Here is a 115,343-nt window from a genome sequence, read left to right on the forward strand (position 1 = left end):
TTCAGGGTATTCTCTCTTTCATCGTTTCCGCCTGAGAAATTATTTTTTCCTCTTGCACGACCGATAGCATCAATCTCGTCGATGAAGATAATAGCCGGAGATTTTGCTTTAGCCTGAGCAAAAAGGTCTCTTACTCTGGAAGCACCTACTCCTACGAACATTTCCACAAAATCGGAACCTGAAAGTGAGAAAAACGGAACTTTGGCTTCTCCAGCAACAGCTTTTGCCAATAAGGTTTTACCGGTTCCCGGAGGCCCTACTAAAAGGACTCCTTTAGGAATTTTACCTCCAAGCTTGGTATATTTTTCAGAGTTTTTAAGGAAGTCTACAACCTCCTGTACCTCTTCTTTAGCCCCTTCAAGACCTGCAACATCTTTAAATGTTACCTGGATTCTTTCTTTTTCATCAAAAAGCTTCGCCTTAGATTTTCCGATAGAGAAGATTTGTCCTCCAGGACCTCCGCCTCCACCCATCTTTCTGAAAAGAAGGAAGTAGAATAATCCTAAAATAGCAATCCATATCAATGCAGATACCAGGATATCCATAAATGGATTTTTACCGGCTCCGTAATCTTTGGTGGTTTTAATGGCTGCATTAGAAGCTTTAAGCTGTTCAAATTTCTGAAGGAAAAGCTGCAGATCTCCGTATTTTACAGAATAATCTGCTCTGGGAGCCATATCGAACGCAGAAAGAGGGTTACTCTCATTGGCAGATTTTTTTACCATTGCCGCTTTTGCTTCCTTGGTAAGGAAAACATCAGCTTTTTCTGTGTCCTTGTATATAATAATATTCTGGACCTTTCCCGCCTGCATCTCTCTGAAGAAACCATCTTCATCAATAGATTTTGCACTCTCGCCTCCTAAAAAATTGGAACCAAAGAATAACAAAAGACCTATGATCACAATTGGAAAAAACCAGTTGAATCCTTTATTGTTCATTTATACTTTTTAAAATTTAATATTTACTTTCAATTTTTGTAATGGCTGCATCTCCCCAAAGTTCTTCAATATCATAATACTCACGTACTTCTTTCTGGAAAATATGCACCACTACGGTAACGTAATCAACCAACACCCACATCGCATTTTCTGTACCTTCTACATGCCATGGTCTGTCTTTAAGTTCGTTTCTTACTTTTTTCTCTACGCTGCCTGCAAGTGCGGCTACCTGCGTATTTGAGTTTCCACTACATATTACAAACGTTTCTGCTACTGAGTTTTCAATCTTGGACAGATCGAAGATCATGATATCTTCTCCCTTTACATCCTGAAGAGCTTCAACGATTTTATCTAATAATTCTTGCTTTTCTGCTGTTTTATTCATTAAAAAAATACTATAATCTGCAAATTTATTGTTTTTTCTTTACTTTAGCCTTACTTTTAGGCCCTGAAAGTCTTAAAGTTTTCTTAAATGACCCAACTATTCTACCTAAAAGACTGCTCTTCTACTAATGACGAAATTTCTAAGTTTTTACTTTATGAAAATTCAGATTTTATAGGGCTGCACACCTTCAACCAAACCAAAGGCCGCGGACAGTACGGAAATACATGGGCCTCACTTGCCGGAAAGAATCTTGCTTATACGCTGGCTGTGAAGACACAAAACTTTTTACTCTCTGATTTCCTGTTCAATTATTATACCGCAATCATTATCCGGGATTTCCTTGCCAATTTGACTGATCATGAGGTAAAAATAAAATGGCCGAATGATATCATCCTTAAAAGTAAAAAAATTACAGGGATTCTGATTGAAAAGAAAAAAATTAATCAAAAAAATTATTTCATCATAGGGGCCGGCTTTAATATTCTTCAGGAAAATTTTGATGAAATATCCCATGCTGGCTCTATTCTGTCGCTGACAGGCAAAGTTTTTAACCTTGATGACTTTACGTTACAGCTTCATGATTTTATTGTTGAAAGACTGAAAAATCCCCCTTCTGAAGAGGAAATTTTAAACCTTTTCAACCAATATTTATTCCGAAAAGATGAAATTTCAGTTTTTGAAATTGAAAAAAAGCGCCAAAATGGCATCATCCGCCATGCAGACGAAAAGGGTGAACTCTGGATTGAGCTGGAAAATGACGGCATGAAGAAGTTTTACCATAAAGAGATAAAACTCCTTTACTGATCTTACTGATTAGCCCTTTTAAGGTACAAATACATGGTGAGCGGAAAAAACACCATATTAGGCAGCCACATGGCTACCGCAGGCGATAAACTTTTGTTTTCAGAAACGACCTTCAATGCTTCAAAAGAGAACACAAAAACAAAAGCCAAAGAGATTCCTATCGCAAGATTAATCCCAAGCCCTCCTCTTTTTTTCTGGGAAGCCAGCGAAAGCGCAAGGAATGTCAGGATAATAATGGAAACCGGCATAGATGTTCTTTGATGAAGCTCATTGAGGTAAGAATTCAGGTTGCTGTTTCCTTTTTCTTTCTCACGATCGATAAACTTAACGAGTTCCGGTGTTGTTTTATTCTGTCCGAGAAGTTCGTTAGGGAAAAGTTCTTCGGGAGAATGTCCGTAGCTTTTTCTAACATCAAAGCCACTATTCAGCTTTTCTGTATCGTCTTTGTTGATGGTTTTTTCAAGATAACTTGAAAGCACAAACTGTTTTTTATCTTTATCCCAGGAAACTTCAGAGGCTTTCAGCTCATACATTAGCTTTCTGTTTTTATCAAACTTCTGATAAACGAAACCTGAGCCTCTCTTCTCCAATTTATTCCATGAATTAACGAATATGTATTCTGTTTTGCTGAGCTGTGCAGATGCTGGAGCCGTTCCCAGAATTTTTTCTTTATTGGCAGCATTATAGGTATAGGCCTCCAATCTGTTTTTCTTAATATTTGCCCACGGAAGAACGAGATGATTCACCGCAAGAGATAATACGGCGATCAGAATTGAGGTGTACAAATAAGGTTTTGCGAACCTGTGAAAACTGGCACCGCTGCTGATTACCGCAACAATTTCGGTATTATTGGCCATTCTGGAGGTGAAGTAAATCACGGAAATAAATACCAGAATAGACAGGAACGTTACCACAAGATTGAGAATCCAGAAGGGATAAAAGTGAATAAGAAAGTACATCAGATCCAGCTTCGCATCGATAGCCTTTGCATTTTCTATTCTGGGAATCTTTTGCTGGACATCAATGACCAGTACAACTATAGACAGCAGGATCAGCATGAAACTGAATGTTCCAAGATATTTTTTAATGATGTATCTGTCTATAATTTTGATCATGTCCTTTCTTTATTTTAAAGCCTTTGTCTCAATACCGGAACTATAGAATTTTTCCACTCATAGAAATCTCCTGCCATGATATGTTCTCTGGCTACTTTTACCAGATCAAGATAAAATGCAAGGTTGTGAATGGACGCAATCTGTTTTGCCAGATATTCCTTGGATACAAACAGATGACGAAGGTAAGCTTTTGAGTATTCTTTGTCTACGAAGCTTGTTCCGAACTCATCCAGAGGCGAGAAATCAGCTTTCCATTTTTCATTTTTCATATTCATAACACCCTGCCACGTAAAAAGCATTGCGTTTCTTGCGTTTCTTGTTGGCATAACACAATCCATCATATCAATCCCCAAGCCGATAGACTCCAATATATTCCACGGAGTTCCCACTCCCATAAGATATCTTGGTTTTTCTTTTGGAAGGATATCCGTTACCTCGTCAGTAATTCTGTACATTTCTTCTTCAGGCTCTCCTACGGAAAGTCCTCCGATGGCATTTCCTTCGGCACCGGCTTCCGAAATCACTTCTGCGGATATTTTTCTGAGATCCGAATAAGTAGATCCCTGAACGATAGGGAAAAGCCTCTGCTTATGTCCATACAGTTCTTTATTCTCTTCTGTCCAGTCAATACATCTTTTCAGCCACCTGTGGGTAAGCTCCATTGATGTTTTAGCCTGATTGTATTCACACGGATAGGGTGTACACTCGTCAAAAGCCATGAAAATATCAGCTCCGATCTGTCTCTGGATCTCCATAGACTTTTCTGGCGTAAACATATGATAGCTTCCGTCGATATGAGATTTGAATTTCACCCCTTCTTCAGACATTTTTCTGCTTTTGGAAAGTGAAAACACCTGAAAGCCTCCTGAATCAGTAAGAATCGGAAGGTCCCAATTCATGAACTGATGAAGTCCTCCCGCCTGCTGCATGATCTCCATTCCGGGACGAAGATACAAATGATAGGTATTTCCCAGAATAATCTGGGCTTTAATGTCTTCTTTTAATTCTCTCTGATGAACTGTCTTTACACTGGCAACTGTTCCCACAGGCATGAAAATAGGAGTTTGTATCTTCCCGTGGTCTGTGGTAATTTCTCCTGCTCTTGCTTTTCCTTCAGAGGTTTTCTCTATATTAAAAAATTTCATCTGTATATTTTTTTTCTTAACCGCTGTAAACGGCTGGTGTTTCTGCGGATGAAACACAGTTCTTCATTATGATTATCTGTTCAGAACCGGCAGATCTCCCCTGTTCTTCATTTTATCCTTTATATATTTTTCCGCTTTGGGATCTTTTTTTAACAATATAAGCTGGGATTCTTCTGCAATTTCCTTCATCTGATCTTTAACAACATAATATTTGAAGCTTTCTACAAAATCTTCAGATTTTACATTATGCGTTTTCAATACAAATCTTGTTCCTGCTTCTAAATTTTTGTTCGGATACATAGTAATAGCCTGATCATTAAGCGCAAGATCCGCCAGAATCTCAGCCATGACATCTTTATCGAGAAGGTTTTTAGGCTTATCGATATAGTCTCCGCACGAAAACATGCACATCATTACAAAAATGAAGATCAGCTTTTTCATAACCGGTTGATTATTGATTTCCATTTTAAATTTAAAACCCCGAAAACGGCTTCATGAATAATTCCCCCGTTCATTTTACTTTCGCCCAAAATTCTGTTGGTAAATATAATAGGAACCTCCACAATTCTGAACCCTCTTTTGAAAGCCCTGAATTTCATTTCAATCTGGAATCCGTATCCTTTTAGTTTCACATTGTCAAGTCCTATCTCTTCCAGTACTTTTCTGGAGAAGCAGACAAAACCGGCTGTTGTATCATGAATAGGAAGTCCCAGAATAAATCGTACATACTTGGATGCAAAATAAGAAAGAAGGACTCTCCCCATGGGCCAGTTGACCACATTCACTCCTTTAGAATAGCGGGATCCGATGGCCATATCTGCCTGAAGACAGGCTTCAAAAAGCTTAGGAAGGTCATTGGGATTATGCGAAAAATCGGCATCCATTTCAAAAATGTAGTCGTATCTGTTTTCAATAGCCCATTTAAACCCGTGGATATAGGCTTTTCCCAGACCATCTTTTACGTGTCTCACAGAGAGATGGAGATAGTGAGGGAATTTTTTCTGAAGGTCTTTAACCACTTCAGCTGTTCCGTCCGGAGAGGAGTCATCCACAACCAGAATATGAAAGTCATCTTCCAATGCGAAAACCGCGGAAATAATATTTTCAATATTTTCCTTTTCGTTATAGGTTGGGATAATGACTAGTTTTTTCATTTCAGTTTGCAAAGATAGTTTATTTAACCTTTTTATTTTATACAAAATAATCTATAATTTTGCAAAAAATATTCCTTTGCCGTTATCACAAAATTTTATAAACCACGTAAGAATACCTGAGAACAATGATTGGGTAATTTTTATCCTGCTGGGATGCATATTTTTATATGTCTTCATGATGAATATTATAGAAAGGGATGCCAGCCTGAAAGATTTTCTGCTGCAGAAATATTTTGATGCAAGCAATAACCTGCCAAGCTGGATGATTACTTCCTGCGTAACAGCGCTTACTCTTTCTGTTCTCATCTCGCAGTATATTCCGATAGTTCCGAAATACATCGCCGACCTTCAGCTGTTTGGGTACCAGCTTAATAAATTCGGGTATACATTTCTGGCGGTTGTCATTTTTTACCTGACAAAATCTGCATTAGGTTTTTTATTTTATCAAAGTATAGGTGATGGTAAAAAATGGTCTGTTTTTTATTTCACCTCTACCAAATTTTATTTTATCCTGTCATTTTTATTAATAATTCTTTGTGTAACCCACTATTATTTCCCTGTAGACAGAAATAAAATGTTTTTATATTATTTTTCATTCTTTGCATTTGTATTCATTTTCAAGGTTTTCTTCTATCTGTTTCACAAAAACAATATTCTTCCTCAAAAATGGTATTATAAATTTTTGTATATTTGCACCCTCCAAATTGCACCTTTATTGCTGCTTTGGAAGTTGTTATTTTTTTAATAAAAGTCAATGATGAGAATAAAGTCTATATTGGTTTCTCAACCAGCGCCAAGTGAGTCCTCTCCATATCTGGATATAGCGAAGAAGGAAAAGATAAAGATTGATTTCCGCCCTTTCATCCACGTCGAAGGAGTTGACAACAAAGAACTCAGAACGCAGAAGATAGATCTGACGCAGTATACCGGTATTATTTTTACCAGTAAAAATGCGATAGACCACTACTTCAGACTTGCTGAAGAGCTTCGCTTTTCAGTTCCTGATACGATGAGATACATCTGTCAGTCTGAAGCTATTGCCAACTATCTGCAGAAACATATTGTATACAGAAAAAGAAAGATCAGCTTCGGAGAAAAAAATTTCTCGGACCTTCTTCCTCTTTTCAAAAAATTCCCATCTGAAAAATACCTTCTGCCGTCTTCAGACGTGCTGAGCCCCGATATTGTAAAAACACTGGATACTGCCAATGTAGACTGGACAAGAGCAATCATGTACAGAACAGTATGCAGCGATCTTACGGATATTACCATTAAGGATTATGATATGCTGATCTTTTTCAGCCCTCAGGGAATCAAATCTCTTCAGCAGAACTTCCCTGACTTTAAACAGGAAGAAACAAAGATCGGTGTTTTCGGAAACACGACACTGGCAGCTGCCGAAGAAGCAGGATTAAAAGTAGATCTTATGGCTCCTACAAAGGAAACTCCATCTATGACTATGGCTCTGGAAAAGTATATTAAGGCTCTTCACAAGTAATCTTTTATACAGAAAATAAATAAGGCCGTCTTTTCATACAGGAAAGATGGCTTTTTTTTAATTAAATTTGAACAAAATTTAATATTGAATAAAACGTCTGTACTTTACAAAGAATGTACAACAGACGATAATCCGCACCATAAAAAATTAACAAATCCGGATGAAGGCTCCACAGGCAAAAAAAATAGAAAAAATACTTGAAATACATGGCGACAGAAGAATTGATAATTACTTCTGGCTTAACGAAAGGGAAAATCCCGAAGTAATCCAGTATCTGGAAGAGGAAAACGCTTACGAGGAATTCATCATGAAAGATACGGAAGCCCTTCAGGAAGAGCTTTACGAAGAAATGAAAGCCCGCTACAAGAAAGATGATGAGTCTCTTCCTTATTTCTTCAACGAATACTGGTATATGGTTCGCTATGAAGAAGGAAAAGAATATCCTATCTTCTGCAGAAGGCACAAAACGCTGGACAACCCGGAAGAAATTGTAGTAGATGTTAATATTCTTGCAGAAGGCGAAAATTATTTTGAAGTAGGAAGCGTAGCCGTTTCTCCGAATAATGAGCTGGCTTCTTTTTCAACAGACAATGTAAGCCGAAGAATTTATACCATCAATTTTAAAAATCTGGTTACAGGAGAAATTTTTTCTGACCAGATCCTGAATACTACGGGCAAAGCTGTATGGGCTAATGATAATAAACATGTTTTCTACATCAGAAAAGATGACAGCCTGCGTGCATTCCAGGTATACAGGCACAAACTTGGCACTGATTCTTCAGAAGATGTCCTGATCTTTCATGAGGAAGACGATACTTTTGATGTAAATGTTTTCAAAACGAAATCGCTGGAATATATTTTCATTGCAAGTTCAAGCACGATCTCCGATGAGCACAGGTTTATCCCTTCTGACAATGTCTTTGCTGAATGGACTATTATCCAGCCCAGAATGGATGACCTGGAATATTCTGTAGAGCATTATAAAGATGAGTTTTACATCATTACCAATGCAGATGATGCCACCAATTTCAAAATCGTAAAGACAAAAATTGATCACTGCGGCATGGAAAACTGGGTAGATGTAATTCCTCACCGCGCTGAAGTTTTACTGGAAGGTTTTGAGATATTCAAAGACTATCTGGTTCTTGAAGAAAGAGAGCAGGGACTTCTGCAGATCAAAATTATTGATGAAAAAACCCAGGAATCTCACTATCTTCCTTTTGTTGATCCTACCTATACCGCGTACATCGGCATCAACATGGAATTTGACACTGAAGTACTTCGTTACGGATACACCTCTCTTACACAGCCCAGCTCTACCTATGAGTATAACATGAAGGAAAAAACGACGGTACTTCTGAAACAGCAGGAAGTGCTGGGAGGCAAATTCCTTCCTGAAAATTATATTTCGGAAAGAATATGGGCAGATTCCAGAGACGGGGAAACCAAGATTCCTATTTCACTGGTTTATCATAAAGACACTAAAAAATCAGCAGACACTCCATTGCTTCTATATGGCTACGGCAGCTATGGACACACTGTAGATGCAAGCTTCTCCAATGTAAGATTATCTATTCTGGACAGAGGATTTATTTACGCCATTGCCCACATCCGCGGTGGAGAATATCTGGGAAGAGAGTGGTACGAAAACGGAAAAATGCTCTTCAAGAAAAATACGTTCTTCGATTTTATTGATGCAGGGAAACATCTGATCAAAGAAAACTATACATCATCCAGACACCTGTATGCAATGGGGGGAAGTGCCGGGGGGCTTCTTGTAGGAGCAGTTGTTAATTATGAGCCGAAACTTTTCCACGGAGTTGTGGCCCAGGTACCTTTTGTAGATGTAGTAACCACCATGCTTGATGAAACTATTCCTTTAACAACCGGAGAATACGATGAATGGGGAAATCCGAATGATGAGGAATATTATCATTATATGAAAGACTATTCTCCTTATGATAATGTGGAAGCTAAAGAGTATCCTCATATGCTGATCACAACCGGCCTGCATGATTCCCAGGTTCAGTATTGGGAACCGGCAAAATGGACCGCCAAGTTAAGGGAATTAAAAACAGACCATAATCTTTTGCTATTTAAAACAGATATGAGCTCAGGGCATGGCGGAGCAAGCGGAAGATTTGAATCATTGAAAGAAGATGCGCTGGAATATGCGTTTCTATTAAAAATAAATAATAATTCATAAAAGTTACTTCTTCGTACAGAAAAATATTAAGAAATAACTAGATCAATAATCAATTATATGTATGAATGAATCCGAATACTGGAAAAAGATAGAACAGTTTTTTGAAGACAACTTCCAGACAGAAAAAAACCCGCCGATTGAAACGCTTTTGTTTCTGATCGGGCTTCAGGAGTTGGGAAGCGGTCAGCAAAAATATACGAAAGATGATAAAGTGAATCTGATACACATTGCGGTATGCAGACTGCTGGAACCCTTCGGTTATTATAAATTTACTCATTATGAAGACGGGTGGCCTCATTTTGAGCAGCTGGAGGAACTTCCGGAATTAAGACCGAATGAACAGACCCTTCTTATGAAAAAGGCAATTATTCAATATTTTCAGGAAGAGAATCTGATATAAAATGCGGATGTCATAAAACATAAAAAGATCCGATTGACCATATATAATAATCAGCCCCATTGATGAGGCTGATTTTTTTTTAATCTGCTATAAAATTTAAATATTTCTACCTCTGCTGTCCCAAAAGCTCTTCCAGTTGGGTAAGGCCTATTTTAAAGCCTTCTTCAAAGCCCATATCCAGCATTTTGCTCATGACTTCCCTGGACTGATAATGAATATTAATGGTCACTTTTGTTCCTTCTTCTACCCCTGTAAATCCGATCAGCCAATTGGATTGTGGAAAATCGTTATTGATATTCCCGTTTTCATCGCAAAAGGCACTGGTCCAGTCAATACTTCTGTGCTCCATAATTTCACCGTATTTCGACTGTGAATAGGCTTTTTCTCCATTGGGTCCAACCATTGCATAAAGCCAAACTCCCCCTTCTCTGAAATCCTGCTTTATAGTTTCACATTTCCACGGTTTCGGGCCCCACCATTGGTCCAATAGCCCGGATTGTGTAAAATAATCCCACACTTTTGAAACGTCTGCATTGTAAATTTTCATTACATACACCGTTTTCGCGTCAAAATCTTTGTTGAAAATGATATTCGGTTCCATAAGTAAGTATTTTTGATAAAGTTACTTTTTTATTGACGGAAAACACTTTCCATATGGCAAGTAAATACAGCTCCTTACTTAAACCCGGTTATTTAATTTTTTTCGTTAATTTTTATGAATATTGAAGATTTTTTTAAAGCTCTTCTTTTTCCTGTGGATATTAAATCTGTAAATATTTCTTACGATGATAAACTAACTGACAGTAAAGGTTTAAATGCCTACTTAAACATTCTTCTGAAAGGGAATTAATTACCGCAGCGCTTAATCTATTGAACGTATTTGTATTCTAAAATTCATAAATAAACGTTAAAAAACACACTTTTAAGAGAAATAACACAATTTTTTGGCTCGTTTTTTGTTTATGAAGTCTTAAAATAATTAATTTTAACATTCATTTTTTCCAAACATATAAAAAACTGTAAATGAATAATAAGTTCATCCCAATAATTTCGGTGTTTATGACGATCTCACTGATTGTCTTTGTTACGCTCCAATTTTATTGGCTGAAAGGTTATTATGGTGCCCTGGAACAGGATTTCTCCAATAAAGTGTATTCTGCTTTAGAAAATACCTCAAAAACTATTGAAGAGATTGAAGTAGATAAATATTTAAATAAGGACAACAATAATTTCAGGAATGACATTCTGGCCAGTAAAGACCAGCCTTCGTTAACAACGATTCAACAGGTACAGGATTCCGGAACCCAACGACAGATCATCTACTCTAAAAATATCATCTCTAAAACACAGCTTCCTATATCTAAAAAGGGAGATTCAGTTAATTTAACCACCTTATATACCGATGAGGCGGCCTACAAGGTTAAAAGAGATACTGCCAACCGTGAACTTCTTACCACCGAGATCAATAATGATATAGAAAGTGGTGATTATTCCATTAAAAATTTCGTAAGAATAGTCGGAACCAATCTTCCGATTTCAAAAAGAGTTGACCCTACCGTTCTGGATTCTGTTATTGCCAAGGAACTAAGGATGAAAGGAATTACGGCAAAATTTGGTTATGGGGTTATTGATAAGAACAATAAACTTACCAGCATTGTAAATAAGGCCTTTAAAGAAAAAAAGGATAACAATACCTACAGCTATCCCCTTTTTACAGATAATAAAAATACGACTTTATATTCCCTGGCTTTGGTTTTCCCTAAAAAAGAATACTCTTTAGCCATGAATAACTGGCCGATGCTTTTGGGAACCTTCCTGTCATTATTGACCATTCTGGGGATATATATTATTTCCATCAACTATATGATGAGACAGAAAAAGCTGGCAGAAGTAAAAACAGATTTCATCAATAATATGTCGCATGAGTTTAAAACACCGCTGGCCACCATCTCGGTCGCTACGGATTCTTTAGCGAATGACAAGATTGCGACTAACCCGGACAAGGTAAAATATTATTCGGAGCTGATTAAGCAGGAGAACCTGAGGATGAAAAAACAGGTGGAAAATGTCCTGAATATGTCAAAGCTTGAGAGAAATGAAGTAGAGCTGTTCTTAAAAGAAACCAATGTAAGGGAGCTTATCAAAAAAACAACAGAATCTTTCAACCTTATTGTGGAACAGAGAAACGGGTCGCTTACCCAGGAATTCAATGCAACGAACTTTACTTTTAAAATTGATGAATTCCACATTTCAAATATGCTGGTCAACTTACTGGATAATGCCAATAAATATTCTCCGGAAGCTCCGGAAATCCATGTAAAAACAAGAAATGAAGGGCATTGGTATGTGATAGAAATTTCCGACAAGGGAATGGGAATGGAAACCCAGAATAAAACAAAAATCTTTGAAAAGTTCTTCAGGGAAGAAACCGGAAACATTCACAATGTAAAAGGTCAGGGACTGGGACTTTCTTATGTAAAGAAAATTGTAGAGCTGCATAAAGGACAGATCATCGTAGACTCTCACAAAGGGAAAGGAAGTACGTTTGTGATTAAGCTGCCAATAAGCTGATATATATAAAACCAGATAACAAAATATACGAAGATAGAGTGAGAACGTTCATTCTTATTTATTAATTTTTAATTATTAAAATTATGAGCAACAGAATATTATTAGTAGAAGACGATCAGAGTTTCGGGGCTGTGCTGAAAGATTATCTAACGATTAACAACTTTGAGGTAACCTTAGCAACAGATGGAGAACAGGGGCTGAAGGAATTTACAGAGAATGAATTTGACATCTGCATTTTTGATGTGATGATGCCTAAAAAGGACGGGTTTTCATTAGCAGAAGACGTAAAAAAAATAGATAAGAACACCCCTATCATCTTCCTTACGGCCAGAAATATGAGAGAGGATATTCTTAAAGGATATCAGCTGGGTGCCGATGATTATATTACCAAACCATTCGACACGGAACTTCTTTTATATAAAATCAAAGCAATCCTTCAAAGAAGTTCTACTTTGGAAAATGAAGAACAGGAGCAGTTCAAGATCAGCAATATTTTCTTCGACTCTATGCTGAGACAGCTTAAAGTAGGAGATAAGGAATACAAGCTTTCTCCAAAAGAGAATGAGCTCCTTAAACTTCTCTGCATCCACAGAAATGATTTTATGCCGAGAGACCTTGCCCTGAGAAAGATCTGGAAGAAAGAAAACTACTTTACTGCGAGAAGTATGGACGTATATATTGCAAAGCTTCGTAAGTTACTGAAAGATGATGAAGGATTGGAAATTATCAACGTACACGGAGAAGGATTTAGGCTTTTAGTTAAAAATTAAGCCTAAAAACGGATTATAAATAAAAAATTAGCAAAACAATTGAAAATGTTTTGCTAATTTTGTTTCATACGATGGATATGAAAAATATATTTTTAAGCGTTTTCGCTATTTCCGTACTTGCCGTTTCATGTAAGAAAGATGATAAAGCCACTTATTTGAAAGAAGAAGCTGGTGTACAGCCACCACCAAGTATGACCGTAAATTCTCCTAAAGCCTCCCTGATGGATCAGGCCGGAATCCAGTCCAATACCAATCCTGCTCCACTCGCAGCTGCTCCGGGGATGAATCCTCCGCACGGACAGCCAGGACACCGGTGTGATATTCCTGTAGGACAGCCGCTCAACAGCAGCCCTGCACCAACTCCGGCAGCTAATAATGCAGTAGTGAACAGCAACAACACCATCAACATTGACCCTAACTCTTTGTCACCCGGAAAAGTGATGATCGATAATAACGGGAAGCAGGTAAAAACAGCTCCCGGCATGAATCCTCCTCACGGGCAACCCGGCCACCGATGTGATATCCCTGTAGGACAACCTCTTAACAGCAAGCCCGCTCCGGCTCCACAACCTGTTCAAAATATAGCACAGAACACACCGGCTCCGGCACCCGCTCCACAGCCGACAGGAGAAAAGCCTAAAGTAAACCCTGCTCACGGAGAACCATGGCATAACTGCGCGGTAAAAGTTGGTGATCCTTTGCCATAAATTTTGTATTTTTGCAGATATGAAGCTGTTTCACATACTTGCAGTTGTTTTTTGCCTGGGGATTTTTTTAGTTCCCAAAGACAGCTTCTATGCACAATCTATGCAGGAAACCTGCTGCAAAGCAAAGTCTGAGCAGACCGACTGCTGTAAAAATCACTCTTCAGAAGAAAACCATGACAGCAAAACAAAATCGTCCTGCAATGACGACTGCTGCTCCTCATGTGTTGCATGCTATACCTTTATAGAAACTCCTTTTTCAAAAAATCTGCGTTTTGAACTTTCTTATTATAAAAAGAATAAAAATCCGCAGTTTCAGTATTCAGACCCTTATTTATCAGACCGTTTGAAGGAAATCTGGCAACCGCCTAAAATAGGTTAATTATTAATCTTACAAAGTGTTCATTACATCTTTTAATGAACTGTTTTTTAATTAATCTAAACTTTAAACAAATGAAATTATATATTTCCAGGTTTATACTTGGACTATTGATCCTGTCTGCACACTTTATATCAGCTCAAAGCCTCCCCCAAAAACATTTCCGGGTAAAAGGAAACTGTGAGATGTGCAAATCCCGAATAGAAGCAGCAGCTAAAAAAGCAGGTGCAAAAACAGCCGTTTATTCTATTGATCTCCAAACCTTAACTCTTGAAACGGATAAAGCTTCTGCTGATGACATTCTCAAAAAAGTAGCTGAAGCGGGCCATGACAACGAAAAGTTCAAATCATCCAATGAAACTTATGAAAAGCTTCCGGGATGCTGCCATTACGAAAGAGATCTTCAGCCTTCTCCGACAGAAACTCATCACCACAGTAACCATGCTGCTACTAAAAAGGACAACGAGTTTTATGTAAGAGGAAACTGTGGTTCATGTAAAGCCAGAATTGAAAAAGCGGCAAAAGGAGCCGGTGCAGATACCGCAGAATGGAGTGCAGAAAAGCAGATGGTCACCCTGAATTTTGACCCTGCAAAAACCTCATCAGATAAAATTTTAAAAGCGATTGCTGATGCAGGACATGATAATGAAAAATACAAAGCAGCTGATACCGTTTACAATGGACTTCCCGGATGCTGCCTGTATGACAGGGAATTTACTTTCGGAGAAGCTAATCCAAAAGTACATTTTGAAGAAGAACCTGCCCAACATGCAGACCATACGGCAACGGTATCTAAAGAAGACCATTCCCGGCATGAAAAAAGTATTGACGGGGTTGTGGTAACAGGTTCTAAAGCAGCAACAGCTTTAAGTAAGAAAGAAGTCGGACTGGTTTTTAATATTGATAAAAAAGAACTTTTAAAAGCAGCCTGCTGTAATCTTTCTGAGAGTTTTGAAACCAATGCAACAGTAGATGTTTCCTTCAGTAATGCTGTTACAGGAACCAAACAGCTGAAAATGCTGGGTCTGGACCAAAAATATACCAGCCTTACGAAAGAGCTTCTCCCTGAGATCAGAGGTCTTGCATCTGCTTATGGATTGAATTTCATTCCCGGAAGGTGGATTGAAAGCATTCAGCTGACAAAAGGCGGAAGTACGGTAACCAATGGCTATGAAAGCATCACCGGACAGATTAATACAGAACTTCTGAAAAATGCAAAGGAGCCGGAAACTTCCCTGAATCTATTCTCGGACTTCAACGGAAGAGCAGAAGCCAATATCACCAGCGTATCTTCTATCAACGACAAATGGTCACAAACTTTTCTTCTTCATGGAAACGGAACTTTCGGGAATACGGATATGAATGATGATGGTTTTCTGGACAGGCCGAAAGGAACACAGATCAATGCAGCCTACCTTCTTAATTATAATGATCTTGAAAAATCCGGATTCGGCTCTCATTTCGGAATTAATTTTATCCGGGATGAAAGAACAGCCGGACAAACCGGGTTTGATAAAAAGCTGGCACAGGATAAGCAATCGGCTTATGGTGTGGGAATTGATATTTCAAGATTTCAGGTATGGAACAAAACGGGTTACGTATTCAAAGGAAAGCCTTATCAGAGCCTGGGCTGGATGAACCAATATGTATTCCATCAGCAGGACAGTTTTTTTGGTCTCAGAAATTACAATGGACAACAGCATACATATTATTCCAATCTGATCTTTGAAAGTATCATTGGAAATACAAACCATAAGTATAAGGCAGGAGCAAGCTTTTTATATGACGGTTATAAAGAAATCTATTTAACAAATGACCTGCGAAGAAATGAAATTGTTCCCGGTATTTTTGCCGAATATACGTTAACAGGTCTAAAATACACATTAGTAGCAGGTTCCAGAGTAGATTTTCATAATCTTGCAGGCACTCAGTTTACCCCAAGAGTCAACTTTAAATATGACTTTACTCCACAAACGATCTTAAGGCTTTCTGCAGGAAGAGGATTCAGAACAGCCAATGTTTTTGCTGAAAGCCAGCAGTATTTTGCATCAAACAGAAGTATTCAGATTCTTCCGAACAACGGAAATATCTATGGTTTAAAACCAGAAATTGCCTGGAATTACGGCGCCAGCTTACAACAGGAATTTAAACTTTTTGGAAGAAAATCTACCGTAATTGCTGATTTTTTCAGAACAGATTTTCAGGATCAGGTGCTTGTAGATTTAGACAGATCTCCTCAACAGCTTACTTTTTATAATCTGGAAGGAAAATCTTTCGCCAATTCTTTTCAGACACAATGGGATTTTACTCCTTTCAGAAATTTCGATGTGAGACTTGCTTATAAATATTATGATGTACAGGCAGATTATATCGGCGGAAGAAGAGAAGTTCCTTTTATGGCAAAGCACAGAGGCTTCGTTAACCTTGCTTATGCCACCAATAAAAATGATAAAGGCGGATTCTGGAGCTTTGATACAACACTGAACTGGGTAGGAAAACAAAGGCTTCCTGACACGTCCGCAAATCCTTCAGCGTTCCGGCTTCCGGTGTATTCTGATTCTTATGCCGTACTGAATGCCCAGGTCTCAAGAAATTTCAATAAGAAGATCAGAGCTTATGTAGGGGGAGAAAATTTAACCTCTTATTATCAGAAGAATGCTATTGTTGATTTCAGAAATCCTTTCGGAAATTATTTTGACGGAGGGATGGTTTACGCCCCTATTATGAAAGCTAACTTCTATGTGGGACTGGATGTAACGTTTTAAATAATGAAAGCGGGCTGATCTCAGTCTGCTACTTTTAATGAATAAAACCTTATAGGCATAAACGCTTATAAGGTTTTTTGTTTTTCAGGGTGAATTATTCAGTTTCAATAAAAAAATAATACTCAGATTAAAAAAATTTCTATATTTACATTTTATTATATGTATGAACATACCTTCTAAAGATTTTACGATTGATCACAACAGCAAACTTCCGCTTCATGTACAGGTAGAGGAGCTTTTTCGTAAACTGATTGTTATGGAGGAGTATAAAAAAGGAGCTTTATTACCAAAAGAAACTGATCTGGCGAACCTATGGGGTGTTTCCCGAAATACCATTCGCCAGGCAACCAACAAACTCGAACATGAAGGCCTTATCATACGTAAGAAGGGGATCGGAACCCGGGTAGCCGAAAAGAAAAGCCTTGTAACCGGACTTGATCATTGGTACAGTTTCACAAGAGAAATGCAGGAAAAAGGAGTTGAGGTGATTAACCAGTCTCTGAAAACCAGCACCGAACAGCCTAACGAAGAGATCTGTCATTTTTTTAACTGCCCCCCTGATAAGAAAATATTCAAGCTTTCTAAATTAAAAGGAGAAAATTCAGGTGATCCTATTGTTTACTTTGAAAGTTATTTTCATCCGAGAATAGGTATTGATAAAAATGATGATTTTAACACGCCTCTCTATAGTATGCTACAGGAAAAACATGGAGTTATAGTCCACCGTTCCCGGGAAAATATAAGTGCCTGCCAGGCTGGTACTGTAATAGGTAAGAAATTAAAAATATCAGCTTCCTTTCCTGTATTGAAGCGGGAACGATTTGTGTATGATATCAATGGAAAACCTGTTGAGTATAATGTAGGATATTACCGTTCGGATAAGTTTACCTATACTATAGACATTAACAAGTCTCCTGAAAATTAATTTTTTTATCATTCAATATGTTCAAACATTCTAACATATAATTTAAAATTAAAGCCCATGTACAACAGGTATTTTATTTTACTGATATCCTTCTTGATGACGGTACATTTGGTACATGCACAGAAAAAGGTTCCCTATTTTGGTATCATACAGGCAGCCAACGGATATTCACGGGAAATAAGCGGTGAGAATATTGGTTATTACTCAATATTTCCGGATTACGCCAACAGAGCTCTGCTTACCCGTACTACTGACGGGACCAAAACCATAGAATGGGAAACAGATGCTGTCCCTCAAAACACCAGCGGAGCCTATGTTTATTTCAGCTGGCTGGTTTCTCACTCATCCGGAACCAGCGGCGGGACCCGTCATTTTGATTTGTACATCAATGATCAGAAAACATTGACGCTTACCACCTATCCGGTAAATCAGCGTCCGGACTGGATTTCAAAAGCCGCAGATAGTACAGCTTTTGTATTTGATCAGATTAAAATGGATGGATTAAAGGATTCCTACGGCATCGGATACCTCAGAATTCCTAAAAACAAGGTAACACCAGGAAAACCAGTCCGTTTAAAGCTTGTGGGGCAGGCTCAGGACAGCAGGGATTGGTTTATGACCTATAAATTTACTTTTCAAGAAAAAATAGATGTTCATTCAACGCCTTTTCTTTTAAAAGACGGCAAAAGGCTTCTTACTCTTACCACTCTTCATTTCGGGCCGGATCAGAAAATCACTGCTAAAATAGACGGTAAAGAGACCTATTCCTTTACAATGCCGGACGGCATCAGGTCTTTTGATATTCCGGTTCCCCTATCTTCAAAAGGGGGAATTACGGAGCTGGTGGTGAGTTCTGGAAAAAAAGAAATTCTCCGCAAAACCATTCACGCAGACGCCATAGTTCCACGTACGTTATATTTCATTCATCACTCTCATACTGACGTAGGCTATTCCCATTTACAGGCAGAAGTAGAAAAAATTCACACTAAGAATATCTATGATGCGCTCAAAATGATCGAAGAGACCCGGAACTTACCTGAGGAAGCCCACTTCAAATGGAATGTGGAAGCTCTTTGGGATGTTGAAAATTTCATGCAAAAAGCAACACCGGAAGATAAAAAGGCTTTTGCCAAGGCAGTAAAAGAAGGCGGTATCGGGCTTTCAGCGATGTACGGTAATATTCTGACCGGGCTGAGCCAGCCGGAGGAGCTGTTCCATTATACTGAATATGCACAGAAACTGGAAAAAGAATTCGGGTTTAAGATCAACAGTGCCATGATGTCTGATGTACCGGGATTTGCCTGGTCTTTAGTTCCGGCGCTGGCTTCCTCCGGTGTCAAATATTTTTCAAGCGGGCCAAATTATCTGGGCGTAAGCAATCCTTATCTTGGTGACCGGGTAGGAAATTTTGTTAAAAACTGGGGCGACAAGCCGGTGTGGTGGCAGTCTCCATCCGGAAAAGACAAGATATTATTCTGGACAGGAGGAAGAGGCTATTCATCCTGGCATGGAGTTCATCCCGGCGATGTATTTGAAAACGGTCAGAAAAAGATAGCAGAATACCTGGAAGATCTTGTAAAAACCAATTATCCTTATGATATGGTGCAGTGGAGATATAATATTGTGGCGGATAACGGCCCCATAGATCCAACCATTTCAAAATTTGTAGATGAGTGGAATAAAAAATATGAATCCCCTAAAATAATACTCAGCACTAATGAAAAAATGTTTGAGGTATTTGAGAAAAAATACGGGGATCAGATTCCTGTAGTCAAAGGAGATATCAGTCCGCATTGGGAAGACGGAGCCATGTCTACTGCGAAGGAAGAAGGGATCAACAGAAACAGCAGCTTAAAATTACAGCAGCTTGCTACCCTCTACTCTATGCTGAATCCCCGTCAATATAACAGTAAAAGCTTTTATGAAGCATGGAGGAACGTTATTTTATTCCATGAGCATACCTGGGGAGCCTTCAATAGCATTACGGCGCCGGATCTTCCGTTTGTAAAAGACCAGTGGCAGGTAAAAAAACAGTTTTCCCTTGATGGCAGCTCAATTACCAGTCAGTTGGAAAAAGACCTGCTACACCCTATTACAGAGCAGGGTTCTAAAACAATCACAGTATTTAATACGTCATCCTGGACACGGAGCGGTACAGTGAGTATTCCCGGAACAGATTGGGGAAATGCCGTTAAAGATGCATCAGGAAATATAATTCCATTACAGAAATTACAGGACGGCACAATGGTATTCTTTGCGAAAAACATTCCGCCTCTTGGTTCAGCAAATTTCAGTATTGTTAAAAATAAAATCACGGCTGCAGAACACTTTTCCATAACCGGAAACAGTATCTCCAATGGAAAAGTAACTTTGAGCTGGGATCCGAAAACAGGAAGTATTACTCATTTTACAGATAACAGCGCGACTAATTACGCCGGAAGCTTTAACAGTCAGGGCCTGAACAGTTACTGGTATGTACCTGGATCTGATCCCAAAGAGGCCGTCTCAAGTTCCGCTGTACAAATAAAGATATTGGAAAAGGGCCCTGCACTCGCCAAGGTATCATTAACATCAGATGCTCCGGGAGCTAAAAAACTGGAAAGAATTATCACTTTATTTGCGGACAGTAATGAAATAGAGCTTGAAAATATAGTAGATAAAAAGCCTGTCCGCACAAAAGAATCGGTACATTTTGGGTTTCCTTTTAATACAGACTTTAAAAATATTACAGTAGATGTAGGCTATGGAACCATGAAATATCTTACGGATCAGCTGCCTGGCTCCAATATGGATTACTGGTACAGCCGCCGTTGGGTAGATGCTTCTTTCGGGCAGAAAGGAATGCAGTGGATGATGCTGGAAACACCATTGATTGAAGCCGGAGAAATGATTGATGAAAGAATGGTTATTGATAACAGCCACAAAAAATGGAAAGACAAAGGAATTTCCGGCACCACCAACTGGTTTAGCTATGCGATGAACAATTACTGGCATACCAATTACAAGGCAGATCAGGAAGGCCCCGTACGCTACCGGTATGCCCTGCGTCCGCATGCAGCCTTCAATCCTGTAGAAAATGAAAAATATGCAGCCGCTTTTACGCAGCCGCTTATTGCCATTCCTGTGAAAGAAAAATCACTAACAGAAGGAAGTCTTTTCCTGATGAATAATGATAAAATTGTCGTAACGAGCATTACACCACAGGAGGATCATAGTTTCCTGATCCGGCTTTATAATCCTGATGAAAATGAGCAGACAACTTCTTTTTCATGGCAAAAACTCAAGCCATCGAAAGTGATTCATTCCAGAACAGGAAAAGTATTGTCTTCAAACGAATCACTTAGTCTGGCCGGTATGGATGTTATAGAAATTAAAGTAATTCCTTAATTAAGCGGGTTTGAAACCGGGAGTCGGTGGAGGAAAGCTATAAAAATCATCAATAAAATAAGTGTTTATATATTTTCAAGGCAATTTGATTTTGCAGAAACCTTCGAAATATATGATTTAAAGTAACTTCCTTCCTCCTTCTTCCAGCTTCCAGCTTCCAGCTTTTAACCTTAAAACTCAGATTATTTAATACCTAAAATCAAAGCAATGTCAAAGCCGGTAATAGCCATCGATATGGGCGGAACAAAGATCAAAACAGGGCTTGTACAGGACGGTACGGTTCTGTCTTCAGTTTCTATTGATGCTGATTCCGGAAACGGTCTCAGACAAAGGCTGCCTTTTATAGAACAAACCATCAGGGATCTGCTCAGCCGGAACAATCTTTCTGTTACAGAAATTGGCGGGCTTGGTATTGCTTCTCCCGGAATTGTAGACAACGTACAGAAAAGAATCATTTCTATTGATAAAAAATTCGGGGATGCACCGGATATTAACCTTGAAGAATGGAGCTTTCAGACCTTTAACCTCCCATTTTCCATAGAAAATGATGCCCGGTCTGCATTATTGGGCGAATGGAAATACGGAAATGCAAAAAACTATGACAATGCTGTCCTTATGACCTTAGGAACAGGGATTGGAAGTGCCGCAATAATGGAAGGACAATTATTGAGGGGCAAACATTTTACTGCCGGTATATTGGGAGGACATTCTGTAATCAATTACAAAGGAAGCTTGTGCAATTGCGGAAATAAAGGCTGTGTGGAAACGGAAGCCTCAACCTGGAATCTTGGAAATATTGCAAAGTCATATGAAAATTTCAATGAAAACCAGCTTAGCACTTCTTCTATTGATTATGAGCAAATCTTTAAGCTGGCCGAACAAGGAAATTCTGTAGCGTTATCGATTCGGAAACAAAGTTTGTTAGCCTGGTCAGCATGTGCTGTTAATCTCGTTCATGCTTATGATCCTGAAATTCTCATCCTTACCGGAGGAATAATGGGCAGCAGCTCACAAATCATCCCTTATATTCAAGAATATATTGAAAGTCATGCGTGGACTCCCTGGGGAAAAGTACATGTTGAAGAAGGAAAATTCCCGTCAACAGCAGCCTTACTGGGAATAGCGCATCTTGTTTCCTATTAATAAAAATATACGAATGAAATCTAATTTTAATAAATATCCCATCATCAATATAAATGGACATTCCTGCATTGCCGGATGGGAAAATATCGCAGAGGAAATAAAAGAAACATCATCTGAAGTCATTGCTTTTGAATGCTATCAGGGCGTTTTTCTGGAGGAAATCATTACTTCAGTACAGAAATTATTAAAACCGGAACTGATCATCAATACTTCAGAAGCGATGAAATCTGAGCAGGAAATAGCGGTAATGGTTCAGCCATTTGTTACTGATGATCCTGTATTTGGCTATATGACACCCCTGGAACTTGAAGATTATTTTGATCCTGACAAAATCTCAAAGCTTCAAAAAAAAATAGCCAATAATAAAGGTTATACCGTAGTGGTAGGGCCCGGAGCTACCTTAATCGCCATGAAACCTGATATAACTGTATACGCAGATATGCCACGGTGGGAAATCCAGAAGCGTTTCCGGAAAAATACGGCCTGTAATCTGGGAAAGACCAACTATACAGACTCCTTCCCTTATCAGTATAAACATGCTTATTTCGTGGACTGGCGTGTGTGTGACCGTTACAAAAAGCAAATATTGAATACCTGCAGATTTGTTCTGGATACCACCCTTCCCGAGCTGCCCAAAATGATCAGTACGAGTGCCTTGTTTGATGCTTTGCAAAAAACCGTAAGACAACCTTTCCGGGTAGTTCCATTTTTTGATCCGGGACCATGGGGAGGTCAGTGGCTGAAAGAAGTCTGTGATCTTGACAGAAGCGTTTCCAATTACGCATGGGGGTTCGATTGTGTTCCTGAAGAAAACAGCCTGTTGTTAGGATTCGGAGATCAGGTAGTAGAAATTCCGTCCAATAATTTGGTATTTTTCCAGCCGGAAGCTTTACTCGGCAAGCAGGTATATGAAGGATTTGGTGATGAATTCCCGATCCGTTTTGATTTTCTGGATACCATGGAAGGCGGCAACCTCAGCCTACAGGTGCATCCATTGAAAGAATATATCAAAGAAAATTTCGGAATGACTTATACTCAGGATGAAAGTTATTATATGCTGGATGTAAAAGAAGGCGCATTTGTGTACCTTGGCCTGAAAGAAAATACGGATCCCGATAAGATGATGAAAGATCTGGAAACTGCACAGACAGATAATATCCCTTTTGATGCGGAAAAATATGTACAAAAATGGCCGGTCCGGAAACATGATCATGTATCAATTCCGGCAGGAACCGTACATTGTTCAGGAGCGAACTCCGTAGTGCTGGAAATCAGTGCAACCCCTTATATCTTTACCTTCAAGTTATGGGACTGGGGACGAATGGGGCTGGACGGGAAGCCGAGACCTATCTCTCTAAAACATGGTAAAAATGTAATCCAGTGGGACCGTACCACTTCATGGACGAAAGAAAATATCCTGAATCTTACAGAATCCGTTACCCAAGGAGACGGATGGCGGGAAGAACGCACCGGCCTGGATGAATGGTCATTTATTGAAACCCGGAGACATTGGTTTACTAAAAAAGTAGTTCATCATACCGAAGGAGTGGTGAATGTGCTGAATCTTGTGGAAGGCCGTGAGGTTATTGTAGAAAGCCCGGATCAAAACTTTGAGCCTTACGTTATCCATTATGCTGAAACCTTTATTGTTCCGGCAGATGTGGGGGCTTTTACTATTACCCCTCATGGGGAAAGTGCGGGTCAGGAGTGCGCAACCATAAAAGCGAGTATCCGTCCGGATATGATTGCAGAAAAAGTTTTAAAATAAGCGATATGGGATCTACTGTGAATTCTGCTATTATTTATAAATCAACACTGGTAGCTTCTGTGGGTGGTTTATTATTCGGGTATGATACGGCTGTTATTTCAGGAGCCATTGGTTTTATGAAGACTTATTACCGGCTTTCTGATGTCATGACAGGCTGGGTTGCTTCCTGTGCTTTGCTTGGATGTATAATCGGTGCGATGTATTCCGGGAAGCTCAGTGATTATATCGGGCGTAAAAAAGTATTAATGATCTCAGCTTTGTTATTTACGATTTCTTCTTTAGGAACGGCAATAGCACCTGAGTTATGGATTTTTGTCCTATTCCGGATCATAGGTGGTATGGGTATCGGGATTGCATCGATGCTTTCTCCCATGTATATTTCAGAAATGGCACCGGCAGCCATAAGAGGACGATTGATTTCGATTTTCCAGCTTGGAATTGTAACCGGAATTCTGGTGATCTATTTTGTAAATGCTTATATTGCCGGAATTCATGATGAAAACTGGAATATTTCTACAGGCTGGCGCTGGATGTTTGGTTCCGGAATTATTCCTTCCATAATTTTTATAGTATTATTGCTTACCGTCCCTGAAAGTCCACGCTGGCTGGCTGCCCAAAAAAGAAATTCTGAAGCCTTAAATATCCTTACCGGGATTAATGGTCCTGTAATGGGACGACTGGAGCTGGAATCTATCAACAGATCATTGAAAGATGAAACTTCTTTTTCTTTTTCAGATCTAAAGAAACCCGGATTAAAACGGGTATTGATTATTGGTATTCTGCTGGCAGTATTTTCACAGATAACCGGCATTAATGCTATCATGTATTATGCTCCCGAAATCTTTAAAGCCACAGGGGTAGGATCTGATTCTGCATTTATACAAACCATACTGGTAGGAGTTATTAATGTAATCTTCACTTTTGTAGCTATAAAATACGTAGACCTCTGGGGCCGGAAAAAACTGCTTCTGCTGGGCATCTCCGGAATGACAGTCTGCCTGTTTATTGTCGGATTGGCTTTTTATACGCAACAGCAGGGTTATCTTGTTCTCGTTGCCATATTAGGCTATATTGCCAGTTTTGCCATGTCTTTAGGGCCTCTTACATTTGTTGTCATTGCTGAAATATTCCCTACCAAAGCCCGCGCCACAGCAATGTCTGTTGCTACTTTTTTCCTCTGGGCAGCTGTATTTTTAGTATCCCAGACTTTCCCTGTACTTATAGGATCTATAGGAAATGCCAATACCTTCTGGTTATATATGGCTATTGCGGTAATTGTTTTTCTTTTTATCTGGAAGAAAGTCCCTGAAACAAAAGGAAAAACGCTGGAAGAAATTGAAGACGCATGGAAAAAATAAATTTAATTTACATCTTTATTGAATAAAATAAAAAATCTCATTGGCATTCAATGAGATTTTTATTTGTATTGATTCCGATTATCTTCCGAAATCGTCCTGTACTCTTACAATATCATCTTCATCTGAAGGATTGGATGCATCAGTATGCTGCCAGATCTCAGCTACTACTCCCCAGCCTTCCAAACCGATAAGACGGTGCCTTTCACCCTGCTGAAGCTTTACCTGTTCTTTCGGATGGTATTCTTTCAGTTCCCCTTCTTCATCTGTAGGGCTTCTTTTAATTCCCACCGTGCCTTCCACAACCTGCCAGATTTCAGCTCTGCGATGATGATACTGCCAGCTCAATCGTGCCTGCGGAGCTACGATAAGAATCTTAGGACTTAATTTTCCGCTTATTTTTAAATGGTTAACATCAATTCCGTCAAAATAACGGTTGGCAAAATCCTGTGCCTGATTTTCATCAATTACAAAGAATCCGCCCCAAGGTCTTGTATCATCTTTTGCCACAAGATTAAAGCCCTGTGCACCAAGCATTTTTTCTACTTTATCGAATATTTCTTTTTTCGCTGCACTCATACCGCTGTACTGTTCTTTAAATTATTTTCAAAAATAAGTATTGTTTGATTATTATTCTGTAGACATTGAGTAAGGAAAATCTTTTTCCTGTGAGCCTCTTTCCTTGTTCGGCTTACTATCCATCTGAAAATCCAGAACCGCCCCTTTCAGCAGCTCTTTGTGACTTATCCAGTTTTTGGAATAAGGCTGAGTATTGACTTTCAGAGATTTCACATAGAAATTTTCTGCATTATTCTCCGGTGCCTTTATTTCAATCTTCTTTCCGTTTTCCAGATGAATTATGGCTTCCTTAAATAAAGGAGCTCCTAAAACATACTGATCTGTAGCCGGAGTAACAGGATAAAATCCTAAAGCTGAAAATACATACCATGCGGAAGTCTGTCCGTTGTCTTCATCTCCGCAGTATCCGTCAGGTGCTGCCTGATAAAGCTTATCCAATACCTGTCTTGCCCAGTATTGTGTTTTATAGGGCGCTCCGGCATAATTGTACAGATAGATCATATGTTGAATCGGCTGGTTTCCGTGAGCATACTGCCCCATATTCATGATCTGCATTTCCCGGATTTCATGAATAACGCTTCCGTAGTAACTGTCATCAAAAACCGGAGGAAGAGAAAATACCTCATCCAGCTTGGCTTCAAATTTCTTTTTACCGCCCATCAGTTTAGAAAGACCTTCAATATCCTGGAAAACCGACCAGGTGTAATGCCAGCTGTTTCCTTCTGTAAAAGCATCACCCCATTTAAAGGGATTGAACGGAGCCTGGAAACTACCATCTTTATTTTTACCTCTCATGAGCCCGGTTTCCGGATCAAAAAGGTTTTTATAATTGTATGCTCTTTTTTTGTAAATATCAATTTCTGATGCAGGCTTTCCTAAAGCTTTTCCCAGCTGGTAAATTGCAAAATCATCGTAAGCATATTCTAAAGTTCTGGCTGCATTTTCATTGATTTTTACATCGTAAGGAACATAGCCCAGCGTATTATAATACTGAACTCCCCTACGTCCTACCGCATCAATGGGACCTTCATTATCAGCTCCATGTTTAACAGCCTGCCAGAGGGTTTCTATGTCATACCCCCGAATCCCTTTTATATAAGCATCTGCCACTACTGATGCGGAGTTATTTCCCACCATAATATCAGAATATCCCGGGCTGCTCCATTCTGGGAGGAAGCCACCTTCTTTGTAGGCATTAGCCAATCCTTCCTGCATTTCTGCATTAATTCCCGGATATACAAGGTTAAGAAACGGATATAAAGCACGAAAAGTATCCCAGAATCCGGTGCCGGCAAACATTCTTCCATCCAGAATTTTACTGTTGTATGGGCTCCAGTGTTTTATTTTGTTCTGCCCATCAATTTCATACAGTTTCTGTGGAAAAAACAATGTTCTGTACATGGAAGAATAGAATGTTCTCATCTGTTGGTCTGTTCCCCCTTTTATTTCAATTCTCCCCAGTGTTTTATTCCATATATTTTTGGCATCTGTTTTTACCTGTTCAAAATTTCTTCCTCCTATCTCTCTTTTCAGATTGAGTTCTGCCTGTTCAAAGCTGATGAATGAAGAAGCTATTTTTGCGTAAACGCTTTCTTTATTTTTAAGCTTAAAACCTACTATGGCACCTGCGTGTTCACTTGCAAGTTCTAGCGGTCCATTTACCAAAGCATTATCTTTCCAAAGCCTAGTCAGGTCAAAATCTTTGTCGAACTGCACGACAAAATAATTTTTAAAGTTTTCATATTTTCCTCTGGCATATTTGGTGGTATAGCCCAGAATTTTTCTCTCTTTTGGAATGATTTTAATATAAGAGCCTTTATTTAAAGCATCAATAACCACATAAGCGCTGTCGGTTTTCGGAAAATCAAATTTAAAAAAGGCGGCTCTTTCCGTTGGGGTGAGCTCTGTAGTTACGTTAATATCTGCAAGATAAACACTATAGTGATAAGGTTTTGCAGCCTCTGCTTTATGGCTGAACCAGCTTGCCCGTTCTTCTTCCTTAAACTTTGGCTTACCTACGCCCGGCATGATGGCAAAAGCTCCATAATCATTCATCCACGGAGACGGCTGATGGGTCTGCTTGAAACCATTGATCTTATCTGCATCGTAGGTATACGCCCATCCATCGCCCATTTTCCCTGTCTGTGGTGTCCAGAGGTTCATTCCCCAGGGAAGTCCGATGGCCGGATAGGTATTTCCGTTGGATAGGGATGGTTTGGACTGCGTTCCCATTAATGGGTTTACATAATCCGCAGGAGATATAATATTCTGACCTAAGGCCAATACCTGTAATAAAAGCAAGCAGGTAGAAAATATAAACTTCATTGTATCTTTTCGTTTATTAATTTATATAAGCTTTTTTGCATAACTGGCAGCTCCCAGAATAGCGGCATCTTCAAAGATAGCAGAGATTTTAACCTGCAAGTTAATATTATTCTCCTTTAAATTTTTTATAAATCTTTCGCCGAAATGAGGATAGGCTTTCGCAATATTTCCGCCTATAACTAAAACTTCCGGTTTATAATGATTTACATGTTGCACAATAAATTCAGAGAAAGTATCTGCATATTCATTAAATATCTGAGTTTGTATTTCCAAAGGCTTATCCAATAAATCTTTTGTCCCTGAAATCTGCCCGCCCGTAAGCTCTGCATAACGTTTTACAAACCAACGTGTTGCCAGGTAATCTTCAAAGACAGATTTTCTGAAAGGCGAATCCCAGAGATCTTCATCAGTGGCAAAATCACCGTTGTAGAAGGTTGTTCCCAGCCCTGTACCCAGTGTTACCCCGAAAACCTTCCGGAATCCCTGCACACAGCCTCCAAAGACTTCTCCTTCCATAAATGCCGCCGCATCATTCACAAAGTAGATCTGCTGTTCTGAAATTCCTAATCTTTTTGCCAGTTCTTTTTTAATATTGACCTGGTATATGTCAATAAATTTTCCCTGTTGCATTAAGGAAATTCCGTTTTCATAATCAAAAGGTCCCGGCATCGCGATCCCTATTAAAAGGGCTTCACTAACAAGGCCTTTTGTAGCTTTTTCAATGGCTGAGACCCAGGCTGAAAAAATATCCTCCCTGGAACCGAAAGAATCCACATGCTCCCTGATATAGGTGGACGCAATGATTTCACGCTTAACCGGATCTACCTGAGCCATCGTAATATGGGACCCTCCAATATCTATTCCTATTATATTCTGCATTATATCTTATTTATACCCATCAAAAAACCTGTGACTAAACGGACAACAAAAGCAAATTTACGTACTACTAATGGATGTCCGTTTTAAGTCTCAGTTAAAAATCCCCTAATTTTTATTTTTTTAGTATGTATTTTTTATTTCGTATTTATTTCACCAATACTTTTCCGGATGTCAGAATCTTTTTACCAGGTGAACTTATTTTATAAATATACGTTCCTGCGGACAGGCTCTTCGTATTAACAACCGCGTTATTTTTATCTATTTTCTGTGTGACCACCAATTTTCCTGACATATCGTAAAGGGTTATCTCATCTGCTGAGTCGCCATTCGATGCAAAATAAAGATCATTTCCCTTTTTAACAGGATTCGGATATAAATAAAGATCAGTCCTCTCTGATTTTCCTTCTTTTACGGACAGCTGCTCTGTACAGCCTACATCTGTTCTCCAGTTTGTATTGGTCATATTAACCATTGTCGCAAAGTGGGTATTCGCTGTGGCATCCAGAACGCCGATTCCGCTTCCTTCATTCATTTTCCAGTTGGCTTCAAGGCCTGGAGCGTTTGCTGCCACATTACACTTATTGTCTAGAATTTCCTGGGCAGTCAATGCTCTCTTCCAAACTCTGAATTCATCCAAAAACCCGTTCAGAGTACGTGAGTTATCATAATTTCTTCCCAGATAAAGGATCCCGTTTGCGGTAAAGTTACCGGAAACTGTATTGCTTGCATCCTCAATACCATTAACATACAATTTCATGGAGGCACCATCATATACTGCTGCTACGTGATACCATGTATTAGTAGCAAATGCCGTAGTGCTGCTCAGCTTTACCTGAGATGATCCGAAGCTTAATGTAAACTGTAACTTATTATTGGCAAGGTTCCCATCTCCGAACCTCAGGATCGCAGAATTATTATCTCCCACCTCAATTCCTGCCACTGACGAAATATAAGGGAAACTATTTTTGAATGCATTTACTTTTACCCAGCCCTCAATCGTTAAGCCATTTCCGCTTAGATTAAACTGTCCGGCATTAAGATATTGGGAACTTCCATTAAAAGAAATCGATCTGGCTCCGGGGCTCTGAACCGGAGCGAAACCGCTATTAAATGTTGTATCTGCGGAATACGCGCTGGTATTCCCTCCGTTACATACGGCCTGTACCCTCCAGACATAATTGGTATTCTCTGTAAGATTCTGAAGGGTGTATGTGGTAGCTGAAATATTCTGAACATCTGTCCAGGTTGAAGCCGCTGCTGTTTTGTACTGAAGGTTATAAGAGGTTGCAGTTCCTACGGCATCCCAGGATATTTTAGTAGTATTCCCGAGAAAACTCTCAGATTTAATTCCTGCCGGGACTGCGCATCCGTTTCCCGAATTAAAGCGTGGGGCAAACAGATAAGTACTGGTGAGTGTTGAAGAGCAGTTGGACTGTATTCTCCAGTCATATTCAGTGTTCAGACTCAGATTATTGATGACAATACTATTGCCTGAATAGTTGCTTCCGGCATTCGTCCATGTAGTGGAATTGGCTGGTTTATAGTCAATATTATAGGTTTGGGAAGCATTGGATGTCCATTTCAGAGTAGCTGAAGTTCCTGTAACATTGGCCGCTTCAAGTCCTAAAGGCGGATCACATGCCTGTCCTTGTAACCATGAATAAAGCTGTCCGGTAAGCTGGGTATTTTCATTGTAAAGGATATTAGATCCTGTGCTTAGGTAGCTTGCCACATCCGTTGCACCCAGGTCATACCACATGAATACGCCATAGCCGTCATTTTTTGTATTGGTAGCAAGCGTTGCCAGTGTAGAGGCAGGGGTAGAACCCGGATTGGTATTGCGTATCCATGTTGCTGCGGCAGAAATTTTTGTTTTATTAAGAGGAGGTACTACAGGAGCATTATATGTTCCGTAATAGGCATTCCAGGTGTAATCTATATAATTTCCGGCAGCATCACCGCTGTAACTTTGTCTTGTGGTTGCCGGACCAATGTAATAAAAGGTAATCAGCTTATCAGGCATTGCAGCTTTCAGCTCCTGGAGCAGCATAACAAACGAGCTGTTATTAGGCTGTCCTGTCCCGTTGTTTCCATATCCTGCATATTCATCGTCTAAATCTACTCCATCCAGGCCATAGGTATAAACAGTATGGGCAATCTGTCTGGCAAAATCACGGGCCGCTTCACGGTTCGGGAAATTGGAAATTCCTGCTCCCTGATGGTTTCCTAAAATATCCAATAATACTTTAATACCTTTCTGCTGTAATGGTCTTACGTAGGTATTGACATCGTTCAGAACTTTGGTAACGTTGTTGTTACTGGAAATATAGGCTCTGCTTTTGGAAACATCATAATTAATGTTTGCGGCAAAAATAATAGCGACATCAAAAAGCTGTTTTCCACTGTTCTGCAGTGTGTAAGAACCGGCATTCAGCATATTGCTGTTATTTACTTCAACATAGCATATCCCTACGGGATCAAGCTGCTGTGCCTTGAGTAAGGAGCCTGTCTGACAGGCCATAAGCATCAGCGCGGCAAGAATGGAGTTTTTTTTCATAGTATAATTTTTTTTGCTTTTTTAAAATATGCAGCTTCCCGTGCAGACGACCTGTCCTGCATCATGAATACCGCAAAAAAAGAGTAAAACGATTCTCAGGGCATAAGTTGTTAAGCCAGCAAATCCCGGTTTTCGTTAAAAGTTTTCCATAATAATTCTCCGAACAATGTGTTTGCCCAGGCAAACCATTCTCTGGTAAATTTCTTGTCGTTATCCTTGTGGAAGGATTCATGCATAAAGCCTGTACCCCCATGGGTTTTCTGCAGGGTCTGTATACACCATCTGATTTCATTTTTATCTTTGGTAGTAAGAGCTTTCATTATAATACTCATTGGCCAGATCATATCAAGACCAATATGAGGACCTCCTATTCCTTCTGCCAGGCTCCCTTTGAAAAAGAACGGGTTGTCCTTAGACCATACATATTTCCTGGTATTGAGGTAAACCGGATCATCTGCTTTTACAGCATCCAGATAGGGTAATCCCAAAAGGCTTGGACAGTTGGCATCATCCATCAGGTTGTAGCTTCCGAATCCGTTGGTTTCAAAAGCATATATTTTCCCGTATTCAGGGTGGTTGTAAATTCCATATTTTCTGACTGCTGCTTCTACCTCATCTGCAAGGCTGTTCAGCTGTGTGGCCAGTGTTTTTTCATTTTTGATTTTCGAGACCATTTCTGCGGCCTGACGAAGGCTTACTACAGCGAATAAATTGGAAGGGATCAGAAACCCGTAAATGGTTGCATCATCACTCGGACGGAACATAGAGCTGATCAGTCCCACAGGATTTGTAGGGTAGCCATAGCCTCCCATTGCAACTCCGTCTGTGGCCCATGCTGTGGTACGTTCAAATTTATACGGTCCGAGATCTTTTTTGCGCTGTTGTTCAGTAAAGGTCTGTAAGGTAAGTTTAATTCCTTTCAGCCATTTATCATCAAATGGTTTCGTATCTCCCGTTGTTTTCCAGAAGTGGTATGCCAGACGGATCGGATAACACAGGGAATCTATTTCCCACTTTCTTTCATGGGTTCCCGGCTTCATATCCGTGTGGTCATATTCTTTCCATTTGCTTATTTTCTTATCGTCGTTATAAAATGCATTAGCATAAGGATCTTTAAGGATAAATTCGGTCTGCTTATGGATCACTCCTGAGATCAGTTTGTGCAGTTTCTCATCTTTTTTAGAGAATTGCAGATAAGGAAAAACCTGCGCGGAGCTGTCGCGGAGCCACATGGCATCAATATCTCCGGTAATTACATACGTATCCGGTACACCGTTGATTTCTTTATAAAAAACGGTTGTATCTAATGTATTGGGAAAACAGTTTTCAAAAAGCCAGGCGAGTTCTTTATTTTTAACGTTCTTTTTGAAGGTGGCAATGGCATTTTCCACGGATTCACTGGTAAAATGTCTTTTATCTTTAGGCACACGGACTACAGGAAAATCTTCCGTAACCAGATTTTTAGCAAAAACATTTTGAGTGAACAGCAGTCCGGCTCCTGCCAGCGCACTTGTTTTAATAAACTTTCTCCTTTCCATTGATACTTTTATTTCTTTATTATTGATTGATTTATTGTACGGGTTTGCTTCCCATGATAAACTTCAGCTCTCCCCCGTTCATAATATCGCTGTGATTCAGTTCCCAGCTTTTGTGTTCTTTTCCGTTCAGGAATATTTTCTGAACGTAGATGTTTTTATCGGAAATTTTATCTGCAATAACCGTAAAGGTTTTTCCATTCTCCAACTGCAGAGAGGCCTTCGGGAACTGAGGGGCTCCTATAGCATAAACAGGTTTCCCAGGCGTTACCGGATAGAATCCTAATGATGAGAAAATATACCATGCCGACATCTGCCCGCAGTCTTCGTTATTGACAATACCATCTGGTTTTGCGGCATACATATTATCACGGATAAATTTCACCATTTTCTGGGTTTTGTGAGGAGCTCCTGCATAGTTGTACAGATAAGGAACATGGTGTCCCGGCTCATCTCCGAATCCCAGAGATCCGATGAATCCTGAAATATCTACATGCTGTTCTCCCTGCATATCCAGCTTTTCTGTAAAAGTTCTGTCCAGCTTTTCCTCAAATCCTTTTTTTCCGCCATACAGCTTTATCATTTCATCAATCTGATGGGGTACAAAGAAATCATAAGCCCATATATTTCCTGAAACCCAGTGAGGCTGAAGTTTTTTCCAGTCATTCAGTACAAAATCGGCTAAAAATTCTCCGTTTTTCTGCCTTGGCCAGAAATGATTATTGCTTTTATTGAAAGTATTCAGAAAATTCATTGACCGTTTTCTGTATACCTCTGCTTCATATTTTTTGCCCAATTTTTCGGCCAGCTGCTGAATACACCAGTCATCATAGGCATACTCCAGAGTTGCAGAAACAGAGGCTCCGTTTTCAGAAGGTGAATATCCCAATTTAATATAGTCGTTCAAACCTCCACCTCCATCGCTGCTGCTCATTTTATCGGTTAAAGAAGCGTCCTTCATGGCTGCGAATGCTTTTTCGTGATCAATACCGGGCACTCCTTTGGAAATAGCATCCCAGATAACCGATGCGCTGTGATAGCCTAGCATACAGAAATTATCATATCCGCATAATTCCCAGATCGGCATATGATCCTTACGGTCCGTATATCTGCTGATAAGAGAGTTGGCAAATTCCTTTGTGTGTTTCTGGTCCATGATCGTCAACAGCGGATGTGTTGCTCTGAAACCATCCCAATAAGAATATGTACTGTAATTGGTAAACCATTTGGTATTCATATTTTCTTCTGCAGCAACATAATCGCCATTGACATCCATATAAAGATTAGGAGCAATGAATGTATGGTAAACTCCCGTATAGAAAATCTTCCTCTGATCATCTGTTCCTCCTGTCACCTGAAATCTGCTGATAAGATCTCTCCAGGTTTTCTGTGCAGTTTCTTTGGCCTTTGCAAAGTCAATATTTACGGCTTCAGAATCAAAGTTTTCCTGTGCGCCTTCTGTACTTACCGGCGACAGGGAAACTTTCACTTCAATGCTTTCATCTTTTTGTGTAGCGAATCTCACAAATGCTTTGGCATCTTTAGCAAGAGCCATTTTTTCATTATTTCTGATCTTTCCTTCCGAATACACTCCATAGGATTTAAAAGGCTTTGAAAATTCCATAACGAAATAAGCAAATCTTTTTCCTCCCCAGCCTGTACTGTAGCTGTATCCTTTAATCTTGTTATTTCCTTCTATACTAACGAGGGTATGATATACGCTTCCGAAGATCTTATTAACGGGATCGATGATGATATTAGACTCTTCGCTTTTGGGAAAAGTATATTTATGAAATCCTACTCTTGGTGAGGCGGTCAGCTCAGCTTTAATTCCATAACTGTCCAGCATAACGGAATAATACCCCGGGGAGGCAGTTTCTCTTTCGTGGCTGAATGTGGAGCGATAGCCTGTTTCAGGCTTATCTTCCGACCCGGGAAGCATTTTGATTTGTCCTACCGTAGGCATCACCAGAATATCTCCAAGGTCTGCCCACCCGGTTCCGCTAAGGTGATTGTGACTAAATCCCATGATGGTTTTACTGCTGTAATGATACCCTGAACACCAATCCCAGTCGCCGCTTTTGGTATTCTGGTCCGGGCTGAGCTGTATCATTCCGAATGGCGTTGTTGCTCCCGGAAAGGTATGCCCATGCCCTCCTGTTCCGATAAACGGGTCTACCCAGGAAAGGACATCATCCTTTCGCTGCTGTGCATTCCCGTTGTATGAAAGCAGGATTGTTACTAAAAATATAAGCAGTTCTTTTTTCATAATGGTAAGAAAGATCTCAAATTTTTTTTAAGATAAGAGTTTATTTAGGAATATGAAAATCATAATAACAATATTGTAAGGCAAAAGCATAGATTATATCGGTATTATTAAAGTTTTCAGACTATTATATTGAATTATTTTTCATAAAATCAATGATTTCCGAAATATATCCAAACGCAACAGCCACTACTGTATCTGCAGCTCCGTAATATACAGCTACTTTATCGCCTTCAGTTAATGCAGCACATGGGAAGATAACATTGGGAATATCACCAGTAAGCTCATACATTTCTGCCGGAGCCAGCAGGTATGGTTTTGTTCTGTACAATACTTTTGAAGGGTCCTCCAGGTCAAGCAGTGCAGCACCCATGGAATACCTGAATCCTCTGCAGGTATTGATCACCCCGTGATAAAAAAGCAGCCATCCTTCGCTTGTTTTGATCGGAACAGGTCCTGCCCCTATTTTGGTACACTGCCAGGCACTGTCTTCAAAAGGAGTAACTTTCATTACACATCTGTGCTCCCCCCAGTATTTCATATCCGGGCTGTAGCTGATATAAATATCTCCAAACGGGGTATGTCCGTTATCACTCGGACGGCTCAGCATGGCATATTTCCCATTGATTTTTTCAGGGAAAAGTACTCCGTTCCTGTTAAATGGCAGAAAGGCATTTTCACACTGGAAGAATTCTTTAAAATCGAAGGTATATCCAATTCCGATAGTAGGTCCGTTATATCCGTTGCACCAGGTGATCCAATAGCGATCTTCAATGAAGGTTACGCGCGGATCGTACTTGTAGTCGGATTCGATCATTTCTGTATTCCCGGCTTGCATTTCTATGGGATCATGGTTGATCTTCCAATGGATGGCATCTTTACTGAAACCGGCAAAGATATTCATCTGTACGGCTTTGTTATCACATCGGAAAACACCTGCAAATCCGTCTTCAAAAGGAACAACTGCACTGTTAAAAATGCTGTTAGAGGAAGGGATTGCATATCTGCTGATAATCGGGTTTTCTGAAAAACGCCACATAATATCGCTGCAGTCTTTCGGACGGTCCTGCCAAGGGATCATTACTGATTGAGATGTCATAAAGTAGTATTACTTTTTTATTTTTTTGATTATTTATTAACTGTCTGATTCTTCTTTGGATTTTTCAGGATATGGGAACGGAACCAGCAAGGTGACAATGAATGCCGGTATGGTGGCAACAAGCACCCAGACGAAAAACATTTTATACCCTATCCAGTCACTGATCATTCCGCTGAACATTCCGGGGATCATTACTCCCAGATTCATAATTCCGGTAGCGAATGCATAATGGGCAGTCTTATGTTTTCCGGGGGCAATCTGCTGCATCATATACAACATCAGTCCTACAAAACCAAATCCGTAACCGAAATATTCTGTTACGACCGCCAGGCCTACTGAAAAAAGGTCTTCCGGCTGATAATGGGCCAGCAATGCATACACCACAAACGGTATATTGAATGCACAGCATAACCAGATCAGGGATTTTTTAAGTCCTCTCGCAGAAATGAAATATCCAGCCAGCACAGATCCTAAAATAAATGCAGCTGAACCGTATGTTCCATAAATAAGACCTATATCTGAAGTGGATAGTCCTAATCCTCCTGCCGCTCTAGGAGCTTTAAAAAATAAAGGAGCGATCTTAATGGCAAATCCTTCGGCAAAACGGTATAATATAATGAACATAACCGCCCACAGGATGTTCCGTTTAGTAAAGAAGGAGGTGATTACTTCCAGCAGTTCTTTACGGATATTTCCTGCATTTTTCTCTATTCTATCCTCTTCATTTTTCTGTTCTTTCGGCAATACCCAATAATGATAAGCTGCTAAAGCGAAAAATATAAGAGCAAATACACCCATAATGATCATCCATGCATGGGTAACTCCTTTTGTTTTTTCCAGGACACCAGCGAAATAAACCAATGCACCGCTGCTGATAATTTTGGCGAGGTTGTAGAAAGCGCCCTGCCATCCGATATATCTTGCCTGTTCTTTATTAGAGAGGAAAGCAATGTAGGTACCGTCTGCAACCACATCATGTGTAGCTCCGCAGAAAGCAACAACTGCAAAAAGGGCAATGCTGTATCTGAAAAAATCGTGAAGAGGAAGGCTTAAAGCGATCAGGGCAAAAAGCACTCCTATAGCTGCCTGAGTAAAAAGAACAAAGAATTTTTTGGTTTTATAGATCTCCAGAAAAGGACTCCAGAGAGGCTTTAACGTCCAGGAAAGCATAATAAGCCCCGTCCAGAATGTGATCTGTGAGTCTGAAACACCCATGTCTTTATACATAATTCCGGAAACAGCATTGATGGTTACAAAGGGGATTCCCATTGCAAAATATAATGTTGATATCCAGAAAATAGGCTGTACTGAATGTGTCTCAGAATTATTTTTTCCCATATTCAAACTAAACTGTTAAAGAAAAGAAGGCCCCTCAAAAGTGTCATTCCGGGTTGAACGAAACTAAAAAAGAATAATCTTAAAAACGGATAAGTTAAAGATTTTTCTATACCGGCATGAAAAAACCAAATTAAATCTATTTTTCGAGACGGCCTTCTGTTTTCTTTATAATTGCTTCTGAAAAAGTATTATTTTTTATCCCACCATAGTTTTGTTCCTCCTGTATCAGGGCCACCCAGATACTGTAGAGCCTGTGCATAATTCAGGGTATTATTTCTATATTTGGTCGGGATAGGAACTCTTCTGATCATAGCATCCGTACTGATGGTTCCCTGGCTGTCATTAAGAACATTTTTGAAAATAACAGGATAACCTGTTCTTCTTTGTTCTGCCCATGCTTCAGGACCGTCAGGATAAATGGCAATCCATTTCTGGGTTATAATTCTTTCCAGTTTTCTTTCAAAAGAATCTCCGTTATTCCATTTGATGGTAATGGTACTCAGCATCGGGCTTCCGGCCAGAACACTGTTTGACGCATTTTTAGTATCGATATAGGGAGCCTCCACAGAAACGGCATCTTCAATATACGTTGCATATGATGAGCTTTTTCCCCATTCTGCAAAAGACATTTCAACACCTTTATTGTAATTTGTTCCTGCATCTCCTGCTCCCGCATAGCCTCTGATGGCTGCTTCTGCTTTCAGGAACCAGATTTCTGCAGCGGTCATAATCTTGTTTTTGCCATCGGAATTTGAAAAATAATCACCTGTGGCAGAAACTGCTGCTGGCTGAGAAAAATTTCCATAACGATCTTTACTTCCTCCCATATCAACCCCAAGCCTTACTCCAATGTATTGTCCGCTCACTGTAGGATCAACTGCAGGTTTCGCATATGATGAAATCCTTGGGTCATTAAAACCATTCATATAAGCCATTAAAGGGGCTCCGATTTTGCAGTCTCCCCATGAATAAATGATATTATATAAAGGAGAAGCACCACCATAACTTACTAATGCATTCTGACTATTGGCTTCAATCAGACCAGCTGAAGAACTCAATGCTTCCTCAGCATATTGTTTTGACTTCACTGGATCTGCATAACTAATCCTCATAGCCAGTCTTAGTTTCAATGAATTTGCAAGACGGGCCCAGGAAGCAGCATTTCCACCAAACACAACATCTCCTTTTTTAAGAACTGACTGGTCTTCGGTACCGATACTTTTCTGAAGAGTGGTAATTGCTGACGTAAGATCCTGAATAAAGTACTTATAAGCATCCTGCTGGCTGTCAACATCGGTAATTCCATTAGGATTTGGTGTCAGATATTTACTGTATATTACCGGACCATGTGCATCTGAAACTTTTTGAGAAGCCATTACTCTCAATATTTGTAAAACGGCTAATGAATGGGAGAAATCTATCCCTGCATAGTTTTTTGCTGAAACGGTGGAAAAATTCTTAATCTGCTGGAAAACATCTTCCAACTGAGTCATCATTATTCTTTCATTCCATCCATCCATTATAAAATAAGTGGTATTGTTTTTACCTCCGTTATATGCTGTAGCAGTACTAAAAAGACCACTATACATATCTGCATTTAAGTTGGTTTGTAGCTGATAAACCCAATCTGTAGGATGTGCCAGATTTCTCTGCATCTGCTTTAGCGGATTTACCAGTTGTACAAAATCAGCATTCAGCTGCTCACTTCCAAGACCTGAATATTGAGAATTAATATCTTCAAAATCGCTTGTACAGCTTAAAATTGAAGAGGTTACCAATCCTCCGATTAATATTGTTTTTATTTTATTTTTCATTACTGTAAAGATTAGAAAGTTGCTTTTAATGAAACACCTAAAGATCTGGTTATCGGCATACCAAACATATCTACTCCTACACCTCCCGGGTTTACGCCTGATACCTGTTCCGGATCAAAAGGAGCCTTCTTGTATAAAAAGAAAAGATTAGATCCTGTTACTCCGACTGTTGCATTCTGCAGAAATCCGGACTTCAGATTAAATGTATATGAAATTGAAGCCTGACGTAATCTTATAGCTGTTCCGCTATACATATATGCCTTCTCAACATTAGAAACGGCTTCGTAGTATTCTTTTGCATCCGTTTTCCCGGTATAAGCCTGCCCATTTTCGGTGACTGCATTACTAATTGCAACTCCACCATTGTCACGGGCATCTGCAGTTACTTTACTTACCCCATACCTGTCATTCATCATCTGAGTATATCCTAGTACTTTCCCGCCAAATCTTCCATCTATCAGAAAGTCTATATTAAGCTTTCCAATACTGAATGAATTATTAAGACCAAGCATAAATTTAGGATTTGGATTACCTAAATAGTCTACGGCTCCGGGATCAAATAAAGGAACTCCCTTATCGTTTACAATAATCCTTCCCTCTCCATCACGTTTAAAAGTTTTCCCATAAATATCACCGAAAGAACCTCCCAATTTCAATTTGTTATATCCTCCTCCTAACAGGGTAAAAAGTTTTTCATCGGAGTCATTAAAATATTGTGCAGGGAAAAGTTCAACAATTTTATTTCTGTTGGCAGATACATTAAGTGTTGATGTCCATGAAAACTTTTCCCTTTTGAAAATATCTACTGCCAGAGAAGATTCAAATCCTGTGTTTCGTATTTTCCCCGCATTAATATCCAGTTTTCCTCCAAAAGTTACAGAAAGATCTGAGGAAGCCTCAATACCCTGAAGATACTGATGAGAATTATTGGAGTTATAATACGTAAAATCAAATCTTGCTCTGTTTTTAAACAACCGAATATCTGTTCCTACTTCAAACGTTTTATTTTCTTCAGGTCTTGGGTAAAGTGGTTCATAGCCCTCACGAACAACAGGATAGGCACTATATGTCCCTACAATGCTTCCTGCATTAAAAATTAATTGCGGCATGGTAAATGTAGGATCCAAAGCATTACCCACAATAGCATAGGATCCCCTTACTTTCCAGAAGCTAAACATATCCGGAAGTTTTACGATATCCGAGAGAATGGCATTCACCCCTACAGATTCATAATCGAAAGAAACATTTCCTAATCCGGCTAAAGTTGACGACCAGTCATTTCTGAAAGTCAAATCTAGATATAGCTTATTTTTAAATCCGATATTGGCACTTGCGAAAACGGACTGATCCTGTCTTCTTGTACCCGTAATTATATAATTTTGTCCATTCCCATTTTGCCCTGTCCATTGCAAATTATTTAAGGTAAACTGATTAGGTACTACCAATAAATTGTTTTCGATACTGGTTACAGAAGCTCTTTTATCACTAATACTTGCTCCTACCGTAAAATCCAGAGTGAAGTTATCTCCGATATGTGGGTTTCCGCTTAATAAAACATCTCCGTAAGTAGATCTGTTATCATACAGGTTTTTGTAAATTTTACCATTATTATTTCCTCCTAATATTACCGGTAATGAGAAAACAGCAACATTTCTCTGCGTATCAGAATCAAAATAGCTGTAATTCCCTCTGATTTTTGCTGTCAGCCATGGATTAATAGCATAACTCAATGCTGCTGAACCATAAAAGTTCTTATTTTTGGTGGTAACAGCATTTCTGTTTAATATCCAATATGGGTTTTGAGATTCTACGCTGAAGGTTCCATCTGGAGCAATTGCCCACCAATTTTGAGCCGGCAAATATCTTTCCTTATTAAAATAGGTATAATTATCACCACTGAAATTATCAAAATTAACCCCTCTTGGCAACCAGTAAAGATTAGTCAGAGGTGAAAAATAAGAACCTGGAGTAAGCCTATTCTTTGTGTTCTGCATAGAGGCCATTACATTGACATCCAAGGTGAGTTTATCTTCAAAAAATTTGCTGGAATTTCTGAAATTAAGGTTATACTGATCAAAAGAAGAAGTTGGAATCACCCCTTTATTCGTTGTATTACCAAAGGAAAATAAGTTGGTACTTTTTTCATTTCCTGATTGAAAACTAAGGCTATTAACCCAAGTCATTCCTGTTCTGAAAAAATCTTTTGTATAATCTTTGGATTCTCCTTTTGCCCCCCAGCTTTGCATAGATCCTGTTGCTCCTGCAGAAGGATTATAAGGTATCATTTGTAAATAGCTGTTCTGTAATTCAGGCAAAGCATATACATTATCCATCGTCAAACTGGTTGAATAGGTTATATTGCTTCTTCCTGCTTTACCTTTTTTTGTCGTAATTAATACAGCTCCATTACTTCCTTGTGACCCGTACAAAGCCGAAGCAGATGCTCCTTTCAGAAAGTTAATACTTTCTATATCTTCAGGATTTATAGTACTCAATATATCTCCTATATCCGGCATAGAAGCATAAAAATCTACATTCGGACCTCCGACACCATTGATAATAGGAATCCCATCAATAACATACAGCGGCTGGCTGTTTCTTGTGGATTTATCCCCTCTCATCACCACTCTCACAGATCCACCGACCCCACCATTGGTTTTATTGATTTGCACATTGGAAACTTTCCCGTTGATGGAATTGAGAAGATTGGGCGTTTTTACCTCCGTAAGTTCATCCCCGCCAATCTGCTGGCTCGAATAGGTTAAAGACCGCGCCTGCCTTTTTATCCCCAAAGAAGTCACAACCACTTCTTCAATTTTGGTTGTTTTAGCAGTATCTGCCTTCTTAGTTTCCTGTGCATGAGCAGATAAAGAAATAGCTAATAAAACCGGTATAACAGTTTTTCTCATAAGGTTTAGGATTAGTTTAGATTTATTTGAGAATCAATTACATTTCTTCAAATATCATTTTGAAAACCAAAACAAATACATTGTATTTTTTTCGCAACATTATGTTTTGAAAGCGTCAAATAATTTAAAGTTTGATTAAGATTTAATTCACATTAGCAAATCTAAATTTTGTAAACAGCCAGATATAACACTATTTTATCATAAAACGATATTATTTTTTCAGGTCTGTTTAAAAACAATGCATTAATACCTAAACATCAACAAATTACACACGAATAAAATCATAAATTTCAACATGTTTTTAGCCTGTTTTAGTAGAATTTTAACTAATTGCGGGTATTTTAATGCAAAAAATCCGGATACAATGATCCGGATTCTGAGAGTCAGCAGTATAATTTTACCTTTTAATCCCGTTATTCAATTTTTTTCACGCCTTTGAACTGTTCTTTAAATTCTGTTGGAGTTGTTTTTTTAATGGATTTGAAAACCTTATTGAAATTGGCAATATTGTTGAATCCGGCTTCAAAAGCTGTTTCAAAAACGGTGAGATTTTTCTCCATCAGCCATCGCGCAGCATAGCTGATCCTGATTTCATTCAGATAATTCACAAAAGTTTTTCCTGTTCTTTTTTTGATGAACCTGTTAAAAGTTACGTTGCTCATGCTAACCAGTGAAGCCGCGTCATTCAGGGATATTTTACTTTCGAAATTCTTATGGACAAAATCATGAACGATCTTCATTTTATCGTTATCAGCAAACGTTTCCAGCTCTATACTGTACGAGGACAGCAGTGTTTTTTCTTCTGCAGTTGCCAGCTCATTCAGAATTTTCATGATTTCAATGAAAGATTCAAAGCTGCTCATCTTCGAGAGATTAAGAAATGAATCTTTCAGCTTTTCCGCCAGTTCCGGTGAAAACAGAATTCCCCTGATTGAATCTTTCATCAGGTTGCTGATGGGTTTCAGAATATTTTTATCCATCATAGACTGGTTAAAAAAGTCCTGATTAAACTGTATGGTAATCTCGTGGGTTTTTCTGTTTTTACATTTGTAATTTGCCCAGCAATGGGGCAGGTTCGGCCCTACCAGTACCAGTTCATAATCACCTATTTCCCCGGTATGATCGCCGATCATCCGCCGGTATCCTTTTCCTTTATAAACAAAGTTGATCTCCACTTCCGGGTGATAATGATAGGGAAAATCAAACGACGCCTTAATGCGGTCAAATACAAGAAAACTGTCTTCGGGAGATAACGGTGTTATTTCTCTCAATATATTTTCTAACTTGCTCATGGGTGGCTCAAAAAATTAAGTTATAAATCAAATACAGTACTTTTACAAAATTGATAAAAAAACAATCAACTAATATATAATTTTTATTTTTTATCTGTTTTTTGTTGAAAATTTGAAAACAGCCTGCTTATCAGATAAAATTACACCTTAACTCACTCCGGAAAAGTAGAAATATTATCGGTTAAACGGAAGGTAAATCTGCCTCATATGATAGCTGCAAATTATACACAGAATAATAAATCCCGGCTACCGCCTCCCTCCTTCATTTCTTTTCGTATCTTTAGGCTAAAGTAATTGTATGTCGCTTATTTTCGAAGATCATTATAAAAAACTGGGTCTTGAAGTGTTTTCGGAAAGGAATCTGGAAACCATTCACAGTGATGCTTTCATATCTGACATTAAAATTCTTTTCATTCCTGAGGGCTATGAATTAACAATAGATTTCAGCCATTATAAAACCTCAAAACCTTCTTTATTTTTTATCACCGGACAGCATCTGAAGATTGAAAAAGGCAAAAAAGAGGCTTTATTATTATATTACAACCGTGATTTTTACTGTATTCAGATTCACGATAAGGAAGTCGCCTGCGATGGGCTCTTATTCCATAATGTATTTGAAATTCCGTTTGTTGAATTGGATGCTGAAGAATCACTCGGTATCAAAAATCTGTTTCAGCATATAAAAGATGAGCTTGAATATAAAGACTCGTCTGTTGAAGAAATGATCCGAACTTATGTAAAACAGATCATCATCCGCGCCACCAGAAAATGGAAACAACAAAACCTTGATCATAACACCTTAAAAATTTCAGGTACCGAACTGGATGTTTTCAGGGATTTCAGCAGGCATCTTGAAATTCATTTCAGAAAGAAACATAATGTATCTGATTACGCCGAGCTGCTTCATCTGGCTCCGAAAACTTTAACCCACAAATTTAAAAGCCTCAGACTGGATTCTCCCAACCAGTTTATCATTAACAGAATCTTGCTGGAAGCCAAAAGATTATTATTCTATACAGATAAACCTGTTAAGGAGATTGCCTACCATCTGGGGTATGAAGATCCTGCATATTTCAACCGATTGTTTACCCAAAAAACAGGAAGCACTCCTGCACATTTCAAAAAAAATTACACTTCGGGAAAAAAGTACAATATTTAAGGCTTTTTCTCTATTGAATTCATCCATTCACCACCATACCTTTGTCATATCAAAAAAATAACACTCAATATCAATAATAAAAACAAACATTATGAGACGTAACGCAACAGCCGTTTGGAACGGTACCATTAAAGAAGGAAAAGGACACTTAACTACTCAGAGCACTACTTTAAACGAAACTCAGTATTCTTTTAACAGCCGTTTTGCCGACGGGGTTGGAACTAATCCTGAAGAACTTCTGGCAGCAGCACATGCAGGATGCTTCACCATGAAACTAAGTGCAGAGCTTTCCCAGGCAGGCTATAATCCTGAAGAATTAAAAACAACATCCGTCATTACCCTTGACCCAAGCATCGGGAAAATAACAAAATCTGAACTGACTTTAACAGCAAAAGTGCCTGGAATTTCGGAAGAAGAATTCCAGAAATACGCTAAAATTGCAGAAGAAGGCTGTCCGGTAAGCGCTGCATTCAATTTTGAGATTACACTGAATGCAACTTTAGCTTAAGATCAGTCTCCACTTTAAACCATTAAAATTAAGTTTGAAAATTTTAGGAAAGTGCCTGGCAATTCCCATTTCTGACTGGTTTTAATGGTTTATTTTTTTATTATAACTGAAAGCAGATTTACAGAGTATAAAATATTCAAGAATAAAATATACCGATTGGTATATTTTTGTATATTTGTACTGAAAACAGTACATAAAATGTCAAAAGCAGAAAAAACCAGGCAGTTTATTATTGAAAAAACGGCATCTTTATTCAACACCAAAGGGTATATGTCTACCTCATTATCAGATATTACGGAGGCAACAGGCCTTACAAAAGGAAGTATCTATGGGAATTTTGAGAATAAAGACGAAGTGGCTCTTGAAGTTTACCGGTACAATGCCAGCCAGCTCAGCAGGATTATGAGCCGCTCTTTCGGCGATGAATTTCCAACAACTATTGATAAACTTTATGCATTTGTATCTTTTTACAGAAAAAACTGGCGTACAGTTTTCTCGAATGGGGGCTGTCCTCTTATGAATGCAGCCACCGAAGCAGATGATTCTTTTCCGGCACTGAAAAAACATGTTAAAGAATCTTTTAAAATATGGACCCATAAGATTTCAGGAGTAATCCAACTGGGGCAGAAAAACGGGGAACTCAATCCGGATACCAATCCGGAAGAATATGCTGCCCTATTCATCATGATTATTGAAGGCGGAATATTACTTTCCAAGACAACAGACGATGAAAAATTCCTGAACCTTGCACTGGATAGAGTTACCCATATAATTGATCAAGAACTTATTCTTCCATCTTAAAACTAAAGATTATGGAAACAAAAAAAGTGGCTATTGTAGGATACAACAGAATTCCTTTTGCCAGAATCAATACAGCCTATGCAGATAAGGGAAATCAGCAATTGCTGGAAGCTGCCCTTAACGGACTGATTCAACAGTACCATTTACAAGGAAAGCTTCTGGGAGAAGTGGCAGGAGGAGCTGTTATCAAACATATTTCCGAAAGCAACCTCATCCGGGAATCTGTTATGAACACTCCGCTTGATCCTGCAACTCCTGCCTGTGATCTTCAACAGGCCTGTGATACAGGAATTGAAGCTGCCATTTATATCGGAAACAAAATTGCATTAGGTCAGATTGACAGCGGAATCGCCTGTGGTGTAGAAGCCATGAGCAACATTCCTTTTGAATCTTCACCCCGGTTAAGAAAAGCTCTTCTGAAAGCCAATAAAGAAAAATCAGCATTGGGAAAAATAAAGCAGTTATTGAGCCCCAGGCTTAAAGACTGGATGCCCATTCCTTATAAAGGGCAGGAGCCCAAAACCGGCCTGGTGATGGGCGGGCATACGGAAATCACTGCAAAATACTATGAAATTTCCCGTGAAGAACAGGATGAGCTGGCTTTAAAGAGCCATCAGAATATGGCCAAAGCTTATGATGAAGGATTTTTTGATGATATGATTACTCCCGCTTTCGGACTGGATAAAGATAATAATTTACGCCGTGATACCAGCTTAGAAAAGCTTTCCCAGCTGAAACCGGCCTTTGACAAACAGCACGGAACGCTGACTGCCGGAAACTCAACCCCTTTTACAGACGGAGCTTCCGCTGTATTATTGGCCAGTGAAGAGTGGGCAAAAGCGAATAATCTACCCGTACTTGCTTATATTACTTTTTCAGAGGTTGCGGGAATTGAATATGTTGAAAACAGACAAAATCTTCTTTTGGCTCCCGTTTTTGCCGCTGACAGAATGCTCAGGAAAGCAGGGATGAATCTTGAAGAATTTGATTTTTATGAAATTCATGAAGCCTTTGCCGCACAGGTTCTTGCTACTCTGAAAATCTGGGAAAACGATGATCTGGCGAAAAAATTCGGTCTGGATAAAGCATTAGGAAAGATTGACAGGGGGAAACTGAATGTAAAAGGAGGAAGTCTTGCAGCTGCCCATCCTTTTGCGGCCACGGGAGGCAGAATTATTGCTACAATGGCCAAGCTTCTCCATGAAAAAGGACGCGGAAAAGGATTTATCTCCATTTGTGCTGCCAGAGGACAGGGTGTTACAATGATTATAGAAAAATAATACAGAATATATGGACCGATTAGCACAGCTTCAGCAATTTATAGGGAAAGAATTCAGCCAGTCGCCATCCCCTTTTATGAAATGGCTGAACCCTGTTATCATTTCTGCGGAAGAAGGACATCTTGAATTTCAGTATACAGTAAGGCCGGAATGGCTGAATCCGATCGGAAATCTTCACGGCGGTGTAACAGCAGCTATTATTGACGATATCATCGGGGCAACCCTGTTCTCCCTGAATGAAAATTCTTTCATCACCACCATCAATAATGTGATTGATTATTTTTCAACCGCAAAAGAAAATGATAATATTGTAGCCGAAACGAAAATTATAAAAAGAGGACGGCAGTTTGTAAATGCTCAATGCGAAATATGGAACGCAGAAAAGACAAGGCTTATTGCCAGAGGAACCTCTAACTTATTCAAAATTAACAATTAAATGGAAATCACCATCACCGGTTTAAGATGGTGACAATCTATGACCTTTAAAAAGATAGATACGTATATATGAAAAGAGTTGTCATTACAGGACTGGGCGCAGTAACGCCTTTAGGAAACAATGTAGAAGATTTCTGGCACAACAGCATTAACGGAGTTAGCGGAGCAGGAGCCATTACCCATTTTAATTCAGAGAAATTTAAAGTACATTTTGCCTGTGAGGTTAAAAATTTTGACCCGAAAGTTCATCTCACCCACAATGAAATAAAAAGAAGCGACCTGTTTACCCAATATGCGCTGTACTCATCAGCAGAAGCCATACAGGATTCAGGACTTGACCTTGCCAATATGGACCCTTTTGATACGGGAGTGATCTGGGGAACCGGACAGGGCGGCATGTGGACCTTTGAAAGCGAAGTTATGGAATTTGCAAAAGGAGACGGAACACCAAGATTTAACCCGTTCTTTGTACCTAAGTTCATTGCCAATATGGCTTCCGGAATGATTTCTATGAAGTTTGGTCTTCAGGGAATTAACTACACCACGATTTCTGCCTGTGCAACAGGAAATACAGCCCTGATGGATGCCTTCAACTATATCCGCCTGGGGAAAGCTAAAGTAATAATCAGTGGAGGCTCTGAAGCTGCAATTTCTCCGGCATCAATCGGAGGTTTCTCTATTATGAAGGCCATGTCCACCAGAAATGATGATCCGGCTACCGCCAGCCGCCCTTATGATGCAGACAGAGACGGTTTTGTTATGGGAGAAGGCGCAGGAGCTCTGGTTCTTGAAGAATATGAACATGCAAAAGCAAGAGGAGCTAAGATTTATGCAGAACTTGCAGGAGCCGCAATGACGGCTGATGCCTATCATATGACCGCACCTCATCCCGATGGTGCAGGAGCTATTAAAGCAATGCAGCTGGCTCTTAATGAAGCCGGAATTAATGCTGAGAACATTGATTATCTGAATCCTCACGCCACTTCTACTCCACTTGGGGATCTTGTGGAATTGAAAGGGATCAGCAAGCTGTTTAACGGAAGTAAAAACCTTGACATCAGTGCTACCAAGTCTATGACCGGGCATTTGTTGGGAGCAGCTGGTGCCGCTGAAGCTATTCTGTCTATTAAAGCTGTTGAACAGGGAATTATCCCGCCAACGATTAACCTTCATAAGATGGATGAAAATATTCCGAAAGATGTGAATATTGTTTTTGGTGAAGCTAAAGAAAAGAAGATCAATTACGCTTTGAGTAATGCTTTTGGATTTGGAGGACACAATGCCACTTTAATTTTCAAAAAGTTCAGCTGATTCTTAATTTAAAATATTTTTCTGATCCCTGTATATAAAGTACAGGGATTTTTTATTACTCATAAATTATTAATAGTAAAGTTTCTGTTTTGGGAAAAACAATTTGAAAAGACCAATCAGCAACATATGGAATATTTAATAAAAAACACTCATAATAAATAAAATAATTAACACAAAAATGTAATTAATGTTTATTTGACACTTATAAAGTAGAATTATTATTAACATATTTCTTAAAACTAATTTTACAATACAATTGTACTATTTTTATTGACATTACTTGTTCAAATCATACACCACAAAATATTTAAACATGAACAAAAAACTTTATTACACCTTTATTATGGTATTTTTTCTGATGATCAGTTGTCAGAATAGTATTTTGGATACAGCATCTGTAGATTCAAGCGATAAGCCTGAAGGAGCCGGTCAAATGAGACTTTCCAATGAGTTACTCACGCCTAACTCCAGCTGGAAGTATCTTGACAACGGCTCAAACCAGGGTACCGCCTGGCGTGCTTCTGCTTTTAACGACAGCAACTGGGCAACTGGCAACGGACAGTTCGGTTTTGGAGATGGTGATGAAGCCACCACCCTTCAGCCAGGTCATATTACCTATTATTTCAGAAAACATATCAATATTGCTGATGCGGGGGCTCTCCCATCTTCACTGATACTGTCTATGATCCATGATGACGGAGCCGTTGTTTACATAAACGGAACTGAGGTTCTGCGGACAGCACTACTGCCACAATCCGGTGCTATCAGCTACAATACCGGAACCAGTTCATTTGTTCCTACAGCCCAGGAAAACAGCTTTTTTGATTACACCATTTCATCCTCATATTTTCAAACGGGTGATAATGTTATAGCCATAGAAGTACATAACCAGAATACCAGCAGCAGCGATGTTTCATTTGACTGTAAGATTAATACAAGTACCCAACAGGATCCTGACGGACCCTATGTATTTTTCCGCAATAACAGCTATGTAGTAAAAAGTATTGACCGGACGCAGGGGTTTATCACTCAGACATTCAGCACACGCAGCCAGGTTTCACTAACCATACAGCTCCCTGACGGAAATTCATTCCCTGTAAGCCTGCAGCCCCAGCTTACCACACGCGAGCAGACTGAATATCCTACATTGCCTGCCAAGTATTTTGCCACATCAGATATTGAAGGAGGCATAATGGGTTTTATACTAATGCTGAAAAAAGCAGGAATTATTGACTCAAACTATAAATGGAACTATGGCAATGGAAACCTGTTTATCATGGGAGATGTTTTTGACCGTGGGCAATATGTATCACAATGCCTGTGGCTGATCTATAAGCTGGAACAAGAAGCCGCGACAGCAGGAGGCAAAGTGCATTTCATACTGGGAAACCATGATATTATGAATTTAGTTGGTGACTTCAGATATGTACATTCCAAATATACCGCCAATGCACCTGTATTAGGAGAAACACTAACCACATTGTATGACGCAAACAGTGAGCTGGGTAAATGGCTCCGCAGTAAAAACATGATTGAACGTGCCGGAAACACATTATTTCTACATGCAGGAATCAGTCCTGAAGTAGTAGCGCTCAATCAGTCCATTACTACATTGAACACTTATGTAAACCCTGTCATCAATAAAACCTGTACGTCTCCTGATTGTAAAACAGCCACAAGCAGCACTCATGGTCTATATTGGTATCGTGGTATGGCCCAGCAATCGCTTACACAGGCACAGGTTGATGCCATTCTTACATCTTTGGGTGCTGAACGGGCTTTTATCGGGCACACCATACTTGATAACAAGATTACTCTTCTTTACCAAACCAAAGTGGTAGATCTGGACATATCTCATGCTAATAATTATTCACAGGGCTATATGGAAGGTATTTATTATAACGGATGTTACTTTAAATTTCATACCACCCAAACTCAGACAACCTATACTCCTCTTATCGGAAGCAATTGTGTACAGCCTTAAAAATAAAAAACATTTATAAAAAAAACAGTCTCAAATTGAGACTGTTTTTTTATGCTTTTAGCCATTCCGAAGAAGAAAGATATTTCTGATCGGGATAATAGATAAAGAGAAGATTTCTTCCTTTAATGGTGTTAATGATCGGCTGTGTAAGATCTCTCGGAATAGCAGGACATCCCCAGCTTCTTCCGATTCTTTTGTGCGCTGCGGCAAACTGCTCACTTACATAATCTGCTCCATGCATCACAATTGCTCTTTTGTATGCGGCATCATTGAATCCTTTATCCATTCCGAGCAATCTTAAAGAAAATCCGTTATCACCTCTATAGGTTGCATCTGTGATATAAAATCCCATGCTGCTCTGCTGCGAACTTTCCGTATTAGAAAAATTCGTAGCAAATTCTTCGCCGGTATTTTTTCCGTGGGCTACGAGTGAGTTGAACAGTACTTTCTTGTCATTGATGTCAATTACCCAAAGTCTTTTTGTATTGGAGGACATAGAAAAATCGCAGATAGTCAATAAATGCGAGTCCTGGCTAAGCAATCCTGCTTTTTTCAGATTTTCAAATCCTGTCAGTGCTTTTGAGAAAACCTCGAAGTTCATCTCATGATCAGGATCAAATGCTATAGATTGGTATAATACTTCTGACGAAGATACAGCAGCTTCACTCTTCTCAGATTTCGTGTCGGTTACTCTTTCAGTTTTTACTGTAGGGACATTCTCATTCTTTACCGCCGGTTTGGGAGAAAGATAGAATGAAGTGGTGACCATGTAAACAAGGCCTAATACGCTATAAAATCCTTTCATTCAATACTATATTAATTCCAAATTAGTGAGGCAAAATTATAAAAACATAATTACCAGCATGTTATAACTCTAAAAAGTTTAACTCAATTTAAGAAACTTTAACGGTAGCCCGATTCATCTGATTGATTGTAAATCTCTTCCAGTTTTTTCCAATAACTCCTATTTATCGGTTCATAAATAGGGTATACACATTTAAGTGCAAAAATATCCAGCTGACTTCTTGATCCGAGCCAGCTTAAAATATTTTTAACTAATCTTTCTTCCTCAAATCCAGCCCATTGGCCAGCCGGATTTAATAGATTAAAAAAGAGAACAGGAAAAACTTCGTATTGATCAATTCCTCTGATTTCTTCAAAAGTAAAGGGACTTTTAAGAAGGATTGAAACGATATCCCTAAAATCTGAATCCTGAAGTTCCGTATCCAGGTATAATTCAGATAATGCTTTCCAGATAAGTCTCCGTTCATGAGGAAATTGCAGCTCTTTCATATGCCTGATTCCAAAAATCTAATTTACAGAATCCGGAACAAACTCTAAGCTTACAGAGTTCATGCAATAGCGCAGGCCGGTAGGTTTCGGGCCGTCATCAAAAACATGTCCCAGATGAGAATCACATCTCTTGCAGAGCACTTCTACTCGATCCATTCCATAGGTAAGATCTCTTTTGTAGTAAACGCCTTCTTTATCGGCTTCAAAAAAACTAGGCCATCCGCAGCTGCTGGCAAATTTGGAAGTGGAACGAAACAGATGATTTCCGCATACTGCACAATAATATTCCCCAATTTCATCAAACTCATTGTATTTTCCTGTAAAAGCCCTTTCTGTAGCAGCTTCTCTGGCAACAGCATAAAGATCAGGTGCAAGGATTTTTTTCCATTCATCATTGGAAATGTTCAGTTTTGCAGTATCAGTTCTGGAATAATATGGATTGTTTTTTGCTTCTTTGTTTTCCATGGAGGTGATTTTAATGGGTTGATGTTTCTGTCCGCATTCCTGCAGAAAAAATAATATAATGATGGAAACTAAAAATCTCATCATAAGTTTGAGTTCTTATGTCTTCCCCACAAAAGAGAGAGGAAATGCAAAAGTATGTCAGATTTTGAAAATCTTTAATTTTCTGTTTCTTTGATTCCCGGAGTGTTTAAAATAACACGTTTATTCCTTTTGTGGTGCAAATATTGAATGATTTGATAGTCAAATTTAGTAAATTTGAGAATATGAATGATGACGTAAAAAGAAAACAGCTCAGAAAATATAAAGCATTTGCCACAGGATTATTTGTCCTGATGGCGGTAATTTTCATTGTGACTACTCTACTACAGAAGTCCAATACTTCCCATTGGATAGGCTATGTGCGTGCTTTTTCAGAAGCAGCTATGGTGGGAGCACTCGCAGACTGGTTTGCTGTTACCGCATTGTTCCGTCATCCTTTGGGGCTTCCTATTCCGCATACCAACCTGATTGAGAATAGCAAACAACGGTTAGGAGACAATCTCGGAAGCTTTGTGGTGAGCAATTTCCTGTCTCCCCAGAATATACGTCCATATATTCAGAAGCTTAAAATTTCAAACTTTGTAGGAGAATGGCTAGGAAAAGAAAAAAATCAGAACATTCTGCTCAGAAATATTTCGGATATTGTTCTTGACATTCTGAATAAGCTTGATGATACGTCAGTGAGCCATTTTATCAGCAAGAAAGTTTCTGAAATGACGGATGACATTCAACTCAACAAAGTCGTAGGAAACGGGATAGGCTATATTCTGGAAAAAAATGACCATCAGAGGATTATCACCAACCTTTCCAGACAAATTAAGGAATATATTCTGGAAAATGATGAAATGATAAAAGACCGGGTAAAAAAAGGAAGCTATACATTTATACCTTCTTTTGTAGACAATAAAATTGCAGATAAAATTGCAGACGGGCTTTCTGATTTTTTTAAAGAAATAGAAGAGGATCCCCAGCATGAAGTCCGGAAGCTGATCACACAAAAGATTCATGAATTTTCTGTTGATCTTAAAGAAGATCCAAAATGGAATGATGAATTTAAAGCCATCAAAAACGGACTTCTTAAGAATGACAAACTGGAAGAATATTCCAGTGATATCTGGGTTTCCATCAAAAAAACACTGATGAAGGAATTACAGGAAGAACATTCTGCACTGAAAAGCTACCTTTCTAAAAATCTGAATGAATTTGCACAGAATTTAAAAACAGATGAAAGCCTTCAGAACAAAATTGATCACTGGGTTCGTGTTACGGCTTACAAATATATCCTTAAAAACACTCATCAGTTCGGAAACCTCATCAGTACAACAGTTGGAAACTGGCAGGGAAAAGAGCTGAGTGAAAAACTGGAGCTGGAAGTAGGAAAAGACCTGCAGTTTATCCGTGTTAATGGGACCCTGGTAGGAGGTCTGGTGGGGCTTATCATCTATACAATAGCCCATTTCTTCCTTTAAAAACTGAAAACTAACCATGAAAAAAACTTTTATTGTAATATTCTTTTTTTTCTTCATTGGGAGCTTCTGTCAAAAGGTTGAATTGAAATCCGTAACAGATTCATCACAGATATTCAAAGGCCAAATTGCCGGAATCCCCATCACTATTCAGCTTCATTATGCGGGTATCGCAGATTGCAGTCTGCATCAGTATTTTGTAGACGGCTGGTATTACTATGATAAATACCAGAAGAAAATCCCGCTGACAGGAGTGTATAACTATGGTAAGCTTTCACTCTATAATTTCGGAACCCAGCAAAAACAGAATGCCCAAAAACTTAAAACTCTGATTACCTCACCACAGAAAATGGGGAAAGCAGACGAATTTGCTCAGGCATTGAATCCTAAAGAATTTATGCTCTTTGATCGCGGCGAAACGAAAAAAAGTATAATTTCCGGCAGCTTTTATCTTGGCAAAAAAGTTCAGCCGGCAGAACTTCTTACTGAAAACAGCATGATCTATCGCTATAACAATTATCTGTTCCTGCCTAATCATAAAAAGATCAATACCTTCGATTTTATTAACCAGGCCGGCGGAAATGAACTGATTTCCTATACATCCGGTGAAAACGGAAACAGGGTTCTTTTATATTTTGAGCATACTTCCAACCTTAACGCCTGTGGAAGATGTGGTGCAAGCGAAGGTGAAAAGGGCTATCGTGTCCTTTACTTCACAAAGGACTGGAATTTTAAAAATTATGAAGAGTTTTTAACAGAAAGCTGTCTGGAATCTATTTACGGTACCACCAAAACAAAATCTAAAGACAGAAAAACCATTTATTACAGAGTAGGTAAATCAGCGTCTTCTCCTGCGTATACATTTACCGTTGATATAAAGAATGCATCCGTAGTAAAATCAAAATAAAAAGAGAGCCGTACAGACCCTCTTCTTATATTTATCTTGGCAGCCTGCCGGCTCTTTTTAAAAGTTCTTTATTAATTTCACTGATCAGTTCCGGACCTTCATAGATAAATCCTGTGTACAGCTGTATTAAGCTGGCTCCGGCATCTAACTTTTCCATGGCATCTCTTACCGAGTGAATTCCTCCCACTCCGATGATTGGAAATGCACGGTTGCTTTTTTCAGAAAGGTAACGGATCATTTTTGTGCTTCTCTCACGGATTGGTTTTCCGCTTAAGCCTCCGTTTCCTATTTGCGCTAATACTTCCGGTGAGGTTTTTAAACCTTCCCTGTTTACAGAGGTATTGGAAACAATCACCCCGTCTATTTTTGTTTCTGCTATCAGTTCAATAATTTCATCTAATTGATTGTTATTAAGATCCGGAGCAATTTTCAGTAATATGGGTTTCTGTACAGGTTTTGACTGATTGATTTTTTTTACTTCCGTAATCAGTTCGCGCAGATAGTCTACATCTTCCAGTTTGGCATGGCTTCCTACATTCGGACAGCTTACATTCAGCACAAAATAATCTACATGAGGATGAAGACCGTCAAAACAATCCAGATAATCCTGGGTATAGTTTTCCGGGCTTGTATCTGTATTTTTCCCGATATTTCCACCGATGATTATTTTCCCTTTATTGCCTTTCAGCTTTTCAATAGCAGCCTCAAGGCCGTCATTGTTGAACCCCATTCTGTTGATGATTCCGCCATCTTCTATCAAACGGAACAGTCTTTTCTTAGGATTTCCTGCCTGGGCTCTTGGAGTTACCGTCCCGATCTCTACAAATCCGAAGCCTAAATCTCCTAGCTCGTTGAATAATGTGGCATTTTTATCGAAACCAGCTGCCAGTCCTACAGGATTTTTAAATTTTAATCCGAAAACTTCTCTTTCCAGACGTTTATCTTCAATAGGTTTTGGAAAAAATAATTTGGTGAGAAATCCAAAATTTTTAAGCATTGAAAATGTAAAATGATGAACTTCTTCGGGATCAAATTTGAAGAGAACTGGTCTGATGATACTTTTGTACATTGAAAAAAAGTTTTACAAAAATACTCAATTTAAAATTAATCCTCGGTTACCCTATGATATTTTATAGAAAAATGTCTGATAAACAGAATCTATTCAATCAGTGAAATACTTACTTTCGTCCGCAGGGCGTTTTACTCAGCAAACGCTGAAACGGAGTACCTTAGCGATCAATAAATATTTACACTGGTCCATAAAACCTGGCAGGTATAACGCTAGGAATACGAACTTAAGTCAAAGTTCAGGATGTCTCCTACCCTTTTGAATTCTTCATCTATCGTAGCGTTCAGTATCATTTTTTCGTTGGTAACAGGGTGATTGAAAATCAATTGATGAGCATGGAGCGTCATTTTATTGATCCCAAATGTCTGAAGCCACAGCTTATTCTGTTTATTACAGCCATGTTTTCTACAACCTAAAATAGGATGCAGAATATGTTTAAAATGCTTTCTCAACTGATGAAATCTTCCTGTTTCAGGAATCGCTTCCACTAAACAGTATCTTGAAGTCTGATGCTTTAAAAACGGCAAATCGATTTCCGAAGTCTGCAGACGATGGTAGTTGGTAACAGCATTTTGCTTAACTTCATTTTCATTGATTAAATCATAATCAATGGTTTCTTTTTCTTTTGCCCAACCACGAAGAATGGCCAGATATTTTTTCTCCACTTCCCGTGATGCAAACTGCTCACTCATGATTCTAAGGGTATCTTTATCTAAAGTAAACAGAAGAACACCTGAAGTTTTCCGGTCTAAACGGTGCACAGGATATACTTTTTGCCCAATCTGTTTCTTCAGCTCCTGAATAGCATAAGTATCCGCTTCTCCAGCATAAAAGGACTTATGAACCAATAATCCGCTGGGTTTGTTGATGGCAATAATATATTCGTCACGATAAAGAATTTCTAACATGTTGCAAAACTAAGTATAATTTAGTTCTACAACTCTCTTTTAAAAGTATAAATAACCCCATAAAAAGTTCCTCCGTAATCTCTGCTTTCCGCAGTCACCAGTTCCCAACCGTCACTTCCATATTGATTTAAAACTTTATCAATTTCAGCAGGTTCATATTTATTCCTCCAAAATCCCTTAGGCTCAATAATAACTGTTTTATATTCGAATCTTTTTTTCATAATAAACTTCTATTTTAAATGTACAATAAATTTTCGAAAACCGAACTGTGACAGAAGGGAATGTTATTCTAAATCTAACAGGTTTTATAAATGCATTGTGCATCCATAGCCCTGATTGAGCGGCCTGTCTGAGTTTTTTTCGGTTTCAGGCGCGGCGGCTCCGCCGCCGCGCCTGAAACCGAAAAAAACGAGTAGCGAAAGCAGGTTCCCGGCTTCTAATTCTCTTGTATATAAAAACTTCCGTCTTCCCTCCTTCAACTTCCCGCTTTTTCACTATTTTTGCACTTCAGACGTTAAAAAAATTATGGCAAAGCAAGAAGATGTTTTCAAGAAAGTGATTTCTCACGCTAAAGAATATGGTTTTATTTTCCCATCCAGTGAGATCTACGATGGTTTATCCGCTGTTTATGATTATGGACAGAACGGAGCCGAACTTAAAAATAATATCAAACAATACTGGTGGAAAGCGATGGTACAGCTTAACGAAAATATTGTGGGTATTGATTCGGCAATCCTTATGCACCCAACAACATGGAAGGCATCGGGCCACGTAGACGCTTTCAACGATCCATTGATTGACAATAAAGATTCTAAGAAACGTTTCAGAGCGGACGTTTTAGTGGAGGATTACTGTGCTAAAATTGAAGATAAAGAGAACAAGGAGATAGAAAAGGCAGCGAAGAGATTCGGGGATGCTTTTGATAAGGATCAGTTTGTGGCTACCAATCCAAAAATTCTGGAATACAGAGCCAAAAGAGAAGCTATTCTTTCAAGATTGGCGAAATCTCTGGAAAATGAAGACCTTGCTGATGTAAAAGCATTAATTGAAGAGCTTGAAATTGCTGATCCGGATACAGGTTCCAAAAACTGGACGGAAGTAAGACAATTCAACCTGATGTTCGGAACAAAATTAGGAGCTTCCGCAGACAATGCGATGGATCTTTATTTAAGACCGGAAACCGCTCAGGGGATCTTCGTTAACTTCTTAAATGTACAGAAAACTTCCCGCCATAAGCTTCCTTTCGGTATTGCCCAGATTGGAAAAGCGTTCAGAAATGAGATTGTCGCAAGACAGTTTATCTTCAGAATGCGTGAATTCGAGCAGATGGAAATGCAGTTCTTCGTAGCTCCGGGCACGGAACTTGAATTCTACGAACAGTGGAAACAAAAACGTCTGAACTGGCACTTAGCTTTAGGACTAGGAAACGACAACTACAGATTCCATGATCATGAGAAGCTTGCTCACTATGCGAATGCTGCTGCTGATATTGAATTCAATTTTCCATTCGGATTTAAGGAACTGGAAGGTATCCACTCCAGAACAGATTTCGACTTAAAAGCTCATGAAGAGTTCTCCGGAAGAAAGCTTCAGTTCTTCGATCCTGAAAGAAATGAAAACTATGTTCCTTACGTAGTGGAAACATCTGTAGGCTTAGACAGACTATTCCTTTCTATATTCGCTCATTGCTTAAGAGATGAAGTTCTGGAAGACGGTTCAGAGAGAACAGTATTATCTTTACCTCCGGCATTGGCTCCAATTAAAGCGGCTATTCTTCCGTTGATGAAGAAAGACGGCCTTGCAGAATATGCAGAAAAGGTTTTCAATGATCTGAAATATGATTTCAACTTATTCTACGAAGAAAAAGATGCCATCGGAAAACGTTACAGAAGACAGGATGCCATTGGTACTCCTTACTGTATCACCATTGACCATGATTCTCTTACGGATCACACGGTAACCATCAGGGACAGAGATACGATGCAGCAGGAAAGAGTTCCGGTTGCTGACCTCAGAAGAATCATTGATGAAAAAACCAACTTCAGAAATTTACTTTCACAACTATAAACATAAGCCCTGATTTATCGGGGCTTTTTTATGGAAACAATCAGCTGAAAAAAGTTTCCGGATATTCTCTATTAAAGATTTGATAACGGAATAAAAATCAGAACAAAAAATAAAAAAGTATTTGCTTCTACATTTTCAAATTCTTACTAAAATTATTCTAAATTTGTTCAGGACTGATACTCATCCCTCTATGAAAGTATTGAAATATGTAATAGGCGGTGCAGCTCTTGGTGTGGCAGCAGCTTATCTTTTGGGTTATGATTACTTATTCAGCGGCATCTCCAAAACCTATCTGAAAGGAAAATCAAGCGCTTATATTGATGACGGGAATCTTTTTCCCAGCAATCCCATTGCATCGGGAGAACCTAAACCCTGGGCACAGGATTCCGAATACAATCAAAAGGAACTTCCGGAAAGTATAACTGAAGATTTAAAACGCTCCAGAACAGCTGCTTTCATTGTCATTAAAAACGGAAGAATTCTTCACGAACAGTATTGGGAAGGTTATAACCAGCTTTCACATACCAATTCTTTTTCTATGGCAAAGGCCGTAACAGTGATGCTGCTGGGAAAAGCCCTGGAAGAAGGTATAATCAGCAATATAGATGAGAAGCTGTCTGATTTTTATCCTGAATTTAAAGAAAAAACATTCGGAAACCAGGTTACGCTTAGAAATCTGGCCCAGATGGAAGCCGGACTTGACTGGAACGAAGATTACAATAACCCTTTTCTTCCCAATGCCAGGGCATATTATGGGAAAAGTCTGGTGAAAGCGGTATTTTCCAGAAATTTTAAAGAGAGACCCGGCATCCGGTTTGAGTACCAGAGCGGCTCCACGCAGCTGCTGGGTTTTGCCCTGAGAAAAGCAATTGATCAGCCTCTCGCCAGCTATCTGTCTGAAAAATTCTGGATTCCGCTGGGAATGGAACAGCCCGCAACGTGGAGTACGGACAATTATGGCATGGAAAAAACATACTGCTGTATTCATGCCTGCGCAAGAGACTTTGCAAGACTGGGACAGCTGTTTTTAGATAATGGAAAAGCTGGAACAACTCAGGTTCTGAATGAGAGTTTTATAGAACAGATGAGAATGCCCACTGAGAAATCAAAAGAGATTTATGGTCTGGGGCTTTGGATCAATCATGATAATCCTGTTAAACATTATTATTTTCTAGGGCTTCAGGGGCAGTATATTATTATGGTTCCGGAACACAATATGGTGATCGTAAAGACCGGAAGCTATTCAAACAATCCTAAGAATGACAGGGGAAGACCGGATCAGGTGAAATTCCTTGTTAATGAAACCGTACAACTATTTGAAACTGCATAATGGAAAAATACAACGCAAAAGTTGATGAATACATCGAAAAATCCCCGGATTTTGCGAAACCCGTTTTACTTTATCTCCGTGAAACAATTCATGAAATGTGTCCTGATGCTGAAGAAACTATCAAATGGAAATTTCCCACTTTTATGTATAAAGGGAAAATTTTATGCTCTATCACTGCTTTCAAGCAATACTGCAGTCTCGGATTCTGGCTTCATCAGGAAATGAAAACGATAAAAGAACTGGAAACATCTGCCGAAAAAAGTTCCATGTTCAGTTTGGGTAAAATTACCAGGATGGAAGATCTTCCATCAAAAACCCTGCTGAAAAAAGCAATTAAGGAAGCGATGGAACTTACAGATATGGGCGTTACGATGAAGAAAGCGGCTCCTTCCAAAACAGAAACAGAAATCCCGGATTATTTTCAGAAAGCTTTAAATACCAATGAAAAAGCTTTACAGGTTTTTCAGAAAGCCTCCCCATCATTCAGGAAAGAATATATCAACTGGATTATTGAGGCTAAAACAGAAAATACCCGTCATAAAAGAATGGAACAGGCTCTGGAGTGGATCTCGGAAGGAAAAGGCAGAAACTGGAAATATGAGAGAAAAATAAGCTGATGAACTTTTCACCTTACCCAATTATTTATTCCATAAAAAAATCCCTCCTGTCTGGAGGGATTATATATTTTATTGCTTACTCTGCTCTGTTTTTATCCCTTCCGGAAGCTTAAAAAACGAATCAGGAATATCTTTGACCTCTACTTTCGTGGCAATACTGGTCATTTTAAACTGTGGATTTTCTATCTCCATTTTTAATGGGAAAGCCTTTGATCTTGAAATAAAGTCATACCAGTTCCCCAGTTTATGGTTTTTGAATATTTCCGGATTTACAGCAAGGGAAGTGTTGAAATAGTATTTCTGAATTCCGCTTTCACAGACCAAAGTAACCTCATCACAAGGCTTGCCAAGTACTGTTTCAGCATTTTTCCTGATATCCGCTTTTATGACTTTATCTCCCTGTAAGCTGCAGTCATTCCAATACACCGTCTCGGAAGAAGCCATTTTACTGTAAAGCCTGTTTTCCTTATTAACATAGATCTGCCAAAGGAAGAATGTACCGTTGGTTTCGGATTTATAATTTCCGTTTTTGGTAAAATAATGTTGGGTAGTTCCCAGCATGGCTGTCAGCTGTTCATTGCTCAGCTGTTCCGATTTACTCTCATACGTGTTGGAATAGGTAATTTCTCCTTTAAAATTCTGGGCACTTAAAGATACTGACAGGAATATCAGTAAAGTGGTTAACAGGTTTTTCATAGTTTTAGTTTTTGAATATTTAAACCGCCGGAGGACTCAATTGAATCTCCGGAAAAGGGTACAAAAATATTCTTTTTAACGGATTGGCAAAAATAAAAATGAAACAGGATGATCAGTGAAATCTGAAGTTGGCTTCCGGCAGGGTATTGTTCTTTAGAAAAGCCTCATATTCCGGAGAGAGTTTTGCTCTTCCGAAGGTATTTTCCCCACTCATACTTCCAAGACGGACTTTATCCTTTCCGAATTTTTTATTCATGGCATCCATGGCTTTCATCACCGGAAGGTGCTGGTTCTGCGTATCTTCCTCGAAAAGACTGATCAGTCTTTCATTTTCGGGAACAAAGTCATTCACAATTACACCTGCTCTTTTATAGTGAAAGCCTTCTCTGTAGACAGCCTCAAAAAGTTCATTAACTGCTCTTCCTATCAGAATAGAAGAATTGGTAGGATTGGGAAGGATCTGCGTCATTGCATTCCTGTATTCGGGAAGATCTTTCCTGAAGCGGTTGGTCTGTACAAAAACAGTAACCATTTTACAACAGGTATTCTGCTTACGGAGCCTTTCCGAACAGTACATTCCAAAGGTTTCTACCCTTTCGCGCACTTGTTCTTTTTGGGTCAGCATTTCCATGAAACTCCTCGTTACGGCAATTGATTTTTTAGGAGACGGTGCATCCAGTTCCAGCTGGCGGATCCCTTTCAGTTCATTAATCATTCTTATTCCGTGAATTCCCATAATCTTCCGTACCCACATTTCAGGTTTCTGAAGAAGATCCCAGGCTTTATAAACGCCATTGTCATGCATTTTGGCTGAAAGTCTGCGCCCAATTCCCCAGACATCTCCTATAGGAAGCCATTTCAAGGCCTTTTCAATTTTTTCAGGGGTATCCAGAATATAAACCCCTTCAAACTGATCTGTATATTTTTTCACGATCCGGTTGGCAACCTTGCATAAAGTTTTAGTAGGCGCAATTCCTATGCTTACAGGAATACGCACTTTTTCATTGATTTCATTTTTTATCTTCAGGCAGTAGTCATACAAATTAACATATTTAAAACTCGTCAGGTCCAAAAAGAGCTCATCAATGCTGTATACTTCAAAATCCTTTTCATCAACATACGACGTTGCAACGCGAATAACTTCCTGACTTTTAAAATTATACAGCTCAAATTTAGCAGAAAAGCTTTTTACATCATGTTCTTTAAAAAGCTCTTTATATTTGAAAGCCGGTGCTGCCATCGGAATTCCCAGGTCCTGAGCTTCTTTACTTCTGGACACCACACAGCCGTCGTTGTTGGAAAGAACCACAACGGGTTTGCCTTCAAGATCAGGATTCAGGGTCCTTTCACAGGAAACAAAAAAGTTATTGCAATCTACCAGAGCATACATAACGAATGATGAATATCTGATACAAAATTATCATTTAAAAAGAAAAAATTCATCTTTTATCTTAAAATTAACATCACATTTAACACACTGAATATTAAAAGATTAATTTATTTCAAATACGTCATGTTTTGTCGCATTACCGTTGTAATTTTGTTTTCAAAAACATTTATTTTCAGACTTATATCAATCCTGCAATACACTAAATCATCCTTATCCGCTCCTCTTCTAGGTCAATCTGATATAACGGATGGCATATCAACTCTTCATCAATCGACAGATCTTTGTTGAGTTCTGAAAGAAACTGTCTCTGGCTCCCGGAATGGCTGTTCAGTTCATTTTCATGTTTGTTTTTCAGAAAATGATACACATGCTGCCTCAGTTTTGCTTGAGCCACCCGGATAAAAAATTTCAGAATCTAATTAAAACACGTCAAGTCCTGTCGTCTGCCGTCTATACTTTTGTTTCACAATAATAAAGCTCATGGATAAAGTAACATCAGAAAGAATCAGTATGCTTCACCCGGAAGTTAGAGAGGAAGTAAGAAAGATTATCAGAGAATGTGACAAGGCCCTTACCGGAAGAGCCAAGGTAAGAATTACACAGGGACTGAGATCTATGGAAGAACAGGAAAGGCTCTACGCTATCGGTAGAATCACTTCCGGAAAAAAGGTAACGAATGCCAAAGCCGGACAAAGTATCCACAATTACGGACTTGCTGTAGACATCTGCCTGATGATTGACGGAAAAACAGCAAGCTGGGATACCGCCAAAGACTGGGACAACGACAAAGTTGCCGACTGGTACGAATGTGTAAAAATTTTTGCCAGACACGGTTGGGACTGGGGCGGAAACTGGAAAACCTTTAAAGACCTTCCCCATTTTGAAAAAAAGAATATTCAAACCCAAAAAGGCCTTGTAAAAACCAGCTGGAGAACCCTTTCTAAAATGGCAAAGGACCAACAGCAGTATGTAATTTTTTAATTCTCTTTTAATTGAATCTGAATAAAATACGACAAGTTCTGTCGCTTCCCCGGCCTACCTTTGTTTTCACAGGAAAATGTTAGTTCCCCTAAGATTTTAATACTAAAACCAGCATCAGCTTCACAAGCAGATTGTTGGTTTTAGTGGTCTCAGGACCTGATATTTTTTTAAAATCAACAAAACATCATGAAAAAGACCACCATTCTTTCTTTGGACGGAGGCGGAATAAGAGGAATTATTACCTGCATTATTCTGCGTTACATAGAGGAGCAGCTTCAGTATTATGACAAACCGGGTGCCCGGCTTGGTGATTATTTTGATCTGGTAGCCGGAAGCAGCACAGGAGGGCTGATTGCTTCTATTATTTTATGTCCTGATGAGCACCGGAAAGCAAAATATTCTATTCAGAAAGGATTAGAATTGTACGCTGAGAAGGGCGGAGATATATTTCAGGTCTCTTTCTGGGAAAAGCTGGTCAATCCGTTTGGTCTGCTGAATGAAAAGATTTCCCAGGAAGCACTTGAAAAAAACCTGAATGACTTTTTTGGTCCACTTGAACTTAAAGAATTTATAAAACCATGTTTAATCACCAGCTATGATATAGAAAACAGAAGAGCCAAGCTTTTCAATTCTTGCGAAGCTCATCTTAGTACAGATAATTTTTATGTAAAAGACGTATGCAGGGCGACTTCTGCCGCTCCCACCTATTTCAGACCGGTACAGATAAAATCAATGTACGGACAGATTTTCAGCTTGATTGACGGAGGAATGTTTGCCAACAATCCTGCACTCTGCGCTTATGCCGAGGCAAGAAAAATTCCTTTCGCAGAGATTCTGAAAAGCCATCAGAAAGCCAATTATCCAACTGTAAACGATATGATTATTATTTCTATAGGAACAGGAATTGAAGCCAGATCATATTCTTTTAGAAAAATGGAGAAAGCAGGAAAGATTGGCTGGGTAAATCCGATCATTGATATTTTAATGTCGGCCAACGCAGAAACCGTAGATTACCAGCTATGTCAGATGTTTCAGACCCTGGGAATGAGAAATCAGAAGAATTATTACCGCCTGAATCCTTCTTTAAAAAATGCTTCTCCTGCCATGGATAATGTAAAGAGATCCAACATTGAAAATCTCATTCAGGCAGGATTAAGCTATATTGATGATAACCGTGAAACGCTGAATCAGATTGTACAAAAGCTGATCCGAAATAAAATATAAAAAAGTAAAAAAGATTTTTAATGCGTCAAGTTTTGTCGCTGTGCACAAATATCTTTGGGGTATAAACAAAGACAAAAAATAATCATTTAAAACTATTAAAAGCCTTTGAATTCAACATCAATTTATACGGGACAGCCTGAAATTTGCCCGCTAAACCTTAAAGCACCCACCATGGAAACACCAGATCACAACCCGGATACAGCTTTCGATACCGATCTCTATACCATAGAATGGAGCGACATCGAAAATGCAGAGATGGATTATGAAAACTATCTCAATGACATTGAACATTTTTTTAAGGAAGATTTTGAAGAAGATATTCTTGATGAAGATGCATCCAGATAATTTTAACACAACTGGTTTCCGCGCTGTTCATCGCTCTTTGCAATCTCTCGCAATCTCATTAACAGCCATCACACCTTTGAAATCACCATTCACAAAATGATGAACAGCCGGAACTGTGTTTAAAACCTGATATATAAATCCTGTATTTCTGATACAGGGAAACCATGAACATTTTATCCTGCCGCAACCCCAAAAGTTGCGGTTTTTTTTGTAATATTCAGCCAACTAAATTCAGGCCATGAAATACCCATTCATTTTTTTGTTGTTTATATTGACCGGATGCAAAAAAGAGAATATGAAAGAACCTCCTAAGCCATTGAAAATTAATAAGATTTTCACAGATCAGACCTATGGTGATGATGCAAAAGTATATACCAATGACAGCTTATTTTGCATATATCAGGATGACGCTCATCTTAAAGTATGGAAAAACGGCATTCTCCTGAAAGATCATAAAGATATTCTGCCATTAATTAAAAAAAATGATTCAACTAAGATGTTCGGTACTTATAAATTCCAATCAGAGCTGATGAAGCTGGATTTTAAAAAATATTCTGACAAAGGAGATAACAGGGATACAAAAGATTATCAGATCAGAAAAAAAGGGGAGGATTATTTTCTGTACAGAAAAGGATATAACGAAATAAAGTTACCGGTCCGCCATTATGAATCTATGGATTGGATTACCTTTAACAGTATGGATATCAACAATGACAAAATTCCTGAGCTTTTTATATTTAACGAATCCTATAACATCCGGGAGGATAATGAATACGGAACAATGACCGTTTATGAAATACAATGAATGCTATTAAAGATCAGCATACAATGTTGTAAGTTTAACCATTCTTATAAATAAAAAGATGTCGCTTGTTATAAAAATATACAGTCCTGAAGAAGAAGATACTGTTTTTGAATTCAAAGGAGTCGGTTACGGCGGAGGAGTTATTTATCATTATCAGGGAAAACCATTTACAGGACTCATTAAACATTATGCCAATAACATTCTGGTGGGTGATGAAGAATTTACGGATGGACATATCGGCGGTGTACAGAGAGATTATTACCCCAATGGAAAGGTAAAAAAAGAATATTATAAATACCATGGAAAACTAGACAGACATTTCAAAGAATGGGATGAACAGGGAAATCTGATTTCCTATTCCAGATGGGAAAAAGGAGTAAAAACAGAAACCATTATTTAACACAATTAATATAAAAAACAGCGAAAGGAAACGGGAGACAAAGGTTATTCAATGAAATTCAGAAAACGATCAATATGAAACCAACCAGAGAACAGATTATAGAAACCGGACTTCAGATTGTAAGCGACATTTACAGGGAGTCTTATGATACGGAGACCGCTTCCGCAAGAGAAGGAAAAGTAAAATTATACGCATTGGGAAATGAAGGCTACTATGAAGGTGAAGGATGGCATTTCAGTGTTAACAGCCGGCAGCAAGACCACCATGAACCCACCTCTTTTCTTGTCTATTTTCTGGGCGACGGAACTCCCCTGCAAATGAGTTCATTTTTAGGTGATGATAAGCCCAGACTGATTTACTGCATAAAGGATAAAAACAGTACATACACGGTTGTAAGCGAAGAAGAATATTTCAGACACCAGCATTTTGACTTTGAAAAACTGGTGAGAAAAAAGTTTTAAATCTTATCCATAAAAAATAAAATACGACACGTTTTGTCGCATTAAGCACATATCTTTGTTACATAGAACTTTAGCCATTAAGCCGTTCTGTTAACACGTTTTTTAGCGATTACAGAGTAAGCAAAACCTTAAAAATAAACTCATGAAAAAAGATTTTTATCTGACAAGATATGCCTTAATTATCAAAAGATTAGAAAGCTCTCCTGCTACCTACCCTCAGCTGGAAGAATACCTTCTGAACTCTTTTGAATTTCAGGATGCGGAAATCAAAAGCTACTCCATCCGTACCCTGCAGCGCGACATCCGTGAGATATCTGATCTTTTTAACCTCTCCATCCACAACAAGAAGAAGGGGGACAACCGCTACTATATAGAAAGCCGCCCCATCATGGAAGTGGATGAATACAACCAGAAGCTGCTGGAATCTTTTCAGGTAAGCAATGCTTTAAATCTTCATCCTGACTTCTCAGACTTTATCTTTTTCGAAAGCAGAAAACCTACCGGCATTGAACATTTCTATGATCTGTTCTTCGCCATCCGAAACAAAAGGGTGGTTACTTTTGAGCATTATAACTATAAAAATAAACTGATGACCTCCCGCAAGGTTCATCCGCTGGCATTAAAGGAATCCAAAGACAGATGGTATCTTATTGCAATGGATACCAAAGATAAAGTACTGAAATCATTTGGCCTGGACAGAGTGAATTATCTTGATGTAAGCAAAAATAAATTCAGGGAAAAATACAATTACAATTTCAGGGAACATTTCAAGAATGCTTTTGGGGTGATGAATCTGGCAGAACAAAAACCTCAGAGTATTGTTTTAAAATGCAGCCGCCATCAGGGAGAGTATATCAGAAGTTTCCCGCTTCACCAGTCACAGAAAGAAACAAAGGAAACACCGGAAGAGATCTATTTTGAATTCTTCCTACACCCTACTTATGACTTTATGCAGGAAATTCTTTCTTATGGAAAAGAGGTAACTGTTTTAGAACCGAAATGTTTAGTTGATGATATCCGGGCTCATCTTCAGGAATCTCTGAACCGATATCTTGAAAGCTGATTAATAAAGATTTTATCTCATATTTTTTAGCTATATTTACATAAACCTACCCATCTTGAAAGCATTATTATTCTCCCTATGCTGTTTAATATCTTCATTTTGCCTTTCACAGCAGAAGGAAGAATTCAGGCTTGTGAAGAACTATTACAATCAACACAGGATGATGCTGAATTCTGAATTTAAAAAGAAGTTTGACTCAGAGACCAATACTTTTGTAAAGGCCGGCATTAAAAGTGATTATCAGCTTTTCATGAAAAAGATGGACAGCATTGAAAATATTGCGCTTATCGGGGCTTTATTAAAAGTAAGAAATACTGAAGACCTTCAGGGAATAGGTCAACAAAAGCATTTGTCTGATCTCAATTCTGACAAAGCCGCCAACATTGAAAAAACGGCAGATTATCCCGGCGGGATTAATATCCTGAGGCAGGAAGTAGCTGACCTCTTTTACACAGAAGGCGTGTATACCGAGACAAAAACCGTTAAAACCAATGTCGCCTTCATTGTAGAAAAAGACGGAAGCATCAGTAATGTTCACGCTCAGGGAGATAACTTCACCTTCAACAGGCAGGCAGAAATTGCATTGTATTCTATTGCTGAAAAATTCATCCCAGCTATTGTTAATGGAGATACCGTAAGATCCCGTTTCAAAATCCCCTTTACTTTAACTTTTGAATAAAATTATGTTCACCGACGAATATTATATGAAGATGGCGTTGCAGGAAGCAGAAGCCGCTATGGAAAAAGATGAGGTTCCCATCGGGTGTATCATTGTTTCCAATAACCGTATCATCGCAAGGGCACATAACCTTACTGAAACGTTAAATGATGTCACAGCCCATGCAGAAATGCAGGCCATCACCTCAGCAGCCAATTTCCTTGGAGGAAAATACCTGAAAAACTGTACGCTTTATGTTACCCTTGAACCCTGCGTAATGTGCTCAGGCGCCCTTTCATGGTCACAGATCTCCAAAGTTGTGATTGGAGCAAGGGACGAACAGCGGGGCTTCATCAATAAACATCTCTCACTCCACCCCAAAACAGAAATGGTAGTTGGAATTATGGAAGACGAATGCTCAGCAATTGTTAAAGAGTTTTTCAAAAGCAAAAGATAAACAAGGGTACGCAAGACGGAGGCTGGAACATAGAGAATTCCGGCAGTCTGAAATTACCTGAAGATTTATTGTAAGAATTCTTCCATTCAACAGAAACGTTTTCCGGTACAGCCAGAGCTTACCTCATTCCTTGTTCTACTTTACCTGTTCTATTGTTGTATGGAAAAGAGGCCGTAAAGCATTCATTTTCTTCCAGTTTAGCTCTTTCGCCCGGATTTTACCGCTTCCCCAATTAAGAATGATCAGGCTGTCCTTCTTTTCGTAAGAAATATTCATCTGAATTTTTTTACCATCATAATCTTTAAGGAAAAACAGGCCTTTGGGACCTGGAACATAGTGAAAGTTCCTCATGTGTTCTTTTTTATCCATCAGGATCAGATAATGATTACGGTGAAAGAACATATACTGCAGATCCGAATTTTCATCTGTATTTTTAAAAGCCCCATGAATAAATGGCCTTTCTGCGGTATCATCATTGTAATTTCCGGAGCTGATATAAGGGAAGAGTATAAGAACCAGTGAACATCCGATAAAAGCCGTTTTAAAAAATACCTTAAATGGTCCGGAGGTACGATGTTTTTCTGTATTTTCTTGCAGTTTTACTTCTTTCTTCAACACCAGAAACCTGAAAAGCTGCGACCAGTCATCTTTCAACGCAAAAATCGTCATCAACAGTAAAATCAGAGAGAACAGCTTAACGGAAATATCAAACCCAATATTGATCGCTGCTATATTCATGAAAATCCCAACAGTAATCAGCAGTCCCAGAACCCTTGTACGACAGACAAGAAGCAGAAATGCTGCAAGAAGTTCTATCCCGCCGATCCATATAGAATAAGACCGTGAAACTCCCATCGTGCTCCAGAACAGAATATCCCGATCCAGGTTTCCAAAGCGGGAAAAAAGAATATTGGGTTCCGGAAGGTAAAACTGGGCTTTAAACACCTTATCAAAGCCATATTTCATCAGAATGACAATCAGGTAAACAATTACAGCTTCTTTAGAGAAAGAGAGAAGCTTTTGAATGTGTTTGGGCTGGATCAGCGTTGTAACTCCCAATGACAGAACCAGTAGAATTCCCATGAAAACAAACATGGAAATACTATCTGAGGAAAAATCAATTCTGAAATTTTCCAATCCGAAAAGAGCACTTGCTATCCATTCTGTAACACTTCCGAATAGAAAAACGGAAATTTTTCTCTGAAAGTCTCCAAGAAAATCCAACGGAAAAAAAAGGATGAAAAGCAGAAAAAAAATTCCTGCCCAGCTGATAAGCTTACTGCCCATTACTTCTTTTTATTTTTCTTCCAGCTGTATAGTCCTGAAATTCCGGAAATCATCAGAACTCCAAATAAAAGACCTTTCGGTGTTTTTTCAGACTTTTCTTTGACAGGTTTTACCGCAGTAGGCCTGATGGGTTTATAGGTTTTGCTTTTTTTATCATATTCTACAAAAACAACACTGTCAATGTCATTAACGAAGAAATAATCCCTTTTCAGAACCTGTTTTACACTGTCTATATTTTTCCTGGAAAAAAGCGGGTTATGTACAGTTTCTCTCCCGGATGTCCATACTTTTCTGCTATCCTTCCTGTTGGGTACCAGTTTTTTGGAAGAGCTCGTTACCAGTATGCTTTCATTTTCATTAAGAATAATCACGGAATCAAGCTTTGCATCCAATACAAATTGTTGAGGTACCACACCAAGATTAGAAAAATTAGCATCGAAAAGGTCTTCTGAAACTGCTTTGGTAAAGTTTTCCGAATTTCCGCTATGGCTTTTAAAAGCAATCAGCTTTGTTTGTGAAAAACATGAAATAGTGATGATGAATGCAAACAGGGAGTATTGTATTTTCATGGGAATATTTAATGATTGGATTCATTCTTCCATGAAAAGTTAAAATCAGTATTAGTTTCTGAAGACAGAATACATCATTACATCAAAATATTCATCACCTTTTTTAAGATGCTGTTTCAGAAGGGCTTCCTGCTCCATTCCTATCTTTTCCATAATTCTGCCTGAAGCGGGATTATGCAGAAAATAAGTAGCATAAATTTTATTGACATTCAATTCTTTAAGCCCAAAATCAATCAATGCTTTCGCTGCTTCTGTCACATAACCTTTATTCCAGAAGGGTCTTCCCATCCAATACCCTAATTCTGCCTGATTATCATCCCTGTCATGAAGCCCTATAGCCCCGATAATCTGCCCTTCTTCATTACGAATGGCAAAAGTATACCCTGCATTTTTATCGAATGCCTCCTCAGACATCTTCAGCCAGAATTCTGCATCCTTTCTTGTGTAAGGAAACGGAATATTAGAAGTAAGGTCTGAAAAAATCCGGTCCTGAAGATATTCAGTGACCAGATCAAGATCTTCTTCTTTAAGCTGGTCAAGAATAAGTCTTTCTGTTTTTATTCTGGGGAAATTATTCAATTTTTCCATAACAGGCGATTATCTAGTATTCAAGGTCTTTTCCTAAGAAATAAAGTCCTTTAAGGGTATGCAGTCTGTCCATCACGTGGATCTTTTCAGTAAGGGGTTTATATACATGGGAAACTCCTCCTGTTGCTACAACAAAGCAGTCATCACTTACCTCATCGTTGATACGGTCTATAAAGCCTTCTACCATTCCCAGGAATCCGTACACCATTCCGCTCTGCATACAGGTTACCGTATCCAGCCCAAGTACAGATTTAGGCTTTTTCAGTTCAATTTCCGGAAGCTGGGCAGTATGACTAATCAGGGAGTTCAGGGAAGTTACAATTCCGGGGGCAATAATTACACCTAGTGTTTCTCCCGTTTCTGCAACGCAGCTTGCCGTAAGTGCTGTTCCGAAATCAATCACGATTTTCTTTCTGTTAGGATACATATTGTGAGCCGCTACAAGGTTGGCATAAATATCAGTTCCCATCTGTTTGGATTTAGCCTGCACTCCGGAAGGGGTGGCACGGTCTACAACAACCGGAAGAATTCCATGGATTTTTTTAATTGCTGAGCTGATCACTTTGGTAAGCTGAGGAACTACAGACCCGATAATGACCTTGCTGATGTCTTTAGGCTCTATTTTATACGTCTGATACAGCATCAGCATCTGTACATACAGCTCATCTGCCGTTCTGTAAGGCTTGGTATTGATCACCCATGAAATATCACAGTTGTCTCCGTTAAAAAGTCCGAATCTTATATTGCTGTTTCCTACGTTGATGACGATTGAATTCATTTGATTTTCTAAACAGTTACGGGTTAAAAAAAGGATTGTAAAAATAAGGCTTTCTCCTTAAAAACAGGATGAATCTTACCATTAATTTAAGGACGTTTGTAATGCAGTGAGCACAATTTTCGTTTCACTTACTAAAAAACACTCCACAGTTGCTTATTGAGCTTATTAATTTTCTTTATAGTTCTTTACATTTGAGAATCAATAATCAATTACTCATTATGAAAAACTTAAAAAAACTTTCCAGAAAAGGATTAAAATCAATCACTGGCGGTGAAGTTTTCTGCCCTATGCCCCGGGACCATATGTCCGCTTGATCCATGCAAAGAAATGTGTATTAGATCCTATAAAGATTGTGGATCATTATAAGGAATATGGTCATTTAAACTCAATTTTATCCATAAAAACGGGGAATATTGAATAATATTCCCCGTTTTTAATTTTAACCGGTTATTTCACTTCAACAAAGTTATCTTCCGGATTAACATCAGCCATTCTCTGGCTGAAATCAACAGCCATTGCGGCTATTTGTGATTTTGTATAAGGAATAACCAATGTATATTCTTTCTGGGTCCACGGCCAGTACGGCTGGGTTTTTAAATCACCATAGATATCTTTTTCTTTCCAGGTATGGGTAAGGTTAACAGGAATCTGGTAGTTGACAATTTTTTTATCGGCAGTTACGATACTGAAGTCAACCGGCATAGGAACCTGTCCTTTATTGATCAGCGTAATGGTTGTAGATTTCGCATCATATTTTACATCCTTGATTCCATAATCAATCGTCTTTGTTGTATTGATCCAGTAATGATGGAACCATTTAAGATCCATTCCGGAAACTTTCTGTGCAATGTGAAGGAAATCCCTGTCTGACGGGTGTTTCAGATGCCATTGATCATAATACTGTTTTAAGGTTTCTGCCAGATTTTCTTCCCCCATGATATATCCCAGCTGCACCAGATATAATTCTCCTTTTACATAAGAAGCATAGGTGTACGAAGTGCCGTTATCATGATGGTCTCCCAACCATACAGCAGGCTCTTCAATCCCTTTCTTAAGAAACTTTCTGTAAGCCTCTAATGTTTTATAAAAAGGATTGGGCAGGTCTTCAGGAAACAGCTGGTGCATAACAAATCCTTCTGCATAGCTTGTAAATCCTTCATCCATCCATGGGCGCATCGGTTCATTGGTTGCCAGCATCTGCTGATACCAGGAATGGGCACCTTCATGGGCCATTAATCCCATTAAATCTTTAATACTTTTGGCCTCTCCTAAAATCATGGTGCACATTCCGTATTCCATTCCTCCGTCACCTCCCTGAATAAAGGCATACGTTGGATAAACATATTTTCCGAAATGCGCATTCATCATCTGGAAATATTTGGTGATATAAGGCTGTGTTTCCGCCCATACTTTTGTTTTATCATTTTTCTGGTACACCAGATATACTTTTGGACCTTCCGGAACATCAAAACTTTCAACAGAGTAATCTCTGTCTGCGCTCCATGCAAAATCCAGGATATTTTTTGCAGTCCATTTCCAGACTGCTTTTTTATTTTTATCTGCTTTAATTTTAGCATCTGCTGTATAGCCTTTCACTTCAGAAGGATTTTCAAGGATTCCTCCTGCTCCCACAACATAATCTTTATTGATCTTTATTGTTACATCAAAATCGGCAAACGGTGCATGAAACTCTCTTCCGATGTAATCAAAAGTAGCCCATCCGTCATAATCATATTCTGCAATCTTCGGATACCATTGGGTCATGGTCATATCCACGCCTTCTTTATTGTTTCTTCCGCTTCTTCTGATCTGCTGTGGAATAACAGCATCCCAATCCATTGTGAAAGTTGTTGTGGAGTTAGGCCTGATAGGTTCTGCAAGATATACTTTCATTACGGTTTCCTGGATCTCAAATTTCAGATTTTTACCATTCTGTTTAATCCAGTGAATATTCTGGGCTCCTTCTTCCTCTTTAGGAATAGAAGCCAGTCTTGAAATGCCGTCTTTCTGAAGTCTGGAATCTCCGTTCTTTCCCTGGTCTGCTACCCTCTGATCCATCATAGAATTGGGTTTAAAAGCATTCCAGTACAGGTGGAAATACACCACATTCAGTTCGTCCGGCGAGTTATTGGTATATTCTAAAGTCTGGGTTCCCTGGTAAGTAAATTTTTCAGCATTAACATCAATATTCATCCTGTACTTCGCAGTCTGCTGATAATAAGGGCCCTGCTGGGCATGAAATTGTGAAATGATAAACGCAAAAAGGATTGCAACCGATTTTCTCATTTAAAATTTATTTTTTCTAAAGGTAGGTAAATTAAATAAAAGCCTCAAATAGGGGCTATCCGAGGTTTATTCTGTTCATTATGGTTTTAGATTGTTTTTTATCTGATTGGTTAAATGTTCTTTCAGTTATACTTCTTTCCCACTCTAAAGTTTTCCGGTTCTTGTTTTTGATGGTCTCTGCAATACAGAATCCTCTTTTATATTCATTATCAACAATTTATACCATATCTGTTTTCAGGTTATCAGAAAGCAGTTTTCTGATCAGAGTAATCTGCCCCAAATGGTAATAAGCATGCTCAATCATCCCGTCTATATTTCTTCGGTAGGTTCCGTATTTTTCATCTACGAAAACCTCATCTATTTTATCATCAGGAATCTGCTCAACTAATACAGCAAATCTTTCTGAATCTGTCCACAGTTTATTTAATAGTTCTTCCCACTGCTTCTGAGATTCAATAGGTGGAAGATCGAAACTGAACTGGTCTTTTATTTCGAGTTCACCCCCTTCGAGAACATTTTTAACTCCTGCTATATAATAATGGATATGAAAGGTGAGCATGGCTATCGTATTTAAAGAACCCACTTTTGTGACTGCCTGTTCCCATGTAACATCTGAAAGCTGGTGTTTATAATTGGTATTGGAAATCCAGAGCCCATCCAGCAGGACCTCCCTGAATCTTTTAGCTAATTGTGAAGTTTGATTCATTGATTTTTATTTATTGTCAAAATATAACCCAATTTTTTTCCATTATTTTTAGGATCCTCCCACAAATTACAAAATTCATTCTTATCATAAATCCTTAATGAATCCGCCGGATCTGCCACATAAACTTTTGAATCTTCTATTTTATATACTACGACAAAATGATTAGATTTCCAATAAGCAATACAAGGCAACTTTACATTCTTACTCAAACTTTGAAAATCAACTTCCAATCCCTCAGGTTTAAACCCCAATGATTCCGCTGCATCAAACAATTCAAGCATCGTTGTTCCTTTATCATTAACATGGGTGATTTCACTTAAGAATTTCTCTGTATAAGTTTTTCCGTAATACTTAAAAACCATTCTTAGACAGGCTGGTCCGCAATTATTTTCATTTGTTTGCTTGTAGAATGGGAAACTTTGTCCCTCCTTTATATTTTTAAAGCTTAGGATAAAAAAAAACATGAGCATAAATAAAAATATGCTCATGAAAATATTTCTTAATTTATAAAGAATATTCATTCTTAAAATGTGATTATTTAGTTGCTTTCTTTCCGCTTTGTAAGATCTTTTCAAGGATTCTCAAAGTAATCAGATAGGTTGGTTTTACTCCTGTAAGGCCTAAACCTCCTGAAGAAAGCGTACTTCCTGTTTCAAGCGGATTATCCGATGCATAATAAGCATACATTACAAACAGGTCCGGTGAAATATGGTGTCTGATCTTCGAGGCAACCTGAATGGCTTTCTGGTAATGCGCTCCTTCCATTTCAAGGCCGATTGCTTTCCATGAAGTATTCATAAAATAGGAAAGAATATCCCTGTTCTGAAGAGATGTTCCTAAAACGGTAATCATTGGCCCTTCAAAAGCTTTCAGCTCATCATCTTTAAAATCGTCAAGTTTCAGCGCGTTTTCAAAAGGATAGTTATCTGCTGTCCCTTCAAAAATATGGGAGGTAGGAATCATAATGTCTCCTTTCCCGCCGGCAAGAATTCCTGCTTTACCCATAATGGAAACCGACTTTACTTTCATCATGTAAACTTCGCCTTTATGTTCGTAAGGTCTCAGCAACTCGTCCATTATTTCATAAGCCTGTTCTCCGAATGCATAATCAAAAACCATGATTACATCATCGCCTGCAAATTTGCTATCATGAAACGGTGTATTTTTAAGATCTGTTTTGCTTATATCAATAATCTGAACATCAATATTACTTCCACTCTTATCGTTGATGTAAATCATTCCTTCTTCCAAAGCATATTTGGAAACCTTGTCGCGAAGTTCCTTTTTATCGGAAATATCTCCGTACAGCTTATAATCCACTTCTTTGGTCTGCTTTTTCTTCAATGCATCATTCGCGTACAGCATATTTTTTACAGAATGCATATTAGCGGAAATGATGTGCAGCGGACGCATGTGAAGGTCGTTTTCAAACAGAACTTCTTTTACTTTATTCGCCCACTTTTCACCGAAATAGTGATGTCCTACTCTTTCTTTTAATATAGCGCTGAAATGAATTTCTCTTTCTCTGGTCTGCTTGGCATCTTCAAGACTTACTTTTCCTAAGTTGTAGATGATTTTAAACAGACGGTCAGGATTCTGATCATCCCCGAAAGTATTATAAGCGTTTAATGTTTCGTCAAAAGTTCTTCCTATTAAAGACGAAAGGTGGATCAATGCCACTTCTTTTTCCTTTCTGCTGAATTTCTTTTCTCCCTTCACCACTTCTTCAATAATTTTAAAGGCACGTGTAGGTTTCCAGTTTTCATCCTTGATGAACGCCAGATTACGGATTTTATCAGCTTCTATAAATAAGAAGGTAAGGTGGGTAAGGATGTCATAAATTTCGGAACGGCCCAAAAGAACCTCAATATTCATCTGGTGTTCGTCTATTCTATAACAGTTTCTTCTTCTCTTTTTAGGAACAATAGGTTCGAAACTTCCTTTATCAAACCCTTCATCTGACGTAAGATGAATAAAAGCGCATTCCTCGATCCCTTCCGGGAGCCTGTCTAAAACATACATCAACCCATCCAGTTCCAGCTTATTGGGAATATTCATCGTTCCATAAATCTCCGGGTTGATTGTTTTCAGCAAGCTTCTGATGCTTTCTCCCGAAACACCTCCCGGCTTGAAAAATCCTCTATAAAATAAGTGTCTCATAGAGATATATAATCTTTCAATAGCCTCTGTTGTTTCTCTTGCTCTAGAATTTGTCATAAAATAAATTTCACACAAATATACAAAATCTCCGCTCAACTTATTTTAACTATCTTTTAATAAGTTGTTTAAACCTGGTGCCGGAAAGAAGTATTTCAGATATGAAGCCTTCTTCTTATATTTATATCCTGGCAGACCTGCCGCAATAACTGATTAACCGAATGAAAAAAATACTCAATAGAATTCCCCTTTTCTGGAAGATATGGCTCAGTCATATTTTTATATATTATCCTATAAGGGCAGTATTCTTTTTATTTGGGTTTGAGAAAACCCCTGATTTCTTTCACGTCGTAAAAGTAATGCTGCTTGCGTTCTTCCCCGGTATCTATGGAATATTTGAAAGGTTTCCTTTAATCATTGTTATTCAGATACTGGTTATGTATTTCATAACGGAGAGCGTTTTCTCAAAAAAAGTATGGGCTTACCTGCTGACCATCATCGTCACGAATATCATACTTTATACCTTTAATGTTTATGATACGGAATGCTTAAAAGACACCATCTGGTCTTTCCTTATTTTCCTTCCCCTATTCCTGTTTATTTTCAGAAAAGATCTTAAAAATCGGCCTTAGCCCTTATTTCCTGCTACACACCGGCAACAAAACAGCCATACCCCCATAAAAACACCCCATTAACACTAAATTCATGTAAAAATTAAAACAACCCCTTATTTTTTTTAGGGTAAAAATATTTTTGAATCATTTTTTTTGTAAATTTGCCCTGTAAAAATTAACCTTATTATGTCAACTTTAAGATTCAAAGCGTTAGAAACCCTTCCATTTAAGGACTTCAGAAGAGATAACTCTGTTGAAGTTCCGGTGAAACTGTCCGAATTATTCTGCCAGAATGTTTTCTCAGAAGAGACTATGAGAGAATATCTGACAAAGGAAGCATTCCAATCTATTATGGATGCCGTAAAAAAAGGAACTAAAATCCAGAGACATATTGCAGACCAGGTAGCTGTTGCTATGAAAGACTGGGCGATGAGCAAAGGAGTAACTCACTACACTCACTGGTTTCAGCCTTTGACAGGAACGACTGCCGAAAAGCACGATTCTTTCTTCACCCCGATTGAAGGAGGCAGAGCGATTGAAAGATTCAGCGGAAACCTACTGATCCAGCAGGAACCTGACGCATCTTCTTTCCCGAACGGAGGAATCAGAAATACTTTTGAGGCAAGAGGTTATACCGCATGGGACCCTACTTCTCCTGCATTCATCATGGGAACAACTCTTTGTATTCCTTCGATATTCATTTCTTATACCGGGGAAACTTTAGATTATAAAGCACCCCTTCTGAGAGCTTTGAATGCCGTGGATGAAGCAGCAACCAGCGTAATGCAGTATTTTGACAAAAACGTAACAAAGGTAACCCCTACTTTAGGATGGGAACAGGAATATTTCTTAGTTGACTCTGCATTATACCAGTCACGTCCTGACCTTGTGATTACAGGAAAAACATTATTAGGACATTCTCCGGCTAAAGGACAACAGCTTGACGACCACTATTTCGGCTCTATTCCTACCAGAGTAATGAACTTCATGAAAGAGCTGGAAATTGAGTGTATGAAACTGGGAATTCCGGTAACAACAAGACATAATGAAGTAGCACCCAACCAGTTTGAGCTGGCTCCGATGTTTGAAGAAGTTAACGTTGCCGTAGATCACAACTCTTTATTGATGGACATCATGGCAAGAGTAGCCCACAAGCACCACTTCCACATTCTGTTCCACGAAAAACCATTCGCAGGAGTAAACGGAAGCGGAAAGCACAACAACTGGTCTTTAGCTACAGATACAGGAGAAAATCTTTTGAGCCCGGGAAAGAACCCTAAGAAAAACTTACAGTTCCTTACTTTCTTTGTGAATACAATCAAGGCTGTGTATGAGTATGCCGACCTTTTAAGAGCCAGCATTGCATCAGCGAGCAATGACCACAGACTTGGAGCTAACGAAGCACCTCCTGCGATCATTTCCGTATTTATCGGAAGCCAGCTGTTCAGCGTATTGGAAGAACTTGAAAAAGTAACCAACGGAAAATTAAGTCCGGAAGAAAAAACAGAATTAAAATTAAATGTTGTAGGAAAAATCCCTGAGATCCTTCTTGACAACACCGACAGAAACAGAACTTCGCCTTTCGCGTTTACAGGAAATAAATTTGAGATCAGAGCCGTAGGTTCTTCTGCCAACTGTGCAGAGTCTATGACGGTAATGAATACTATCGCAGCCAAGCAGCTGAGCGACTTCAAAAAAGAAGTGGATGCCCTTATCGAAACAGGTCTTAAGAAAGATGAAGCCATCTTCAATGTATTAAGAGAATACATCAAACAATGTAAAAACATTATGTTTGAAGGAGACGGGTATTCTGACGACTGGGCTAAAGAAGCTAAAAAGAGAGGTCTTAACAATTTAAAAACCACTCCTGAAGCCCTTAAGCAGGAAATGAATAAAAAGTTCCTTGACCTTTACGAAGAAGTTGGCGTATTTACCCACAGAGAAGTTGAAGCCAGAAACGAGATCAAACTAGAAAAATATTCTACGGTAATTGATATTGAAGCCAGAGTGTTAAGTGATATTGCAAGAAACCACATTATCCCTTCTGCGTTAAATTATCAGAACCGGTTAATTGAGAACGTTAAAGGATTAAAAGAGATTTTCGGAGACAAGGAATTCAAATCATTGGCTAAAGAGCAGATGAGCTTAATTACAAGCATTTCCGAGAATGTTTCTAAAATTAAATTAGGGGTTGAAGACCTTATTAAAGCGAGAGAAGCAGCGAAAGCTGTATCAGATAGTCAGAAGCAGGCAGAAGATTACTGCAACAAAGTAAAACCATTATTTGATGCTATCAGAGAAGCTTCTGATGACCTTGAAATGATGGTTGATGATGAACTTTGGCCAATGACTAAATATAGAGAAATGTTATTTACAAAATAACATCTGTAAAGTTCCATATTAGTTTTAAATCCTCGGTTTTCCGGGGATTTTTTTTGTTTTATTAACATCCTGAAAAATTGGAATTTAAACTCACAAACCCCGATTTATAGAAGAAAATCGATACCGTTTGTTAAAGAATCTTAATAAAAAAAACCGCAGACTTACCAAAAATAGGCGGTTGCGGTTTGTTTTTCTTTAACATACCCAAATAATATGTTAAATAGTGTTAAAATAAGATCCTGACAATTATCATATCAGGGGTCTTTTACTCGGAATCTCTACTTTTGTAATGCTTTTGAAAAATAAATATTCCTTTTAACACGGATAATCAAATATATATGAAGAAAAGAGTTTTGTTTTATTTAGTTGCTTTAGTTTCTACAGTTTCATTACAATCTTGCGCTACAAATTATGTAGTTTCACAACCAGCAACTTACACTAAAGAATACAAAACAGATGCCAAACTAGCTTCTATCGACAATAAGAAAATGGAGCAGGATAAGCAGAGACTCATTGATTCTTTCCTTGCTGAAAAAGCAGCATCTATCGCCAACGCGAAAAAAGCTATTAAAAATTCTGAGATTGCAAAAGCAGTCAAATACAATAAAACCATCGACAATATTCTTGCAGAAGCTGAAACGTACCTTGGAACTCCTTACCGATACGGAGGGATGACCAGAAAAGGTATAGATTGTTCAGCTTTCGTTCTTTCTGTATTCGGAGCTGCGGCAGGATTAAGCTTACCAAGAGTAGCTGCTTCCCAGGCCCAGGAAGGAGAGAGAATTGAAAAAGAAAATCTTCAGAAAGGAGATCTTATTTTCTTCTCTCACGGAAGAAGAATTTCTCACGTAGGTATTGTAGAAAGTGTTACTGAAGACGGCGAAGTAAAATTTATTCACGCTGCCACTTCAAAAGGAGTAATGGTTTCGTCACTGAATGATTCTTATTGGGGACCTAAATACAGATTCGCGAAAAGAGTAATCAATGAAAATGGGGATGCATATAACAATCTTGCATCAACTACTCCAGCAGCCGCTGCAAGTTTTTAATTTTAAATAATTGATTTAAATAATGAAGCCGTCAGAAAACCCTGACGGTTTTTTTATTGATGGAGTTTATTGAAATTAATATAGTGCTTGTATTTAATTTAAATTGAAGAGCTAGTTACTCCTGTCAATTTCAATATCCAGCTTATACAACAGTCCATGCACTTCCGAAAGGGAGAATTTAGCTTTTTTAAGCCTGTTTACAGCAGGATCTATGGAATAATTGAAGGAGGACCTCAAATCTGCTTTTTCAAGGTTAGAATGGTCGAAAATTGCCCCGGAAAGATCACAGCCGCTCAACATTGAATTTGAAAGGTCGCAATCTGTAAAATCTACCTCGATTAATTTTGAATTTTTAAACACTGTCTTTTTTATGGAAATTCCGTAAAACACAGAGTTATTAAGCATACATCCTTCAAATCTGAAGGAAAGTCCAAATCCGTTACATTCACCGAACTGAAGCCCCAGCATCTTGCACTCTTTAAAATGAGTATTCCGGAAAGCAGTATTAACAAGCTTTACCATGCTTATATTGCAGCCTGAAAACTCACAATCCGTAAATGTAAAGCCGGAAAGATCTGTATATTCAAAATTACAGTTACTGAAAGTACAATTTTCATACTCTCCTTTTTTCAGTGGAGAACGGGCAAAGTTTATATTTTCAAAGTTTTGATCAGCAGTGTATATATCTTTCATAAGCCTACAGGAGCTATACTGAGAAAATTTCCCCAATTAAATATTGAATGTTGTAATTTCGATTGTATAAAAACCGATTTCTAAACAAGACTGTTCTTATCGGAATAGTTCAGCTTAAAGAAAATAAAAGTCATCATAGAGAAGGCCAGCAATGAACTTCCTCCGTAACTGAAATACGGAAGCGGAATCCCTACTGTTGGAAACAACCCCATTACCATCCCTAAATTGATTGAAAAGTGCATCAGCAGGATCGAAGCAAAACAATACCCGAATACCCTGTTAAAAGTTGATTTCTGACGTTCTGCAAGATAGTAGATTCGTCCGATATAGATCATATAGCAGAAAACAAGCACGGCACTTCCTATAAAGCCCCATTCTTCTCCTACCGTACAAAAAATATAATCGGTTTCCTGTTCCGGAACGAATTTTCCTTGGGTAACAGATCCTTCACGGTATCCTTTCCCTGTCAACCCTCCTGATCCGATTGCTGTTTTTGAATATAATAAGTTATATCCTGAAGTATCCCGGAAAGCTTTTTCTCCTTTATAAAGCACTTCAATTCTTTCTCTCTGGTGCTTCGGAAGCTTTTCAAGAATATAAGGTGATCCGAAAGCCAATCCGCAAAGCAGAAGAATAGATCCCGAAATACCCGAAATAGAAATCACATCCCATGACATCCTATGGTAATTCATAGCGATTAGGACTCCTGCAATAACCAATATGGTAATAACTACATACAACGGAGGAATGGCCAGGGAAATCAGAAATACTCCTGCAAAAATAAATCCTATTCCAAAGAGCATACCGCTAAGTCCTTCTCTGTATAAAGCAATAAAAAATGCGATGAAAACTAACATGGAGCCTACATCAGGAATGGCCAGAACAACAACCGCAGGAATGCCTATAATAGCAAGTGCAGTCCAAAGGGATTTTTTATTTTTTAGATTAAAATCTGGTCCGGAAACATAGTTCGCCAGCATCAGTGCGGTCCCTATTTTTGCAAATTCTACAGGCTGCATGGTAAAACTTCCAAACTTATACCAGTTTTTCTGTCCCAGGATCTCTTTTCCAAAAGGAAACAGACCAATCAGAAGCAGAACCCCGCCAATATAGATGATTCCTGCCATATTTTCGAAGAACTTGCTTCTTCCTACAAATATCACAAGCCCAACAAACAAAGAAATACAAAAAAATATCAGCTGCTTTTCTCCCAGCTTCTGATCAACACTGTAAATATTGGCAATGGCAAAAATGCAAAGCAGGAAATACAGTCCGAGACCTAATTTATCTATTCCTTCTGCCCACTTCATTGCTTTAAAGGTTTTTTGTTGTTTTTAGTTTCTTCGTTTATCTTTTTCTGAAGCTTTGCTTTCTGTTCCCTGATAAAATTCAGACTGTCCTGTTTTCTCTTCAGTTTAACAGAATCTGTTTTAGGCTCTACATACAGACCTTTACGTTTCAGATCAGCAATCCATTGTCTTTTATACTCAGGCATGAAGCTCGCACTGGTCATTTTTTTGTAGAGATTTTCCCGCTTCAGGTCTCCAGTAATATACTTTTCAGCGATCACCGTACAGGCAGGGCCAGCCCATGTTGCTCCGAAACCGGCATGCTCCATTACCGCAGCAACTACAATTCTGGGTTTATCAGCCGGGGCAATCAGAACAAAGATTGAGTTATCCTTCCCCTGCGGTACCTGTGCAGTACCCGTTTTTGCCAATTGGGTAAAATCGTTGGATTTTAAGCTTCTTGCCGTTCCCCTCAGAACTACCGCTTCCATACCTTTCAGCACAGGTTCAAAATGTTTCGGATCTACAAGCGTTTTATGTTTTACTTTGAATCTTGGATCCGGATTAGGTTTTCCATCAATTGATTTCACGATATGTGGCGTGTAATACCAACCCTTATTGGCAATAGCAGCCACAAAGTTGGCCATCTGCAGCGGAGTAAGCATAACATCTCCCTGACCCATTCCGTTAAAAACAGCTCCGGTAGCTAAAGGATCCCAGTTTTTGAAATCTTTTTTACCACTGTATTTATTTAAAGCTTTCTGTCTTTTTTCATAAAATTCTCCTGAAGGAATTTTTCCGGGTGCTCCAGAAGCAAGGTCATTATTCAAATATTCCCCAACTCCGAAACTGTTCATGATCTTTTTCCACTCATCCACTCCTTTGGAAGGATTTCCAGGATACTTATTCATAATCGCCAGGTAAGCATGTGAGAAATAGCAGTTACTGGAGACCTGGATAGAAGGGATAAGAGGATCTGCTCCTCCGTGTCCTTTAATTCTTAATCCTTTATAATAGAAGCCTCCTCCACAAGGGAAAATTGTATTTTCTGTCATCACTCCCATCTGCATTCCGGCAAGAGCGGTAAGAAGCTTAAAGGTAGATCCCGGTGGATATGCTGCCTGAACAGACCTGTCGAAAGTAGGCTTATTTTCGTAAAGTGTATCTTTGATTAAGGCGTATAGGTTTTTAGATTTATTAGGACCTACGAAAAGGTTAGGGTCAACATCCGGGCCTGTTGCCATTGTTAAAATTTCCCCGTTATTAGGATCAATCGCTACGATAGCTCCATGCTTATCCACCAGCATTTCTTCGGCCATTCTCTGAAGGTCATAATCAATGGTCAGGGTAATATCCTTTCCGGTAATAACATCTTTATCGAGGGTTCCGTTTTTATAAGAACCAATATTACGCAGCCTGATGTCTTTCTGGATATATTTAACACCTTTTACTCCACGAAGCTCCTTTTCATAAGATCTTTCCACTCCTTTTTTTCCGACGAAATCCCCCGGAAGATAATAAGTGGAATCCATTTTTATATCCCTTTCGTTTACTTCACTGGTATACCCGAGAAGGTTTCCGGAAGTGGAAACTTCATACTGACGCTGAGGTCTTGATACGATACTGAATGCCGGATATTTGAAAATAATTTCCTGCACTCTTGCAATATCTTCCCTGCTGAGGTTTTTAATAAACGTCATTGGGGTCAGCTTGGAATAATATTTTTCTTTTTTAATAAGATTGATTCTGTTGATAAAATCATTTTTAGAAATCTGCATAAGGCTGCAGAACCCCAAGGTATCAAAATCAGGCTTCATCAGGGCCTGGGTAAACGAAATTTCATAAGCAGGCTGGTTTCCTACCAGGATCTTTCCGTTCCTGTCAAAAATAACCCCTCTCTGCGGGATCACATATTCCGTTTTAATTGACGTATTGGCCGCGTTCAGTGCATAACGGTCTGTAAACAGCTGTAAATAGGCAAGCCTCGCTACAAAAATAAGAGCGATAACAACAAGAATGGAAAAGATTTTTAAATAACGTGTGTTCAAACTTTTTGTTTGATTTTAAATATTAATGCATAAATAACGATAAATATAAAGGAAATTATACTTGTTATCACAACATTAAGTAATATTTCAAAAAACCTGCTAAATTTAAAAAATTCAATATACTGCACCACAAGCTGATGCAGAAAGATACTGGAAAACAGAAACAGCAAAAACTGCGCCCATTGAAGGGACTGAAAAGAAAAAAAATCTGTAGATGTATCTGTAGATGTTCTGAATATCAATGTTCTGAAGTAAGCAATCAGAGTTGTAGCAAATGCATTAATCCCTCCGGAATACAAAAGAATATCTACCGAAAGGCCAATCAGAAAGCTTAAAGCCAAAAACTGGAATTTGTTTCTGAAGAAAGGATAAAACATAACAAACACCGGGTATATTACCGGTGTATATTTTCCGAATATCGTAATCTTGTACAATACAAAAACTTGTAATGCAACCAGGAAAATCATGATTAATATATCGGTAAATAAAGTTCTGCTAATCATTTTCTTTTTTTATTACAGCCTGCATGGTATCCTGAATTTTCTGAACCTCAGCTTTCTTAAGATTTTTCACAACATATACTTTGCTTAAGGCGCCCATCTTCTCACTCAATTCAACAGAGATATCCCAGAAACCGGTTTTATTATCTACTGAATATCCTGCAATAGTCCCAATCATAACTCCTTTTGGGAAGATCGCCGATTTTCCGTCTGTAACAACGGTATCTCCAATTTTTAAAGCAACATATTTTGGAATATCAGCAAGGTGCATCACTCTTGAATTGTCTCCGTTCCAGGTTAAAGTCCCAAAGTATCCGGAGTTTTTAAGAGAGGCATTGATTCTGATCCTGTTAACACTCAGCACAGACTGAACGAGAGCATAGCCATCGGTAGAATTGATGACGATTCCCGCAATTCCTCTTGGTGCCATTACCCCCATCTGCGGAAAAACACCGTCCCTCCGGCCCCGGTTAATGGTAAAATAATTATTTCGTCTGTTGATACTATTAAATACAATTTCTCCGTCTACAAAAGTATAGATCTGCCCGCCGCCTAACGTGTCATGAACTTTTCTGAATACAGGGTTCTTTGCTCCTTCTTTGCCGTAAAGCTCAGTCATCAGGGCTTTATTCTGTGCTACAAGATCTTCATTGGTCTGTTTCAGCTTCAGATAAGAAACCCCTTCATCAATATAGCCTGAAACCCAGGAATTCAGCGCAGCCGACTGGCCGGCGATCCAGGATCTCTGCATGGCGTTTTTAGAGAATATCAGAACAAGAGCAATAATTTGCAGGAATATAAAGAAGACAAAAAGAGCATTCTTCGAAAATAATCTCAGCAAAAATCCCATTCAGATATAAGGTCGTAAAAAAGTTAAAATTATTTAATTAAGAAATTGAATTTATCCATATTCTTAAGGGCAATACCGGTTCCGCGTACTACAGCTCTCAACGGATCTTCTGCTACAAAAACAGGAAGACCGGTTTTTTTGTGTAGTCTGTCTGCAAGACCTCTCAACAATGCACCTCCACCTGCAAGATAAATACCTGTTTTATAGATATCAGCTGCAAGTTCCGGCGGTGTAAGGGAAAGTGTTTCCATTACGGCATCCTCAATTCTGATGATGGATTTATCCAATGCCCGTGCAATTTCTTTGTATCCTACCATGATCTCTTTTGGCTTACCTGTGATAAGGTCTCTTCCCTGTACCGGAATATCTTCAATATCCACATCAAGATCTTCAACAGCAGAACCTACTTCAATTTTGATTCTTTCTGCCGTTCTTTCCCCGATGTAAAGATTATGGTGGGTTCTTAAATAATAAGCAATATCATTGGTAAATACATCTCCTGCAATTTTCACAGATTTATCACATACAATACCTCCCAAAGCAACAACAGCAATCTCAGTAGTACCTCCACCTATGTCGATAATCATATTTCCTTCAGGTTTCTGAACATCAATTCCCACTCCTATTGCAGCAGCCATTGGTTCATAAATCAGTCTTACTTCTTTTGCATTTACTTTCTGCGCAGAATCTCTTACGGCTCTTTTCTCAACTTCAGTAATTCCGGAAGGAATACAGATCACGATTCTGAGTGCCGGCTGAATGAATTTACCTTTAATTCCAGGAATTTTTTTAATAAATTCTTTAATCATATGCTCGGAAGCATGGAAGTCTGCAATAACCCCATCCTTAAGCGGACGGATGGTCTTAATATCTTCATGAGTTTTACCCTGCATATGTTTAGCCTGCTCCCCGACAGCAATCGGTCTACCCGTAGAACGTTCAATTGCGACAATTGACGGCTGATCTATAACAATTTTATTATTATGGATGATAAGGGTATTGGCAGTACCTAGGTCTATCGCAATTTCTTGCGTAAACATATCGAATAAACTCATATTTTTCTTCTGATTTTAAGTTTACAAAGATATAAATTTAACACTACTAAAGAAATTTAACGAGCATATAATTTGGTTAAAGTTTTATTAAAATTTACAATCATTTATTAACTTTTGCCCTAATCATTTACAGAGCCTGATTTAAACTAAAATTCATGGAAAGATGGAGGAATGGCGAAATCATGGAAAAATTCATCAATCCGCTTATTTGCTACAAGCTATAAAACCTGCTTTTTTAACTTTCTTCATTCTTTTAATTTAACAAAAATCACCAATAATCAGGTGTGACCAAATAGTTTTTTACGATAATTATCATATACATTATCAGAGGACAGTTAATGAAAAAAAACGTAAATTTGCGACTGCTTATGTTACAGTATTCCAACATCCATCAAACATCGAATTTTGCAGTGCTTTCCATCAGCTACGAGAAGGCTGATGTAGAAACCAGAGGCAAGTTTGCATTCTTTGATGAGAATATTAAAAACTTCGTTACCAGGATCCACACGGAGGATCTTGGAGATGCTTTTGTGGTCTCCACCTGTAACAGAACAGAAATCTATACCACCTCTCCCAATTATCTTCTGGTAGCAGAGGAATACTGCAAAACCATCGGGGTACATCTGACGGATTTTCTTCAGTTTGCCAATATTCTTACCAAAGAAGAAGCTCTGATCCATTTATTCAGAGTAGCGGCAGGACTGGAAAGCCAGATTATCGGAGATTTTGAGATCATCGGACAGATCAAAAAAGCATACAGCCGTTTTAAGAAGGAAAGACAGAATTCAAATCCTTATCTGGAAAGAGCAATTAATGCTGCAATCCAGATCTCGAAAAGAATTAAAAACGAAACAGGCATCTCCAACGGAGCGGCTTCCGTTTCGTATGCTGCCGTTCATTATATCCTGAACAGCCAGAAAAGAATTACTGAAAAAAACATTCTTCTTCTGGGTGTGGGAGAAATTGGGCAGAATACCGTTGAAAACCTGGTAAAGCATGTTTATCAGCCAAAAATTAAGATTGCCAACCGAACTCAGGAGAAAGCTGAAAAAATTTCCCAAAAGTATCATATTCCTCACGTTGATTATTCTGATTTTGACAAGGAACTGAAAAATACAGATATTCTGATTGTTGCAACGGGAGCAAAACACCCTATTGTTAACAAATCTCATTTTCCCAACGGAAAGGAAACCCTGGTAATAGATCTTTCCATTCCGCATAACGTAGAAAAAGACGTTACGGAAAATGAAAACGTAACCCTGATTGATGTGGACGAACTTTCCAAACAGATTCAGGAAACGATTCAGCAGCGGGAAAAAGAGATCCCAAAAGCAGAAAAGATCATCAAAGAACTGATGAAAGATTTCATTGAATGGGAAAAAAAGAGAAAGCTGGCTCCTAATATTCATCACTTCAAAGCCGTTCTGAAGAACATGGAACGCAATGAAATGCATAATTTTTATAAAAAAAATAAATATATAAATATCACGGATATGGAGCTTTCTGATAAGATGATTCAGAAAATTACCAACCGTTTTGCAAAATATATTATAGACAACCCTTTAAAAGCCGAAGAAATTAGTAAATTAATGCACGAAATATTAGTTGAACAACCAAACAACGAATTCAATGAAAAGCATTAGAATCGGAACAAGGAATTCCGCACTTGCACTTTGGCAGGCCAGGGAGGTTGCGAGGCACCTTCAAAATAACAATTATTTAACGGAAATTATACCTATCGTATCTTCTGGCGACAAGAACTTAAACCAACCGCTGTATTCTTTGGGAATCACAGGGGTTTTTACAAGGGATCTTGATGTTGCCTTGTTAAACGACGAGATTGATATTGCCGTACACTCTCTGAAAGATGTTCCTACACAGCTGCCTCAACATATTGAGCTGGTTGCTTATCTGGAAAGAGATTACCCTCAGGATGTTCTTATTCGCAAGGAATCCGCACAAAATAAAGAGTTTCACGAACTGAAACTGGCTACAAGCAGCCTGAGAAGAAGAGCATTCTGGCTCAGAAATTATCCGCATGCTGAGTTTTCCGATATCCGCGGAAATATCCAGACCCGCCTTCAGAAGCTGGAGGAAGGTGATTTTGACGCAACAATTCTGTCTTTGGCCGGAATTAAAAGGATGAAAATGGACATTGATTATGAAATGCTTCCACTGATGATCCCAGCTCCGTCACAAGGCGTAATTGCAGTAGCCGGGCATTCTGATAAAAAAGAAATCAACGAAATCTTAAGCCAGATTAATCATAAGCCCACCCGGATCTGCGTAGAAATAGAACGAAATTTCCTGAGCACACTGGAAGGAGGCTGTACCGCACCTATTGGCGCTTTTGCAGAAATCATCGAAAATCAGATCCGCTTTAAAGCAGCATTGTGTTCGCTGGACGGGAAGAACTGTATTGCAACAGATGAGAATTTCGAATACAATGAAATGGAGAACTTTGGGGAAAAATTTGCAAAAGCTGTTCTTGAAAACGGAGGAAAAGAGTTAATGGCAGAGATCAAAAGCCAGATTTAGACTGATTTTAAAATCATTAATTTCAGTCTTTATTATATTCTTATCCTTACCTTCCATCTTCAAGCTTAACAATAATGAAAATCTTATTTACCAAAAACATAGACCCCGCCGTTATATCCAGAGAATTAGGAAAGGATGTTTCTGCTGACTGTGTTGAAGTAATTAAGACTTCACCACTAAGAATAGTCCCGTTTGACCTTAGAAATTATTCTTTAATATTCACAAGCGTCAATGGTGTTACATCTTTTTTTGAAAACGGCTTCAGACCCAATGAAGATTTCACAGTAAAGAACTACAATAAAATTTACTGTGTTGGAGAAAAGACAAAACGGGAACTCAGAAAACATGGTTTCGGTACTTTTAAAGTACTGAAAAATGCAGAAGCGCTTTCCGGTTTCATTATCGGGAAATGCCAGCATGAACAGTTTCTTCACTTCTGCGGCAATCTGGCTATTGATGTTCTGGACAAAGATCTTCCTTTACAGAATATTAAGTATAAAAAGATCATCGTTTACGCTACAGAAGAATTATATCCTTCTGTATCTGAAAAATATCATGCTGCAGTTTTTTTTAGTCCGAGCGGAGTTCGTAGTTTTGCAAAATTAAATTCTCTGGATGGTATGAAAATTTTTTCGATAGGAGAAACAACGTCCGGAGAACTTAGAAAATATACTAAGGAGAAGATCTTTACATCAGAAGGCAATACCCTGATTTCAGTTTTTGAACTGATAAAAAAAGAACTTTAGAAATTTCAGAGGTCTCCTCTATCAACAATAACTGCCTGAAAAGGCAGAACGACAGTTTTAGTTTAAATAAATTATGATTAAAAACGACTTATATTTAAAAGCACTCCGCGGAGAAACCGTTGAAAGGCCGCCGGTATGGATGATGAGACAGGCCGGAAGATATCTGCCGGAATTTATTGCTCTTCGTGATCAATATGATTTCTTTACCAGATGTCAGACTCCTGAACTTGCAGCAGAAATTACTGTACAGCCCATCAGAAGATTTCCCCTGGATGCCGCTATTCTGTTCTCTGATATTCTAGTGGTTCCTCAGGCTATGGGAATTGATTTTAAAATGAAAGAATCTGTAGGCCCTTGGCTGGATAATCCTATCAGAACAGCAGAACAGGTTCAGAATATTGAGGTTCCTGACGTAAATGACACTCTGGGATATGTTTTTGATGCTATTGAACTAACTCTTCAGAAACTGGATAATGAAATTCCGTTAATTGGTTTTGCAGGCTCTCCATGGACGATTCTCTGCTACTGTGTGGAAGGTAAAGGCAGCAAAGCTTTTGATATTGCGAAATCATTCTGTTTTCAGCAGCCTGAAGCCGCTCATTTACTGCTTCAGAAAATCACCGATACAACTATTGCCTATCTTAAAAGAAAAGTTGAAAAAGGCGTTTCTGCCGTTCAGATATTCGATTCGTGGGGAGGAATGTTATCTCCTGCCGACTACCAGGAGTTCTCATGGCAGTATATTAACCAGATTGTTGAAGCACTAAGCCCATTAACCCACGTAGTGGTATTTGGAAAAGGATGCTGGTTTGCCCTGGAAGATATGACCATGTCCAAAGCTTCAGCATTAGGCGTTGACTGGACCATTACTCCTGAATTTGCAAGAACTTTAACTAATCACACGATGACTCTTCAGGGAAATTTTGATCCTGCAAGACTTCATTCTACTCCTGAAACAATTAAAAAAATGGTAACCGAAATGATCAACCGTTTTGGAAAGGACCGATATATCGCTAATCTTGGACACGGAATTCTTCCTAATATCCCGGTAGAAAATGCAGAGGCATTCATCAGAGCAGTTGTAGACTGGAAACCCAATTCTGAATTTTAAATACAGACTGAATACAATTCTAAATAATAAGCCTCATGAGTTTTAAACTTATGAGGTTTTTACATCAAAAAAAAAAACTAAACCTATGGAAAATGAAAATAATCCTAATTTTGAAGACTTCATAAATTTTGTTAATCAGACCCGTGAAGAGAAAAAGCAGGAAATTAACACTGAGTTATATGAGAAAATATCTTTGTGTGTAGATCAGATCATTGAGTTCCGGCAAAGTAAAGACCCGGGTCTTTTTATTACAACACTTCAGAAGCTTAAAGAAGTAGCCCTGGAATGTGATATAGATGAGGTTACCAACGTCTTACTTTACGAAAGAATTTACGCTACCCATTCAAAGGAATACAGCGAATTTTTCTCAGACATTGTAGTCCCTCACATGTATGGAAAGAGCAAAAAAGAAAATTTCCAGTATATCGAAAATATCATATTTACTCCGGAAGACAGCAAAAGAGAACAGGCTCTGGTTATCTATCTCAAAATAGCCAAAGAACATGGCGAGCATCAGCGAAAGATTCTGAACTTTGTGGAACAGAACTATCAACAGTTTTCTAAAAATCAAAAAGTTCTTTTTTGTATGCTGACCGATGAAATACTGAGCCACAGCCCACACGCCAATAGAATTAAAAAATTAATGAACATAAAAGAATATTCATTAACCTACGGAGGTGATGATACTCACGAAAGCAATCAGGAACACAAATCTCCCAATAAAAAATGGTGGGAATTCTGGAAATAATTCATAAAAAAACCTCTGAACATTCAGAGGTTAATTTTTGTATTATGACAGCATTCGCTGTGCTTTCTTAACACCTTCCACGAGAAGATCAATTTCCTCAAAAGTATTGTATACTGCGAAACTAGCTCTTACCGTTCCGGCAATATTAAAGAAATTCATGATCGGCTGCGTACAGTGATGTCCCGTTCTTACAGCAATGCCCATTTTATCAAGGATCATTCCTACATCTGAGGAAATCCCCACTCCTTCCAGATTAAAGGAAACCACACCGGTTCTTTTGGCCTTCTCTCCATAAATCTTAATATTATCCAACTGCAAAAGCTGTCTCTGTGCATATTCCAGTAATGCATTTTCATGATTCTGGATATTTTGTCTGCCTACTTTTTCCATGAAATCAACGGCTGCTCCTAAAGCTATATTTCCACCAACGTTAGGTGTTCCTGCTTCATATTTAAATGGAAGCCCTGCATAAGTTGTCCCGTCAAAAGAACAGGTTGCAATCATTTCTCCACCACCATGAAACGGCGGTAAATTTTCCAGGATTTCACGTTTTCCGTATAAAATCCCTGTTCCCATTGGGGCATACATTTTATGGCCGGAAAATACAAAGAAATCACAATCCAGCTTCTGAACATCAATGTCAAAGTGAGGCGCAGACTGTGCTCCATCAATAACAATATAAGCGTCTGTATTTTTTCTGGTTCTGGCAATGATGTCTTCAACAGGGTTTACAATTCCCAATGCGTTGGAAACCTGATTCACAGAAACCACCTTAGTCTTTTCGCTTAAAAACTGATCCAGATAATCCAACTGAAGCACTCCGTTTTCATCTATAGGAATAACACGGAGCTTAGCACCCGTTCTTTCACAAAGCATTTGCCATGGAACAATATTGGAATGGTGCTCCAGATACGAAATAATAATCTCATCATCTTTCTTTAGCTTCTGTGTCAGGATATACGCGATAAGGTTTAAGCCTTCTGTGGTTCCTTTTGTAAAGATAACTTCAAAATCATGTTCGGCATTGATAAATTTTTGGATCTTTCTTCTGGAAAGCTCCATTTCTTCTGTTGCCAGCTGACTCAGGGTGTGTATTCCCCGGTGAACATTCGCATTAATCTCTGTATAATATGCATGACAGACTTCTAAAACCGAATCTGGCTTCTGAGATGTAGCTGCATTATCCAGATAAACCAACGGTTTACCATTTACTTCCCTGCTCAATATAGAAAACTGGCTTCTTATTTCCTGTATGTCAAACATTTATTTATTTTTTAAATTAAAACGTCCTTATTTAGAACACTTCAAATTTACGGCTTTTTTTCCGAAAGGAGATATCCGGTTAAGTGGTGATCGTTGTCATTTGATAGAAATATTCGATGGCTTTGGACAAAGAATGCTGATAAATACAAAAATTGGAAAAACAAAATTCAGCAGTTATCGTTATCCCCGGGTTTTAAACACAAAAAAACCTGCCAAGAACTGACAGGTTTATATAATTTAAATAAGAAATTCTTATTCTGCAGATTTTTCTTCTGTTGTAGGAACATCAGGAGATTGAGTTGCCACTTCTTCTGCTTCTTCTTCATCTTCATCATCCATAGCAGCAGCACCTCCTTTCATTGCATTTCTAGACATCTTAACAGCTACAACAACTGCATTGTCAGGGTGCATGAAAGAATATCCTTCAGTTTTGATTCCTCCAACATAAAGTTTGTTACCAATTCTTAATGGAGTTACATCTACAACGATCTCATCAGGAAGGTTTGCAGGAATAGCTTTCACTTTTAGTTTTCTGAAAGACTGACGTAGAACACCACCAGCAACAACACCTTTAGAACGTCCTGTAATTCTTACCGGAACTTCCATAATAACCGGCTTATCATCAGATAGCTGGTAGAAGTCAACGTGAAGAATTTTGTCTGTAATTGGGTGGAACTGAATATCCTGAAGAACAGCTGGAATAGTTTTTCCGTCAACCTCAATAGATACCGTGTGTGCTTCAGGAGTGTACACCAATCCTTTGAAAGCTCTCTCTTCTGCAGAGAAGTTCAAAGGTGCTTCACCTCCATAAACAACACAAGGAACTAATTCAGCATCACGTAAAGCTTTTGTAGACTTTTTGCCCACGCTTTCTCTTTTTGTACCTTGAATTGTAATAGATTTCATTTATAAAAAATTTAAAAATTTGTTTCAGTTTAAATTTGCAATCCGCTAAAAATCAATTAAATAACAAACTTACTGCTAATTGATTGATGCTCATGAACCATCTTCATTACGTCCGCAAATAACGGGGCGCAAGATAGCACTTTTATTTTAGATGACAAATTATTTTGTACAGGAATTGAATCAGTTACAATAACTTCCAATAATTTTGAGTTTTCAATATTTTCGTAAGCCTTTCCTGAAAGCACTCCGTGGGTAGCCATAGCTCTTACTGTTTTCGCTCCTTTCTCTATCAGGATTTCAGCAGCTTTGCAAAGGGTACCGGCTGTATCAATCATATCATCAATAAGAATCACGTTCTTTCCATCTACATCTCCAATAAGGAACATTTCCTCTACTACATTCGCCTTTTTTCTTTCCTTATAAGCAATTACAACTTCTGCACCCAGGTGGCCTGCATAGTTTTTCGCTCTTTTTGCACCTCCCATATCCGGAGAAGCAATGGTAAGATTATCCAGGTTCAGAGATTTGATATAATCAACGAAGATAGTAGAAGCATACAGGTGATCTACCGGAATTTCGAAGAATCCCTGAATCTGGTCTGCGTGCAGGTCCATTGTCATTATTCTTGTAGCCCCTGCTGCTGTCAATAGATTAGCAACCAATTTTGCCCCGATCGGAGCTCTCGGCTTGTCTTTCCTGTCCTGTCTTGCAAGTCCGAAGTAAGGAATTACAACAGTAATACTCTTTGCGGAAGCTCTTTTTGCTGCATCAATCATTAGAAGAAGTTCCAAAAGATTGTCTGCAGGAGGGAAAGTAGATCCTATTAAGAAAACTCTTCCTCCTCTTACGGATTCATCCAGAACAGGCTCAAATTCACCATCACTGAACTCCTGAAAGTTGATTTTTCCTAATTCTTTCCCATAATGCTGGGCAATTTTTTCTGCCAAGTCCTTGCTCGTCCTTGTACAAAATAGATAACTTAACTGATCGGCCATTTTTACTTTTTAAAGATTTTGCAAATTTAAAAAAAAACCACAAGAATTGTTCTTGTGGTTTCTAAGTTTTTATTTTCGTGTATGATTACGGGAATTTAATTCCTGAATATTTATTAGGGCCTACCTGTGGTAAAGTAGATTTATATTTTGCATTGATTGCTTTAATGAATTCGTTGGCAATCACAGCATATCCTCTTCCCGTTAAGTGAACTCCATCCAGTGAAAATGCACCACCGGTTACAAATTTAGCTGTGTATTTCACACCATCCCATGAAATCCCGGATTGCCCGCCCAGCTCATTCATTTTAGCATTTGCATCTACAAAAGCAAGTCCTTTGGCAGAAGCGATATCTTTGAGCGCTTCGTTATATGCTTTTGTAGCAGTCATTACTTTTGCCGTTTCTTTTTCTGTAAGAACATATTTGTCTTCTAAAGGAACTGCAGTACCAGCACTGATCCCCTGCGGATTACATACTGGATCGTAAGGCTTAAGCAGATTTGCTGCAGGCAAAATAATAAAATCACTACTTGTTGTCTGTCTGTAAGATTTTAATGCAGGATTAATTGAAGTAAGGTCTTTAAGGTCTTTATCCAATATTATCGCTCCGTTTGCAGCTCCGGCAGTAAACTTAATGACCCTGCTCTGATATTCTGCATCCGTGATTACTCCCATTGTTTTCAACTGCAGAATTCCTGCATTATAAGGAGCATAAGCTGTATTTAACTGTGCTGCCTGCGCATCGGAAAGGTTAGAGATAGGCTTACTTGGCACTGTTGTAAAAAACGGAATGGTAGTTACATTAGGAATATTTGCCAAAACACCTTTTGCCCCATTAGCGGTAAGTGCTGTTACATAGGAGTTGATTGTAGATTTATAAAGTGCAGGATCTGTAATGTCATTATTCCCATAGGTAAGAGGGTTGGCATTTCCTGTTTGATCTACGCCTGTTCCTCCGCTGGTAGCATAAGAAAGAACATCGTTATTACCAATCCATAATGAGAAGAAAGTAGGAGCCTGAGCTACAGCCGCTGCAACCGGACTTACTCCTGTGGAAAATCTTGAATAGTAAGGGTTTAACGCTCCGTAATTACCTAATCCTAAATGGAAAGATTTCGCTCCCGGAACACCAAGATTCTGGTAAGGTCCGCCAGAAGAAACATTATCTAATGGAGCGCCTGGTTGAGATGGCTTTGGAGCTAAAGCATTATTACAGCCCACACCCAGAGTAATTTTACCAAAAAAATCTCCTGTTGCAGGATTGGCAAGATTGGTAAACCCTCCTGTATTATTAGGCATCATTGGCTGTTTGAACTCTCCTCCACCGGCAAGCTTCATCTGAGTAGCAAGCATCAGCGGATAGGATTCATTCTGTCCGTCAATATATAAAGCATTGTCTCTGAAGCCTGAAGTCAGTGAGTTCCCTAAGGCTACATATTTTGAGAAATTTGCCTCACCATTCGTCACCTTAACATCTTTTACATCGGTATCAAAGTCGTTATTACAGCTTGTTGTAAAAAGAAGTGCAGAAACAGCAAGTGTTGATATTATAATTTTTTTCATAGTCTTTTAATTAAAAAGGATTATAAGATAAACCTAAACCAAAGTAGAATGCTTTAGCTTTTGCCTGTCCGTAAAAACCAAGATTCGCGTTATTCACGTCTCTGGCCTGAGGTATAGCATATCCACCTGCTATATCAACTCCGAATTGCTTTAACTTAAATCCAAGACCTCCGGTAATTACATAAGTATTGAATGAAGGGGTCTCAGGGATAAAGTTCTCATTGGTATAAGGAGATTCGTCATAGTAAGCACCTAAACGTCCGAAGATCATATTGCTGAATGCATATTGTGTTCCCAATCTGAAAGTCTTGGAGTTTCTGAAGTTTTTAGGAGCAACAAGAACAGTAGGGTCTGCCTGGTTTCCTACCGGAGCATTGGCAAAATCTAACGTCAGTTTGCTGTATCTCTCCCATCCATGATAGTTAAAGTCTGCCGAGATCTGCCATTTCGGAGTTACTTTATAGGTAAGACCAATCGTATATTCTTCTACCAGAGGAAGAGTTGCTTTAAATTTATCCTGTCCGGTGCCTGGATCCAGTCCCAACAGAGGATAAATGGATGCAGAAGGGAAATTAAAGGTAGCTGTTCCCTTTTTTGCTTTCATGTCTACAGGAGAGCGGTAAGCGACACTCACATCCAGTTTTGGATCAGGTCTGAAATAAAATCCAAAACCATACCCGTGTCCTGAAGCTTTTTCATCATTAATATTAAGTCTTCCGCCAAACTGTGTTACAGCTTTATCCCAGTCTACTTTACCCTTTGCATAGATATAACTTGCACCAAAAGCCAGCCAAGGAGCCAGTTTTACAGAGACCATCGGCTGGAAATAGAAACTTTTCAGCTCCATTTTCTGAACCATCTCTTTTCCTTCCCAGTTTTCCGGCCACTGAATGGTACTTCCGAAAGGTGTTGAAAAACTAAAACCAACTGATAAGTTCTCTATCGGCTTATATGCAATTGCAGCATAGATAGGGGTTCCAAGAGGATTATCAGTTTCTGTACTCTGCAAAGTATTCAGGTTTTGAAAAGTCACCTTATTACTTGCACCGAACCCTCCCGCAACAATACTCAGTTTAGAAGGGATGAATGACATACCCGCCGGGTTAAAGAATGCCACACTTGCATCTTCGGCATGAGCACTAGTATGCGCCATTGCCAATTGTTTTACCCCCTGCAGAGAAACCCTGAAGCCTCCCGCATAAGCTAAAACGCCCGCCAATAAAGCAGTTGATACTAATATTTTTTTCATAGACTATTATTATATAACCCAAATATAAAATTATTTTAAATACGCTTGTTAATAATTCTTAATATTTTAAACAATATGCCAAAAGAAAATTATGTTTAAAATAACACTTTGACCATTATTATTTATAATGTTATAATTATTAATGATTTAAGTCTGACAATAATAAATTAAGATTTTAACGTTTAATGTTAAACAATGATGATATTGAATATTTAAGTATTTTAGAATTGCATAAAGATAAATTTACATAAATTTGCAAGATTATAAACAAATAATAGTAATATGAGTTGTGGATGCAAAACATCCGGCGATTCTACACATTCATGCGGACCAAAAAAAACCGCGAATGGCTGTGAAAATGTAAATACCTGCGGGAATAGTTATAAATTAAGTGTTTTTGACTGGCTTTCTAACATCAACAATCCTACACCGAACAGGTGCGATTTTGTAGAAGTTAGATTTAAAAATGACAGAAAATCGTTTTTTAAGAATGTAAACAATATTCCTTTACATATAGGTAGCGTAGTAACAGTAGAATCAAGCCCGGGACACGATGTAGGCGTAGTAAGCCTTACGGGAGAATTGGTAAAGATTCAGATGAAAAAGAAGAAATTTTCTGATGAATCTGCGCTTAAAATATACAGACAGGCTAACCAGAAGGACCTTGAGGTCTGGCAGGAAGCTCGAAAAAAAGAAGACAGTGTAAAGCTTGAGGCCAGAAAGATTGCTCATCGCATCGGCCTTGAGATGAAGGTTACCGATGTAGAGTATCAGGGTGATGCTTCAAAGATCACATTTTATTATACAGCAGATAACCGCGTGGATTTCAGGCAATTGATCAAAGACTACGCCGGTGCTTTCAGAACAAAGATCGATATGAAACAGATCGGGTTCAGACAGGAAGCAGCAAAAGTCGGAGGAATAGGATCCTGCGGACGAGAGCTCTGCTGTTCCACCTGGCTTACGGACTTCCGTTCCGTTAATACCAATGTGGCAAGATATCAGCAGTTGAGCATCAATCCTCAGAAACTTGCAGGACAGTGCGGTAAACTTAAATGCTGTCTTAATTATGAATTAGACAGTTATCTGGATGCATTAAGCCACTTCCCTTCTTCTTCAACCACTTTAGACACTGAAAAAGGGCGAGCATTCTGCATCAAAATAGATGTTTTCAAAAAGAAAATGTGGTTTGCCTATGTGGAAAACTCCATTGCATGGTATGATTTCGATATCGACCTTGTAAAAAAACTGATCTCTAAAAACAAACGTGGAGAAAAAACGCCTCCTTTAGAAGATCTTAAACAGCCTGACACTTCTATGCAGACGATTGATCTGATCCAGGAAAACAATGTAGATCGTTTCGAAAAGAAAAACAGAGGCAACAGAAACAGGAATTCCCAGAATAAGCAAAATAACAACCCGCAAAACCAAGGGCAGGGACAAAAGAAAAACAGACAGGAAAGACCGGATCGTTCTGAAAAATCTGAAAACCCTAATGCCCATTCTGGAAATCAGCAGAGACAGCAAAAGCCAAACCCGCAGCAAAAAATGCCGGCGGAAAAGACTGAAGCCAGAGCTGATGGTGAGAAAAAACCTCAGAACAACAACCCGAACAAGAAAAAGTTCAAAAAGAAATTCCCGCCAAAAAAAGATAAAGATGCATAAAATTTTAGGATTATTCAGCCTTATTCTTTTCTTTAGCTGTACTTCTTCTTCCGGAGAAGAGGTCATCATGAATTCCGTTAATAATAAGTGGAATAAGAAAAGTGAACAGAAATTTAATCTTGAAGTTTCAGATCCGCAGAATCTTAAAAATATTATATTTGTTGTAAGAAATAACAACGATTATCCTTACAGCAATATAAGGTTTATAGTGAATTTCACCAACCTCCAGAACAAAAAGAAGGAAACCGATACCCTGAATTATATTCTGGCAAAACCAAACGGCGAATGGCTTGGTACAGGTTTTGGTGACACGAAGGAAGTTTTGTTTCAGTATAGAACGAATTATAAGTTTCCGTCAAAAGGAAAATATGAAATCGGGCTGATTCAGGCAATGCGGAATGATAACCTTCCGGGAATTGAGGACGTTGGAGTAAAAATAGAAACGGCTAAACCGTAACCATAAATGGAAGACAACAAACAAAATGCAGGAAATAAGGGAAAGACCTTCCCTCTTCCTCCCAAAAATAAGAAAAATAACTCCTGGAAAAGATGGGTTAAATTTATTTGGATTGGACTCATTGCGGTAGTTTTAGGAATTTCAGGACTTTTCTTTGCTGTTTCCCAAGGCTTTCTTGGGGAAATGCCTGATGTAAAAGAACTGGAAAACCCGGACATCTATGTCGCTTCTGAAATTATTTCATCAGACGGGGTTACCTTAGGCAAATTTGAAAAAGAAAAAACACAGCCTATCGTTTACAAAGACCTTCCACCTTACCTTATCTATGCTCTTCAGGCTAAAGAAGATGAACGTTTCAAGGAACACTCCGGTATCGATTTAAAATCTATTCTGAGAGCAGTACGATATGGAGGAGACCGAGGAGGAGGTTCTACCATTACCCAGCAGCTGGCTAAGCTTTTATTTACTAAAAATCCCTCTAAAAACCCTATTAAAAGGGGGATCCAAAAGCTAAAAGAATGGTCTGTTGCCGTAAGCTTAGAAAAGCGTTACACCAAAGAGGAAATCATTACGCTTTATTTCAATAAATTCGATTTTACCTATAATGCGAACGGTATTGAAATGGCTTCCAAGATTTACTTTAATAAAAAGACTTCGGAACTTACCTTACCTGAAGCAGCGGTTTTTGTAGCCATGTTAGAAGCTCCTATTGCCAATAACCCTATGAGAAACCCCGAACGTGCCAAGCGAAGAAGAGATGTCGTTTTACAACAAATGCTTGAAACAGGGTATATAGACCAGGCAACATATGACAAAGCGTTTAACACACCGATTCAGGTAGATTATCATCCTATAAAAAATATTAATGCCGACTATTCTGCTTATTATAAATTTTATTTAAGAAAGGAAATTGATAAATATCTTGAGTCTTATGAAAAGGAGACCGGTAAAAAACTGAACCTTTACAAAGACGGGCTGAAAATTTATGTAACCCTTGATTCTAAAATGCAGAAGTATGCTGAAGAATCTATTAAGGAACACCTCACCGATCTTCAGAAAAGGTTTGATGCAGAACAGAGAGGAAGAAAAAACTGGCCTTTCTATTATCTGAATGATAAACAGATCAATGACGTAATGATGCAGGCTGTGAGAAGAACCAGCCGCTATAAGCTTTTAAAGGCTGACGGGATGACTGAAGACTCCATCATTATGGAGTTTAAAAAGCCAATTAAGACTTCAAGATTTACATGGAACGGTGAAGAAGAAGTGGAAATGTCTCCATGGGATTCTATCAGATGGCATAAGAAAGTTGCTCAGGCAGGCCTTATGTCCATGGTTCCAGGATCCGGAGAGATTAAAGCATGGGTAGGAGGAATCGACTGGCAGCACTTCCAGTATGACCACATCAAACAAGGTAAAAGACAGGTAGGATCTACTTTCAAACCTTTCGTATATGCTACCGCTATCATGAAACTTGGAATGACACCATGTTCTACTGTTTCCAACGGAACTTACGATCATAAAGGATGGCATGTTCCGGGACGGGGAGGAATGCTTACCCTGAAAGACGGGCTTGCTCACTCTCAAAACCCGATTGCAGCACGTCTTATTGAAATGACCGGTGTAGATGCCGTAATTCAGACTGCAAGGGACCTGGGTGTTACAGAAGATATTCCCAGAAATAATACCATTGCACTAGGTTCATCCGATATTACGATCTATGAAATGCTTGGTGCTTACAGTACTTTCGCCAACTATGGAAACTACAACAAACCGGAGATGATCTGGAGAATTGAAGACGCCAACGGACGTGTCATCAAGGAAGTTAATGTAGAACCGAAAGAGGTTATGAATCCAATGTATGCCTACACCATGATTGAGCTGATGAAAGGTGTTGCCCAATACGGAACCGCTTCAGGAGAATTAGGAAGAAGAGGAATTTCAAAAGCGGTGGAAATTGCTGCCAAAACAGGTACTACACAGAATAACTCGGATGGTTGGTTTATGGGAATCACACCCAAACTGGCTACCGGAGCCTGGGTAGGATGGGAAGACAGAGCCACCCACTTCTATGGAACCGGTGAAGGTCAGGGGGCAAAAATGGCTCTCCCAATCTGGGCGATTTTCATGAAGAAGGTATGGGCAGATAAGAGTTTAGGAATTACACCAGACGATAAGTTCACCCGCCCTTCAGACTGGAAAGACGGCTGTTCAAACCTTAAAGGATTGGGTGAAGGCTATGGTGATGACGGAGGTCTTCAGACCATAGATGAGATAAAAAATCCAAGACCTGTTGATCCAACTCCGAAGAACAATACAGAAAAGAAAGAAGAAAATATCAATGAAAACCTTCATTCATCAGACAATGTAGATTTCAATAAATAAATTCTCTTTTACACATACACAAGACCTTTCATTAATTTGGAAGGTCTTTTCTTTTTTAATTAATACCTTTGATGAATGAATATTGAACAGATCACGCAGCCTTTTACCGAAATATTTCCCGGAGATTTTTCCGGCAACCCCATGCAAAGGAATACTCCTAAGGTTTTATTTGCTATAACCCATCCTGCAGGATTTACACACCCTCAGCTGATTGCTTTTAACCACCATCTTTCTGAAGAAATCGGATTGGGAGAATATGAAGAAAAAGATCTGGATTTTCTTGTTGGAAATAACCTTCCGGAAAATATCCACCCTTATTCCACTGCCTATGCAGGACATCAGTTCGGAAACTGGGCCGGACAGCTTGGAGACGGAAGAGCAATACTTGCCGGAGAAATCACCAATACTGCAGGAAAGAAAACAGAAATACAATGGAAAGGAGCTGGCGCTACACCCTATTCGAGACATGCAGATGGCAGAGCAGTGCTGAGATCTTCGGTACGTGAATATCTGATGAGTGAAGCCATGTATCACTTAGGCGTTCCTACTACCAGAGCTTTAAGCCTTGCTTTGACCGGAGAAGAAGTCATTCGCGATATGATGTACAATGGCAATCCGCAGCTGGAAAAAGGAGCTGTAGTGATAAGAACCGCCGAAAGTTTTCTTCGTTTCGGACATTTTGAACTGATGTCTGCCCAGAGAGAATACAATACCCTTCAGGATCTTGCTGATTTTACTGTAGATCATTATTTCCCGGAGATTACATCGGAAGGGATACAGAAATACAAAGATTTCTTTAGCGCAGTCTGTACAAGAACTGCTGATCTAATGACCGAATGGTTCCGGGTTGGATTTGTGCATGGTGTGATGAATACGGACAATATGTCTATTTTAGGACTGACTATTGATTACGGACCTTATTCTATGATGGATGAGTACGATTTAAACTTTACTCCCAATACCACCGATCTTCCGGGAAGAAGATATGCCTTCGGAAAGCAGGGGCAGGTCTCCCAATGGAATCTTTGGCAGCTGGCCAACGCGCTTCATCCTTTAATTAAAGATGAAAAGTTTCTGGAAGACACTTTGAATTATTATGGAACTTACTTTTGGGAAGCTCATGACAAAATGCTCTGCCGGAAGTTTGGTTTTGATGAACTGCGAAAAGATGATGAGGATTTTTTCACCAACTGGCAGGGTTTAATGCAGGAATTACATCTGGACTATACTTTATTTTTTAATCAACTGGAAAAATTATCTCCTAATCCAGACATCCGATTGCTTTTTGAAAATGTTTCTTATACTCCGTGGACTGAAGAAAACTTCAGAAAGCTGGAGAACTTTATGAAGCAATATCAAATCAGAATCTCCTCCAATACAATTTCAACTGAAGAATCTTTGACGCTGATGAGACAGTCAAACCCTAAATTTACCCTGAGGAATTACCTTCTTTATGAATGTATTGAAGAGATCACTCATGGAAAAACAGAAATGCTGAATAAACTTACAAAAGCTTTAGAAAATCCTTATGAAGAAATTTACCCTGAACTGTCTGTGAAAAGACCTTCAGCTTATGATGACACGACTGGATGCTCTACACTTTCTTGTAGTTCATAGCGTAGACAAAGTATTTTTTTTGTGAATTTTATTAAACTTTAAGGTTTTCTTTTTGATTTTTTTACTATTTTTAGAAAAAAATTATCATGAAAAGAATTCTATTTTCTGTTACGGCTTTATTAATCAGTTCGGCCGCATTTTCACAATTTTGGACAACTCAAAACTCAGGTTTCACAGCTCCCTCAAGAGGAATCGGCGGCATGGAAGTGTACAATGCTAGTACAGTTTGGGCATTTGCCTACGATGGTATAGACTCTGAAAACAATATTCAGGAATTTACAAAAACATCAAACGGAGGAACAACATGGACAGCCGGATCTATTAATATTGGTAATCCCGCTCTTTCCATCGCGAATATTTCAGGAATAGACGCCAATACAGCCTGGGTAGCAGCGTTTGATCCAGCTGCAGGCCAAGGAGGTGTATGGAAAACAACAAACGGAGGGTCAACCTGGGTCAACCAGCATTCCTTAACAACAGCTGATTCATGGACCAATTATGTACATTTTTTTGATGCCAACAATGGGGTAATGGGAGGAGACCCAACAGGAGGAAGCTTTGAAGTTTATACCACATCCAACGGAGGAACAACATGGACAAGAGTTCCTGCAGCCAATATCCCTAACCCTCTTACAGGTGAATACGGGTATAATAACGGGTATTATGCTGTGGGCAATAATATGTTCTTTTACACTGGCAAAGGTAGAATTTTCAAATCAACAGATAAAGGCCTGACATGGACCGTCTTAGGAACTAATACGATTTTGACTGATTTTGGTGGAGAAACAATAAATGGAGATATGGCATGGAGCGATGCTAATAGAGGTGTGATTCTCAGGAAAACATTTTCTTCAACTGGAACCCCTACGGGATTACAGCTTCATGTAACTACTGACGGAGGAACTAACTGGACACCAGTAACCTTCACAGGAATTACTGCTGCCAATAGAATTAGTGATATTTCCTATATTCCAGGTACTAACATTTTGGTTGCAAGTAGTACTTCAGGGGGAACATGGAAAAGTGGAAATAATGGAACAACATGGACTGCACTAGATTCCGGGGTTCAGCATTTAGGAATACGATGTTCTGACGCCAGCAATTGTTATTCCGGAGGATTTAATACCTCTTCAACCGTTGGAGGGATGTTTAAATCTTCTCAGGCAGTTCTTGCTGTATCAGAAATCAGAGAAACAGCTAAATCTTCTCTGTCAATTTATCCTAACCCAACAAAAGGAGAAATCAATATTAAAACAGATAAAAAGATCAAGACTATTTCTGTTTTAGATGCTTCAGGAAGAACAGTCAACACTACAGATTCCGATAAAACAGATATCTCTAACCTACCAAAAGGAGTTTATCATGTTAAAGCGGAACTTAATGACGGAACATCCGTTTCTGAAAAAGTAATCAAACAATAATTTGAATTATTAAAATATCATCAACCTCACCCAATCCGGTGAGGTTTTTATTTTTACTTTTGCAAAAAACAGATCTGTGTCTTTCATTAAAACAAAAATCATCCATTTTTTTAAACTGGTATTCCCGTCCTCTCGTACTGAGCTGACTGTTTTCCTGTTTTTCTTTATCTGCTATGGAATTCTGGGCACCTATATCGCCCTCAACTACAGAATTATTTTTGACAGCAGAATTCCATGGGATGCCTATTTCAGCTTCGATAATAAAGCGATTGTAATGTCTGGCGGAAGCTTTGAAAGACACCCTCTTTCCTATTATTTTTTCAACTGGATAAGAGAGACCGCTCTTTTCATGTCAGGTGGAAAAATGGATGCTAATTTCAGACTTATACTGGCCTGGTTCAGCAATACAGCCATCAGCCTGTGCATGATTCAAATTTTTAAATATCTTAAGAATATCATTGGACTGCCACTAAAGATCAGCCTCCTGATTCTTCTATTTTTTGGATTTTTTTCTACCAATATTATTCTTTCATTCACTCCTGAAAACTTCACTTATACCCTTCTCCTACTAAGCGTATACAACTATTACACCGCCATTAAGCTTAAAAAAAACGGAAAAATTGCAGGTTCAGCAATGGTACTGGCCGGAGTTTCCATTGGAGGACTTACCATCACCAATCTGGTAAAAGTTTTCATTCCGGTAGCTTTTGAAAAGGATCTTTTCAAAAGACGAAAAAAATTTGCGAATGCTGTTTTTCGGGTAGCTCTCACAACAGCCTGTTTCGTGTTTTTATACTTATTCAGGATTGATTTTAAATACCAGAACATCTTTTCAAAAACCAACCAGCAATATGAAAAGTTTTCCAATGTAGAATCAATTCCGGACTGGGATATGATCCTTTCTTTCTTTTTCGGAGGCAATATTCTGTTTCCGAGTTTCATGATTTCCGATAAACATAATATGAAAGGATTTGATTTCAAAGGTCTATTAATGGAACCCTATTCATCGGTATTTTCTTATATTTTCACAGTGACCATTTTAGCCCTGATATGTTGGAGTTATTTTAAAAATTTCAAAAACAAACTGGTCCAGATCCTGATGATTTCTTTTTTAGTGGACATTGTTATTCACTGCATCATGAGGTTCGGCCTTCACACTTCATATATTTACGGCGGACACTTTGTTTTCGTCTATCCGCTATTATTGGGATGGCTTTTTTACGCTTACAGAAAACAAACCGGGATTATGACATTTTTAACTGTTTTTACAGGCATTCTATTCTTTTTTCTGGCAGTCAGTAATACCCTCAGGATGTCCGACTTTTTCTGGTTCCTGAATACCTATTATCAATAAAAAAACTCCGGGTATTCCGGAGTTGTATGCTGAATTACTGATTGGTCTATTTTGCTTCCGAACAGAAAATTCTGTATTGTACTGCAATAGCCGATTTAAAGTATTCTCTTATTTTAGAAAGATCAGAAGCGGCGCTTTGCTTTGTAAAATAACTTCCCGCAAGAATTTTATAGTTAGGTCTTAAAGAAGCATCCGTCTCCACCTTCAGATTAGGAAATCTTTTCCTGAAATATGCTTTTACTTCGTTCGCTTCTTCATTACTTTTCACTGTCGTAATCTGGATCTTGAATCCTAAAATTCTAGGATTTTTACGACAGATTTCTGCATTCGTAAGTTCTCTGTTCGGAACATAAATTTTAGAAGGCTTTGTAGCAATACTTGTACCACTATCTACAGTATTATCTCTCACAGTACCTGTAGATGCCGTTTTAGAACACTTCCCTTCAATGCTTTCCAAAGCTGCACTCACTTTAGAATCCATAGTCATGGTAAGCTCAGTTCCTGCAAGCGTATCTTTTTTAACAACCTGCTGTGCTTCAATGGTATAAAATCCGAATAAAGATATTATCGAAAATATTTTGATTAAATTTCTCATTTAAACTTGTTTCCGCAAATTTATACAAATTAAAAAATTATACCAAACTTGGTTATTTAGAATCAATACAAATTAAACGTAAATGATATTTTCCCTTTTCCATATACCGTTAAATTCCTGTTAAAAATATTATTTTTGCGGAATTGATTGAATGTTCAATATTTTACTAACATAAGATAATTTAAATGATTAGTTGGAGAAAGCATTATAAAAAAACGTTGATCGCAATAGGTTTATTGCTATCAACCAGTGCTTCAATTTACGGGCAAGACGGCGATCCTAAAAATGGTGAGAAACTTTTCAAAGCGAATTGTACTGCATGTCACGCGCTGGATAAACAGGTAATAGGACCTCCTCTGAAAGGGGTTGTGGAACGTGTAAAAACAGAAGGTGGTGTAGACAAAGATTGGCTTCACAAGTGGATCAAGGACAACAAAGCTCTGAGAGCTTCTGGTGACAAATACGCCAATGAAATTTTTGAAAAGTACAACAAGACTGAAATGCAGGTCTTTCCAAATCTTACTGATAAGGATATTGACGACATTTTAGCGTATACAACTAATCCTCCGGCACCAGAACCGGAAAAAACAGCAGAAACAACTCCGGGAGGAGAAACTGCAGCTGCCCCGGCAGACAAATCTACGACAAACATTGTGATCATTTCTCTTTTAGCAATCGCAGGTTTATTAGTCTGGATCCTAATTAAACTGAGACAGTTGGTTAAATTAGGTCAGTCTGAAGACTTAGCAGGGCTTAACGAAACAAGAGTTAGATCTTTCAGTGAAATCTATCAGAAATACCACTATGTAGGTAAAGCAGCCTTAGGTATCCTTGCTATTTTAGCCGCTTACGGCGTTTGGAACTGGATCATGTGGATCGGAGTTTACAAAGGATACAAGCCAGAGCAGCCTATCTACTTCTCGCACAAAATCCACGCTGGAGAAAATAAAATCGACTGTCAGCTGTGTCACTCAAGTGCTAAATACGGAAAAGTATCTGAAATCCCTTCTATGAACGTTTGTATGAACTGTCACAGAACCATTTCTGAATACAACGGTAAATACCTTGAACCAGGAAAAGACAAAGCATTCTACGACGGAGAAATCCAGAAGATTTATGCAGCAACAGGCTGGGACCCTGCAAAACAACAGTACACAGGAAAAACACAGCCGGTTGAATGGACAAGAATCCACAATATGCCAGACTTCGTTTACTTCAACCACTCTCAGCACGTAGTAGCAGGTGAGCAGGCGATCATCAACTCTTTCAACAAGAAAAATCCTAACAACAAAATTGATGTTGTTTGTAAAGCGTGTCACGGTAAAATCGATACAATGAATGTTGTTCAGATGGCTAATGACTTTACAATGGGATGGTGTATCGAATGTCACAGAACAACTGAGGTTGATATGAACAACGGTTATAATAAAGAGTACTTCAAGAATCTACATGACAAGTTGAAAAAACAATACCCTAAAGACGGCGGTAAGATCACTGTAGATGCAATTGGAGGTCTTGAGTGTGGTAAATGTCATTATTAATAACTAAAAAATTAGAAGTATAAATGGCTTCAAACAAAATACAATTCAGAAGTATTCATGAACTTAAAGATCCGGCTTTAAACAATAAGCTGGCTCAGAAAGAGTTTCAGGAAGAAATTCCGGTAGAAGATTTCCTTGGAGATGCTGAACAGAACGGATCTAGTACTTCAAGAAGAGATTTCTTAAAATTATTAGGATTCTCAACGGCAGCAGTAACATTAGCTGCCTGCGAAGCTCCGGTTATTAAAACAATTCCTTATGTGGTAAAACCGCATGACATCATTCCGGGGGTTCCAAATTATTACGCTTCAACTTACTTTGACGGTTTCGATTTCGCCAGCGTTTTAGTAAAAACCAGAGAAGGAAGACCTATCAAAATTGAACCGAACCCGGCTGCAGGTGATTTAGGTAAAACTAACGCAAGAGCTCAGGCAAGTGTACTTTCTCTTTATGACAATGATAAAGTAAAACAGCCTAAGTTTGAGGGTAAAGACGAAACTTTCGATAAAGTAGACAGCTTCGTTATTAAAGGATTGGATGAAGCTAAGGCATCAGGTAAAAAGATCGTGCTTTTATCGCACTCTTTACCTTCCCCAACTTTCAAAAAATTATTCGCTGATTTTAAAGCTAAATATCCTACAGCAGAATTAGTAACTTATGATGCTCTCCCTTACTCTGCGGCTCTAGATGCAGCTCAGGAAGTATTCGGACAGAGAGTTTTACCGGTTTACGACCTTAAAGGTTCTGAATTGGTAGTTTCTTTCCAGGCTGATTTCTTAGGAGACTACAACGCGGCAAGCTTAGAGACCTCTTATGCAGCTGCAAGAAAGCCAGGTCCGAACATGTTGAGACACATTCAGGTGGAATCCAATATGTCTTTAACCGGAGCTAACGCTGACTCAAGATACAGATTAAAGCCAAGTGCTGTAAACAAAACTTTAGTGGAGGTTTACAACGCAATCGTAGGTGGTGGTACTTCAGATAAGACAGCTACTGAAATTGCTAACGAGCTTAAAGCAAAGGGCAGCAAAGCTGTTGTTTTTGCAGACGGTTCTAAAGGAGCTCAGGTTTTGGCTCACTTAATCAACCAGAAATTAGGTTCAGTTGCTTTCACAGGTAAAGCTAACTTCCTTAAAGAATTTAATAATGCAAGATACCAGGAATTCTTAGGATGGGTAAATGCGGGACAGGTTGGCGTATTGATCGCGAACAATGTAGACCCTATCTATTCTCATCCGAAAGGAGAAGATTTCAAAAAGTCTTTAACTAAGGTTCCTTACGTAATTGCGGTTGCAGATAAGAAAAATGAAATGTACAAGGCAGCGAAAGCTGTTATCCCGGTAGCCAACTGGTTAGAATCATGGGGAGATATTGAACCTCAGACCGGAGTATATTCATTAATGCAGCCTACCATCCAGAAAATCTACAAATCAAGACAGATTGAAGAATCATTATTGGTTTGGAAGAATGGTAAAAACAATGCAGCTAACAGCTACTACGATTACTTAAAAGCTAATGCTTCTTCAATTTTAGGAGGTACCTCTTTCAATAAAGCTTTATATAACGGGATCAATACTTCTTCTAACGCTGCAACATTAGCTTATACAGGAGGAAATGGTGCTCAGGCTGCTGCTGAACTAGGAAACTTCAAAGCTTCAGATTTAGAATTGGTATTATACACCAAGCCTTCAATGGGTGACGGTACTCAGGCTAACAACCCTTGGCTTCAGGAATTACCAGATCCTATCACAAGAATGTCTTGGGATAATTATCTGACAATTTCTCCTAAAGATGCAGAAAAGTTCGCTATCGATAACGATCTTAACGCAAGAATGCAGTTAGACGGTTCTATTGTGAATCTTACTGTAAACGGAGTAACAATAAAAGATGTTCCTGTATTCATTCAACCGGGACAGGCAGAGGGATCAGTAGGTCTTGCGCTTGGATACGGTAAGAAAAACTCAGGAGCAACTGCTGATACCGGAGTAAATGCTTATCCTCTGTTTGACGGTTCTAACTTAGCTGTTTCAGGAGTTAAGATCGAAAAAACCGGAGAAAACCACGAATTTGCAGGAATTCAGCTTCAGAATACATTAATGGGACGTTATGAAATTGCTAAAGAAGTTCCTTTGGCAGATTACCTAAACGTAGCATTTGATGATGAACATAAGGGATGGAATAAGCCATTGGAATACCACACCATCAGCGGAGCACTTCCAGCAAGAAAGATCGACCTTTGGGATGCTTTCGACGATACAGATGGGCCTCACTTCAACTTATCCATCGACTTGAACTCTTGTACAGGTTGCGGCGCATGTATTATTGCTTGTCAGGCTGAGAACAACGTTCCTGTAGTAGGTAAGGATGAGATCAGAATGTCAAGAGATATGTACTGGTTAAGAATTGACCGTTACTATTCTTCAAAACAGAAGGTAGAGGTATACGAAGGACTGAAAGATGGAATGGCTGTACCAGAATTATACGGTACTGCATTTAATAAAGAGGGAGGTGCCTTAAACCACCCTGCAGATAACCCGGATGTAATCTTCCAGCCGGTAATGTGTCAGCACTGTAACCACGCACCTTGTGAAACAGTATGTCCGGTAGCGGCTACTTCACATGGTAAGCAAGGTCAGAACCACATGGCTTACAACAGATGTATCGGTACAAGATATTGTGCAAACAACTGTCCGTACAAAGTAAGACGTTTCAACTGGTTTACCTATAACCTAAATGATAAGTTCGATTTCAATATGAACAATGATTTAGGAAGAATGGTACTTAACCCGGATGTTGTTGTAAGAACAAGAGGGGTAATGGAGAAATGTTCTATGTGTATCCAAATGACCCAGACAACTATTCTTGAAGCTAAGAAAGAAGGAAGAAAAGTGAAAGCTGGAGAATTCCAAACAGCTTGTTCTAAAGCTTGTTCTACTGGAGCAATGACTTTTGGAGACATGAATGACAAAGAATCTGAAGTTAGAGAATTATATTCCAGCAACAGAAGATATTATTTACTAGAGGAGATCGGAACCAAACCAAATGTGTTCTATCACACTAAAGTAAGAAACAGAGTAGAAAAATAAAGTTTAAATAATAAATAGGTAAAAAATGTCAGGACATTACGAAGCTCCGATAAGGGAACCTCTAATTATTGGTCACAAAACTTATCACGATATCACAGAAGATATTGCACGACCTATCGAAGAAAGAGCAGGTAAATTATGGTGGATTTCATTATATGCAGCCTTAGTTCTATTCATCTATGGATTCGGGTGTATCGCTTATACTATCGGAACAGGTATTGGAGCATGGGGGCTTAACAGAACTATTAACTGGGGTTGGGATATTACCAACTTCGTATGGTGGGTAGGTATCGGTCACGCCGGGACCCTAATCTCCGCAGTATTATTATTATTTAGACAGAGATGGAGAATGTCTGTAAACAGATCTGCAGAGGCGATGACGATCTTTGCGGTTGTACAGGCAGCGATCTTCCCGGTAATTCACATGGGTAGAGTTTGGGTTGGATACTGGGTATTCCCTTTACCAAACCAATTCGGTTCTCTTTGGGGGAACTTCAACTCTCCTCTACTTTGGGACGTATTTGCAATCTCTACGTATTTCTCAGTATCAACAGTATTCTGGTTCATGGGACTAATCCCTGACTTTGCAATGATCAGAGACAGAGCGAAAACGCCTTGGACTAAAAAGATTTATACATTCCTTGCATTCGGTTGGGGTGGTAAAGCAAAACACTGGCAAAGATTCGAAGAACTTTCTTTGGTTCTTGCAGGTTTAGCAACACCGCTTGTATTCTCAGTACACACTACCGTATCTTTTGACTTCGCAACTTCGGTTATTAAAGGATGGCACTCTACAATCTACCCTCCTTACTTCGTTGCCGGTGCGATCTTCTCAGGATTCGCAATGGTACAGACCCTATTGCTGGTTGCAAGAAAAGTTTGTCACTTAGAAGAGTACATTACTATGTATCATATTGAAATTATGAACATCGTAATCATCGTAACCGGAGGTATGGTAACTGTAGCTTACGCAACTGAATATTTCATCGGATGGTATTCCGGATCAAGATTTGAAGATTTTACTTATCTTTCTCCAGGTGCTGCTGTTGGACCTTACTGGTGGGCTTTCTGGTCACTGATTATCTGTAACCTTGTAGTTCCAGCTTCATTCTGGTTCAAGAGACTAAGAA

Annotated in this window: 101 protein-coding genes (2 of these 101 cut by a window edge); 54 read left to right on the top strand and 47 right to left on the bottom strand. The window is 38.7% G+C overall.

The genetic code is table 11. From position 1 onward, the window contains the following. Positions 1-938: the beginning of an ATP-dependent zinc metalloprotease FtsH gene (ftsH, locus tag AOB46_RS08110; RefSeq protein ID WP_062698126.1), read on the bottom strand. 1,087 nt of this gene lie to the left of the window's left edge; the window shows 938 of its 2,025 coding nt (coding positions 1-938); it begins with the start codon at positions 936-938; its stop codon lies off the left edge, out of view. A 16-nt stretch (positions 939-954) separates the two neighbouring features. Next, positions 955-1,323, bottom strand: coding sequence for a ribosome silencing factor (gene rsfS, locus AOB46_RS08115; RefSeq protein WP_062698128.1), 369 nt, complete (start codon positions 1,321-1,323; stop codon positions 955-957). Between the two features lie 87 nt (positions 1,324-1,410). Between rsfS and AOB46_RS08120 the strand changes: the two genes are divergently transcribed. Next, on the top strand, positions 1,411-2,127 hold the full coding sequence (locus AOB46_RS08120) for a biotin--[acetyl-CoA-carboxylase] ligase (RefSeq protein ID WP_062698130.1): 717 nt from the start codon (positions 1,411-1,413) through the stop codon (positions 2,125-2,127). Between the two features lie 2 nt (positions 2,128-2,129). On the opposite strand, the gene AOB46_RS08125 is transcribed toward AOB46_RS08120, so the two are convergent. The 4 genes from AOB46_RS08125 to AOB46_RS08140 form a co-directional block, all read right to left on the bottom strand. Further along, positions 2,130-3,239 carry an LptF/LptG family permease gene (locus AOB46_RS08125; RefSeq protein WP_062698472.1) on the bottom strand — a complete coding sequence of 370 codons (1,110 nt, stop codon included), beginning with the start codon at positions 3,237-3,239 and terminating at the stop codon, positions 2,130-2,132. A 17-nt stretch (positions 3,240-3,256) separates the two neighbouring features. Further along, positions 3,257-4,387: a tRNA guanosine(34) transglycosylase Tgt gene (tgt, locus tag AOB46_RS08130; RefSeq protein ID WP_062698474.1), complete on the bottom strand. Its 1,131-nt coding sequence runs from the start codon at positions 4,385-4,387 to the stop codon at positions 3,257-3,259. Between the two features lie 72 nt (positions 4,388-4,459). Next, entirely contained in the window at positions 4,460-4,828 is a 369-nt protein-coding gene (locus tag AOB46_RS08135) for a DUF4296 domain-containing protein (protein ID WP_082377053.1), read from the bottom strand. Continuing rightward, a complete protein-coding gene (locus AOB46_RS08140) occupies positions 4,825-5,541 on the bottom strand; it encodes a polyprenol monophosphomannose synthase (RefSeq protein ID WP_062698135.1) in 717 nt (238 codons plus the stop codon). Before AOB46_RS08140 ends, AOB46_RS08135 begins: the two co-directional genes overlap by 4 nt. 76 nt (positions 5,542-5,617) lie before the next feature. Here AOB46_RS08140 and AOB46_RS08145 point away from each other — a divergent pair, with 76 nt between their 5' ends. The 4 genes from AOB46_RS08145 to AOB46_RS08160 all read left to right on the top strand — a co-directional run bounded on the left by AOB46_RS08145 (position 5,618) and on the right by AOB46_RS08160 (position 9,645). Then, the gene (locus AOB46_RS08145) at positions 5,618-6,286 is read left to right on the top strand and encodes a DUF4271 domain-containing protein (protein ID WP_062698137.1); all 669 of its coding nucleotides are present in this window, start codon (positions 5,618-5,620) and stop codon (positions 6,284-6,286) included. A 12-nt stretch (positions 6,287-6,298) separates the two neighbouring features. Then, entirely contained in the window at positions 6,299-7,039 is a 741-nt protein-coding gene (locus AOB46_RS08150; RefSeq protein ID WP_062698139.1) for a uroporphyrinogen-III synthase, read from the top strand. 160 nt (positions 7,040-7,199) lie between these two features. Then, positions 7,200-9,245, top strand: coding sequence for a S9 family peptidase (locus tag AOB46_RS08155; protein WP_062698141.1), 2,046 nt, complete (start codon positions 7,200-7,202; stop codon positions 9,243-9,245). A 61-nt stretch (positions 9,246-9,306) separates the two neighbouring features. Then, complete coding sequence (locus AOB46_RS08160) at positions 9,307-9,645, top strand: hypothetical protein (RefSeq protein ID WP_062698144.1); 339 nt, start codon at positions 9,307-9,309, stop codon at positions 9,643-9,645. Between the two features lie 106 nt (positions 9,646-9,751). Here AOB46_RS08160 and AOB46_RS08165 read toward each other — a convergent pair whose 3' ends face one another. Further along, complete coding sequence (locus AOB46_RS08165; protein WP_062698146.1) at positions 9,752-10,246, bottom strand: SRPBCC domain-containing protein; 495 nt, start codon at positions 10,244-10,246, stop codon at positions 9,752-9,754. Between the two features lie 422 nt (positions 10,247-10,668). Here AOB46_RS08165 and AOB46_RS08170 point away from each other — a divergent pair, with 422 nt between their 5' ends. The 10 genes from AOB46_RS08170 (at position 10,669) to AOB46_RS08215 (ending at position 25,415) form a co-directional block, all read left to right on the top strand. Beyond that, a complete protein-coding gene (locus AOB46_RS08170; protein WP_062698148.1) occupies positions 10,669-12,216 on the top strand; it encodes a sensor histidine kinase in 1,548 nt (515 codons plus the stop codon). An 83-nt stretch (positions 12,217-12,299) separates the two neighbouring features. Further along, positions 12,300-12,986 (top strand): response regulator transcription factor, encoded by a 687-nt coding sequence (locus AOB46_RS08175; RefSeq protein WP_002982671.1) that lies wholly within the window; start codon positions 12,300-12,302, stop codon positions 12,984-12,986. A gap of 77 nt (positions 12,987-13,063) precedes the next feature. Then, entirely contained in the window at positions 13,064-13,693 is a 630-nt protein-coding gene (locus AOB46_RS08180; RefSeq protein ID WP_082377054.1) for a hypothetical protein, read from the top strand. Between the two features lie 19 nt (positions 13,694-13,712). Then, the gene (locus tag AOB46_RS08185; protein ID WP_062698153.1) at positions 13,713-14,072 is read left to right on the top strand and encodes a hypothetical protein; all 360 of its coding nucleotides are present in this window, start codon (positions 13,713-13,715) and stop codon (positions 14,070-14,072) included. Positions 14,073-14,143: 71 nt separating this feature from the next. After that, positions 14,144-16,834 carry a TonB-dependent receptor domain-containing protein gene (locus tag AOB46_RS08190; RefSeq protein WP_062698155.1) on the top strand — a complete coding sequence of 897 codons (2,691 nt, stop codon included), beginning with the start codon at positions 14,144-14,146 and terminating at the stop codon, positions 16,832-16,834. A gap of 163 nt (positions 16,835-16,997) precedes the next feature. Further along, positions 16,998-17,759, top strand: a complete 762-nt coding sequence (locus AOB46_RS08195; RefSeq protein ID WP_062698157.1) for a GntR family transcriptional regulator — start codon at positions 16,998-17,000, stop codon at positions 17,757-17,759. Positions 17,760-17,816: 57 nt separating this feature from the next. Beyond that, positions 17,817-21,146, top strand: coding sequence for a glycoside hydrolase family 38 C-terminal domain-containing protein (locus AOB46_RS08200; protein ID WP_241489181.1), 3,330 nt, complete (start codon positions 17,817-17,819; stop codon positions 21,144-21,146). Positions 21,147-21,353: 207 nt separating this feature from the next. After that, positions 21,354-22,289: an ROK family protein gene (locus AOB46_RS08205; RefSeq protein WP_062698161.1), complete on the top strand. Its 936-nt coding sequence runs from the start codon at positions 21,354-21,356 to the stop codon at positions 22,287-22,289. 13 nt (positions 22,290-22,302) lie between these two features. After that, a complete protein-coding gene (locus AOB46_RS08210) occupies positions 22,303-24,057 on the top strand; it encodes a class I mannose-6-phosphate isomerase (protein WP_082377049.1) in 1,755 nt (584 codons plus the stop codon). Positions 24,058-24,062: 5 nt separating this feature from the next. Continuing rightward, a complete protein-coding gene (locus tag AOB46_RS08215; RefSeq protein ID WP_062698163.1) occupies positions 24,063-25,415 on the top strand; it encodes a sugar porter family MFS transporter in 1,353 nt (450 codons plus the stop codon). 78 nt (positions 25,416-25,493) lie between these two features. On the opposite strand, the gene AOB46_RS08220 is transcribed toward AOB46_RS08215, so the two are convergent. The 11 genes from AOB46_RS08220 to AOB46_RS08270 all read right to left on the bottom strand — a co-directional run bounded on the left by AOB46_RS08220 (position 25,494) and on the right by AOB46_RS08270 (position 44,005). Beyond that, positions 25,494-25,991, bottom strand: a complete 498-nt coding sequence (locus AOB46_RS08220) for a phosphoheptose isomerase (protein ID WP_062698165.1) — start codon at positions 25,989-25,991, stop codon at positions 25,494-25,496. Between the two features lie 51 nt (positions 25,992-26,042). Next, the gene (locus AOB46_RS08225) at positions 26,043-28,316 is read right to left on the bottom strand and encodes a GH92 family glycosyl hydrolase (RefSeq protein WP_062698167.1); all 2,274 of its coding nucleotides are present in this window, start codon (positions 28,314-28,316) and stop codon (positions 26,043-26,045) included. Between the two features lie 21 nt (positions 28,317-28,337). Then, on the bottom strand, positions 28,338-29,195 hold the full coding sequence (locus AOB46_RS08230; protein ID WP_062698169.1) for an ROK family protein: 858 nt from the start codon (positions 29,193-29,195) through the stop codon (positions 28,338-28,340). A 145-nt stretch (positions 29,196-29,340) separates the two neighbouring features. Then, positions 29,341-31,752, bottom strand: a complete 2,412-nt coding sequence (locus AOB46_RS22895) for an endo-beta-N-acetylglucosaminidase H (RefSeq protein WP_082377050.1) — start codon at positions 31,750-31,752, stop codon at positions 29,341-29,343. 110 nt (positions 31,753-31,862) lie between these two features. Beyond that, positions 31,863-33,290 carry a glycoside hydrolase family 125 protein gene (locus AOB46_RS08240; RefSeq protein WP_062698171.1) on the bottom strand — a complete coding sequence of 476 codons (1,428 nt, stop codon included), beginning with the start codon at positions 33,288-33,290 and terminating at the stop codon, positions 31,863-31,865. Between the two features lie 31 nt (positions 33,291-33,321). Next, complete coding sequence (locus tag AOB46_RS08245; RefSeq protein ID WP_062698173.1) at positions 33,322-35,556, bottom strand: GH92 family glycosyl hydrolase; 2,235 nt, start codon at positions 35,554-35,556, stop codon at positions 33,322-33,324. 124 nt (positions 35,557-35,680) lie between these two features. Next, complete coding sequence (locus AOB46_RS08250; RefSeq protein ID WP_062698175.1) at positions 35,681-36,652, bottom strand: glycoside hydrolase family 130 protein; 972 nt, start codon at positions 36,650-36,652, stop codon at positions 35,681-35,683. A gap of 36 nt (positions 36,653-36,688) precedes the next feature. Continuing rightward, positions 36,689-37,990 (bottom strand): MFS transporter, encoded by a 1,302-nt coding sequence (locus AOB46_RS08255; RefSeq protein ID WP_062698177.1) that lies wholly within the window; start codon positions 37,988-37,990, stop codon positions 36,689-36,691. Between the two features lie 188 nt (positions 37,991-38,178). After that, a complete protein-coding gene (locus AOB46_RS08260) occupies positions 38,179-39,804 on the bottom strand; it encodes a SusD/RagB family nutrient-binding outer membrane lipoprotein (RefSeq protein WP_062698178.1) in 1,626 nt (541 codons plus the stop codon). Positions 39,805-39,815: 11 nt separating this feature from the next. Further along, the gene (locus tag AOB46_RS08265) at positions 39,816-42,713 is read right to left on the bottom strand and encodes a SusC/RagA family TonB-linked outer membrane protein (protein WP_185113850.1); all 2,898 of its coding nucleotides are present in this window, start codon (positions 42,711-42,713) and stop codon (positions 39,816-39,818) included. A 413-nt stretch (positions 42,714-43,126) separates the two neighbouring features. Continuing rightward, the gene (locus AOB46_RS08270) at positions 43,127-44,005 is read right to left on the bottom strand and encodes an AraC family transcriptional regulator (protein WP_062698181.1); all 879 of its coding nucleotides are present in this window, start codon (positions 44,003-44,005) and stop codon (positions 43,127-43,129) included. A 298-nt stretch (positions 44,006-44,303) separates the two neighbouring features. On the opposite strand from AOB46_RS08270, the gene AOB46_RS08275 reads away from it, so the two are divergent. From AOB46_RS08275 to AOB46_RS08305, 7 genes are all read left to right on the top strand, one after another. Continuing rightward, positions 44,304-45,164, top strand: a complete 861-nt coding sequence (locus tag AOB46_RS08275) for a helix-turn-helix domain-containing protein (RefSeq protein ID WP_062698183.1) — start codon at positions 44,304-44,306, stop codon at positions 45,162-45,164. Positions 45,165-45,255: 91 nt separating this feature from the next. Beyond that, positions 45,256-45,672 carry an OsmC family protein gene (locus tag AOB46_RS08280; RefSeq protein WP_062698185.1) on the top strand — a complete coding sequence of 139 codons (417 nt, stop codon included), beginning with the start codon at positions 45,256-45,258 and terminating at the stop codon, positions 45,670-45,672. Between the two features lie 198 nt (positions 45,673-45,870). Then, complete coding sequence (locus AOB46_RS08285; protein WP_062698187.1) at positions 45,871-46,473, top strand: TetR/AcrR family transcriptional regulator; 603 nt, start codon at positions 45,871-45,873, stop codon at positions 46,471-46,473. 11 nt (positions 46,474-46,484) lie between these two features. Then, a complete protein-coding gene (locus AOB46_RS08290; protein ID WP_062698189.1) occupies positions 46,485-47,753 on the top strand; it encodes an acetyl-CoA C-acetyltransferase in 1,269 nt (422 codons plus the stop codon). Positions 47,754-47,763: 10 nt separating this feature from the next. Then, complete coding sequence (locus tag AOB46_RS08295) at positions 47,764-48,189, top strand: PaaI family thioesterase (protein ID WP_062698191.1); 426 nt, start codon at positions 47,764-47,766, stop codon at positions 48,187-48,189. Between the two features lie 68 nt (positions 48,190-48,257). Further along, the gene (gene fabF / locus AOB46_RS08300; RefSeq protein WP_062698194.1) at positions 48,258-49,499 is read left to right on the top strand and encodes a beta-ketoacyl-ACP synthase II; all 1,242 of its coding nucleotides are present in this window, start codon (positions 48,258-48,260) and stop codon (positions 49,497-49,499) included. A gap of 313 nt (positions 49,500-49,812) precedes the next feature. Continuing rightward, the gene (locus AOB46_RS08305) at positions 49,813-51,483 is read left to right on the top strand and encodes a metallophosphoesterase (protein ID WP_062698196.1); all 1,671 of its coding nucleotides are present in this window, start codon (positions 49,813-49,815) and stop codon (positions 51,481-51,483) included. A 49-nt stretch (positions 51,484-51,532) separates the two neighbouring features. On the opposite strand, the gene AOB46_RS08310 is transcribed toward AOB46_RS08305, so the two are convergent. From AOB46_RS08310 to msrB, 3 genes are all read right to left on the bottom strand, one after another. Continuing rightward, positions 51,533-52,288 carry a murein L,D-transpeptidase catalytic domain family protein gene (locus AOB46_RS08310; protein WP_062698198.1) on the bottom strand — a complete coding sequence of 252 codons (756 nt, stop codon included), beginning with the start codon at positions 52,286-52,288 and terminating at the stop codon, positions 51,533-51,535. Positions 52,289-52,386: 98 nt separating this feature from the next. Further along, positions 52,387-52,776 carry a hypothetical protein gene (locus tag AOB46_RS08315; RefSeq protein ID WP_062698200.1) on the bottom strand — a complete coding sequence of 130 codons (390 nt, stop codon included), beginning with the start codon at positions 52,774-52,776 and terminating at the stop codon, positions 52,387-52,389. An 18-nt stretch (positions 52,777-52,794) separates the two neighbouring features. Continuing rightward, positions 52,795-53,241 carry a peptide-methionine (R)-S-oxide reductase MsrB gene (msrB, locus tag AOB46_RS08320; protein ID WP_410470268.1) on the bottom strand — a complete coding sequence of 149 codons (447 nt, stop codon included), beginning with the start codon at positions 53,239-53,241 and terminating at the stop codon, positions 52,795-52,797. Between the two features lie 263 nt (positions 53,242-53,504). Between msrB and AOB46_RS08325 the strand changes: the two genes are divergently transcribed. After that, positions 53,505-54,749: a DUF445 domain-containing protein gene (locus tag AOB46_RS08325; protein ID WP_062698203.1), complete on the top strand. Its 1,245-nt coding sequence runs from the start codon at positions 53,505-53,507 to the stop codon at positions 54,747-54,749. Between the two features lie 82 nt (positions 54,750-54,831). After that, positions 54,832-55,653, top strand: a complete 822-nt coding sequence (locus AOB46_RS08330; protein ID WP_131724334.1) for a hypothetical protein — start codon at positions 54,832-54,834, stop codon at positions 55,651-55,653. 31 nt (positions 55,654-55,684) lie between these two features. Here AOB46_RS08330 and AOB46_RS08335 read toward each other — a convergent pair whose 3' ends face one another. The 3 genes from AOB46_RS08335 to AOB46_RS08345 form a co-directional block, all read right to left on the bottom strand. Beyond that, on the bottom strand, positions 55,685-56,722 hold the full coding sequence (locus AOB46_RS08335; RefSeq protein ID WP_062698207.1) for a quinone-dependent dihydroorotate dehydrogenase: 1,038 nt from the start codon (positions 56,720-56,722) through the stop codon (positions 55,685-55,687). Between the two features lie 212 nt (positions 56,723-56,934). Then, a complete protein-coding gene (locus AOB46_RS08340) occupies positions 56,935-57,630 on the bottom strand; it encodes a pseudouridine synthase (protein WP_062698209.1) in 696 nt (231 codons plus the stop codon). 26 nt (positions 57,631-57,656) lie between these two features. After that, entirely contained in the window at positions 57,657-57,851 is a 195-nt protein-coding gene (locus AOB46_RS08345) for a DUF4177 domain-containing protein (RefSeq protein ID WP_062698210.1), read from the bottom strand. A 304-nt stretch (positions 57,852-58,155) separates the two neighbouring features. Between AOB46_RS08345 and AOB46_RS08350 the strand changes: the two genes are divergently transcribed. The 3 genes from AOB46_RS08350 to AOB46_RS08360 all read left to right on the top strand — a co-directional run bounded on the left by AOB46_RS08350 (position 58,156) and on the right by AOB46_RS08360 (position 61,644). Continuing rightward, on the top strand, positions 58,156-59,697 hold the full coding sequence (locus AOB46_RS08350) for a glycine--tRNA ligase (RefSeq protein ID WP_062698481.1): 1,542 nt from the start codon (positions 58,156-58,158) through the stop codon (positions 59,695-59,697). A gap of 190 nt (positions 59,698-59,887) precedes the next feature. Further along, positions 59,888-61,027 (top strand): serine hydrolase domain-containing protein, encoded by a 1,140-nt coding sequence (locus tag AOB46_RS08355; RefSeq protein WP_062698212.1) that lies wholly within the window; start codon positions 59,888-59,890, stop codon positions 61,025-61,027. Beyond that, positions 61,027-61,644: a YdeI/OmpD-associated family protein gene (locus tag AOB46_RS08360; protein WP_062698214.1), complete on the top strand. Its 618-nt coding sequence runs from the start codon at positions 61,027-61,029 to the stop codon at positions 61,642-61,644. The genes AOB46_RS08355 and AOB46_RS08360 overlap by 1 nt, the downstream gene beginning before the upstream one ends. Positions 61,645-61,713: 69 nt before the next feature. On the opposite strand, the gene AOB46_RS08365 is transcribed toward AOB46_RS08360, so the two are convergent. From AOB46_RS08365 to AOB46_RS08375, 3 genes are all read right to left on the bottom strand, one after another. Further along, positions 61,714-62,340: a hypothetical protein gene (locus tag AOB46_RS08365; protein ID WP_062698216.1), complete on the bottom strand. Its 627-nt coding sequence runs from the start codon at positions 62,338-62,340 to the stop codon at positions 61,714-61,716. A 112-nt stretch (positions 62,341-62,452) separates the two neighbouring features. Then, a complete protein-coding gene (locus AOB46_RS08370) occupies positions 62,453-63,730 on the bottom strand; it encodes a Y-family DNA polymerase (RefSeq protein WP_062698219.1) in 1,278 nt (425 codons plus the stop codon). Positions 63,731-63,929: 199 nt separating this feature from the next. Then, a complete protein-coding gene (locus tag AOB46_RS08375) occupies positions 63,930-64,124 on the bottom strand; it encodes a hypothetical protein (protein WP_062698221.1) in 195 nt (64 codons plus the stop codon). A gap of 86 nt (positions 64,125-64,210) precedes the next feature. On the opposite strand from AOB46_RS08375, the gene AOB46_RS08380 reads away from it, so the two are divergent. The 9 genes from AOB46_RS08380 to AOB46_RS08415 all read left to right on the top strand — a co-directional run bounded on the left by AOB46_RS08380 (position 64,211) and on the right by AOB46_RS08415 (position 70,124). Beyond that, positions 64,211-64,711 carry a M15 family metallopeptidase gene (locus tag AOB46_RS08380; RefSeq protein WP_062698223.1) on the top strand — a complete coding sequence of 167 codons (501 nt, stop codon included), beginning with the start codon at positions 64,211-64,213 and terminating at the stop codon, positions 64,709-64,711. Between the two features lie 186 nt (positions 64,712-64,897). Then, positions 64,898-65,935: a patatin-like phospholipase family protein gene (locus tag AOB46_RS08385; RefSeq protein ID WP_062698225.1), complete on the top strand. Its 1,038-nt coding sequence runs from the start codon at positions 64,898-64,900 to the stop codon at positions 65,933-65,935. A 105-nt stretch (positions 65,936-66,040) separates the two neighbouring features. Continuing rightward, on the top strand, positions 66,041-66,280 hold the full coding sequence (locus AOB46_RS23195) for a hypothetical protein (RefSeq protein ID WP_131724335.1): 240 nt from the start codon (positions 66,041-66,043) through the stop codon (positions 66,278-66,280). Positions 66,281-66,575: 295 nt separating this feature from the next. Next, positions 66,576-67,085 (top strand): hypothetical protein, encoded by a 510-nt coding sequence (locus AOB46_RS08390; protein WP_131724336.1) that lies wholly within the window; start codon positions 66,576-66,578, stop codon positions 67,083-67,085. Between the two features lie 58 nt (positions 67,086-67,143). Then, entirely contained in the window at positions 67,144-67,485 is a 342-nt protein-coding gene (locus tag AOB46_RS08395; RefSeq protein ID WP_062698228.1) for a hypothetical protein, read from the top strand. 74 nt (positions 67,486-67,559) lie between these two features. Beyond that, positions 67,560-67,946: a hypothetical protein gene (locus tag AOB46_RS08400; RefSeq protein ID WP_062698230.1), complete on the top strand. Its 387-nt coding sequence runs from the start codon at positions 67,560-67,562 to the stop codon at positions 67,944-67,946. Positions 67,947-68,088: 142 nt separating this feature from the next. Next, positions 68,089-69,009 carry a helix-turn-helix transcriptional regulator gene (locus tag AOB46_RS08405; RefSeq protein ID WP_062698232.1) on the top strand — a complete coding sequence of 307 codons (921 nt, stop codon included), beginning with the start codon at positions 68,089-68,091 and terminating at the stop codon, positions 69,007-69,009. A 55-nt stretch (positions 69,010-69,064) separates the two neighbouring features. Next, on the top strand, positions 69,065-69,688 hold the full coding sequence (locus AOB46_RS08410; protein ID WP_241489182.1) for an energy transducer TonB: 624 nt from the start codon (positions 69,065-69,067) through the stop codon (positions 69,686-69,688). A 4-nt stretch (positions 69,689-69,692) separates the two neighbouring features. Then, complete coding sequence (locus AOB46_RS08415; RefSeq protein ID WP_062698235.1) at positions 69,693-70,124, top strand: nucleoside deaminase; 432 nt, start codon at positions 69,693-69,695, stop codon at positions 70,122-70,124. Between the two features lie 135 nt (positions 70,125-70,259). On the opposite strand, the gene AOB46_RS08420 is transcribed toward AOB46_RS08415, so the two are convergent. The 4 genes from AOB46_RS08420 to AOB46_RS08435 are packed head-to-tail and all read right to left on the bottom strand — an operon-like array spanning position 70,260 to position 73,346. Next, positions 70,260-71,411 carry a hypothetical protein gene (locus tag AOB46_RS08420; RefSeq protein ID WP_062698237.1) on the bottom strand — a complete coding sequence of 384 codons (1,152 nt, stop codon included), beginning with the start codon at positions 71,409-71,411 and terminating at the stop codon, positions 70,260-70,262. Beyond that, positions 71,411-71,980, bottom strand: coding sequence for a hypothetical protein (locus AOB46_RS08425; protein WP_062698239.1), 570 nt, complete (start codon positions 71,978-71,980; stop codon positions 71,411-71,413). The genes AOB46_RS08420 and AOB46_RS08425 overlap by 1 nt, the downstream gene beginning before the upstream one ends. Before the next feature lie 51 nt (positions 71,981-72,031). Next, the gene (locus AOB46_RS08430; protein ID WP_062698241.1) at positions 72,032-72,568 is read right to left on the bottom strand and encodes a GNAT family N-acetyltransferase; all 537 of its coding nucleotides are present in this window, start codon (positions 72,566-72,568) and stop codon (positions 72,032-72,034) included. A 13-nt stretch (positions 72,569-72,581) separates the two neighbouring features. Next, on the bottom strand, positions 72,582-73,346 hold the full coding sequence (locus tag AOB46_RS08435) for a type III pantothenate kinase (protein ID WP_062698243.1): 765 nt from the start codon (positions 73,344-73,346) through the stop codon (positions 72,582-72,584). Between the two features lie 218 nt (positions 73,347-73,564). Between AOB46_RS08435 and AOB46_RS24090 the strand changes: the two genes are divergently transcribed. Beyond that, entirely contained in the window at positions 73,565-73,660 is a 96-nt protein-coding gene (locus tag AOB46_RS24090; RefSeq protein ID WP_410470267.1) for a bacteriocin-like protein, read from the top strand. A 133-nt stretch (positions 73,661-73,793) separates the two neighbouring features. On the opposite strand, the gene AOB46_RS08440 is transcribed toward AOB46_RS24090, so the two are convergent. From AOB46_RS08440 to AOB46_RS08455, 4 genes are all read right to left on the bottom strand, one after another. Further along, entirely contained in the window at positions 73,794-75,632 is a 1,839-nt protein-coding gene (locus AOB46_RS08440) for a M1 family metallopeptidase (RefSeq protein ID WP_062698245.1), read from the bottom strand. Positions 75,633-75,849: 217 nt separating this feature from the next. After that, a complete protein-coding gene (locus tag AOB46_RS08445; protein WP_062698247.1) occupies positions 75,850-76,338 on the bottom strand; it encodes a hypothetical protein in 489 nt (162 codons plus the stop codon). After that, complete coding sequence (locus tag AOB46_RS08450; protein WP_157845047.1) at positions 76,335-76,826, bottom strand: cysteine peptidase family C39 domain-containing protein; 492 nt, start codon at positions 76,824-76,826, stop codon at positions 76,335-76,337. Before AOB46_RS08450 ends, AOB46_RS08445 begins: the two co-directional genes overlap by 4 nt. A gap of 46 nt (positions 76,827-76,872) precedes the next feature. Next, positions 76,873-78,555 carry a DUF6909 family protein gene (locus AOB46_RS08455; RefSeq protein ID WP_062698251.1) on the bottom strand — a complete coding sequence of 561 codons (1,683 nt, stop codon included), beginning with the start codon at positions 78,553-78,555 and terminating at the stop codon, positions 76,873-76,875. A 161-nt stretch (positions 78,556-78,716) separates the two neighbouring features. Between AOB46_RS08455 and AOB46_RS08460 the strand changes: the two genes are divergently transcribed. From AOB46_RS08460 to AOB46_RS08470, 3 genes are all read left to right on the top strand, one after another. Next, positions 78,717-79,127, top strand: a complete 411-nt coding sequence (locus AOB46_RS08460) for a hypothetical protein (RefSeq protein WP_131724337.1) — start codon at positions 78,717-78,719, stop codon at positions 79,125-79,127. Positions 79,128-79,295: 168 nt separating this feature from the next. Then, positions 79,296-81,491, top strand: coding sequence for a glutamine synthetase III (locus AOB46_RS08465; protein WP_062698256.1), 2,196 nt, complete (start codon positions 79,296-79,298; stop codon positions 81,489-81,491). 338 nt (positions 81,492-81,829) lie between these two features. Further along, positions 81,830-82,540 carry a C40 family peptidase gene (locus AOB46_RS08470; protein WP_062698258.1) on the top strand — a complete coding sequence of 237 codons (711 nt, stop codon included), beginning with the start codon at positions 81,830-81,832 and terminating at the stop codon, positions 82,538-82,540. A gap of 111 nt (positions 82,541-82,651) precedes the next feature. Here the strand turns inward: AOB46_RS08470 and AOB46_RS08475 are convergent, their stop codons facing one another. The 6 genes from AOB46_RS08475 to AOB46_RS08500 form a co-directional block, all read right to left on the bottom strand. Further along, complete coding sequence (locus tag AOB46_RS08475; RefSeq protein ID WP_062698260.1) at positions 82,652-83,233, bottom strand: pentapeptide repeat-containing protein; 582 nt, start codon at positions 83,231-83,233, stop codon at positions 82,652-82,654. Positions 83,234-83,313: 80 nt separating this feature from the next. Further along, a complete protein-coding gene (rodA, locus tag AOB46_RS08480; RefSeq protein ID WP_062698262.1) occupies positions 83,314-84,543 on the bottom strand; it encodes a rod shape-determining protein RodA in 1,230 nt (409 codons plus the stop codon). Further along, a complete protein-coding gene (locus tag AOB46_RS08485) occupies positions 84,540-86,570 on the bottom strand; it encodes a peptidoglycan D,D-transpeptidase FtsI family protein (protein ID WP_062698264.1) in 2,031 nt (676 codons plus the stop codon). The genes rodA and AOB46_RS08485 overlap by 4 nt, the downstream gene beginning before the upstream one ends. Then, positions 86,567-87,073: a hypothetical protein gene (locus tag AOB46_RS23825; RefSeq protein WP_062698266.1), complete on the bottom strand. Its 507-nt coding sequence runs from the start codon at positions 87,071-87,073 to the stop codon at positions 86,567-86,569. The genes AOB46_RS08485 and AOB46_RS23825 overlap by 4 nt, the downstream gene beginning before the upstream one ends. Further along, a complete protein-coding gene (gene mreC, locus AOB46_RS08495) occupies positions 87,066-87,920 on the bottom strand; it encodes a rod shape-determining protein MreC (protein WP_062698268.1) in 855 nt (284 codons plus the stop codon). The genes AOB46_RS23825 and mreC overlap by 8 nt, the downstream gene beginning before the upstream one ends. 29 nt (positions 87,921-87,949) lie before the next feature. Then, a complete protein-coding gene (locus AOB46_RS08500; protein WP_027381028.1) occupies positions 87,950-88,975 on the bottom strand; it encodes a rod shape-determining protein in 1,026 nt (341 codons plus the stop codon). Between the two features lie 368 nt (positions 88,976-89,343). Here AOB46_RS08500 and hemA point away from each other — a divergent pair, with 368 nt between their 5' ends. From hemA to AOB46_RS08525, 5 genes are all read left to right on the top strand, one after another. Next, complete coding sequence (gene hemA / locus AOB46_RS08505) at positions 89,344-90,618, top strand: glutamyl-tRNA reductase (protein ID WP_062698270.1); 1,275 nt, start codon at positions 89,344-89,346, stop codon at positions 90,616-90,618. Further along, positions 90,605-91,513 (top strand): hydroxymethylbilane synthase, encoded by a 909-nt coding sequence (gene hemC / locus AOB46_RS08510; protein ID WP_062698272.1) that lies wholly within the window; start codon positions 90,605-90,607, stop codon positions 91,511-91,513. The genes hemA and hemC overlap by 14 nt, the downstream gene beginning before the upstream one ends. A gap of 74 nt (positions 91,514-91,587) precedes the next feature. After that, complete coding sequence (locus AOB46_RS08515; protein WP_062698274.1) at positions 91,588-92,259, top strand: uroporphyrinogen-III synthase; 672 nt, start codon at positions 91,588-91,590, stop codon at positions 92,257-92,259. A 73-nt stretch (positions 92,260-92,332) separates the two neighbouring features. Further along, the gene (hemE, locus tag AOB46_RS08520; RefSeq protein WP_062698276.1) at positions 92,333-93,370 is read left to right on the top strand and encodes a uroporphyrinogen decarboxylase; all 1,038 of its coding nucleotides are present in this window, start codon (positions 92,333-92,335) and stop codon (positions 93,368-93,370) included. 85 nt (positions 93,371-93,455) lie between these two features. Beyond that, positions 93,456-94,118 carry a hypothetical protein gene (locus AOB46_RS08525; RefSeq protein WP_062698278.1) on the top strand — a complete coding sequence of 221 codons (663 nt, stop codon included), beginning with the start codon at positions 93,456-93,458 and terminating at the stop codon, positions 94,116-94,118. A 42-nt stretch (positions 94,119-94,160) separates the two neighbouring features. Here AOB46_RS08525 and AOB46_RS08530 read toward each other — a convergent pair whose 3' ends face one another. The 5 genes from AOB46_RS08530 to AOB46_RS08555 all read right to left on the bottom strand — a co-directional run bounded on the left by AOB46_RS08530 (position 94,161) and on the right by AOB46_RS08555 (position 100,092). Further along, a complete protein-coding gene (locus AOB46_RS08530; protein ID WP_062698280.1) occupies positions 94,161-95,381 on the bottom strand; it encodes an aminotransferase class V-fold PLP-dependent enzyme in 1,221 nt (406 codons plus the stop codon). Between the two features lie 252 nt (positions 95,382-95,633). After that, a complete protein-coding gene (locus AOB46_RS08540) occupies positions 95,634-96,287 on the bottom strand; it encodes a 50S ribosomal protein L25/general stress protein Ctc (protein WP_062698284.1) in 654 nt (217 codons plus the stop codon). A gap of 56 nt (positions 96,288-96,343) precedes the next feature. Beyond that, positions 96,344-97,282: a ribose-phosphate pyrophosphokinase gene (locus tag AOB46_RS08545; protein ID WP_062698287.1), complete on the bottom strand. Its 939-nt coding sequence runs from the start codon at positions 97,280-97,282 to the stop codon at positions 96,344-96,346. An 85-nt stretch (positions 97,283-97,367) separates the two neighbouring features. Then, positions 97,368-98,843, bottom strand: coding sequence for a G-D-S-L family lipolytic protein (locus AOB46_RS08550; protein WP_062698289.1), 1,476 nt, complete (start codon positions 98,841-98,843; stop codon positions 97,368-97,370). Positions 98,844-98,853: 10 nt separating this feature from the next. Next, entirely contained in the window at positions 98,854-100,092 is a 1,239-nt protein-coding gene (locus AOB46_RS08555; RefSeq protein WP_062698290.1) for an OmpP1/FadL family transporter, read from the bottom strand. A 282-nt stretch (positions 100,093-100,374) separates the two neighbouring features. Between AOB46_RS08555 and AOB46_RS08560 the strand changes: the two genes are divergently transcribed. From AOB46_RS08560 to AOB46_RS08585, 6 genes are all read left to right on the top strand, one after another. Next, positions 100,375-101,757 carry a stage 0 sporulation family protein gene (locus AOB46_RS08560; protein ID WP_062698292.1) on the top strand — a complete coding sequence of 461 codons (1,383 nt, stop codon included), beginning with the start codon at positions 100,375-100,377 and terminating at the stop codon, positions 101,755-101,757. Continuing rightward, positions 101,750-102,214: a gliding motility lipoprotein GldH gene (locus AOB46_RS08565; RefSeq protein WP_062698294.1), complete on the top strand. Its 465-nt coding sequence runs from the start codon at positions 101,750-101,752 to the stop codon at positions 102,212-102,214. Before AOB46_RS08560 ends, AOB46_RS08565 begins: the two co-directional genes overlap by 8 nt. A 6-nt stretch (positions 102,215-102,220) precedes the next feature. Further along, entirely contained in the window at positions 102,221-104,599 is a 2,379-nt protein-coding gene (locus AOB46_RS08570) for a penicillin-binding protein 1A (RefSeq protein WP_062698296.1), read from the top strand. Positions 104,600-104,674: 75 nt separating this feature from the next. Continuing rightward, on the top strand, positions 104,675-106,216 hold the full coding sequence (locus tag AOB46_RS08575; RefSeq protein ID WP_062698298.1) for a protein adenylyltransferase SelO: 1,542 nt from the start codon (positions 104,675-104,677) through the stop codon (positions 106,214-106,216). Positions 106,217-106,302: 86 nt separating this feature from the next. Further along, entirely contained in the window at positions 106,303-107,637 is a 1,335-nt protein-coding gene (locus AOB46_RS08580; protein WP_062698299.1) for a T9SS type A sorting domain-containing protein, read from the top strand. 76 nt (positions 107,638-107,713) lie between these two features. Beyond that, the gene (locus AOB46_RS08585) at positions 107,714-108,991 is read left to right on the top strand and encodes a DUF6080 domain-containing protein (protein WP_316934334.1); all 1,278 of its coding nucleotides are present in this window, start codon (positions 107,714-107,716) and stop codon (positions 108,989-108,991) included. Positions 108,992-109,037: 46 nt separating this feature from the next. Here AOB46_RS08585 and AOB46_RS08590 read toward each other — a convergent pair whose 3' ends face one another. Then, positions 109,038-109,586, bottom strand: coding sequence for an SPOR domain-containing protein (locus tag AOB46_RS08590; protein ID WP_062698301.1), 549 nt, complete (start codon positions 109,584-109,586; stop codon positions 109,038-109,040). 185 nt (positions 109,587-109,771) lie between these two features. Between AOB46_RS08590 and AOB46_RS08595 the strand changes: the two genes are divergently transcribed. The 3 genes in view from AOB46_RS08595 to nrfD are tightly spaced (at most 25 nt apart) and all read left to right on the top strand, a layout consistent with a single transcriptional unit that may run on beyond the window. Further along, complete coding sequence (locus tag AOB46_RS08595; protein ID WP_062698303.1) at positions 109,772-111,127, top strand: c-type cytochrome; 1,356 nt, start codon at positions 109,772-109,774, stop codon at positions 111,125-111,127. 23 nt (positions 111,128-111,150) lie between these two features. Continuing rightward, complete coding sequence (locus tag AOB46_RS08600; RefSeq protein WP_062698305.1) at positions 111,151-114,213, top strand: TAT-variant-translocated molybdopterin oxidoreductase; 3,063 nt, start codon at positions 111,151-111,153, stop codon at positions 114,211-114,213. 25 nt (positions 114,214-114,238) lie between these two features. Further along, positions 114,239-115,343: the 5' portion of an NrfD/PsrC family molybdoenzyme membrane anchor subunit gene (nrfD, locus tag AOB46_RS08605; RefSeq protein WP_062698308.1), read on the top strand. Its footprint extends 293 nt past the window's final position; only the first 1,105 of its 1,398 coding nucleotides appear in the window; the start codon lies at positions 114,239-114,241; its stop codon lies beyond the right edge, outside the window.

Origin of the sequence: Chryseobacterium indologenes (genome assembly GCF_001295265.1) — a bacterium.
GTDB classification, from domain to species: Bacteria; Bacteroidota; Bacteroidia; order Flavobacteriales; family Weeksellaceae; genus Chryseobacterium; species Chryseobacterium indologenes_A.

Excerpts from the sequence above, each read along its gene's own strand:
- AOB46_RS08310 (WP_062698198.1), bottom strand. The coding sequence starts at position 52,288 with ATGAAAGGATTTTATAGCGTATTAGGCCTTGTTTACATGGTCACCACT.
- AOB46_RS08275 (WP_062698183.1), top strand. The coding sequence starts at position 44,304 with ATGTCGCTTATTTTCGAAGATCATTATAAAAAACTGGGTCTTGAAGTG.
- AOB46_RS08335 (WP_062698207.1), bottom strand. The coding sequence starts at position 56,722 with ATGTACAAAAGTATCATCAGACCAGTTCTCTTCAAATTTGATCCCGAA.
- AOB46_RS08140 (WP_062698135.1), bottom strand. The coding sequence starts at position 5,541 with ATGAAAAAACTAGTCATTATCCCAACCTATAACGAAAAGGAAAATATT.
- AOB46_RS08550 (WP_062698289.1), bottom strand. The coding sequence starts at position 98,843 with ATGAAAAAAATTATAATATCAACACTTGCTGTTTCTGCACTTCTTTTT.
- AOB46_RS08540 (WP_062698284.1), bottom strand. The coding sequence starts at position 96,287 with ATGAAATCTATTACAATTCAAGGTACAAAAAGAGAAAGCGTGGGCAAA.
- rodA (WP_062698262.1), bottom strand. The coding sequence starts at position 84,543 with ATGAAGTGGGCAGAAGGAATAGATAAATTAGGTCTCGGACTGTATTTC.
- hemA (WP_062698270.1), top strand. The coding sequence starts at position 89,344 with ATGTTACAGTATTCCAACATCCATCAAACATCGAATTTTGCAGTGCTT.
- AOB46_RS08285 (WP_062698187.1), top strand. The coding sequence starts at position 45,871 with ATGTCAAAAGCAGAAAAAACCAGGCAGTTTATTATTGAAAAAACGGCA.
- AOB46_RS08470 (WP_062698258.1), top strand. The coding sequence starts at position 81,830 with ATGAAGAAAAGAGTTTTGTTTTATTTAGTTGCTTTAGTTTCTACAGTT.
- AOB46_RS08240 (WP_062698171.1), bottom strand. The coding sequence starts at position 33,290 with ATGGAAAGGAGAAAGTTTATTAAAACAAGTGCGCTGGCAGGAGCCGGA.
- AOB46_RS08175 (WP_002982671.1), top strand. The coding sequence starts at position 12,300 with ATGAGCAACAGAATATTATTAGTAGAAGACGATCAGAGTTTCGGGGCT.
- AOB46_RS08570 (WP_062698296.1), top strand. The coding sequence starts at position 102,221 with ATGGAAGACAACAAACAAAATGCAGGAAATAAGGGAAAGACCTTCCCT.
- AOB46_RS22895 (WP_082377050.1), bottom strand. The coding sequence starts at position 31,752 with ATGAAAAAAAACTCCATTCTTGCCGCGCTGATGCTTATGGCCTGTCAG.
- AOB46_RS08165 (WP_062698146.1), bottom strand. The coding sequence starts at position 10,246 with ATGGAACCGAATATCATTTTCAACAAAGATTTTGACGCGAAAACGGTG.
- AOB46_RS08530 (WP_062698280.1), bottom strand. The coding sequence starts at position 95,381 with ATGTTTGACATACAGGAAATAAGAAGCCAGTTTTCTATATTGAGCAGG.
- AOB46_RS08220 (WP_062698165.1), bottom strand. The coding sequence starts at position 25,991 with ATGAGTGCAGCGAAAAAAGAAATATTCGATAAAGTAGAAAAAATGCTT.
- AOB46_RS08155 (WP_062698141.1), top strand. The coding sequence starts at position 7,200 with ATGAAGGCTCCACAGGCAAAAAAAATAGAAAAAATACTTGAAATACAT.
- AOB46_RS08160 (WP_062698144.1), top strand. The coding sequence starts at position 9,307 with ATGAATGAATCCGAATACTGGAAAAAGATAGAACAGTTTTTTGAAGAC.
- tgt (WP_062698474.1), bottom strand. The coding sequence starts at position 4,387 with ATGAAATTTTTTAATATAGAGAAAACCTCTGAAGGAAAAGCAAGAGCA.
- msrB (WP_410470268.1), bottom strand. The coding sequence starts at position 53,241 with ATGGAAAACAAAGAAGCAAAAAACAATCCATATTATTCCAGAACTGAT.
- AOB46_RS08415 (WP_062698235.1), top strand. The coding sequence starts at position 69,693 with ATGTTCACCGACGAATATTATATGAAGATGGCGTTGCAGGAAGCAGAA.
- AOB46_RS08205 (WP_062698161.1), top strand. The coding sequence starts at position 21,354 with ATGTCAAAGCCGGTAATAGCCATCGATATGGGCGGAACAAAGATCAAA.
- AOB46_RS08560 (WP_062698292.1), top strand. The coding sequence starts at position 100,375 with ATGAGTTGTGGATGCAAAACATCCGGCGATTCTACACATTCATGCGGA.
- AOB46_RS08385 (WP_062698225.1), top strand. The coding sequence starts at position 64,898 with ATGAAAAAGACCACCATTCTTTCTTTGGACGGAGGCGGAATAAGAGGA.
- AOB46_RS08405 (WP_062698232.1), top strand. The coding sequence starts at position 68,089 with ATGAAAAAAGATTTTTATCTGACAAGATATGCCTTAATTATCAAAAGA.
- AOB46_RS08190 (WP_062698155.1), top strand. The coding sequence starts at position 14,144 with ATGAAATTATATATTTCCAGGTTTATACTTGGACTATTGATCCTGTCT.
- hemE (WP_062698276.1), top strand. The coding sequence starts at position 92,333 with ATGATTAAAAACGACTTATATTTAAAAGCACTCCGCGGAGAAACCGTT.
- rsfS (WP_062698128.1), bottom strand. The coding sequence starts at position 1,323 with ATGAATAAAACAGCAGAAAAGCAAGAATTATTAGATAAAATCGTTGAA.
- AOB46_RS08230 (WP_062698169.1), bottom strand. The coding sequence starts at position 29,195 with ATGCAGAATATAATAGGAATAGATATTGGAGGGTCCCATATTACGATG.
- AOB46_RS08435 (WP_062698243.1), bottom strand. The coding sequence starts at position 73,346 with ATGAATTCAATCGTCATCAACGTAGGAAACAGCAATATAAGATTCGGA.
- AOB46_RS08590 (WP_062698301.1), bottom strand. The coding sequence starts at position 109,586 with ATGAGAAATTTAATCAAAATATTTTCGATAATATCTTTATTCGGATTT.
- AOB46_RS08420 (WP_062698237.1), bottom strand. The coding sequence starts at position 71,411 with ATGGGCAGTAAGCTTATCAGCTGGGCAGGAATTTTTTTTCTGCTTTTC.
- AOB46_RS08135 (WP_082377053.1), bottom strand. The coding sequence starts at position 4,828 with ATGAAAAAGCTGATCTTCATTTTTGTAATGATGTGCATGTTTTCGTGC.
- AOB46_RS08545 (WP_062698287.1), bottom strand. The coding sequence starts at position 97,282 with ATGGCCGATCAGTTAAGTTATCTATTTTGTACAAGGACGAGCAAGGAC.
- AOB46_RS08390 (WP_131724336.1), top strand. The coding sequence starts at position 66,576 with ATGAAAGAACCTCCTAAGCCATTGAAAATTAATAAGATTTTCACAGAT.
- AOB46_RS08185 (WP_062698153.1), top strand. The coding sequence starts at position 13,713 with ATGAAGCTGTTTCACATACTTGCAGTTGTTTTTTGCCTGGGGATTTTT.
- AOB46_RS08440 (WP_062698245.1), bottom strand. The coding sequence starts at position 75,632 with ATGAGAAAATCGGTTGCAATCCTTTTTGCGTTTATCATTTCACAATTT.
- AOB46_RS08340 (WP_062698209.1), bottom strand. The coding sequence starts at position 57,630 with ATGTTAGAAATTCTTTATCGTGACGAATATATTATTGCCATCAACAAA.
- fabF (WP_062698194.1), top strand. The coding sequence starts at position 48,258 with ATGAAAAGAGTTGTCATTACAGGACTGGGCGCAGTAACGCCTTTAGGA.
- AOB46_RS08350 (WP_062698481.1), top strand. The coding sequence starts at position 58,156 with ATGGCAAAGCAAGAAGATGTTTTCAAGAAAGTGATTTCTCACGCTAAA.
- AOB46_RS08295 (WP_062698191.1), top strand. The coding sequence starts at position 47,764 with ATGGACCGATTAGCACAGCTTCAGCAATTTATAGGGAAAGAATTCAGC.
- AOB46_RS08430 (WP_062698241.1), bottom strand. The coding sequence starts at position 72,568 with ATGGAAAAATTGAATAATTTCCCCAGAATAAAAACAGAAAGACTTATT.
- AOB46_RS08595 (WP_062698303.1), top strand. The coding sequence starts at position 109,772 with ATGATTAGTTGGAGAAAGCATTATAAAAAAACGTTGATCGCAATAGGT.
- AOB46_RS08305 (WP_062698196.1), top strand. The coding sequence starts at position 49,813 with ATGAACAAAAAACTTTATTACACCTTTATTATGGTATTTTTTCTGATG.
- AOB46_RS08290 (WP_062698189.1), top strand. The coding sequence starts at position 46,485 with ATGGAAACAAAAAAAGTGGCTATTGTAGGATACAACAGAATTCCTTTT.
- AOB46_RS08325 (WP_062698203.1), top strand. The coding sequence starts at position 53,505 with ATGAATGATGACGTAAAAAGAAAACAGCTCAGAAAATATAAAGCATTT.
- AOB46_RS08265 (WP_185113850.1), bottom strand. The coding sequence starts at position 42,713 with ATGAGAAAAACTGTTATACCGGTTTTATTAGCTATTTCTTTATCTGCT.
- AOB46_RS08580 (WP_062698299.1), top strand. The coding sequence starts at position 106,303 with ATGAAAAGAATTCTATTTTCTGTTACGGCTTTATTAATCAGTTCGGCC.
- AOB46_RS08120 (WP_062698130.1), top strand. The coding sequence starts at position 1,411 with ATGACCCAACTATTCTACCTAAAAGACTGCTCTTCTACTAATGACGAA.
- AOB46_RS08345 (WP_062698210.1), bottom strand. The coding sequence starts at position 57,851 with ATGAAAAAAAGATTCGAATATAAAACAGTTATTATTGAGCCTAAGGGA.
- AOB46_RS08360 (WP_062698214.1), top strand. The coding sequence starts at position 61,027 with ATGGAAAAATACAACGCAAAAGTTGATGAATACATCGAAAAATCCCCG.
- AOB46_RS08215 (WP_062698163.1), top strand. The coding sequence starts at position 24,063 with ATGGGATCTACTGTGAATTCTGCTATTATTTATAAATCAACACTGGTA.
- AOB46_RS08250 (WP_062698175.1), bottom strand. The coding sequence starts at position 36,652 with ATGACATCTCAATCAGTAATGATCCCTTGGCAGGACCGTCCGAAAGAC.
- AOB46_RS08380 (WP_062698223.1), top strand. The coding sequence starts at position 64,211 with ATGGATAAAGTAACATCAGAAAGAATCAGTATGCTTCACCCGGAAGTT.
- AOB46_RS08600 (WP_062698305.1), top strand. The coding sequence starts at position 111,151 with ATGGCTTCAAACAAAATACAATTCAGAAGTATTCATGAACTTAAAGAT.
- AOB46_RS08445 (WP_062698247.1), bottom strand. The coding sequence starts at position 76,338 with ATGAATCAAACTTCACAATTAGCTAAAAGATTCAGGGAGGTCCTGCTG.
- AOB46_RS23825 (WP_062698266.1), bottom strand. The coding sequence starts at position 87,073 with ATGATTAGCAGAACTTTATTTACCGATATATTAATCATGATTTTCCTG.
- AOB46_RS08395 (WP_062698228.1), top strand. The coding sequence starts at position 67,144 with ATGTCGCTTGTTATAAAAATATACAGTCCTGAAGAAGAAGATACTGTT.
- hemC (WP_062698272.1), top strand. The coding sequence starts at position 90,605 with ATGAAAAGCATTAGAATCGGAACAAGGAATTCCGCACTTGCACTTTGG.
- AOB46_RS08255 (WP_062698177.1), bottom strand. The coding sequence starts at position 37,990 with ATGGGAAAAAATAATTCTGAGACACATTCAGTACAGCCTATTTTCTGG.
- AOB46_RS08210 (WP_082377049.1), top strand. The coding sequence starts at position 22,303 with ATGAAATCTAATTTTAATAAATATCCCATCATCAATATAAATGGACAT.
- AOB46_RS08555 (WP_062698290.1), bottom strand. The coding sequence starts at position 100,092 with ATGAAAAAAATATTAGTATCAACTGCTTTATTGGCGGGCGTTTTAGCT.
- AOB46_RS08525 (WP_062698278.1), top strand. The coding sequence starts at position 93,456 with ATGGAAAATGAAAATAATCCTAATTTTGAAGACTTCATAAATTTTGTT.
- AOB46_RS08515 (WP_062698274.1), top strand. The coding sequence starts at position 91,588 with ATGAAAATCTTATTTACCAAAAACATAGACCCCGCCGTTATATCCAGA.
- mreC (WP_062698268.1), bottom strand. The coding sequence starts at position 87,920 with ATGGGATTTTTGCTGAGATTATTTTCGAAGAATGCTCTTTTTGTCTTC.
- AOB46_RS08370 (WP_062698219.1), bottom strand. The coding sequence starts at position 63,730 with ATGTATGCTCTGGTAGATTGCAATAACTTTTTTGTTTCCTGTGAAAGG.
- AOB46_RS08245 (WP_062698173.1), bottom strand. The coding sequence starts at position 35,556 with ATGAAAAAAGAACTGCTTATATTTTTAGTAACAATCCTGCTTTCATAC.
- AOB46_RS08400 (WP_062698230.1), top strand. The coding sequence starts at position 67,560 with ATGAAACCAACCAGAGAACAGATTATAGAAACCGGACTTCAGATTGTA.
- AOB46_RS08355 (WP_062698212.1), top strand. The coding sequence starts at position 59,888 with ATGAAAGTATTGAAATATGTAATAGGCGGTGCAGCTCTTGGTGTGGCA.
- AOB46_RS08200 (WP_241489181.1), top strand. The coding sequence starts at position 17,817 with ATGTACAACAGGTATTTTATTTTACTGATATCCTTCTTGATGACGGTA.
- AOB46_RS08575 (WP_062698298.1), top strand. The coding sequence starts at position 104,675 with ATGAATATTGAACAGATCACGCAGCCTTTTACCGAAATATTTCCCGGA.
- AOB46_RS08365 (WP_062698216.1), bottom strand. The coding sequence starts at position 62,340 with ATGAAAAACCTGTTAACCACTTTACTGATATTCCTGTCAGTATCTTTA.
- AOB46_RS08425 (WP_062698239.1), bottom strand. The coding sequence starts at position 71,980 with ATGAAAATACAATACTCCCTGTTTGCATTCATCATCACTATTTCATGT.
- AOB46_RS24090 (WP_410470267.1), top strand. The coding sequence starts at position 73,565 with ATGAAAAACTTAAAAAAACTTTCCAGAAAAGGATTAAAATCAATCACT.
- AOB46_RS08280 (WP_062698185.1), top strand. The coding sequence starts at position 45,256 with ATGAGACGTAACGCAACAGCCGTTTGGAACGGTACCATTAAAGAAGGA.
- AOB46_RS08465 (WP_062698256.1), top strand. The coding sequence starts at position 79,296 with ATGTCAACTTTAAGATTCAAAGCGTTAGAAACCCTTCCATTTAAGGAC.
- AOB46_RS08260 (WP_062698178.1), bottom strand. The coding sequence starts at position 39,804 with ATGAAAAATAAAATAAAAACAATATTAATCGGAGGATTGGTAACCTCT.
- AOB46_RS08170 (WP_062698148.1), top strand. The coding sequence starts at position 10,669 with ATGAATAATAAGTTCATCCCAATAATTTCGGTGTTTATGACGATCTCA.
- AOB46_RS08500 (WP_027381028.1), bottom strand. The coding sequence starts at position 88,975 with ATGAGTTTATTCGATATGTTTACGCAAGAAATTGCGATAGACCTAGGT.
- AOB46_RS08475 (WP_062698260.1), bottom strand. The coding sequence starts at position 83,233 with ATGAAAGATATATACACTGCTGATCAAAACTTTGAAAATATAAACTTT.
- AOB46_RS08180 (WP_082377054.1), top strand. The coding sequence starts at position 13,064 with ATGAAAAATATATTTTTAAGCGTTTTCGCTATTTCCGTACTTGCCGTT.
- AOB46_RS08270 (WP_062698181.1), bottom strand. The coding sequence starts at position 44,005 with ATGAGCAAGTTAGAAAATATATTGAGAGAAATAACACCGTTATCTCCC.
- AOB46_RS08315 (WP_062698200.1), bottom strand. The coding sequence starts at position 52,776 with ATGAAAGAGCTGCAATTTCCTCATGAACGGAGACTTATCTGGAAAGCA.
- AOB46_RS08565 (WP_062698294.1), top strand. The coding sequence starts at position 101,750 with ATGCATAAAATTTTAGGATTATTCAGCCTTATTCTTTTCTTTAGCTGT.
- AOB46_RS08450 (WP_157845047.1), bottom strand. The coding sequence starts at position 76,826 with ATGAGCATATTTTTATTTATGCTCATGTTTTTTTTTATCCTAAGCTTT.
- AOB46_RS08195 (WP_062698157.1), top strand. The coding sequence starts at position 16,998 with ATGAACATACCTTCTAAAGATTTTACGATTGATCACAACAGCAAACTT.
- AOB46_RS08460 (WP_131724337.1), top strand. The coding sequence starts at position 78,717 with ATGAAAAAAATACTCAATAGAATTCCCCTTTTCTGGAAGATATGGCTC.
- AOB46_RS08225 (WP_062698167.1), bottom strand. The coding sequence starts at position 28,316 with ATGAAGTTTATATTTTCTACCTGCTTGCTTTTATTACAGGTATTGGCC.
- AOB46_RS08455 (WP_062698251.1), bottom strand. The coding sequence starts at position 78,555 with ATGACAAATTCTAGAGCAAGAGAAACAACAGAGGCTATTGAAAGATTA.
- AOB46_RS08150 (WP_062698139.1), top strand. The coding sequence starts at position 6,299 with ATGAGAATAAAGTCTATATTGGTTTCTCAACCAGCGCCAAGTGAGTCC.